The organism is Dictyobacter vulcani (genome assembly GCF_008974265.1).
In the GTDB taxonomy this organism is placed as follows: domain Bacteria; phylum Chloroflexota; class Ktedonobacteria; order Ktedonobacterales; family Ktedonobacteraceae; genus Dictyobacter; species Dictyobacter vulcani.
The window spans coordinates 3,056,593-3,171,935 of record NZ_BKZW01000001.1; the positions used below are offsets into that span (position 1 = coordinate 3,056,593).

The window sequence follows — 115,343 nt, forward strand, 5'->3', positions numbered from 1 at the left end:
GTACTTCAGTGCCCGAGTGTGGCTAATCGGAAGCGTCGCGTTCAGCCACATTTTTAGAAAAGGGGATGAGTGCGTGAGAAAGCTAGCGGTGGTTGTTTGTGCTGCCTTATCGGCCAGGTATATTCAGGAATTTGTTCGGCTGGCTCAAAAGGATCGCTGGGATGTCTGGATTGTGGCGACGCCAAAGGCATGTGACTTTATTGACGAGCCTGTACTGCACGCCCTGACAGATCATCCAATCACCGTTACAGAGCCAGCCTTGCCCCTTCCCACCTTTGATGCAGTGGTAGTAGTACCAGCCACCTTTAACAGCCTCAAAAAATGGGCTCAGGGCATTCTGGACACCTATGCACTGGTCCTGCTACATACCTGGATGCGCCAGCCACAACTACCCATACTGGTCTTTCCCCGTGCCAGCAGCGAATTGGCCCAGGAGCCAGCGTTCGCACCCAGTCTGGCCTGGCTACAGCAGCAGGGCATCCATGTCTACTACGATCCCGATCTTATCCCCCCAACAACAATATCCCCTGGACCACCATTCAGAGAGAATTGCGCAATGTCTGCACATGATGTCTGGCTTATGCTGTAGTAAATTCTGAGATAACTTAAGGTTTTTTCCAGATTTGTAGCGTTTGATCTTCGCTGGTTGTAGCCAGGCGAATATTATCAGGAGCCCAGACAACGTTCCTTACGCGCGCTGTGTGGCCACGGTAGATATACACTGTTTGTGCCTGTGTGGGACGCCAGATATGCACTGTTGTATCATCACTGGCGGAGGCTATGTAAGCTCCATCAGAAGACCAGGCCAGAGAGGCGATATAATTACTGTGATTTGTATATGTCGATATGGTGGAACCTGATGGAACGTTGAACACTTTTACCATATAGGGATTCATGGGCGGCTGGTTATCTTCATGAGGGCCAAATGTTACTGCCAATCTTTGACTTTCTGGTGACCAGGCAACCGCAGTTATTGGCTGGGATGTCTGATTGGTAAGTACCATCTGTGTGACTCCGGTAGAGGGTATCCAGATATGGACTGTACCATCTAAAGAGCCAGATGCAATATATTTGCCATTAGCAGACCAGGCAAGCGTTGTTACTTCATCGCGATATTGTTCATAGGTGGAAACTAACTCAGCATGGGAATTTGCTATTATCTTGTAAAGACATACACGCTTATTCAGACTGCCTGTAGCAACCAGTTTACTATCGGGAGACCAGGAAAGTGTATCTACCACAGTTTGATTATTGGAAATAGCTGTAATTGCTGTCCATGTCCTGACATCCCAGATACGCACCCCATAATCTGGATCAGAGGTAGCAATATATTGGCCATTAGGTGACCACGCTATCGCTCCTATGGGTATATTGCCTCTTGCACGATCTCGATAGGTATTTTTATATGATAATGTATTCCAGACGTATAACGCTCCATCTGCTGTGAGTGCTGCCAGGCTTTTGCCATCTGGCGACCATGTGACTCCATCAACAAGTTGCTGAAATGTGTGCAGCGTAGGGTCTTGTTGTTGATTTTTGAGCCACACTATGGTGCACCAATGCCGAGCAGGGCACAGCCACCAATAGCAGCGCCTCCTTGTAGTAAAGATCTCCGCGAAATATGCATAGACCTGGATAGCTGCTCAATATTTTTATCTGTTGCTACTTTTTTCATGAAAAATTAACCTTATCTGTCAATTTTTGCTAATGACTGAAATATTAAAGCTGGTTTGTAGAAAACATATTATAGCATACTTATCCCGCTAAAATAATGATATTAAGCCCTAATATTTAGTACCTTATCTGTGTGCCATGTTAAATAAAACTACTGCACAAAATTATTATTAATAATGTATACTTTTCTACGTATCTTTACTATGCTACGTTAGATCTTCGTTTTTTATGGTATAAAATTTTTGCATTGCTTGCATTCTGTTCACTCTCGCATGTGTAGAGAGGAATACTCTGATGAAAATTTCATTTGGCCTGGCTGACCCAGGTTATTCGCATCGCCGGGCGACCCTGCGCGAAGCGGACCACGTCCTTGTGCTGAAGGATGGTAGGATAGAGATTGAGGGAACGCTGGATTATGTGCTGGCAAATAGTGAAGAGATGCAGCGGCTCTGGCACGGCGAGCTCACTCTGGTAGGGGCTGAAACACCTGAAAATGCACAGGAGGAACAGGCATAAGCGTGCCTGTTCCTCCTGTTAAGCAGTCTTGTAGGAACCTAGAAGCCCTGGCTTTTGAGCAGGAGCCAGGATAGGGCGACACCAACCAGGGAACCAGCAATGACCTGTGCCAGTGTGTGACGATGCAGTTTGACGCGTGACCAGCTGACCAGAACGACCAGTAGAAAGGCGGGGAGCATGACACGTCCATAGACCATACTGAGGGCTGTGACGGCGGCGGCGAGGGCCGAAGCATGCATACTGATTTTCCACCAGAAGGTGATCACCATCATCAGGAGGCCGCTGATTGAGACCAGCAACAGCACGCTTTCAAGATTTTTTTGTCCATTGATCAGGTGCAATACCAGGAAGCCAAGCAAGCTTGAGGCAATACCAAATAAGAATGGTCCCACGGCGTTGTGAGCGCACACTAACATCGACATCAGTAAATTTACCCGTCATGACACCAAAGGTGATATAGGCCATGGGACCAACACAGAGAAAGAAAATAGTAATAATAACTGAAAATAAAACATTTTGATTGCTGGCAGAAAGCCCCATCAGAACCACAAAAGGTAAGGCTACAACCGCGGGTGAAAGAATGGTAGAGATAAAGCGCGCAAATTGAATATGCAATGGCTTGGATATGGCAGGGGTGTTATCACTCTCATTGATCGCCATATTCTCAATCATTATAATTTTCTCCTAAGACAATCCTTAACAGGAACAAACAAAGGGTATGCAGAAAAGTTTCTGCATCTGAACGTCCTCAAAGCAATGACTGACTGGCCTGGACACTATAACCAAGGACGGCACTCGCAACCTTGCTAAAATCCTGAGCATCCCCGCTACACCAGATCTGCAAGTTGCCACCCGATTCCGCCAGAGGCCGTGCCAGTCTTTCTGTATCCAGTATTGCTTGCGTACGCCGGGCAATGGCGGCGCCGCTATCAATCACCTGCACATTTTTCCCCACCAGCCGCTCGATGGCTGGACGTAAAGCTGGAAAGTGGGTGCAGCCCAGGACTATAACATCGACATCTTTGTCAATCAATGGTTGTAAGGCATGTTGCAACGTTGCATCAACAAACGGACTTTCAAGTTCACCATTCTCTACCAGCGTGACCAGTTCGGAACACCCTACGGCATAAGCCTGGATATCCGAAGCAAAATCATCGATGAGATGGCGTAGATAGGAGGATTTGGCGGCTTGATTGGTGGCTGCAATGCCGATGCGCCCATGGCTGGTGGCGCGGGCCGCCGGTTTTACCGCGGGCACAACACCAATAAAGGGGGTGCTGGAATACGTAGAACGTAGTACGCTCAATGCGGCCTGAGAAGCCGTATTGCAGGCTACCACAATCAATTTTACTCCCTGATCAACCAGGAAGCGGCACGCCTGGACTGACAACTCGATAATCTCATCCTCGCTGCGTGTCCCATAAGGACAGTTGGCCGTATCGCCAATGTAAATGAAATTTTCGTTGGGGAGTACTTTGCGTAGATCCGCTACAATTGTCAGACCGCCGGCTCCCGAGTCAAAGACGCCAATGGGAGCAAGGGCCAGCTGCCGATGTTTTGTTTGATCCTGGCTGTATTGCATATGCCGTGGATCATCTTTGCGATAGTCGTAAAATATATGTTCACTCCGCTCGGCATCGCGGGCAGGATGCACGATGTGCTCTCCTGCCGCATGTTCTAAACTGCTAGGTTTCATCATTCGTTTTATTATACTCTACAATGACTACTCGATACTACGGAACTCTTGTTGTTCACCAAAGGTGTGACGCATGGTGTCACTGATTTCTCCCAGTGTGGCATACGCCTCAACGGCTTCAATGATCGCAGGCATCAGATTGCCGCTACCCCGGGCGGCCTGCTCTAACGCCTGGAGCTTCTGGGTTACCAGTGCATTGTCACGGCGCTGGCGCAGGTCCGTCAGCTTTTGGGACTGCTGAGCCTCAATCGCTGGATCGATAGCATGGGCGGCCAGGCGTTCATGTTCCTCTTGCTTGAAGCGATTGACGCCGACGACAATACTTTGTTCCTTTTCCAGTGAAAGCTGATAGGTATACGCCGCCTCCTCGATCTGGGACTGCATATAGCCGTGCTCAATGGCGCGGACACTTCCTCCCAGGGCATCGATCTGGCGGATATATTCCCAGGCGCTTTGCTCCAGGTCATTGGTGAGTTTTTCGACATAGTATGAGCCAGCTAATGGATCAACCACATCGGCAACGCCTGTCTCATACCCCAGGACCTGTTGTGTGCGCAGAGCCAGTCTGGCGGTCTCTTCTGTTGGCAGTGAGAGCGCCTCATCCTTGCTATTGGTATGCAGGGATTGGGTGCCGCCCAAAACCGCCGCCAGGGCCTGATAGGCTGTACGTACGATGTTGTTATCGGGTTGCTGGGCGGTCAGCGTTGAGCCAGCCGTCTGGGTGTGGAAGCGCAGCATCATGGAGCGTGGATCCTGAGCGTGAAATCGTTCACGCATAATATGGGCCCACATCCGTCTGGCTGCTCGGAACTTGGCTACCTCTTCAAACAGATTATTATGGCTGTTAAAGAAAAAGGAGAGCTGACCCGCAAAAGTATCCACATTGAGTCCAGCGGCAAGTGCCGCCTCGACATACGCAATCGCGTTGGATAAGGTAAAAGCAATCTCCTGGGCCGCCGTGGCACCTGCCTCGCGGATATGATAGCCGCTAATACTGATGGTATTCCACTGGGGCAAATGCTCCGAACAATAGCTAAATATATCCGTAATGATGCGCATTGAATGTTCCGGCGGATAAATATATGTTCCGCGCGCGATATACTCTTTGAGCAAATCATTCTGGATGGTGCCTGAGAGTTTGCGAATATCTGCACCCTGTTTTTTCGCCACTGCGATATACAGAGCTAACAGGATACTCGCGGTGGCATTAATCGTCATTGATGTACTGATGCGCTCAAGTGGTAGACCCTGGAGCAGGATCTCCATATCTTCCAGGCTTGAGATCGAGACACCGACTCGGCCAACTTCACCTTCAGAGAAAGGATGATCCGCATCGTATCCCATCTGGGTCGGGAGATCAAAGGCAACCGAGAGACCGGTTGTGCCTTGAGATAAGAGGTAGTGGTAACGGCGGTTTGATTCTTCCGCGGTCGCGAATCCGGCGTACTGGCGCATTGTCCACAGTCGTGAACGATACATACCCGGACGCACCCCACGCGTGAAAGGAAACTCTCCAGGATAGCCGAGTTGCGTCTGTGCATCCCAGTTAGCGAGATCTTCGGCACTAACCAGATCAGGAACTTCAATGTGCGAGCTTGTCTCAAATGTAGCTTTGCGCGCCGTTGTTTTGTCCGCAAGCTTGCGCGCAGTCGTCTTCTGCCATTCTTCGGCACTTTTACTGACATGTATATCCATGGACGCCATGCTCCTCCTATGATGCCAGGGCAATTATAACATATTCATAAATGTTTACTTAGGAGGGCTGTTCTCCTTCAACCAGTACCAGCAATTGTCCCAGTTCGACGGTTTGGCCTTTATTAACTTTCAGCTCTTTCACGGTTCCTGCGATCGGAGAAGACAGGTCGTTTTCCATCTTCATGGCTTCGAGGACGACAACCGTTTGACCGGCGCTCACTGTGTCACCGGGCTGTACCAGCGTATTGACCACCAGACCGGGCATAGGAGCTTGAATCCTGGCCGCATTGCTCAACTGACCACGGCGCACGGTTCCGGCAAGCAGGCGTGTCCGTTCATCTTCAATAGCCACCAGAAAGTACTGGCCAGCCAGTTGAATTTCGTAGGTCTGGCTGCTTCCCTCATCCTCTTGCACGATGCGACGCGCAAACACTTCATAGGATTGGCCGTTGACGAGCAAGCTATAGCGTCCACCTTCGGCTGGCTGTTCGTTGTTAGCACTGGTCAGAGAGGCAATCTGGTGCCAGTCTGGGGTTTGCTCTATACCATCCACCGTCACCATGGTCCTGGTGTCATGTTTCTGGATTGCGAGGCGATAATCTTGATTCTTAATGGTTGCGGTATACGTTGTAGTATTTGACATAGCGATTTACCTTCTGCTCTGAAAGTCATCTCTCAACAGATGCGCACGGGGTCATTGTATCATGTTTGTTACAGTGAGGCGAGACAAAGCTATTTCGGGACAGGTCTGGCAATTTCTAACATTCCTCTAACACTTTTCCTATGCGTATCTAACAATTGCTGTGGCATACTCTTATGCAGAGAAAAGAAAAAAGCAGCATCTAAGATATTGCAGATGCGACTGCGAACAGTTGTATGATTGAAGATGTTCCAGGCATCGGCCCTCAATTGGGAGCCGATGTGTTCCATTGTGTCAGGACTTCTGCAAGGCTACAACAAAGGTATTATCATGAAGAGACACGAGGATTTCACAGACGCTTACAATACAGGCAGTGATCACAAACAGAACGAATGCGCTCATGAGGTTTTTGACAATGGGCAGAAGCCGCCACGTTGTGCGAACTGTGAGATTGATATCCTCTGGTCCCCGGTGATAGTACAGGGTCAAACCTATTGTTGCACTGGTTGTGCGAATGGGGGCCCTTGCTGTTGTGACTATTCGCAGTATCGCTCAGTAAATATCTCAGGTGTGATTCACTATGGTCCAGACGAAGAGGCACTTAGGAAGTCTTCGGACTGATAAAGCTTCATTGTTGAAAGGAAGTGTACATCGTGGCTAAAATTCGTCCAGTTGGAGATCGCGTGGTTGTAAAACCAGCGGCAAAAGAAGAAGTAACAAAAAGCGGTATCGTTATTCCAGACACTGCCAAAGAGAAGCCCCAGGAAGGGGTTGTTATCGCAGTTGGCAATGGCCGTTTGTTGGATAATGGCGACCGTGCTGCTATAGATATTCACGAGGGTGACCGCGTTCTGTTCGCTAAATACGGCGGTACTGAGTTCAAATTGGAAGGCGAAGAGTATCTGGTTCTTAAAGAGTCTGATATTCTGGCTATCGTAGGCTAGTCATCCCTGGCATTGCGCATTGTGTGGGCAGAAGCGTTTGTTCTGCTGCCACCATCGCATGTCTGAGATAGTGTAGGAGAAGGAAGATAACTATGGCTAAACAGCTCGTATTTGACGAAGAGGCCCGTCGTTCGCTTAAACGCGGTATTGATATCCTCGCTGGCGCTGTAAAGACCACTCTGGGACCTAAGGGCCGCAACGTTGCACTGGATAAAAAATTCGGTGCTCCTAACGTAACCCATGATGGTGTCACTGTTGCCAAAGAGATTCAGCTTGAGGATCCATTCGAGAACATGGGTGCCCAGCTCCTTAAAGAAGCTGCCACCAAGACCAATGATGTCGCTGGTGATGGTACCACCACCGCCACAGTTCTGGCGCAGTCGATCGTCAACGAGGGCCTGAAAAATCTGGCCGCCGGTGCCAATCCAATGCAGCTGAAACTGGGTATCGACAAAGGTACCGAGGCGATTGTTTCTTACATTCGCGAACTGGCTGTACCGGTCGAAGGCAAGAAAGAAATTGCCCAGATCGCCTCGATCTCTGCCGCTGACGAGCAGATCGGTGAGTTGATCGCTGAAGTCATGGATCGTGTCGGTAAAGATGGCGTCATCACCGTCGAAGAGTCCCGTGGCATCAACTTCGAGACCGAGTATGTCGAAGGTATGCAGATCGACAAAGGTTACATCTCTCCTTATTTCGTCACCAATTCGGAGAAAATGGAAGCCACCCTTGAGAATCCTTACATCCTGATCACCGACAAGAAGATCAGCGCCATTCAGGATATCCTGCCAGTGGTTGAGAAGGTTGTACAGCAGGGTCGCCGCGAGATGGTGATCATTGCTGAGGATGTCGATGGTGAGGCTCTGGCTACCCTGGTTGTTAACAAACTGCGTGGTATCCTCAACGTCCTGGCTGTTAAAGCTCCTGGCTTCGGCGATCGCCGTAAAGAGATGCTGCGCGACATCGCTACCCTGACCGGTGGTGAAGTCATCAGCGAAGAGATGGGCCGCCGTCTGGATAGCGCAACTCTGGAAGACCTGGGTACCGCTCGTATGGTGACCTCCCACAAAGAGGATACCATCATCATCGAGGGCCGTGGCGAAGCTGAAGAGATTCAGGCTCGCATCCGCCAGATCAAAGCCCAGATCGATGATACCACCAGCGATTACGACCGTGAGAAGCTCCAGGAGCGCCTGGCCAAGCTGTCCGGTGGTGTGGCTGTTATCAAAGTCGGTGCTGGCACCGAAGTTGAGCTGAAATATCGCCAGACCCGTGTTGAGGATGCTCTGTCCGCAACCCGCGCTGGTGTTGAAGAGGGCATGGTCCCTGGTGGTGGCGTTGCTCTCCTGACTGCTGTCGAAGCCCTGGACAACCTGGGTCTGCAAGGCGATGCCGCAACTGGTATAACCATCCTGCGTCGCGCACTTGAAGAGCCAATCCGCCAGCTGGCCGAGAATGGTGGCCGCGACGGTTCCGTCATAGTCGAAGGTATCCGCCGTGCTCAGAAAGAGCAGAACAACAAGCACATTGGTTACAACGTTCTGACCGATACCTATGGCGACATGTTCGAATTTGGTATCGCTGATCCTGCCAAAGTGACCCGCTCTGCCCTGCAGAACGCTGCCAGTATCGCCGCCATGATCCTGACCACCGAGGCCCTGATCACAGATCTGCCCGAGAAGAATCAGCCAGCTGCCCCGGCAGTTCCTGAATACTAGTCCCGGCTCAGACCAACCAGCATACTAAACCAGCCCCCCATGTAATAAATACATGGGGGCTGATCTTTGTTTAGAGGGTGGCCGAAAATCACTTCCATGCGCCACTGTGTCGATAGCTTTTCGCGCCTGGGGCGCTCAAAAATTTTAGTAGGTGGTGAAAAACACTGCGCGACACGCAGTGTTTTTCACCACCTACTAAAAGAAGTATGGGCACTTTAGTGTCCGAGTGCGGCGGCTCACGATACTCCAGATCAGCATGAATCTCAGACTTATTCTGATAAATCCTGCACTGTGGGAGTATCTCTTGATGGCTATACAACTATGAGAGAAAGTGGACCGAGTTAAGCATAGGGGTAAGATATTTTGTCAGTGCAGCTTGATAGATACTATCTGGCACAATAAAGTAAATCACATAGTAGCTCTGACTATGTTTATCAGAGATGGTCGTGAAATGCAATTTGTTGTTTTGCCCATCCAAAATTGTTGCTTCTTTCTGGACCCACTGCTCGCCAGCAATCGTTGGCCTGGCATTATTCGCTTCCACCTCTTTCACCTGATGAAAGTCTTGAAGCTTGCTTAATTGTTGGATATTCGCTTGATTTAATGCTTCCGCACTGGCAATCTGTCCTGTGACAGCGGTGGCTAAATGGGCAATTGAGAAGGCGATACCCATCTCTTTTTGGGTGATCGAGAGCGATGCAGAACTATCGGCCATTTGAGGCGGGCTGGCATTCCAATCGGCTGGATACTGGACGGATACGTTGAGCTTGCCATCTTTTGCGGTTTTAAACGAGGTAGGATCTGGCAAGGAAGTATTGGGTTCCTGAGGGGCGGTTGTAGGCTGGGCGCTTGTATCGAGTGGAGTGGTCTGATTGGTATTCGTTGATAACTGGCCATGGCTGGAGAGTACGGCAAACGTAGCCAGGGCTCCGATCAGTGGTGTCAGCACCAGTACCGCAATGATGCCAATTCTCCTGCGACGCTGCTGATTATTTTTTGTATCATTGCCTGGTGGCATGCGGGAAGCCGCTGGTGCGTATGCCGCTGCTTCAGCCATAGCGGGTAACTGTGCAGGCACACGCGTAGGCCAGGGGGGAGCGTCTGGTGGGAGATATGAGAATGTTGCTGCTTGTCTCTCGTAGGTATTGCTTCCACATTGTGGACAGATGGTCGTTGTTCCGGGAAGTTCAGTTGAGCATTGAGAACATTTCATAGCCACACTCCCAGTTCTTATTCTGTATGTATTAAATGACAGTCAAAACGTACAACCCCACTCTGGCGCTCAGTGACAACTTTTATCACTTCTAACTTGATAGGCTCCCCAATAGCAATCGCGATGTCTGTTTCGTCCAGTACCCGACATTCAAAATGTCGTTCGGTATCAATCAGATCCGCAATCACACAACGTACATAGTTATGTTCTTCACCCTGGAAAATAGTATGCAATCCTGGTTCTTTGCTGATCAGTGTACCTTCTCTAATCACGGCTCGTACTCCTCTACATGTTATGCTATCGACACCTGACGCTTTAAAAATATGCTTATGCAAAAGATTGGCGAACGCTGGTCGGACAAGTGTTATTGCCAGATTTGAATGGTGCCATCGGTGAGTGCAACGATCAACTGCTCATCCGCAAAGGTCAGGGCGCTGATCTGCCAGGGATGATAGAATTTTTGGGCAATCTGCCCTGTGGTGATGGACCAGAGATCGATGACGCCTTCATTGACCTCACTATCCTCGCGCGCAACAGCCAGCCATTGGGCTGTGGCTGAGATGGCCATACGTGCGCTGCTCCCCATAGTTCCGCTGGCGAATTCACTATACGTGCCATTGATGGTATCGCAGAGCCGGATCTTATCACGGTCATAGACAAAAGCCAGTAATGAGGCATCGGGGTTGCTACATAGGGACCGGCACAGTCTTCACAGCGTCCCATTAAGATAGAGGACTCGATCTGGGTGGTGGGACTGCCGAGCCGACTTCTGGCATGCAGGTTCCAGCGGCGGATAATCGCCATCTGCTCTGGCTCATGTGGAGTCTGGCCACAGGAGAGCGTCACTAATGTCCGCGTGTCCTGCGAAAGCACACGGGCGCGTATGGCCCAGAAGTTGCGCTTTTCGGTTGTTTCTTCGGTACACACAACTGGATTTGTTAAAGCTGTGGCGGGCGCACCCATCTCATGGCTGACAACATCCGTACTACGAACTCCCAGAAGCGTGGGGCGTGTGTATCTTCAGCCAGGTGAGGTAAGGCCATACGAGCAATGCGTTTCCCTTCGGAGGTGACCTGCAAGCTGACATCCAATGAATAGTGGTTCGAGACTGCTCGTTCCACTAAAGGATAACTCCAGAGGAGCTTGCCTGTATACGCATCCCACATATGCATGCCCAGGCGATTCCAGCCAGCCAGCAGCGAGCCAGCCTGGGATAAACGCAACTCGCGCAACGCTTCAATCGTTAAAGCAGGATCACTGGTAAATGTTGTTATTTCTTTCGCTTCAGCATTGGTGACTTGCCAGAGTGTGCCCTTACCATCGAATGAACCAGCGGCTAACTGAAGTCCTTGCACATTGCGCCGAGCGGATAAAGACGAAGTGACTCCATGTGTTGTTTTAATGACCACGCCTGCATGTAGCGGTCCACGAGTGCTGAAGGTATGGAGTCCTGAAAATTCTACATCCTCTGGATCCTCTGGCGTATGTGGCTGTGGGCGAGGCCGTGTAAAGCGGCGGCGCACATCTACCACCCCACCCAGAATACTATCGTACTGCTCACGTTTCTCAGCGTCACTGAGCACAGCGTAGGCCCGATTGATCCGCTTCATCTCCACTGCTCCCTCCGGACCAGCCAGGTCTGGATGGAAACGTCGCGCGAGTTGGCGATATGCTCGTTTAATTGTATCTATATCTGCATCCGCGGGCACTCCCAGGATGGCATAATAATTTTCTGGTGTATCCATCTTTTTTATCGCGTCATCTATAATAGGCCAGCAAATCGTCTCCATATAGTAGAGTCTGCCAGCACAAACAACCTGCCTGCACGTTCTGGTTTTTTGCTACACTTCCTCCGATTTTATCACATTCCACTGTCGTACCGGCAGCGCTGGTCGCTAATACTTTTCGGTTAGCGAGACGTTGAGAGAGGGTTCGACGTGACCAGCAAGCCATGTGTACGTGGAGAGGGCGCCACACGCGGAGGCCGCACTGCTGCGTTTGCGCAGGCCAGCGTGCAAGCACGACTTCGCAGTGCTGTGGCGCCTACAGGGATCGTGTGGATCCTCCCCGTACCTTCTCGGAGAGGATCACGAAACAGGATCCGTCGCGGTGTAGGCGCCACAGGCATGCGATGCTCGTTGAGCCCCTCGCTCCACCATCACGCCGCATGCCGGCCTCCGCGTGTGGCGCCCTCTCCACGTACTATTTTTATGGCCACAAAAGCGCTGCAACGAAAAATATTGGCGCTGGTCGCTGCAACCTGTCGACGTCCAAACACGTCCCTGGGAGCGATGACCCCTTGCTTGCTTGAACGCCAGGTGACCGCAGCGACCAGCGCTGCCAGTACGTTAGAATACCCCCCATACGTTCACTGGTCCAGACACTAATAAGCAATAGCAGAACTATGGCGTGATAGAATAAAAGACTGTGTAGTTAAATATATATATATATATAAAAGGAGCCGCATGCTTTCACCGAACAGTCTCCAGGAATACTTGCGTTTCCAGGCCCGGCAGCATCATCAAGCAGTTCCCGTTGATTCATTTACATTTTTCCTGCATACCACTGATAGCAGTGAAGAAGCCAACTATGCTATCCCAGATGCATCTGGAGACAGTAACGATTGGTCTGATAAGCTGAGGAAATTACAACATTGCTTCAGTGAATATACTCGAAAGCCTTGCTTGCAGTTTGTCGCAGAAGCATTTCCGCACCTCTCTTCTGCGCTACTCTCCTCGGGCTGGTCCCAGGTTAAGCAATCACAGATTATGATCTGTACATCTGAAACCTATCGACCCGCTCGTATTGTTCCAGGACTGGAGATGACAACCCTTTCACTAGTATCTTCTGTGCAGGAGATTTGTGAGGGGCTTGATACCAACGCGCTGGGGTTCGATCCACAGGCGGAACGAGCAACTGTACAGGACGCTGAGGCATTTCGGCAGGATCTCAGCCGCAGTCCAGCGTTCACTGCTTATCTCCAGCAGCAACCTGTTGCGGCAGGTATGTTTACTGCTATTCACCAGGGGGTCACGGAACTGGTTGGCATTACCACGGTGGCGCAATTTCGTCAGCAAGGAATTGCCACCGCCTTGACCGCCTATATGACGCAAGTAGCCTTTAGCCAGGGAGCCACACTGGTCTTCCTGATCGCAGCTAATGAGCAAGCTGGCCGCGTTTATGAACGTGTGGGTTTTCGTCCCTATGCCAGATGGGAGCGATATACATTAGTTGTTTAATTTATCTTGCCTGCTAGCTTGTTATAGCGAGACGATTCGTGTCCGTGGGCGGTCGTTTTTTACATCTATACGGCGGATCGCCCACATATACCAGGTTGCAAAGGTGCGATAAGGACGCCATAATTCACCGCGTTCCAGAGCCTCTTTTCTGGTTGGACGCTCAGATAGCTGATAGGCAAAGCGTATGCCCTCGAGTAGACCCAGATCGTCTACTGGGAACACATCCGGGCGCACCAGTACAAATATCAGACACATTTCAGCTGTCCAGCGTCCGATGCCTTTGACTTCGGTGAGTTGACGGATGATCTCTTCATCATCGAGTTCAAAAAGTTTCTCTAATTGTAGTTGACCGCTGGAAACGTGTTCAACAAGGTTAAGGATATAGCGAGCCTTGGGGGTAGATAATCCTAAGGTACGCAATTGATCGAAGTCAAAAGGAAGAAGATTTTCAGGAGTGACTTTGCCATCAGGCATAGCCGCACAGACACGCGCCATAATCGCATCGGCCGCTTTAACAGAAATCTGCTGTGAAATGATGGCATCGACCAATGCATTAAATATATCTGGATCAGGTTGCAGGTTGCATGGTCCAACGCGCTCAATCACCCCTTTCATAACAGGATCAATATCACGTAAATAAGAGGTTGCCGTGGCGATAACATCCGTAAATGAGGTTTGCATTGATCTCACAATTCTTTCTTCCACGTGTACTGTACATTAACCTATGCCGGTAGTATAGAGAGGATAAGAACATTTGTCCAGTATACTCTGGCCGTAACGCTTTTCAGTGATCCTTTGTTTCCTTTTCTAGATATGTTTGTGCTGATGTTATCATTGCATCAAAGAGCTGTTTTGCTTCCTGTTGATCGTGGGCATCGGGTTTACGTAGCTCAAGCGTGCGGCTTACACTTTCGGCAGCCATCGTTGCCCTTTGCTCGATCGGGAGTTGATAATCCTCAGGCAAAAACTGATCTACCATCAGAAATCCAATGCACATGGCTTCGAGCATATGCACCAGTGTCTTGAGGGGAATGTCCGAGCGAATCAAGCCCTGTTGCTGTAGATAGCTCAGATAGGCGTAAAAGCCATCGATCAGCTGTTTGAAATCCTCCTCCTTGAGATAGGTATGCACCAGATCGCCCAGCATATCGCTGTCCCGGAGCATAACGGCTCGGGTGAGATTGTTGCGTAGTGCGGACAACATTGAGTGTTTGATCATGTTATAGAGGGTCACTCCTTCGGGCTCGGCCTCCATGGCCTGTTGAACCTTCTGAGCCTCTACAATCTTTTCGCGTAGCAATAGAGCCGTAAACAGTTCTTCTTTATTTTTCCAATGCAGGTAGATCGTACCTTTTGCGACCCCGGCCTGTCTGGCAATATCATCGACGGTGGTTTTTTTGTAGCCCCAGCGCTGCAGCAGTTCAGATGCGGCATCCAGAATGCGATTGGCCCGGCTTTGCTGCTTATCCTGCTCTACTTCCTGTCCCTCTCCATATTTTTCTGTCATGTTTCCTCCTTCTTTTTTGTATGACCATTTGAATGATTATGGTCACATGGTTTTAAAAAGATACTATCCTGCTGGCCTGCTAAACGTCAAGGGGAGTTGTGTCAGTCTGAGATAGCGTTTCGCATTCAGTAGTTCGTGTCGTACAATGGACAATGGTGCGATTATGTTTGATTCCGCAGGAGTTATTTGTATGAGTGAGAGTCAAGAGTCTAACAAGCATACTAACCGTCTCAGTCATGAGACGAGTCCATATTTGTTACAACATGCCCACAATCCAGTTGATTGGTATCCCTGGGGGATGAAGCCTTTGAGAAAGCCCGGCAGGAAGATAAGCCGGTATTGTTGAGCGTGGGCTATTCGGCCTGCCATTGGTGCCATGTGATGGAGCGCGAGTCATTTGAGAATGAGCAGATCGCGGCACTGATGAATATGCATTTTGTTTCGATTAAAGTTGATCGCGAAGAGCGCCCCGATATTGACGCTATTTATATGCAGGCGGTGCAGGCTATGACTGGCCAGGGTGGCTGGCCGATGACGATGTTTTTGATGCCGGATGGACGTCCCTTCTATGGTGGTACCTATTTTCCGCCGCAGGACCGCCGCTATGGACAGCAGGTTATGCCTGGTTTTCCACGGGTCTTGATGAGTATTGCGGATGCCTTTGCCCATCAGCGTGCGGAACTAGAAGAGCAAGCGACCCAGGTTGCCGATCATTTGAAGCAGCGTAGTGGCATGGTTGCGCAGACTGGAAGGGGCGCGATCGAGCCGCCGGTACAGGCAACGCTATTGACTGCTGAAAAGCACATTATTGAAGATTTTGATGCCAGATCTGGTGGCTTTGGGGCTGCTCCCAAATTTCCAAACACAATGGCGCTGGAGTTTCTCCTGCGGATGCATCTTCACCATCAGGCGGAAGCTGCAAACACAGTATCAGAGCAGTCGGATCCGTCGGCCTTAGAGGTGGTGGAAACCTCCTTGCAGCGCATGGCGGCCGGTGGTATCTATGATCAGTTGGGTGGTGGCTTCCATCGCTATTCGGTGGATGAGAAGTGGCTGGTACCACATTTTGAGAAGATGCTCTATGATAATGCTCTGCTCAGCCAGGTCTATCTGCATGCCTATCTGGTTACAGGAAATGAGCTGTATCGCCGTGTCGTAGAAGAGACCCTGGACTATGTGGTGCGCGAAATGACCTCGCCAGAGGGCGGTTTTTATTCCACTCAGGATGCGGATAGTGAGGGCGAGGAAGGCAAGTTCTTCCTCTGGTCGCAGGCTGAGATTGAGCATGCCTTAGATCCACAGGATGCCTCGATCTTTATGGCCTATTATGGGGTGAACCGCCATGGGAATTTTGAAGGCCGCACCATTTTAAATCGTGTCCAGGATGATCTGGTGGCCGCCCAGAAAGCCGGTCTCAGTGTTCCTGTTCTGCATGAGCAATTGCGACGTAACCGTGACACGCTCTTCCGCCTGCGCGAGCAACGGGTAAAACCAGCCAGGGATGAAAAGGTGTTGACCTCGTGGAATGGCTTGATGCTGCGCAGTTTTGCCGAGGCGGCGCGCTATCTTAAACGCGCGGATTATCTGCAAGTGGCACAAAAAAATGCGGCCTTCCTGCTGGATACCCTCAGGCATGATGGGCGCCTCCTGCGCACCTTTAAAGATGGACGCGCCAGACTACGCGGCTACTTAGAGGATTATGCTTTTCTGGCTGATGGATTGCTGGCGCTTTATGAGGCCAGTTTTGAACTGCGCTGGTTTAATGAGGCACGAGCTTTGATGGATCAGGCGATTGGCTTATTTGCTGATGAGCAAGGTGGCTTCTTTGATACAGGTAGCGACCATGAAGCCTTGATCAGTCGTCCGAAAGATGTGATGGATAATGCGACTCCGGCAGGCAATAGTGTGGCCGTAGGGGTGCTCTTGCGTCTGGCAGCTTTAACCGGCGAGAGCGCTTATCGCCAGCGGGCCGATGAATATATTGCGCCACAACTCGACATCATGGTCCAGCATCCTCTGGCTTTTGGTCAGGTATTGTGTGCAGCAGATTTTGCACTCTCGGCAGTGAAAGAACTGGCCATCCTGGGCGATCCTGCGCAGGCTGACACGCAAACTCTGTTGGATGTTATCAATGCTCGGTATCTCCCGAATAGCGTCCTGGCAAGCGCCCGAGCTGAGGACACACAGGTTAGCCAGGCGATTGCTTTGCTGGCGGATAGACCACTGAAAGATCAACATGCGACAGCGTATGTCTGTCAGAATTTTGCCTGCCAGGCGCCTGTAACTACTCCTGCGGCTCTGGCGCCACTATTGTCGTAAGCCAGTTTGCTAGTCATTTATGTAATGCGCCTCGCCCTGGATTTCGCGGCGGCAAAGTAGTCCTTTGTTCGCTAATTGATCCAGGGCTTTTGCTGCTGCTTGTCTTTCCCGTGGACCAATAGAATGCTTTTGGGGAGGGGAAAGAGGGTGGTAACTTCTTGAGCGGTCAAAACAGTGAGTGAGCGATCCTGCTGGCTGAGATATTGTTTGATGGCCTGTTCATAGCAGGAAACAAGTTGACTATCTACCATGGCCGGAGGGGGATTGATCACCATGACCGGACAGGTGGCGAGTTGTAACACTCGGCGCGAAATACTGCCCAGAAACATGCGGCGCAAACGTTGTTGCCAACCTACTCCTCTACTTCCCACCACAATTAAATTACTCTGGCGTTCACAAGCTACTTTGATCAGTTCCTCGGCTGGTGAACCCGTACGTGTGATCAACTCAATCTGTTTAATATCAAATCCCCGTTGTTGCAAAACCTCGCAGGCTCTGTTCAGTACCTCTTCGGCTTGTTTACGTTGATCGGCTGTGGGGGGAATAAACGCATAATGCTCAGTAAAATGGCCTGGATATTCTGTGATCACGTGTGTATTGGTAATCACATGGACGAGGAAAAAAGAAAACGTGGCAGGATCGTGCCCAAACAGCTCGCAGACCGCGTGTATGGCACTCTGAGTTACTGAAGAATAGTTGGCATCAATCCCTAGCAAAATGCGCTTGTTCATCGTAACGCCACCACCTTTTTGTGTGACGGTTCACTTTTTTACTGTTGAGTACTCCATTGTATCAAGCGCGCTTTAACGGTACTCTTAAGTATGTAAACATTATACCTTCTTTCAAAAAAAGAGGCAAGAAATGGGACGAATGACATACGACTTCATTGTGAAAGTTATCTATACTGATCAAAGAGGATGAGCTACGTTCAAGCTTAGCGTTGAAAGTAAGTGAAAAACATATTTAGCTGGCTTTTGTGTCGTATATAAGATTACACATATTAAAATATGCAAATACAGGCACATGATCTTTAGCCAGAAAGAACAGTTGTAGTTATCTGGATCCCTTGTTTTTAGTAGTAGCAAAGCACTAACGCGGGTCCAGAGGTTAAAAAGTAGATTTTTCATACGGTTGACGTAGCATTTGATAAAGTTCAGCAATTCGCGTCTACTAAGATAGCAAAAAAATAAAAGATGTACCATGTTTAAGTTGAAGCTGTAAGGGGAATGGTATACTATAATGAGCATTGAGATAGAAAAGCCACTTGAAGAAATGACTTTGGAGACCCTGGCGGAATGCTGTGTACGTGAGTTGAGCAAGTATCGTCGTAAAGAGTCCTGTGATGATCGTTATTGCCTGGAGATTTTCCGCCGTGCGGTCAAACTTCGTAATAATGAAGCATGGATCGTCTTACAGCGGCTGTTTAGCGATAATGTACGCATGTGGCTGGGTGGTCATTCACATCGTGAATTGGCCCTGCGCTATGAAGCTGAGCAGACCTATGTCGACGATGCCTTCCGGCGTTTCTGGCAGGCCGTGAGCGATCAGGCACTATCATTCTCAACGATCGCCAGTGCCTTGAGCTACTTAAGGCTTTGTCTGCATTGTGCCATTATGGATACCTTGAGAGCCTTTGCACGCGCAAATGTAGAGCGTATGCCTGACTATGGTCACCCTGACGAGCCTCAGGTAGAGGATCGTTATCATGAAAACGAGCTCTGGGAAACCATCAAAAGCATTCTGCCTGGAGAGCGTGAACAACGCGTTGCCTATTTACACTTTCACTGTAACCTGAAGCCGCGCGAGATCATTCGCTATTGTCCCGGTGAGTTTCAAGGTGAAGAAGAGATCTACCGTCTCAAGCGTAACATCATGGAACGTATCCTGCGTAATGCCGATAAAATCCGTTGGAAGTTGGATGGGGGCATGTCTGCCTGATGGCGCCATGCTCCCTTTTCAATCCAGACTGAAAAATCTGTTGTCCTAAAAACAGAAATAGCAGCGTTTTATATAGTGAAAGAATAAATTGTTTGAAAGAAAGCAATTAAATGAATATAACTTATATGAAGGACCTGGAACCATGGAATGTCCTTGTTTAGGTGCACCTAAGGACGAAGAACTCTTACGTTATGCTCTTGATGGAGACGCACTGCCAGTAATGGCCCAAAAACATCTGGAAGAATGCCAGATTTGCCAACAACGACTGACAACCTATACCGATGCTAATAAATTTCTTATCGGGCAGCTTTATCGTTATCAATGTCCAGATTTAACTTTATTGAGCGAATATTGTATTGGAACTTTGCCTGTCCATGATCATTTGCAGATAGAACTACACCTTAAATCTTGTCCCTTGTGTGCCTCGGATGTGGCTGAAGCACGGCAGTTTTTAACGCCACCAGTTGATCTGTTAGACCAGAAACTCAGCTCTCCTTTTGCTGATGCCCCCCTGGATTCCCTGCAGTTAGTACATTGGCGCGCCCCGGTTACCGTTTGGCATAAGAAAACGCAAGCGGCCCATGTCAATCCCTCTCATTATCAGACTGATATGGTCGCGCTTTCCTTAGAGGCCAGATCTGACTGCCAGAGTGGAATTCTACTCAAGCTCACTTTATCTTTAGTATCTGAGGCAGAAGGCCCGATCCTATTTGATGGCACCAGAGTAGAACTTTATCATGCTGTGCCCATCCTGACCGGGGATCAACAATTAAATGAGATACTTCCCTATATAGAGCTCTTACCAAAGCATATGCTCAAGCCAGTTTTTTCGGCTCAAGCTGATACAAGCGGGCAGATTACATTTCACTCTATACCGGTGGGCGAGTATCTTATGATTGTCTATCTACCTGAAACTGCGATCGTTATTGAGAGGCTGTATATAGAAGAGCGCTAAGTAGAATAGCAGAACTGGAGCCAGGTTCATAAAAGGCTCCCGGCTCTGCTATCCCCCAGGATTTTTATTGGGCCAGATTGAATTCGATCAGGTTATCGCACAGACTCATAATCTCTTTTGCTACTACAAGATGCGCTGGATGCGGAAGATAATCTTTCAAATGTTGCATACTTTCGAAGTGCATGACCATTCCATACTGATACCCCTGGGTATGTTAAGAGAGATTTTCGCCACCATGCACATCCTGAATACCAGGAATAATATCTTTCAGGGCCTGGGTCTGTTTGAGCACTGTTTCTATCTGCTCTTTTGATGTTTCGGCTTTAGGCTGTAACAATACAACGTGTGTAACCATCGTGCAATCCTCCATGTTACTTCTATCCTGTTTTTTTACATTCTTGTTTATCACGTTTGAGCGCCAGCATTTTTAGACAAAGAAAACGTCAGGATCACTGTGAATCCTGACGCTTTTGTTGGTGTGATGGCTCATCATATTCTTTGTTGAAAAGATTAGCACATGGTTTTTGCTTAGTGGCGGCGCCCACCTGAGAGCAGTTGTAAGATGGCGACAAAGATGGCGGCTCCGATAAAGGAGATGAAAATGCTGCCACAGAAGTGAAATGTACCCAGGTCTAATGCGCTTGCCAGAATACTTCCAATGACAGAACCTACCAGACCAACAATGATATTGCCAATACAACCGTAACCTCTGCCACGTACAACCGTACCGGCCAGAGCGCCCGCGATCAAACCTACCAATAACCAGGCAATCAGATTTCCTGGCTGCAATATCTCTGTGATATGTATAGAATGAATAGTAAAGTTCATTTTCTACTTTCCTCCTGTCCCAGGTGAAATGTGCTTCAAAAGCAGAGCGTATAAAAATTTGCAGATGAGTGCAGAATAAAGAGCCAGACGCCATAAGAAGAGGCGCGTATGCTCATCCTGTGCTCTATACGTAAAAATAAGACCAGGGTTACAGGTAAGGCCGTAGCGGAAGATGAGTTCTTCGCTATGCAAATAGGTCCAGATCCAGTTTATCGTTGTTGATAACCGGGCCTGGACCTATTAATCTGGCATACGTTGTCGCTTTTATTCTGTACGTAACGCGTTAATGGGATCCATCCGGGCGGCGCGTTGAGCGGGATAGAAACCAAAGACGATCCCGACAATGGCCGCGAAAGCAAAGGAAAGTAAAATCGCTAAGGGATCCAGGACCAGTGGTTGGGCGGTGGCTATGGAACTGATAAACGCTCCCAGCACTCCCAGCAGAATACCCACGATACCACCCAGGGCGCTGAGAATCAGGGCCTCGATCAGGAACTGGGCCATGACATCGCGTGGATAGGCTCCCAGGGCAATTCTAATACCGATTTCGCGTGTTCGTTCCGTGACGGAGACCAGCATGATATTCATAATACCGATACCACCGACGATCAGCGAGATAGCGGCCACGCTGATCAGGAGAATCGTCAGGGACTCAGAGGCGGTCTGTACCGTCTGTAAGAGTTGTCCTTGATTCTGAATGGTAAACTCGGTTGGATCATGGCGACCCTGCAAGAACTGCTGAATATTTGCCTGTACATCCGTGACGTTCTGACCCTGACTGACCAGTACGGTGATCGCGAGGGCGCGTTGATTACCGCCCAGGCGATTCTTCGCCGTGCTGAATGGAATAAAAATCGTGTCGTCGGCATTGGTGGCGCCATTTGCCCCTTTTGTTGCCAGCACACCGACAACGGTAAAGGTGGAATTACCAATGCGAATCTGCCGTCCTAATGGATCAATGCCTTGCGCGGTAAATAAATTATCCACCACGGTCTGACCCAGGACTGCTACCGAGGCGTTGCTTTGCTCGTCCGCGCTGGTGAAAAAGTTGCCTTCCTGCATTTGCCAGCTACCCACTTGTTGATAGTCGGGATAGACGCCCTGGATGCTGGTGGACCAGTTTTGGTTTTGATAGATGACCTGACCATTGACATTGACGGTCGGGCTGACTGCGGCAATGCCTGGAATCTGCGTGGCGAGATCGTCGGCATCGCTCTGTGTCAATATTTGTTGGGTGCCCGCCCCCTGTCTCACCCCACCTGTATTGGCGCTCCCACCGCGGATATTTAACTGGTTAGGATTGAGCGTTGAGAGTCTTCCATTAATCGTCGCGGCATTGCCCTCACTGGTTGCAACCATCATGATGACGGCCGCGACACCGATGATGATACCCAGAGAAGTCAGGAGCGAGCGGAGTTTATTGGCTCGCAGCGCTTCGATCGCACTGATCAGGCTCTGGGAAATAGCATAACCGCCACGCCCTCGTTTGCGCTGCTCAGGCTTTAACGGGGGCATCAAGGGCTGAAATTGTGGCGCAGCCCGGGCAGGAAGCTCTTGCTGATTTTGCTGGTTTGAAATGCTCATGGCTGTACCTGTTCTGCTTTTGTATCCGCTGAAAGTTGTGCCCTGGCACTTAATGGCTGCTCGTTTATCTGATCATCCACCACCCGTCCATCGCGAAAAACGACTTTGCGTTTGCAGTGGTTCGCGATATCCTGTTCATGCGTAACCAGTATGACCGTCATGCCACGAGCATTGAGTTCCTGCATGATGCGCATGATCTCCTGGCTGGTGTGCGAGTCCAGGTTACCAGTCGGCTCATCGGCCAGGATCAGCGAAGGCGATGTCACCAGGGCGCGTGCAATCGCAACGCGCTGCTGCTGTCCGCCTGATAATTCCATTGGTCGATGTCCTGCGCGTGGGCCGAGATTGACCAGAGCCAGCGCGCGCCTGGCGCGTTCTTGTCGCTCTTCCTTTGAGATACCAGCATAGACCAGAGGTAATTCTACATTCGCCTGGGCCGTCATCCAGCGTAGAAGATTAAAGCTCTGGAAGATAAAACCAATTTTCTGGTTGCGCACATCTGCCAACTCGGTATTGCTCATCTGACCGACCGAGACACCATCCAGTACATATTCACCATGGCTGGGTTTATCCAGACAGCCCAGGATATTCATAAAGGTGGATTTGCCAGAACCTGATGGACCCATGATGGCGACAAATTCCCCATGTTTGACCTCTAGATTTAGTCCTCGTAGCGCTGGAACCACATTCGTGCCCATGGTATAGTATTTGTCCATGCCGCGTATCTGGATACGCGGCTTCGTTTCAGTCTGGTTTTCCTGTACTTGAGGAGTCATCATTGACCACGTCCTCCACCACCGTTGCTGCCACCGAAGCCACCGCCACCACTGCCATTACCACCACCGCCGTTGCCGCCACCGAAGCCACCGCCACCACCGTTGCGACCACCACCGAAGCCACCGCCGAAGAGGCCATTTCCACGTTGCTGGCCTGTTGTGCCTGTATTTTGTGCACTGCCGCCGGTTGCATTTGTCACGACCTGATCGCCTTCATTCAGACCCGAAAGGATCTGGGTGAATTGTCCATTGGTCAGGCCTGTGGTCACTGCAACAGGTGTTAAGACGTTATTTTGTAGGACCAGCACAATACCCGGTTTGCCTGTACCTGATGGCGTGGTCGTAGTGCCACTACCGCCTTGTTGACCTCCATTGTTGCGAAGTCCTCGCATGGCAGCGCGGCTGAGATAGCCATTTTGTAGCGCCGTAGTTGGAAAGGTCAGGGCTGCGGCCGGAACACGCAATACATTATCCTGCTGAGCCGTGGTGATGTTTACCGTTGCCGTCATGGCAGGCAAAAGGTGGATATTGTTGAGTGAGCTCATCGTAACATTGAGCGTGACGGGATAGGTAACCACCCCGGAACTGGTTTGTCCGATGATGCTCATGGATGCAATCGTGGCCTGAAAAGTATTATTTGGATAGGCTGCTACCGTAAACTGGGCTGATTGTCCGGTTTTGACGTTGCCAATATCGGACTCGTTGACCTGCGCAACGATTTGCAGCGCACTGGTATCTGTCAGCACGATAAAGGGGCTGGATGTTCCGGTGCCGTTGCTGCTATTATTATTGCCCGAACCTACCGCTGTTCCGACATAACCGTTGATCGCTGCCACAGTGGCGGCGGCCGGGGCTGTCAATGTTGTCGCAGCAGTGTTATTATTGGGTTGTGAATTGGTAGGAGTGATCGTGGCCAACTGCTGACCGGCTTTAACCTGATCGCCAACTTTGACATTGATCTGATTGACCTGACCGCTGGTATTGAAATTCAAATTATAAGTGGCTTTGGCCTGTACCGGGCCAGTAGCGGAAATTTGCTGAGAAATAGTACCGGTGGTTACCGTGGCCTGAGTATAGCTTATGGTGGGTTGGTGACCAGAACGCCAGTAGAAAAAGCCACCTGCGGCGAGGGCGATGATCAGTAAAATAATCAGCACCGTTATTAACGTTTTGGGGCGTTTTTTCTTTGCGTTTTTTTGGGCCTCGGCAAAGGTAAAATTACTTTCCTCGTCTGTTTCTTCGAAGAGAGGTTGGGGATAAATTTCTACGTTTTCAGCCATTGTTCTTCCTTAATTCAACTGAATGCTGACATACGATATCTGGTGTGCATAAAATCTCAGGAATTTCTATTTAATACCATGACTTCGTATCGATCGATACATAAATGTTTTCGAGGTTATAGTAGCATTCATAACTCAAGAAAAATCGTAAAATTTGTAAAGAAATAGAGCTTATAAATGTAAAAAATGTATGAAGTAGTTGTTATTTGAGACTCTGTAACTGTCCTTTTGTGCATTGTTGGAAATGGCAGGGCATGATAGCCTGGAGTTTAGTACTGTGATTGTTAATTAGGAGTTGGTTTGTTATGTCCTCGGTTACTGATCCCTCGATGCCATCTATTACTGATCAAGATGCGCCTGAAAAACGGCAAGGGCCCTCACGTTTTTTTGATTTACCACGAAATGTTTATATCTTACTAATTTTTACACTGGGTAAAGGCTTCCAACTAAGTATCGCCAATTTGGTCTTAAATTATTACGTCCATAGTCTGGGTTTTAAGCCAGATTTTATTGGTATCTTTAGTGCGATGTCGGCTATTGGCGCACTGATCGGGGCCGTACCTATCGGTATACTGGCTGATCGTTGGGGGCGTAAACCAGTCCTGTTATTAACCTCAGTGCTTTCTCCATTATTTCTCTCTTTGCTGGCGCTGGCAACGGCTGCGCCCTGGTTGATTATACTGAATTTGATCCAGGGCCTGGTCTCGACCGCTTACTGGGTGACGAACCTGCCTCTGCTCTCTGAGAGCACGACCGAAAAACAACGTGTTGGTGTGCTGGCCTTAAATAGTTTTTTATTGCTCGGCATTGGTTCACTGGGAAATTTGCTTGGTGGCTCAATTCCAGAGTTTGTGGCAGGACTGCTTCACGTATCTGCTGCCAGTACTGTACCGCTGCGCTGGGGAGTCTTTACCGCATCTTTATTTACCTTTGTCTTTGGACTCCCTCTGTGGTTTCTGCAAAAACGTGCACCCAACCAATCGACTGAAACCAGCACCCAGATCACAGATGCTGAGGGTAGCGGTGCTGTGACAGTAACTGCGGCAAAAAAGAGATCTACGTCCACCCGAGAGCCAATCCCGGTTGCCTTATTTGCCAAATTGCTGCTACCAGACCTGCTTTTTACCATGGGTGAAGGAGCGGTGGTAGCCCTGATTCAGGTCTACTTTGTGTTACGCTTTAGCCTCTTACCCGGTCCACTGGGAATCATCTTTACCATTTCAGGCCTGGCGGGCGGTTTTTTCTCCCTTACGGCTCCCCTGTTTGTTAATCGCTGGGGCAAATTACGCATCATCACCACGGTACAATATATCAGTGCCCCCTTAATGGTCCTGATCGGACTGGCACCAACGCTGCCACTGGCCATCACCGGTGAGTATGCCCGTTCATTTTTGCGCACACTGATCGAGCCTGTCTATGCCGCCTTTGAGATGGAGCAGGTCTCACCCAGACTACGTGGCACCCTGGCTGGATTCTACTCGGTCACCTGGAGCCTCGGCTTTAGCTTTGGTCCCACCATAGCTGGTTGGCTTCAGACCAACGTCAACCTGACCATGTCCTTTGTGTTTGGTGGTTGCTGTCTGTTAGTGGCCCCCACACTCTTGCTCCTCTTCTTCGGCAAGAAAAGAGCATTACAAACTGCCTGAGTGCGTATGGTGAGTGCTTGTCTGGTGTAAAATAAAACAAGCAGATGCATGTTATCGATGTTTTCCAGTTGTGTGGTCTATGCGCTGAAAAGAGGAGAGTTATGAGTATGGTGGTTGCTCCTACCCGTTTGCTGGTGATACGCCATGGTGAAACCCTGGCCAATCGGGAATTTCGCTATATTGGTATGCGCGATGATCACCTATCGGAACGCGGTATAACTCAGGCCCAGCAACTGGCTCAGACACTGGAGCCATTACATATCTCCGCCATCTATAGTAGTCCGTTGCAGCGCGCAATGCAGACGGCGCAAGCGATTGCGGAGCGTCAGCAACTGGCTGTCCAGCCTCTGGATGCTTTGCGTGAAGGCAACTTTGGCCGCTGGGAAGGGCTCAGCCGGACCGAAGTAATGGAGCGTAGCGTAGAGGATGCCCGATTGTTGCGGGCATGGGAGCAAGATCCGACCCTGGCTCCTCCTGATGGCGAAAGCTTTATGCTGGTTCAGCAGCGAGTGGTGGCCGAGGTTATGCGGTTGGTGCAACAGCATCCGGGACAGACACTGGTGCTGGTTTCACACGTTGGTCCGATTAAAGTTCTACTCTGTCATGCCTTACAGGCTCCCCTTACCTCACTTCTCCGCATCTTTCTCGATCCAGCTACTATCAGTGTGATTGATTGGAAAAAAGAGCCGCTGGTGCGTTTAATCAATAGTCATGCCCATCCAGGGTGGGAAGAAGCACGCTGGTTACAGACTGACAACTTTTAACGAAAATGAAATGTATTGAAATAGAGAAATGTGCAGCACTTTTATTACGGATATTCATGGATTTATGTCTATTTATATGAATATTTGGTCCTAAATGTGTGACAGAACACTGTTTTCGTACGACATTCAAGGTATACTAGATAATCTAGTGGTCTGTCGTCGTATAGAGGAGTAGTTGATGCATTCGAGTCTCATTGATAGCCAGCAGCGTGTTCCAGAGCAAAAAGGCATAAAGCAGCAACCAGGTGGGCCTGACCAATTTTCAGGTTATTCAGCAGCACCACCATCCATGGCTTATCCGCCTCAGCATAAGGTTTCTCCTTTGATGACTGCGATTAGACTCTGTACGCCGCAGGAAGGCTGGCTGGCGTTTGTGTTACTGGCTATTATGCTCTATTGCGTGGTGGCTGTGATTGTGAGCGCGGGCTGGGTGCATGTTGGCGCATTTCTCTATATATCTCCTATTGTTGGTTTATTCATTGGTCTGCTGGTTGCCAAACTTCCATATATGCCACAGGCCCTGCTTCATCTTCTGGCCTGTCTGTTGGGGCATGTGCTGGCTATCTGGATTACCAGTACCTATGCCTTTCACGTGCCCCCTTCTGTGGTTCTGGGAGGACTACAGGTGGCTTTTACCGGACACATGGCTGAGGAATCTCTCCAGACCAGTGAGATGGTGTTTTTCTTTTATCTTTCCTTCCTCTGTTTCTTTCTGGGTTATTTTGGTAGCTGGTTGATCTATCGGGCGCGCTTACCCTGGTTAGTAGGATTAGTCTATTGCTCTATTATGCTTGTTAACCTGAATTATGTGTTGAGCAATTATAATTATTTACTACTGGTGATGCTGGGAGCCCTGGTGCTCTTGATTGCGCGCATAGAGTTAGCGTCACGTCTGGTGCAGTGGAGTAGTGAGGGTCTCTATACTGATCGTGACTGGTTGCGCAAGATTACTGCCCGCTGTATGCAAGTTGCCTGCCTGATTATGCTCCTGGCTCTACCGCTGGGCTGGCTTTTGCCGATCCAGGATCAGCCCGCGAGTGGGAAGGTGTTCTGGGATCGAATTAACGCTACCTGGAATGCTGCTGTGACTGGCAATCTCTCCTGGCAGACGCTCCATTCTATCACTACCTCAAATTCGAATACCACGAATTATTTTGGCAACCAACTAACGATCTCAAGCAGTGTCCACCTACCAGATGGTGAAGTCCTTTTTTATACCAGTTCGGATCAGAAGTCTCACTATTTAGAGAGTGTGGCCTTTAACCACTTTAGTGATAATACCTGGACAAATTCAAGCAATGGTTTTTCAGGAACGCAATATCCAGCCAATATGCGCCTGCCGCAGGATATTGACCAGGATCCGAACGATATTGTGAATACCACGGTTACGATGACGCAGGCGATCAATGGTTCAAAGAATTATGTCTTTGCTCCAGCCCAACCATTGCAATTTAATATGCCAACCCAGGTTTATAATAGTGGTGGTCGAGGTGTCAGTACGATGACAGCATGGACACAACTACAGCCATTAAGCGCAAAATCAAAATATTCTGTGACCTCTGCCCTGACACCACAAAATAAGATTACAGATGTACCCTTGCCGCAGGATAATAGCGCGTTCTGGCAGGCTGACCGCTACTATTACTGGTTGAATGTTCTCTATTTAGAGCAACCACAAAATCGCTCGGCAAAAGTAGAAGCCACCACCAGAGCCTGGACGCAAGGAGCGACCAATGCCTATGATGCCCTCAAGCGTATTGAATCCCATTTGAACGATTCGCGTACGTTTACCTATTCAGTGGATAATCCTGCCATCCCTCCTGGTAAGGATATCGCTGATGTCTTGTTAGATACGCATACAGGATACTGTACGTATTATGCCAGTGCCATGGCGATAATGGGTCGTGTTTTAAATATTCCAACGCGTTTAGTCACCGGCTTTAGCTCCGGCAAATATGATGCCACCCGTAAGGGCTGGTCCGTCTCGGGTAGCGATGCGCATAGCTGGGTTCAGGCCTATTTCCCTGGTAATGGTTGGATAGATTTTGATCCGACGCCAGGTTTTTCCCCCCAATCACAGACCGCGGCAAAAACTGCTCTTCCCACGGTGACTCCTACCAAAGTTGCCAGTGTGACCCCAACGCCAAAGGCGCAACCCACTAAAACCGCGCAACAAGCGTCACAGAAACAACAATCTACGCCACCACCAGATCATACCGATATGCTGACCTCATCAGTCATATGGATCTCACTGGGCATCTTATTGTGCGCGATAATCTTTTTTGTAAGTACCATTGTGATCAAGCGACGCCGGGAGTATGAGGTCAGTGTATCAAGATTTTTCTGGCGCGCCTGTCGCGTGGCTGCCTGGGCTGGATTAGGACCAAAGTCCTGGCAGACTCCATATGAATATGCAACCATGTTGAGCCAGCATCTAGAGCGTAAAGAGCCAGCACTCTGGCATCTGACGGACCTCTTTGTCCGCGAGCGCTGGGGGGCGCCACAGCAGGTTCCTCAGGAGCAGGATGCGGTTACTATTGAGCGCACATGGCCGTCTTTGCGTTCTATGTTGGTGCGCTTGTTTTTCTTGCGAAAAAAGAAATAGTGTAAAAAGATATATAGTTATCTACGGATGCATCAATGATCGTTACTAGCATTTAGCACCTTTCGTTTTCTATTTATGAATGGATAGAAAAACTGTGTCGGGTTGTTGGGGAGAATGAGGGTGCGATGTTTGGTGAGCCAATTGTGGAATGTGTTTATGGATGGGGGCATATATTACGGCTCTATCCCGATCATGTAGATATCGAAGATGTATCATACTCGCTCCGTGACTTGATTAATTTCAAGCCCATGTATCGCTGTATCATGGGTGTTGCCTCGATGCGACTGGATTTGCAATTTTCTTCAGGTGTGGTGGTTATACGTGGGATTGCGGATATCTCTCTGGCTTTGAAGGTTATGGCTTATCTGAATACCTGGAGTGCAGTTACAGTCGCTTTTTCTGTCGAAGAGCTACCATCCGCACCTGAACTGTTTTTACCTGCCCCGATTGAGCAAACTCCCAGGTCCCTCGGCATCCCGCAGCCATTCGAAACTGATCAGTTACGCGAAACTGTGACTGGCAGTCAGATGACCGCGCTCACACCATTCAATGGCATGCCATTAGTCCTGTCTGACCGCAGCCAGGAGCGTTTCTGGGAATACGATGCCAATGAGCAATCAGCGACTGTGTTTGGACCTTTTGATGCCGTGGTGGATAGTAAACAGGATACCGGTCAGAACACTGGTATAACGACGCCTCAGCTTGCTGTGACGCTGGAAGCGGTTGCCTCGTGGCCATGGACGGACGAACGCCATCTACAGCATAAACAACGCTTAAAACGCCTGCAGACGGAACGTGAGATTCGTTTTTATGGCTTTGATCGAGAAACACTCATTCAACGTTTACGCGCTGAGCCGCTCCCACAAGTACGTGTGCCTGCCAGACTCCTGCCTGACGAAATAGCTCACTATTGTACTTCTGCCAGACTCTGCGATGAACCGCTTGCTGGTGGAAGACGCGCTAAACGCAGGGTAAAAGATCAGGGAACACTGATTCTCACCAATCGTCGCCTGCTCTATCTGGGTCGCAAGAGACAGATTGTGCTGGAATACGAACGTGTACTGCAAGCCTCGCATGTGTCCGATGCTGTCTTACTATCCGCTGATTGCTGGAACAAACCACAATTTTTTAGCATGCGTCGCTCACTCGAATGTGCCATGTATCTGGAATGGATCTTACAAAATTTTGCCTTTTGTCCTGACTCATCGTTGAGCAGGATGACTCAACCACACTCACAATCGCTCGTAGAATATCCCATCTCACAGTAGCATTGTTTCTCGGGAAACTCAAGAAAAGGAGCTTTTATGTTTATAGATACTCTCATGGTTTTATGGAATAGAATATGTGTGTATAAATTTACCAGAACAATTGTTACCTGTCTCCTTGTTGCCCTTGGTATCCTTGTCATTCTGGGTGTAATCGGTTTACCTGCATTTTCACGTTCGGCCGATATCGCGCCGCATCGGCCGCTGGTACCTATGGTAGAGAGCAATAATAATGATGCCATCGTGGTTGAACCACTTCCTAAATCGAAAGTGACGCCACCAGTACTGGCTTCCCCAGCGCCAACGCCACTGCCAACTCCTACTCCTACCGGGGTAGCAACTCCGCAGGAACAGAATAATCAAAATATCCAGGTACCTGTGGCTGTTACGCCTTCGCCGAGTCCTGTCGCGACACCAGCCAGTGTTTCACATCCAGCGTTAAAGATACAAAAGCATGCGGTGCAGCCCAGACATGTGCATATTACTTCGACACCGAGTAAAGCAGCAGTTAAAGCGTCGGTTACTTCGACGGTACCTCCTGTCACGCCATTGCCAACGCCTGTCGTTGTAACACCGACACCCGCACCCGTGCCAGCGCCAACCGGTACTCCCAGCCCCGTTACTGAGCCTTCGCCAGCCACTTCCAATGCTGTACCAGTCAATCTGGATCCTGTTCCTACAAATAACGACATTCCTTTACAGTAATAGCGATGGATCTTTAGCAGGACAATGGAATGGAAAAGAGGCGGTTGTAGTCTGTCACAACCGCCTCTTTTCCATTAAAAAAAAGCCCCCTCGGGCTTAGAAGTATGGATCAGGAAGTTAAAAAAAGAAGTAGATTGATTTTTGCATTGGAAATTGGATGGGGGCGGAGGAGGTGGGATTTGAACCCACGAAGGCTTGCACCTTACACGATTTCCAGTCGTGCTCACTAGACCACTATGAGACTCCTCCACAAGGACGGCGGAGAGAGAGGGATTCGAACCCTCGAGGGCTATTAACCCTACCGCTTTTCGAGAGCGGCACATTCGACCACTCTGACATCTCTCCGCGAACTAATATAACACATGTCTGTGGATGTGGCAAGTAGTAATTTCATGTTTTTTAAGGATTTTTGTTTACGCCGCAAAATTCGTTGCGCTTTTAAAGCCTGCCGGGATCATTGTAGACGGATTAGTCGTCGGTGTTGGCGAACAGTCCGTAGAGTTCGCTGACAGGGGAGAAGCTACGGCGATGGTGAGGGGTGGCGCCATGGGCACGCAAGGCCGCGAGGTGGGCTGGTGTGCCATAGCCTTTATGTTTCTCAAAGCCATAGGCGGGATGTTCTTGATGCAGTTCGACCATCAGACGGTCACGGGTGACTTTGGCGATGATGGAGGCTGCTGCAATCGAGAGGCTACGTGAGTCGCCTTTGATAATAGAGCGCTGAGGCAGGTTGACTTTGGGTAGGTAGAGGGCATCCAGGAGTAGCGCATCAGGTCTGGGAGATAGTTGCTCTAGCGCCAGCTGCATGGCATATTTCGTGGCCTGTAAAATATTGCGTGTATCGATCACTTCAACCGAGCCAATGCCAACGCCGACAGCCAGAGCATGTTGCATGATATGCTCATAGTAGCGCTCACGGGCGGCAGCTGATAACTGTTTTGAGTCATTGACGCCTGCAAAAAGTTCCAGTGTATCTTCCGAACGAGGAAGAATCACCGCTCCCGCCACCACCGGACCCGCAAGGCAACCTCTGCCTGCCTCGTCGAGTCCGGCGATAAAGGAATAGCCCTGTTCAAACAGGGCCATTTCTTCCGCAAGCGTAGGGGTATATTTTTTATGCGTTTGCATTGCTCCTGGCGGCTTCTTTGGCGGCTTCTTTTGCTGCCACTTGCTTGGCACTCAGAGGGCGAATCTCTTTCAAGCGAGCAGCTTTACCGGTGAGACCGCGCAGATAATAGAGCTGTTTGCGGCGTACACGAGCGTGACGAAGCACTTCAATCTTCTCGATGCGAGGAGAATTAATCAGGAATGTACGTTCGACACCAACACCGTTGGTAATACGACGTACAGTAAAATTACGATTGACGCTGCTACCGCGCAGGCGCATGATGACGCCTTCGAACGGCTGTAAGCGTTCGCGATTTCCTTCAACTACTTTGACCTGTAAGCGGACGGTATCGCCCGACTTCAGTTCAGGTATATCTTTCCGTAACTGAGCACTTTCGACAGCGGTAAGTAACGCCCGCCCTGCTGGCTTGGTTACGACTTGTTTGTCAGCCATCCCTAAAACCTCCTATGCGCCAGTGCTCGACATGAATATATGGGTGGCAGAGCATTGGGCACTTTCATTTACTTTTCTGCGTTAATGGCATTGAGCTGTTTCATCAAGCGCGATTTGCGGCGAGCCGCGTTATTTCTGTGGATGACCCCTTTTTTGGCGGCCTTGTCCAACTCGCTGACGGCCAGGCGAACGGCTTCAACTGAACTCTCATCTGTGGTGCTGATTGCCTGACGAGCTTTGGTTACCTGTGTTTTTACAACTGATTTGGTGCTGCGATTGAATGCGCGGCGTCTCTGTTCCTGACGCATGCGCTTTTCTGCAGCTGCATTATTGGGCATGTAGAATCAATCCTCCCCGAAACATCTGCCCCTTCGCGCGGGCTTCTCATGATAAAAATGCCGACATATATTTGTCGGACTGAGTGCCCGTAGATTATAGCAGAAGTATCTTTGATATGTCAAACGATAAAAGTACTTCTCCCCTCATACTGTGCCAACTCACCTGTCAGGCTGGCTGGCCGTGGATAAGGGATATGCTCCCAATTAAAAAGAGGGAAATCACTGCGCTGGTCATCACGCCAGCGCAGTGATCTGATGCATTATTTGTGGACTAACTGCTGTTCCTGGATGTCCTGGTCAATCTCAGGCCGGGTCGCCAATGCCTGATCCAGATCATTGAGGATATCTTCGACGTCCTCGATACCAACCGAGAGGCGCAGCAGGGTGTCATCAACACCACGGGCCTCGCGGATCTCGCGGGGAATAGAACCGTGGGTCATGCTGGCAGGATGGCAGAGGAGGGACTCAATACCGCCCAGGCTTTCCGCGAACGTAATCACTTTGAGCCGGCGGACAATCTGGTCCACATCCTCTAGTGAGCCTTTGAAGGTAAATGAGACCATGCCACCAAAGCCGCTCATCTGGCGTTTGGCCAGTTCATGATCCGGATGTGAGGGCAGCCCTGGATAGTAGACTTTCTCCACACGTGGATGATCAGACAGGAATCTGGCGACCGCAAATGCGTTCTCCTGGTGCTGTTTCATGCGTACTGCCAGGGTTTTGATGCCGCGCAGGGTCAGCCAGGAATCAAAGGGTCCCGGGATACCGCCGGCTGCATTCTGGTAGAATTTGATCGCTTCGTAAACGCTCTGGTCTTTCACGACTACCGCGCCACCGACCACATCACTATGTCCATTGATGTATTTAGTGGTGCTATGGAGCACGATGTCAGCGCCCAGTTCCAGTGGTAACTGGAAGTACGGACTGGAGAAAGTATTATCTACAACCAGTAAGATGTTGTGGCGGTGGGCGATCTCGGCAATGGCACGAATATCGACCAGGCGCAACAGTGGATTGGTTGGTGTCTCAAGCCAGATCAATTTGGTATTAGGACGAATGGCCTTTTCATAATCCTGCACATTTGCTGCTGGCACATAACTGGTCTCGATCTGATAACGACTCAAGATGCGCTCAAAAATGCGATAGGAGCCACCATAGAGATCATCACAGGCAATCATGTGATCACCAGTTTTGAGCAAGCTCAGAATACCCTGTTCGGCTGCCAGGCCAGAGGCAAAGGCCATACCATATTGGCCATTTTCCAGCGCGGCAATACAATCCTCAAGCGCGGTACGTGTAGGATTACCTGACCGCGAATACTCATAGCCTTTATGTCCACCCAGGCCATTTTGAGCATAGGTTGATGTTTGAAAAATCGGGGTCATAATCGCGCCAGTTGATGGATCCGGCTCCTGCCCCGCATGAATTGCTTTGGTTGAAAATTTCATAATTGCTTCTCCCCGAACAGCCTCCCCTCATACATGTTGCCGCATAGAGTAATCAGCGATATCGCATCCGCAGTTGGCTGGATGGCATTATATGTGGGATCGCCGTGATTTTCTTGATCAACTATATCATCTATGCCAGGAAAGCACAATTGACATAGGTAATAATTCATAGGGTTGATTGCTGTGCTTTTATTGTACTATAGATGAGTTTGAAATTCTATCTGTTGTGACCAATGATGTTCTTACATCAGGTATGTAGTTATGATTACACCACAGCCAAAAAAATTATTCCTTGCAACCCACTTCTCGGTAATTTCGTCCTATTGGTAGAGAATTTCGAGGGATTGGACTACTGTGAGTCGTTAGTATGCAGGGATAGATAAACATGGATACATTTGGTTCACCATCGGCTGATCAGCAAGGCGAGGAATTTCATAAGGAGAGTACAAACAATTTGCAGGTTCGTCCTGGTTCAGTTGGGGTACTACTGGTGCACGGATTAAATGGGGGGAAGGGTGATATGGCTGAACTGGAAGCGATATTGCAGGCCCATGGGCTCTCTACCGAGCTTATTCTCCTACCCGGACATGGGACCCATGTGCGTGATATGTTGCCGATCGGGTGGGCTGAATGGGCTGAAGCGGTCAGGACGGCGCTGCATAGGTTGCAGGAGCGTTATGAGCGGGTGTTTTTGATTGGCCATTCACTGGGCGGTGCCCTCTGTTTGCATGTGGCGGCTTCAGAGCAGGTCGCTGGCCTGATTACTATGTGTGCGCCGATCTCGATGTTCCCTGGTATGTTAACAGGAGTACGATTGGTTAAGCGCTTCACGCCCTGGCTGCCCACGTTGCGTGAAGACGTGCGCGATCCTGAGGCCCGCCGCCGCTACACACAGGGAGTTTATCGTCATACACCTATGGCACCAGTTGAAAGTATGTTACAATATTTACCGCTGTTACGGGCTGAATTACCATCAGTGACCGCGCCAATTCTGATCATGACAGCTATTCATGATCATGTTGTACCGGCACGTGATGGGCGGATGATCTATCGTTTGATTGGCTCGCAGGAAAAGCAACTGGTAACGTTTCACCGGTCATACCATGTCATTATGAAGGATCACGATCGGGATGAGGTGTTTGCTCGCACCCTGACTTTTATTCAGCACCATCTTCCCGCTAAGAGCTGATACCCCATGTTCATTCACTGGTATACCTGTATAGTAATTTGGAGCTATAGAACTATCTTGAAACAACATGTTAGCAATTCGCCAGGCCAGGAGCCAGAGGCTAGACAGAGGCGTGCGTGGCACCCGGCCTCTCTCTCGCAAGGTGGCGTTATTCTTTTCCTTCTGCTTATCTGCCTGCTGCTTGCCATCAGTGCCCGTCAGATCTGGCGCGCCTGGCCTGCGGGACCATCATCTACGCACTCAGCGAACGCAAAAACGACCGCTACGGCTCCACTACAACTGCCCGATGGTAGTCCATTATCCTCTTTCCAGTTGCCTGCTGGACATACTGTGTTGTATGAGCAGCCGGATCATATCACGACCGTGACCACCGCGAATGCAAGCATGCATGTCTTGCAAACGCCTGGTTATCGCTATAATCGCGCTGTACCTGCTATTGTGACTTCTAATAAAGAATTGATTTATAGCGGTGCCGGTATCTGGCGCATGGATCTGGCTGGTGGAGCAGCCCGGCAGATCGCCACGATTCCAGATGATCAGGTGATTACCTCCCTGACGGCAAGCTCGGATGGAACAACCCTGGCCTGGAGTAGTGCCCCGAAAAATGGTACAGGCAGCATCAATATCTACGCAGGTAAAATGGAGCAGACCAATCTTATTTATCAGCAATCGGCCGCCAAATGTCCCTGCTATCGGGCATTTGCTTTTCCCAGGAATACTACCAGCACGCTCCTGCTCACCAACGATCGTGGCGATCATCGTAGCGCACATTATGGTCTCTGGACACTGGATCTGAGCCAGGGCAAACAGGCCCAGCCACAATCCATCCTGAGTGATGCCGCCCAGCAGGGTCCGCTGGCCCTCTCGCAGCAGACCAATACCTTACTCTACTCTACCTTCCAGGGTTATGTTCCGATGCAGGAACAGAACGCGCCTGCAGATATTTCGTCTCTGAGTTATGCGAATAGTCTGTCGATTGCGTCTCTAAAGGGAGCGCAAACACGGCCCGAGAAGACGCAGACCATTCTTCCTGAGCAGAGAGACCTTGAGAATACCGCTGCATACCACTGGATAGCGACACCGCAGTTGAGCGCGGATGGGCAGCGACTGGCCTACGTTGGCTTTTCTGTGAATAGCCAGAAGTATTTTCCGCGTCAATATGCCCTCTATCTGACTGATCTGCATGGATCTACCACTGCAGCCAAACAACAGTTAGTGGTCACTTCTACGGCCCACTATGTGGAATTGGGAAGCTGGCTCGACGAGCACACCCTCACCTTCTATGCCGATAATGCGCTTTACGCCCTGGACCTGCAAGACCATACTGTGGCGCGGGTCGCAAATACCGGTGCATACGCCCATGTTTTTGCTGTCATAGAATAAGAGGCTCTTGTGAATCGCACTGCTCATAGTTATCTGCGCATCCTATTTCTGGCGCTGGTTGGCTTGTTTTGCTTTTGTTATCCCTTTGCGGTAATTGGTGTTGCCTTTGACGTCAAACCGCCCTTTTCTCTGGACTGGGCGGGCAGTTTTCTGCTTTTCCTCGAAGGCTCTATCCTGTTGCTGGCTGCAACCTTCTTCTCTGCTCCTGTGCGCGTCCTATATGCAGGAGCATGCGTGATCGTACTCTCCTATCTGGTGGAGACTCTCGGAGTCAACACCGGCTTTCCTTTCGGCATATACCACTATACGCCGGTCTTATTGCCACGCCTGCCCGGCGGTGTCCCGCTGGCTGTGATGTTTGCCTGGGTGCTGATCGTATTTGGTGGGTATGGCATAGTGAAACGCCAACCCTCTAATCAGCGTGGAATGAATGTAGGGGGAGCATTGTCTGGCGCGATACTGGCGACACTCCTGGATCTGGCGATTGAACCTGTAGCAGCCCATGTGGTGTTGTATTGGCAGTGGTTACATCAAGGTTCATTGGACTACTACGGGGTACCGTTGCAGAATTTTGTGGCATGGTTTGTGGTCGCATTCGTGTTAGTCGGATTGGTACATGTGGTATTGCGGCAGAGGAGAAACGCATTCAGGGTTTCTCCGCGCGAACAAGTGGTCTGGAAGAATGTGCAGAAGATGGGAAAGGTAGAACGTCTGGCAATGCTTGCCCCTGGTGTCCTTTTCCTCTGCAGCCTCTTCATGTTTGGTCTCGTTGACCTCACCCATGGTTATTACTGGGGCGCAGTCTGTGCCCTCTGCGCCATTGTCATCATCCTGATCGTAGGTTCGTGGCTTGCCCACGATTAGGCAGGATAATACCTGCCTTTCCATGTCGTGCCGCTTTTGCGGTAATGCCAGCGGATCGAGTTTAGCAGGATCAGACATTCCAGTATAATGGAAATTGGGTGCAGGAAGCTAAGGATCAGGGCCAGGCTTTTCTGTCTACGGGTGAAGCGTAGGGCCAGGCATATCCGCATGAGTATAGGTAGTAAGGTGGCCGTCAGAGCTACGAGTATGGTCATTGGCGAACTGCCTTCGGCAATACATCCCAGTAACAAGAAGAGCGGGGCTACAAAGAGGAGCAGGTTGAGCAGGATTGCAGCCAGAGCAAAGGTGAGCGAGTAGTTATAAAAGGCAAAAAGATTCTTGGAGAAGCCTGACCAGACCTCCTCAAATGAATGATACATGCGGCATTGTGTCAGCTCAAAAGCATCCGCATACGCGATGCGATAGCCAGCCGCTTTGATTGTACGAGCTAATAGTACATCCTCTAGAATCTTTCCTTTCACTGTACTATGGCCTCCAATCGCTTGATAGGCCTCGCGCTCAAAGCAGAGCAGTTGTCCATTACCCGTTGCCAGGCTGGGTTCAGGACGCAGGCGGATCAATGGGATCGGTAGCAGGGTCAGGATGGTAAAGTTGAGCAGAGGTACGATAAGTTGTTCGCCCAGGCTTTTCTGGATCTGTTCAGGTTGTGCTGAGAGTAATTGTACCTGCCACTTCTCCATCTGTTGGATTATAGACCGGACCATGCCTGGTTGATGGAAGGTATCGGCGTCGGTAAAGAGAATATAGGTGCCCTGTGCCTGTTGAGCCAGTTGCTGACAGGCATAATTTTTGCCGATCCAGCCCTGAGGCAAGGTCTGACCTGATATTAAGCGTAGGGTCGGAGTAGTTTGAGCAGGTAATTCGCTGATCAAGCGTTTGACAATGCTTGCTGTCTGGTCGCTACTCTGATCATCCAGGACAATAATCTCAAGCCGACTATACTGCTGCTTCAGTAGTGAACGTATGCACATTTCGATATTGGCTGCTTCGTTGCGCGCAGGAATTAAGACTGATACCAGTGGTGCTTGATCAGCATTGGTAGTTGTATCTTTGCTGAGTAGACGGACAAAGGTTGTCAGGTTTACCAGTAAAATAAAGAAATTGCTTAACAGGATAAAGAGTATAATCGCTAAAATAGCTGCTATGGCTTGAGAAAAAATAGGACCGATGTGTTCAAACGAGAGCATGCTCAACCTCTATTGATGCTGAATTTGTTTGCGTAAGAGTGCCGCATCAAACAATCTATTCGTTGATGAGCGCCCGCGTAAGATCCGGGTAAATTTTTCAGTCTGACCTTGAATAACATCCTGGCGTAATGCATCGAGTTCTGCGGTGACTTTTTCCTGTAGACATTGCGTGTACTGTTTGAGAAAGCCACGTGTCCGGATATCTTCCTGACTGACCAGCAGCGGTTTCCCCAGACTGATATAGAGATCTGGTCGTTGCTCTGCCAGATATTCGATGCGGATCGCGGCCGGATAGAGCAGGGCTGGCGCGGCCAGTTTGGCGATATGGGCGGCTCCGCTGAAAAAGACGAGCGGGCGATAGTCATTGGGGGCAATCTCTCCCTGTGGAAAGAGCCAGACCATGCGTCCCGGCCGTTTCTTCAGGAGTCGGGCGGCATAGTGCAGAGTCTGGAGGGCCGAGCGAGGATTTTGGCGATTGACGGAAAAGCAGCCGATCCAGCGAAAGAAAAAATAGCGTTTGAGCTGTGGCTCTTCCATCATCAAATAGCCATCGAGTTTTAGCTGCCGTTCAACCAGCGCCGCCACATAGCCATCCCACCAGCTTGAGTGATTGGCACAAATAATAATCGGGAGCTGGCGTTGTTCTGTGGTGAGCTCCTCACGAATGCGCAAGAATACGCGATCGAAATGGCCACGCAACGAGCTATGGATTAATAACCAGACAAGTTTATCGCCCGGCGAAAACTTCTGCGCAGGGATCATATGTAGCTGTCTCCTTACCCATCTGGGGCTGTGATAACATCTTCTTTTAGCATATTATAACGAGGTATGATTATGTCTGTATATAAAAAGATCCTGATAGTTGGTGCTGGCATCGGTGGACTCTCCGCGGCGATCCATCTGGCATCTCAGGGCCATCAGGTCTCGATATTGGAGCGTCAGCCACGCGTAGGTGGTAAGCTCAATCACCTGGCGCTGGATGGCTTTAGCTTTGATACTGGTCCTTCTTTAATTACCATGCCCTACGTCTTACGTGAATTATTTGCTACCGCTGGTCGCCGACTCGAAGATTATCTGGACCTGCAGCCATTGGATGAGACCTGTCGTTATTTCTATCGCGATGGCGCTATTCTCCATGCCTGGCGTGACCACGAAAAGCTTGCTCGGGAGTTTGCGCGCTTCAATGGACACGATAGTGAGTCCTTCTGGCGTTTCCTCAAGCAGGCACGCACGATTTTTGAAGCTTCCGCCGATCCATTTCTCTATAACAGCCCTGGTGGCCCGCTGGAGGTACTCCAGACCTTTATACGCTTTGTGCTGGAAGGTCATCCCACCACTACTGATGCAGAACAGAGTGGATTAGCCGAACGACTCAAGGCAGTGTTGACTGCGCTTGCGCCGACAACGCTGGATCAGCATGTGCGCTCCTTCTTTGAAGATGAGCATATCCGCCAGTTGTTCGCACGCTACGCCACCTACAATGGATCCTCACCTTATCAGGTCGCATCCGTCTATAGTATTATCCCCTATGTAGAGCTCGCGGATGGTGGCTGGTATCCTCGTGGTGGTATCTATGAACTGGCCCGGGCTCTGGAAAAAGTTGCCAGAGAACTGGGTGTGCAGATTGAGACTGATTGTGAGGTGCGGCGCATCCTGGTTGAACATGGGCAAGCCCGTGGCGTGGTCCTGGCTGATGGTCGCGTGCTCCGCAGTGATCTGGTTGTAGCCAATAGCGATGTGGTCACGACCTATCGTGAACTCCTCTCACCATCAAGCGGACAGGCGCGACAGACCAGAAAACTGGAGCAGCTAGAGCCATCCAGTTCCGGCTTTGTGCTGTTGCTGGGCACGAAACGTCAGTATCCAGAGCTCGCCCATCATAACATCTTTTTTTCTGATGACTATCAGGCCGAGTTCCAGGATCTCTTTGAACGTAAAGTACCGCAGCGTAAGCCAACCGTGTATGTTTGTGCTACCACCCGTACTGATCCCAGTCAGGCACCCGCGGGACATGAGAACCTGTTTGTGCTGGTCAACGCACCATATCTCACCGAGACCTCTAACTGGCAGCAAGAGGCTCCACAGTATCGTGATTTGGTATTGGATGTATTGGCCAGCTATCCACAGATCGATTTGCATGATATCCGTGAACAACTCGTCTGTGAACACATACTGACACCAGAGGATTTTCAACGCAAGTATGGCGCGAATGCTGGCTCTATTTATGGCCTATCCTCGAATGCACGTATGGCACCCTTTACCCGGCCTGCTAACCGCGCATCAGATCTACAAGGACTCTACTTTGTTGGTGGAAGTACCCATCCCGGCGGAGGCGTCCCGCTGGTCATGTTATCAGGCAAGATCGTCGCAGGACTGATCGCTGAAGATTATACTTAACTTATTGTAGAGCATTTAGTTGCGTGAGTGGTGTTGGTGGTGGCTTTTGACTGGATTGTTATGAGCTCTTGTCTATACATATTTTTTTGCACATGTTAAAATGCTCAGGAACCCACAGGTGTGGACAGAGAGAGGAGCTTCCTCGTCAGGTACCCCACGCCTCTGCGGCGGGGGCTTGGAGATGGGGTGATTGCTGCCCGTCTTCTCCAGGTCCGGACCTGACCAGACCCAGCCAGGGGTGCTTGCATCCATCGGGCTACGATACCGGAGGTGTCAAAGAACCTACCAACGCGTGCTTGCCAGCGCGTTGCTCTAGAACTTCTCAGTTAATCAGTCAGACGGGGTTCGAGGCCGTGCTGAGAAGATGTGCAGGCCGGTATCATCGTCGAGGCACACTTTACCTGGGAAACCAGTGGGGTTTGACCGTTCCCACCAAAAACGGTCTTCCACAAAGGACGACACACAAGGAACAACAAAAGGAGGCGTGCTTCCTCTCAATGCCTGAAGGCAGGGGTACCCGCACGATTGAAGTGATGGCGTATATTCCAGATAATGTTAAATGGTATCTCGCAGAGTTAGTCGAGGAGATTAAGGTTGAGGGAGACAACGAGAATATTGTCCATAACAACCTTGTGTTGATCCGGGCCGATTCTCCCGAAGAGGCCTATACCAAGGCTTTAGCTAAAGGGCAGAGATTAAATGATACGTATGAAAATGTTGATGGCAAAAAAGTGCAGGCAACCTTTCGTGGTATCAGCGATTTGAACGCGATCCTTGACGATCTTGAAGATGGAGCTGAGATCGCGTATGAGGAAATGACCGATGTTTCTGAGGACGAGATTGCGGAAATGCTGCCTGAGAAGGACCAGTTAGGGATTTTTCAGCCGGATGAGGCAGATGACGTAGATGTCCACAGGCCTGATTTCTCTAACTCAGCAGTCGAAGAAGCCATGCGCATTATTCGTAAGTCCGAACGCGATAAATAATGAAGATAGGGAGTCAGGCAGGGGGGTAAAGGGCATGGATAGGATCACCCTGTCTTTGTGCCGTGGTGATAGTAACGGTACATTGATAGGACTAATGTGACTCAGCCGGGTCACAGCGAGATTGCAAGCCGGACTCCCTACTTTTAGTGTAATCAATACAACAAGAAGCAAGCAGCATTACAACTGCTTGCTTCTTACTTTTTCTATTATTTCAAGAAAAATAGCACTAGTACTCTGTCAGGCTCCATTGGCAAGCTTCGCCCGCGTAGCGGGCGAGAGAGGGGGGAGACCAGGGCACAGCCCTGGAACCCAGTCCGGGGATTGCATCCCCAGAACCCCTGCTTTTCGCATCAACTTTGACTGAGTTTTAGAAGAACATGCGACCACGGCGTGCGCGAGGCATGAGGAGAAATGCCAGGATCATACCACCGATCAGACCACCAATGTGGGCCCATACGGCGATATTCGAACCCGGGGCAAAGCCAAAGAGCAAGTTGAGCGCCAGCCAGAACATCCATTGTCCAATCGCGCCCGTACCCGCACGGCCCAGGGCCCGGCGATTGACCAGGTAGAAGATACCGATCGCGCCAAAGATACCAAAGATGGCACCCGAGGCTCCAACCGCGCTACCGTCAGGACTGAGCAACAGAAAGGCGAGTCCACCGATGATTCCCGATGCCAGGTAGATAACCAGGTAGCGCCATTTCCCATAAATGATTTCAACACCCTGACCAACAAAGTAGAGAGAAAACATATTCAGGGCAATATGGTAGATACTATTTGGATCATGCAGGAACATACCGGTAAAGAGACGCCAGTATTCTCCATTATTGATAATGCGTGCATTATCCTGAACCCCAAAGTTAAAAACTGCAGGATTGCTCATCATCAAGATATAGACCAGAATATTGATGATAATCAGGCTAATGGTGACAATGTTTGGATAGCGGCTCAGGGCGAAGCGTGTCCGTACCATCTGACGCTGCATGGGATTGGATTGTGACCAGCCTGATGATGTTTCACGTTCAGCCCGTGGTTTGCTGGCTGGTGCGGTCACATCTGCCGTGGTAGCTGCGCTGGCCACCTTTTCAGCCGCTGCACTCTTGTTCTCCAGGGCAGGGAAGCAATTTTCATAGCGACCACCATAGGAGAGGCGTGTAGCGCGGGCGCGGGCCAGATTGGCGTCATAATCCTGTCCGTTGGCACGGAGTAGATACGAGCGGAGCGCATGCAGATATCCCACGCCAGGATCGCTTTCGATGGCTTTGTCCACACTCTGCAGTGCCCGGTCATAGCGTCGCTCCAGCAATTCAAGGAGTGACTGAGCCGTCCAGCCTTCGGTGCCACCGTTGGTCTGAAGTTCCTGCACACGGCGGCACGCCATCTGCACCACGCCATAGTTGCCCAGCGCCAGATTCGCCTCGGCCAATCCTAAGTGGACCTGTGGATTTTCAGTTTCAAGTTGCGCACCATGGGCGTAGGCGATCGCAGCTTCTCTGCCTTTTCCCTGGGCCAATGCTTCTCGGCCCTGTTCTAGATAGTTTTGGAGTTCCGTTTGAGCTTCCACGAGATTTCCTCCCAATATTGCGATCGTCCACGCAAAAGACGCTTTGCGCCCGACGCTTAGTTTCCTAATTGTAAAGCTAAAATAACCAGTAGTAGTGTACCTAAAATTGTCAAGAGTGCCAAGGGCCAGCGATGAGCCAGTCGATGCGTATCAATCAGGGCTTGTTCCTTTGTGGGTCGATAAAGAGGAGTAAACCACCAGCCCAGTATACAACCACTGAGCAAACCGCCCAGATGAGCATAGTTATCCACATTCGCAATCACAAAGCCAGCACCCAGGTTCAGTCCGACGATAAAAACCAGCCAGAGCAATGCCAGCAAGCCACCGCGTGGCAAGGCCCGGCGATGGACAACCACAAAGAGACTGTAGGCCCCCACTAAGCCAAAGATGGCTCCGGATGCGCCCACACTGATAACATCGGGAGCAAACACAAAGCTCGCGACAATACTGATAATGCCAGTGAGCAGGTAAATGAATAAGAAACGCAGATGACCAAACAGGCGCTCCAAAAACGTTCCCAGGATCACCAGATTGAGCATATTGAGTCCAATATGCAGGAGATTGGCATGCAAGAAAAGTGGCGTTAGCAAGCGCCAGTATTGTCCCTGCAGGATGAGGGTATTGTCTTTGGCCCCATAGCGAATCAACACATCTGTTAATGCAGTGTCGCTGCTGGCCTGCGTATCAATCGCGTTATTAAGTATATGATTGATGATCGCCGAAACGCTATGCGCGCCCGTTGCTTGAGCGACCTGGCAGGCAGTAAAACACCAGAACAGCGTTGAGCAGAGGGTAATGATCCAGGTGCCCCAGGAGATGCGGTTGAGATAAGCGCGTGTGCGATAAGAGGATAAAGCGTCCTGATAGCTTAATCTGGCGTGCATTGTACGCGTGGCTACTCCATCAACGCTTTGAGGACTGTTCACGCATACCTCGCATTATTTCTCATACGACCTTCTACCTTTTCTCTGTATCTGGCTCTGACATGCTACATTGGCAAGGTTCGCCCGCTACGCGGGCGAGAGAGTGGGGAGGCCAGGGCACAGCCCTGGAACCCAGTCAGGGGATTGCATCCCATAGGTGCGAACGTAAGCACAATAGTACTTGAACAACGAAAAAAGAGGCCAAACACGGTCTTTCTCTGGTATCGTTACAAAAAACCAAAACGTGACGAAGGAGAAACACCATGTCAAGCCGACCTCATCATACGCAAAAATGTCTCACAGAGCAAGCCCTGGGCCAGATCAATGATGCTGGATGGCAAGAAATCCTTGCGCTCTTACCACCAGATGTCAATGAACAAGCCTTTACCCATCAAGCCTTTACACGCTCCAATGGGTTGCGTTGCCCAACCGATTTGCTGCGTGGCATCTTTGCCTACGTCTTTTGCTTCCGCTCGTTCCGCGAGCTCGCTGCCTGGGCTGTGAGCACGAGACTGAGCACCAATGGAGACCGCTCGTGGGCCAAACGGACGCATCAGTCCTCAGATTGGTTGCTCTCGATCGTACAAACCCTGGTGGGATCGAGCGAGCCAGAAAAGGCTCTGGATCTGCCTGCGGGCTTCACCGGATGCATCCGTCTGGTGGATGCTACCCATCTGCGCACCTGGAAGCGCTCGGGCGAAAGTCGCCGATTGCACTGCAGTTATGAACTGCTGAGCAAACGGCTCGACCAGGTCGTGCTGACGGATCACCATGTGGGCGAAGGGCTCAAGCACTTTCATGGACAACGCGGAGACATCGTGGTCGGGGATTGTGCCTACTGTCGTCGACAAGCAATCCTCGATCAACTCGATGAGGGCGTTGAGGTCGTGACCCGATTGCATTGGTCCTCGATGCCCTTACTTGAGGCCGATGCTCAGACGCCGTTTGATCTCTCTGGCTGGTTGACCCACGTGGAGCCAACGGGCAAGGGAGAAGCCAACGTCGTGTTCCAGGTGCGTGGCCGTCAGCAGCCGATGCGTCTAGTGGCCGTTCATCTGAGTCCAGAAGCAGCCAAGCGAGCGCACAGCAAGCGAAAGGAGAAGGCCCGCAAGAATGGGCGCACCAACCAGGCATTGACGATTCAGATCGCCGATTGGTTGGTGGTACTTACCTCGCTGTCAGCGGATCATTGGTCAGCCGAGCAAATCCTGTTGCTCTATCGGGCGCGTTGGCAGATCGAACTGCTCTTCAAGCGCATCAAGCAATTGGTGCGTTTACACCGCTTACGCAGTGATGATTTGCAAAGTAATCAAGCGGTACTTGCAGCCATGCTGGTCGGCTGGATCCTCTTGGAGCGGCAGGTGAGCCAGGCACGCCGCGAGTTGCATGAGCAAGCGAGAGGGCGCGTGGCGGGGCCGATGAGTACCTGGGCGCTGTGTGCCGTCTTTGCTCAAAGCCTGCACACGATGATCCTGGGTACCTGGACCTGGTCGCACATCCAAGCGTCACTCTCCCAGATGCAGCCGGTCGTGCGGTATCATCCGCAAAACCGTGTGCATCAGGAATCTGAAGTGGTCACGCAACTAGCCCAGACGCTCTATCTGGCATCGGCTTGAGGTCTTTTTCGTTGATTCAATTGTTCAAGTACTGCTTACGTTCGCACCTATGGGGATTGCATCCCCTGCACCCCTGCTGCTCGCATGAACTTTGACAGATAGTGACATGTTATCCCGATCGGATTCAGCTACTGGATCCGATCGGAATGCTGCCATGTTCTGATTCTTTGTATATATTACGTACTAGCATGAAGAAGGTCGCAAGTATATGCTCTAGATTAACAATCCATATATGATCATTATTTGATGAAGCCGACAGATTGGATATAGGTAGCGATGCCATTGAGCATAAATTGAATCGCCAGGGCCGCGAGTAGAATACCTAAAATACGCGATAGAACCAGGATTCCTGTTTTTCCGACCCGCTTGATGATCCAGGTGCAGCTACGCATAGCTAGCCAGGCCAGGAAAAGCGCGCTGATAATAGCGGCGGCTACTGCGAAGAGGTTCATTGGATGAGGCGTGGCCTGCCCAACATAGAGAATCGTGGTTGCAATGGTACCCGGACCCGCGATCATAGGAATCGCTAATGGGAAAACGCTGATATCTTCACGCGTCATCGCCTCTTCTTCCTCAGCCTTGGTTTCGCGTGTTCCTGACTGACGTCCAAAGAGCATGTCTACTGCAACCAGGAAGAGCAATGCTCCACCAGCAATATTAAAGGCATACAACTCGATGCCTAACCGATCTAAGAGAAAGCGTCCTACAAGTGCAAAGAAAAGAATAATACCCGCGCTGATGAACGTTGCTCGTGCAACGATGGCATTGCGTTGTGCATTCGTAAAATGAGAGGTGAGTCCAACCACAACAGGGGCCAACCCAACGGGATCAATAACGGTAAAAAAGGTCACAAATGCGCTGATGGTAAAGGTAAAAAAAGTGGTATCCACAAACGAAGCCTCAGTAAAGTGAAAAAATAGGAACAGAAACAAGCCGTCGCTATTATATCACACATGAGGTCAAACGGAGGAGGCAGCGATAGGTGAGCACGAAAAAAGCTGCTCACCTGTGTTCTTGATGGGTTTTATATGTGGCACTTATTCTGGACCCCTGATGGTTACAAGCACCACATATAAAAGCGAAGGCTGGCAGGGATTTTATTGTTCCTGCGTTGGTGTCGCCTGTGCATAGAGACGGCGACGACGTGACCAGAGGCGGTAACTACGGTAGGCGATCAGATACCAGAGAACCTCAAAAATCACTGCTCCAGCGATGGCTTTAAAAATCGGCACATCATAGATGAGAATATCCTGAGGAACATTAATTAAAATGACATCAGTGGCACACCAGATGCCGATCAAGGCAACCACAATTGTACCGAAAATCCCAAACGCCACCCGGCGACCAAAAATCAGCCGTGCGCAGATACCTATTACGATCGCCATACCCCAACACAGCAACTGACCAACACTCAAAGTAAAGTGAATGCCGTGCCAACCATAGGTAAAAATGACGAGATCTGCGAATATAAGGTCCATTGACCTCTCCTTTTAGCGCTTTTTTTATAATAATTGATGATACCAGAATGTCCTGCTTCATTACTCTGCTGTATCTATTACGTAATAGCTTGTAGAATTGGTGAGTTTATTTCAAGCCTATTCTATTCAGGCTTATTACCATCACTGTTCTGGAAGATACTCCTAAAGTCCAAAAATAACAAGACTATCTTGAAAAGTCTCAGCATTCTTTCATGTACAACTGAATTTTCTAAGGAAGTGTTCTTCCCAATTCTACCCGCCTTCTCGTCGAATGGGTCTGTTTTTGCGTATTAAAAAGATAAAGGTATATTGGAATGCCTCGTCCGGTGCATGGGCTGCGTCTCATACTATGTTTATACTCTTGTTCTCATCGCAGCCACTTTCAGTTGCCCTGGATGAGTGAGAAATTTTATTACCACAAGTATTCATGCTCGTGCGCTATAATGGAACAGCATTAATTTAGTATTGTATTCGGAGGCACTTTATGCAAAAGGCAAAACGGTACGCTATCATTGTCGGTGTGGTGGTGGCAATTGTGCTGGTAGGTGGTGTGACACTGGCTGCCATCTTTGGTAAATTACTCGAGCTATTGTATGTAGTTCTGATTGTGCTGGCACTCTTATTGGTGGCTGGTACTCTTTATCAATTATACTCTGTTTATAAACTGTATCGCACCATCAAAACGGTGCAAGATGAGATGAAGCCCCTGCTGGGATCGCTCAACGAGACCCTGGGTATTGTGAAGAATACAGCGAAGACCGCAGGCAATACCGTATCTACCATTGGTACGGCGACCAAATTTACTTCTGAATTAGCTCTGGGACCTGGCGTACGGGCTGTGGCAGGTGTGATGGCGGCTCAAGAGATGGGACGCGTATTCCTGGGCAAAGGTAAAGTCAGAAGCCGGGCCGATGAGCGTCGTAAACAGCAGATGGAGGCGATGGCTGCGGCAAATGCGGCAGTTGATGGAAGGGATGAATAAAAATGGCAGCACTAGTAATAGCTGATAATGCGATCCTGGCCGGGGCTGGCCAGATTGCAGCGATGATCATTTGTTTGTTTGTCCTGATTTTTGTTCTCGTGACCGTAGTCTTTAATCTGCTCACAGCTTTTGCAACTTCCTGGTTGGAAGAAAAGGTGCAGTTAATCAAAATGCTGCGTCCTTATGTGGAGAGTATTAATACCTCTGCCCATGCAGCGGAGCGCGGCGTTGTTCCTGCGGACAATGAGCAACCGGTGGCACGTATCGCCGGTCAGGTTCCACAGCGCCTCAATGATGTTGAGCATAAAGTGGAAGAGGTTTCCGACCGGGTCACCAATGCGGTTATCGAGGTTCGATCCCGTACTTTGCAGGCTAAAACGATCGCCAAAGCCTTCTTTTTGCCTGGCTTGATGTATAGAGAGAAAACCAGCGAACCCATGGTAGATCAGGAAGGCCGGCAATTTGCCAGCCCTAGTTATCGTGAACTGGTGGATGAGCGGCCAGAAGTGCTGGATAAACTGGCACCTCGCCGTGAGGTACCTCCGCAACAAGTAATGCGTGGTCAGTGACCATATGGCGCTTTTTCGATCATACCTGCAACAATACGGGCGTTTCCAACGGAACGCCCGTTTATATCTTCTCAGCAATGCTTTAAGTGGTGTGACAGTTGGTATCCTCCAGGTACTCTATAATCTGTATCTGGTGGCGCTCGGCTATCACACCGATTTTATTGGACTGGTCTTATTTGTTGGCACTATTGGTGGAGGCCTGGCTATTTTTCCTGCTGGATTATGTGTCGATCGTTTTGGTAGTAAAGCTGTATTGATCTGGGGGAGTGTGCTGGTAGGGATCGCGGGTGCGGGCCAGATCGTGATACGTACGCCATTTTTCTTGCTGGCGAGCGCATTTATTGCTGGTCTGGGTGGCGCTTGTGTGATTGTGGTTAATGCTCCCTTTCTTGCACGCAACAGTACTGATGAGGAACGTCCGCATCTTTTCAGCTTAAACATTGTCCTGCTATTGGTGACTACCGTTGTGGGTGAAGCACTGGGTGGAATCTTACCATTATGGTTTCGCGCAGTCCCATGGCTTATGGCTCCTCTGCCAGGATGGCTTCATTGGGCCCTGGCTCCCCAGATACAGGCTCGCTCATATCAACTGTCGCTTCTGCTGGCAGGAATGATTGCGCTTCCCAGCTTTATTCCTCTTTTTCTCTTAAGCAACGATCGGCCAGGGCCTGTAACTCAAACTGATCAAGCACCAGATTCTCCTGGTGGATTGCGTGTGCGTCTGTCGATGCTGGCTGAATGGAGGAAGTTGCCACTGCGTACCCTGCTGCGCAATCCATTGACTGTGATGATTATGGTACAGATTTTGATTGGGACGGGAGCAGGTTTATTGCTGCCATACTTTAATGTCTATTTTGTACAGCATCTAGGAGCCACCTCAGCCTTATTTGGGGCCATCGACGCGGCAGCTAATACATTGAACGCACTGCTAACATTGCTCGCCCCCTGGCTCATCCTACGCATCGGTAAGGTGGCTGCCCTGGTTGTACCGCGTGTGTTAAGTTTGCCAGTGATGCTGCTGATTGGCATGACCAACTCTCTGCCGCTGGCGGCCACCCTGTATCCCTTGCGGCAGGGACTGATGGATATGTCCCAGGGTCTGCTCCAGGTTTTTTCGATGGAGGTTGTGCCAGCGCAGCATCGTGGTCTGGCTAATAGTAGTTATCAGGCGGCCTATCAGATCATGTGGGCATTGGGTGCCTCATTGGGTGGAGTGCTCATCGCGCGTACCGGTTACCTGATCGTCTTTATCAGCACCACCATCCTCTACTCGCTGGCCCTGATCCTGATCTGGGAACGCTTTGGCCATGGGCGCTGGCAAGAATATCAAGCTGGCTCCTCAAATAGTGAATCCCTGGAAATCACCTCCTGATGCCAGATAAAAAAGTACCGCCCTCCCGTATTCAGGGAAGGCGGTACTTTTTTGTTTTAATTATGCGATCGTTTCAGCAGGATCTTTTTTCACGGCGAAGTGAATGAGCAGGATGCTGAATTCATACAGCAAGGATAACGCGACACCGATAAAAATCGGGCTATACAGATCGCCACCGGGGGTGACAATGGTTGCCGCCGCCCAGAGTCCTACATGGGCCATGGCGCGTTTATCCTTTAAGAAATGCTCGGTTACAATACCAATTAATGCCAGGAATGTCAGCACCAAGGGTAGCTCAAAGACAGCTCCAAACAGGAGCAAGAAAAACGATACAAATGAGAAGTAGCTATTGGCCGATATCAGTTCGGTAAAGTTTTCCGCCCCGAAGTTAATCAGGAAACTGACCGGAAACTGTAGGATAAAGTAGCCAAGAGTCACTCCTATGACGAAAAGTAGTAATCCCAGTACAATGAAAGGGACTGCATGCTTTTTCTCTTTATCATAGAGACCTGGTGAAATGAACGCCCAGAGTTGATACAGAATGACTGGCAGAGCGAAGACCAGGCCAAAGACGATCGAGAGCTTGATTGCAACCGTGAAGGCTTCTCCCAGACCCGTCATCACCAGTTTATGGCCTTCTTTTCCACCGATACTATTGGCCGAAAGTGGTAATGGGGCGTCCAATATATGGATCAGCCAGTCACGGAAGATAAAGGCAATGACCACACCGACTGCCACTGCGATCAAACATTTAAAGATGCGCCAGCGGAGCTCTTCAAGATGATCTATCAGTGACATGGCAGAAGGGTCATTCTCATCCTCATTGTTATCATTCGATGAGTTATCGAATCCTCCTGGCTGTAACAGGCCCTGCTGATCGAGATCACTGGTAGCCATAAGATCCCCCTATACTAGTGTCAGCAGTTTTCATTAGTCGACGGTTGGAGTGGCTTTTACCTCGGGCTGTGCAGCTTCCTGAGCGGCCAGCGCAGCTTTTTTCGCGGCCAGTTCACGCTCAATGGCTTCTAACTCCAGACGTGCTGACTCGGTGGCTGCGTGCTGGGAGTTGGGCTCTGCTTCATCATCTTTTGGCTTGCTAATTTCGTTAACGCCATTTTTGAATTCTTTGATACTTTTACCGATGGCTGAACCCATCTCAGGCAGTTTCTTTGGCCCGAAGACAAGCAGGGCAACGACGAGAACGATAATCAGCTCTAAGCCGTGTCCACCTAGAAGTCCCATGATAGTAATATCCTTTCCTGCTGTTGTGCTTACGACTACGTAGCACAGTAAAAAACGTCGTGTGTCTTATAGCTAACTATTAAAAAGCAATCGTGAACGCCGCTCACACGCGGCTAGCTGCGCTCACACGATTGAACGGCATAACCAGTGCCCTCAAACAAACAAAGGATCAGGCAATGTGTACTATCCTGTAATAAATAACAATCAAACTATCAGGAATATGCCGGGCGCTGTCCATCCTGGGTGCCCAGGATACCCTCGATGCTGGCGACCCCTGAGCCCAAGAGACCCAGACCAGCTGAGCTTAATGCGACCAGTTGTATGACACGGCGGCGACTGATGCGTTGCTCGCTTACGTGTCTGACCCGTACCTGCTGCTGATGTGCCTCCGCCGCTTTCCGCTGTACTGAAGCGCTCAGGCGTTGCTCCAGACCTTCTGGTTCTGGCGCATTTGAACCATAGTGGCGTAGCAGCAAGGTCTCGATTGAGTCGTTATACATAGCCACTCCCTATTGATGGTGTTTTACTGCCCAGGGATAAGCGTTGATGCCGATCAGGCTGCGCTCTTCGCTGGTTGCGATCTGAACCATCAGCCTGTGTTATTGAGCCAGTGGAATGCGGTGGGACCGTATCGACTAACTCTTCGCCACTCTCCTGTGTGTAGAGTTGCTGGAACTGCTTGCGGGCCCTTGCCAGGCGTTGCCGTACGGCTGCTTCCTTCACATCCAGCAGGCTTGCAATCTGCGCTGTAGAGAGTCCTCCTACAATTGAGAGCAAGAGGCAGACACGTAGCGCTTCTGGTAGTTGTGCCATCGTGCGTTGCACCATCTCCTGTTCCGCGACCGTTTCAGCAGGATCCTCGTTGCCGCTACTGCCATAACCACCGGGTTGCACCGGGGCGGCCTGTTCATGAACAATTTCATCGCTGGCTCTCGTCTGCTCTTTGCCTTCCACCTGACGCCGATCCTGCATAGTAGAGAAAGGTATAAAGCTAAATAACGCTCGTCTTCTCTTTTGCATACGCACAGTATTCAGGGCAATACGTAATAGCCAGGCTTTGGCATGAAAGTGGCCACCGCTACTGGCTCGCGCGGCATCAATCCCTTTTAATGCCTGATGGAAGGTATCCTGCGTAAGATCCTGGCTCTCTTCCCAGTTATTGGTCAGACCATAGATCGTATGGAACACCAGTTTATAATATTCATGAATGAGCACTTCGACAGCTTGCGCTGCAGGCATCGTATCCACATACAACTCTTTTCACATATGTAGAAGTCTTTTCTCTACTGAGAATTCCGTCTACACTAATGTAGATGCATGACAACAAAGAATTGTGACATCGGTTTGAAGGAAAAAAATAGCCGTGATAAAAAAGAAGGTAAAAATAGTTGGAGGGAGGGAGATAAAAATTGGGCGACCAGAAGGTCGCCCCATGAAAATGGCACTTGCTTTTATAAAATTATATAGCCCACAAGTACCAGGTGACCTGCCAACCTTCAGTTGATTGTTTTTCAATAGCATACCGTTCAATCGTGTGAGCTGTGCTAGCCGCGAGTGAGCGGCGTTCACGATTGTCTTTCAATAGTATGCCGTGATAAGCGGCGTTTCAACCGAAGATTGACGATTCACCAGCATTGCGAAATATTAGCGCAGATGCTCTTCGATGTAATCCTCGGCCTCCTGGACCGTCGTGATCTTCTCGGCATCCTCGTCAGAAATCTGCAATTTGAATTCTTCTTCGAGAGACATGATGAGCTCGACCAGATCGAGTGAGTCAGCGTTGAGATCCTCAACGAAAGATGCACTCGAAACGACTTCACTCTCATCAACGCCGAGCTGGTCAACGATGATTTTTTTCAGGCGATCATGGATTGTAGGCATTAATTTACCTCACTTTCAGCTTTTGAGATGGGCTGTTGTTGGGCCCTATTAAATATTGTACCAAGAACTCCATTAATGAAGCGACTTGAGGTCTCACTGCCATACGTTTTGGCGAGTTCCACCGCTTCGTTGATAGCAGCCTTGGCTGGTACAGTATTATTAAACAGAATTTCGTAGATTGCAAGTCTGAGTATGTTTTTGTCGATACGTGCCATCTGCTGTAACGGCCACTCACGGGCCGCACTCTGGATGTGCGCATCAATATCAGTAAGATGATTATACGCGCCTAGAACGAGCTCGCTAGCGTATTCTACGACCTTGGGTTGCAGATTGCGCTCCTCGGCATGACGCTGCAAGATCTCTTCTGGGGCGTGGTTGGCTATATCGTATTCATAGAGTGTTTGCAGTGCGATCATTCGCGCTTGCCTGCGTATCCCTGGCATAGTATCCTCAAATGGTGACTAGCTGGTGTCTGGGATGTTCTGGCTCTACTGTTAAGGTACAGAAAGAAAGAACAAACAGACTGTGTTTCGACTCATCAGACACGTAAATCAGGCAACATCCTGGATATAGACGTTGACGTCTCGTACTTGCATACCGATCATATTTTCAATGGCGGTTGCAACTTCTTCCTGGACTGCCGTTCCTACTTCTACTATATTACTACCGGATTCAACGATAAGATAAAGATCTGCTGAAACAGTGTTGTCTTTAACGGTAAGGCTGATACCCTGATAAGGTACATCGCGACCCAATAGACGTGACCATTGGTCACTGTTATGGGCCATACTGACAACACCGCGAATTTGCAGAGCGGTACTTAACACGATGGTTGTGAGCACTGGACGTGCTACACGTACCACTCCAGTCGGTTGTGGTTCTATGGCCATCTGTTTGATCCCTCCTGACTACAGTGATAAACCACCGTCGATACTGATTACCTGACCGGTAATATATTGAGCTGCCGGTGTACACAGAAATGCAACGGTGGTGGCAATCTCTGCTGGTGCACCCAGGCGTCCCAGTGCAATTTTCTCGGCCAGCTGGCCGCGTACCTCTTGCGAAAGCTCAGCGGTCATATCTGTTTCTATGAATCCTGGAGCAACGACGTTAACACGAATATTGCGTGAGCCAAATTCTTTAGCCAGGGTTTTGCTAAAAGCAATCAGGCCACCCTTGGCCGCTGTATAGTTGGCTTGTCCAGGATTGCCGCTCAGGGCAGCAACAGAAGCGATATTAACGATACTACCCTGACGGGAGCGTATCATCATACGCGCCGCTGCTTTACTGCAAAGATAGGCGCTTTTTAGATTTGTGTCAAGTACATTATCCCAATCGTCTTCGCTCATGCGTAACAAAAGGTTATCCCGTGTGATTCCTGCGTTATTCACAAGAATCTGTATTGGTCCGATTTTGCTACTGGCGGCGGAAAAAAGGTGTTGTACCTCGTCGGCCTTGCTCACATCTGCCGCAATAGCAATGGCGCGACCGCCATGTTCCATTATGTGTTCGACGACGGCGTGTGCACGCGCTTCGTTGCCCAGATAATTGACACAAACGGTCGCTCCCTGGCGAGCCAATTCTACTGCAATTGCTTTACCAATGCCTCTAGATGCTCCTGTAACAAGGGCTACCTGCCCTGAAAGTGGCGGCTGCTGTGGGTATTCCTCACGGCTCATGTCGCTCTTCTCTTTCCTTCTTAGCGCAGTATAGTGTGTTTCTTTCGCAGGAAGACAACTAGTACCGGTTACCCTTAGTATAAACCCTAGGCGAGCAAGCCCAGGTCCTGTACTTTAGCAACCGCTTTTTCAATCTCGGCCACGCTTCCAATATTGATAATCGTGGCTCCCTTTACAATACGTTTAATCATACCCGCCAGGGCCTGTCCAGGACCAATTTCAAAAAAGGTATTCACGCCCTGAGCAGAGAGATATTCAATCGTGCGGATCCATTGTACCGACTCGGCAATCTGTTGTGCCAGTTCGCTACGAATATCTGCGGCGCTGGTCATAGGTAAGGCGGCAATGTTGCCGATGATAGGGTATGTGGCCTCTCGAAGCTGGGTGGCGGCAATCGACGTGGCCAGTTTGGTCGCCGCAGGTTGCATGACCGGTGAATGAAAGGCACCACTGACCGAGAGCGGAATGGCGCGTTTGGCACCGCGATCCCTGGCCAGGGCACAGGCAGCTTCTAAGGCGTGTTGTTCGCCTGAAATAACGATCTGTCCTGGTGCATTATAATTCGCCAGTACCACCTGTCCAAAGCCTGGATGCCGTTCGGCATTCCCGTCTTCGCCGTGAGATTGCTGGCTGACTTCCTGACAGATCTGTTGAAGGGCCTCGACATCCATACCAATGATGGCAGCCATACCGCCGGGGCAATGTTCTTCCTCTTCATGCATCAACCGGCCGCGTTCACGCACCAGATAAGCTACTCCCGGTACATCAATCGCGCCAGCCGCGACCAGAGCAGTGCATTCGCCCACGCTATGACCGGCTGTGTAACTGGGAATAAGTGGTGTTGACCAGGATGAATTTTGAGGAGAGAGGGCTTCCTGGAAGGCTGCAAGATATGCCAGACTAACCGCGACAATCGCCGGTTGGGCATTGATGGTAGAACGTAATGTTTCTTCTGGACCCTGGAAACAAAGAGTGCTGAGCGAGAAGCCCAGCGTTTCATCGAAGGTGGTAAAGACCTCTTTGGCGGCCGCGGAGGCTGCAAAGACATCGGCTCCCATACCGACCTTCTGGCTTCCCTGTCCTGGAAATAGAAAGGCAACTTGTGTGGTCATTTTGTTCACTTCGTTTACAGAAAGATGTAGCTGCGCTATCCATGGCTATGGATAGAGAGGTAAAGTTCTATCCAGCCATAGCAGCGCACGCGGGCCGCACCGTAGTTGCTAACAGGAATATCATTCCATGCTCATAACTGGTCGATGCCATCCTGACATCTTGCACCGTACATCTTGTAATGTGGTGAGGGTGAGGACTCATGACCAACCAGGGTACCACTACGCGACCAGGCGTGCGTTCATGGTAGCAGCTGCTACTTCTTACTTACTTGTTTTGGGCAAGAAAACCTGGCGACCACGATAGGTGCCACAGTTGGGGCAGGCGTGATGCGAAAGGCGTGGACGCTTGCACTGTGGGCAGGCAACTAACTGTGGTAGATCCAGATGATGATGTGCCCGTCGCTCTCCCTGACGAGCGTGCGAAATGCGTTGTTTAGGTAATGCTCCCATTACTGTCTTCTCCTCTTCCACCAGTATTGTGTCCTGAGTGACTTACTCATGCTCAGGTGTACCTACTCGTGTTGCTAATGTGTTATGATTGTTTTTCATTTTGCAATAATTGCTTGAGCACGCTCAGACGGCTATCAACTTCAGGTTCCTGGCAGTTGCAAGGCCCCAGGTTGAGGTCATGTCCACATTGTGAACACAGGCCTGCGCAATCTTCCTTACACAAAGGCACCATCGGGATCGCGAGTAAGACGGCTTGCCGTATTGCTTCGGTGAGATCAACCTGATGGTGTTCGTCGATAGGGAAAACATCATCCTCATCGATTGGAGGTAGTGGCGTACCCGTCACCACATCCACCGTGGGATAAAAGCGCTCTTCAAATGTGACATGCATTGGTTGCTCAAAATGTTTCAAGCACCGTGCACATTCAAGCTCAGCAGTAAGATCGACCCACCCATCAATCAGGAGTCCCTGGTTGACACGACGCATGCGTGCATGCCCGGCGATAGGCCCAATTACCTTGAGATCATTGTCGAGCCGAACCTGTTCTTCGTGAATATCAGCTTCTAATGCAGCCCCCGAGCCAAACGGAGTCTTCATTAATTGCGCCACATTAAAGATCATGGAATTATATCCTTCCCATTGTGATCCAAACGAGTATTGAACTCTTGCCGGTAAATACGTTTTGGCGCAAGGTGAATTGTTCCTTACTCTTCTCTGGCGCTTGCTCATTATAGACAAGGCATGGGAGGGTGTCAAGTCCTGTAGCTCGCCATAAAAGTGGAGAGAGGACCAGATTGAAAGAGAGAAGCGTAAAGATATAACCCTTGCGGATAAGCAAGGAAGTTTGCCTACACTGGATAGTTCGGGCCACCCATGGTATCAGCCGCTAGTGAAGCGCGCCGTGGCATGGACCGGGGTTGGAGTGCATCATCGTCGTCACCATCATTGGGCGCCTCCATGTCATCGGGTGTTGCCTCTTCCATCACCGTTTCCTCGTTTTCTGGACGTCCTTCCAGGCTGTCCAGGCCGCGTTCTATACTCATTACTGTGCGTTCAATTTCCATTTCCACATTGAGGAGATGTTCACGTAGATTGCGCAGTGTTTCTGAGGCGTAGGTATCGGCTTCGATCTGCATTTGTTCGGTGTGTGTTTCCGCGCGCCGCACAAGTGATTGTGCCTGATCATTGGCCTTGCGTATTATGTCCTGAGAGCGTTCTTCCGCTACACGTAGCAGCCCCTCGCGTGTCATAGTGCGTTCCGTCTCTTCTCTGGCGCGAGACACTAATATTGACGCCTCGGATTGTGCCTGGGCGAGAATGCGTTCTTTGTCCTGAATGATACGTCGGGCCTGTTTGATCTCACCGGGAACTGATGTACGCATTTGCTCAATAATAGTCAGCAGGTCAGCCTCTTTAAGGATGATCTGGTTGACCAGGGGCATTCGTTTGCTATTGGCGACAAGGTTCTCCAAACGATCTACAAGGTAGAGTATATCCATAATATGCCTTGCCTCCTTCCCATGCCGTCGTGTCCCCCCCGGACGTAGCGAAATATCCTCTTCTCTTTAGCAAGAGGTCTGATCGGTTCACGTACGTTTATTCTACGAACAGGTTACCCGGTATGTTGCAGCTTATAAGAATGTTATTTTCGGGTTTCGCCTTGTTTTTGTTTCAGCGCCCGTGCCACCGAAGCGGGAAGCATATCCGTTACGTCTCCGCCCAGGCTTGCGACCTCTTTTATTAATGATGAGCTGACAAAAAGCTGATCCAGATTGGTCAGAAAACAGACGGTTTCAATATCGGGTGCTAATTTGCGATTCATCAATCCCTGTTGAAATTCTGCATCGAAATCATTTGGTGAGCGTAAACCTTTAATGATGGCCTGTCCACCTATTGCGCGCGCATACTCAATTGTCAGGCCCGTATATTTTTCAACACGTACATTGTTCAGACCTTCATTGGCCAGAACCTCTTGCCAGAGTGCTACCCGTTCCTCAACTGAGAAGAGCAGATTTTTGGCTGGTAAAGCGTAGACCGCGATAATTAATTCATCAAATAGTCGTGCGCCTCGACGCGCAATATCAAGATGTCCATTGGTAACTGGATCAAAACTGCCTGGATAAATAGCGACGCGGTGACGCGATTCCTGCTGACTCACATAAGCTCCTTTGCTAACGTCTGTGCTATAAATTGCCAATAAAAGGCATTGAAAATAGATATAGACATTAAAACATATTCGCCGTACTTCGGCAATAGCCGAGAAAAAGGCAGTGGGCCGCGCCGCCAGCCGCACTCGGGCACTAAAGCGCCCATACATCTTTTATTATCATGAGTTATCCCGAATTTTGAGAACATGTGTTCGAGTAAGAAAAAAGGGGTGAAAAGAAGAAAACAAAGACCTCCTGAATTATACTTGCACTACCAAAAAAAAAACGCAAGCAGGAGGTCTTTGAACATCGATGTCACTCAAGTATGCCATAGCAGGAACAAAGCGGCAAGAGGCGCAGGAAAAATTGCAGCGAGTTACCAGCTTAATGGAAGAATATCTGGAGCCGCTTGCCAGGCCGCTAGACGCGTATGTGGATAAGCGGTTAGTGCGGACATTCTTCCAGCTGATCCGAACCATTATCGAAGCTAGAAATCGGTCAACAGGATTGATGGTCAGCGAATTAGGGTCAACCATGCTCAGCGGGAGACAAGCGACAGCAGGAGAAAAGAGGATTCATCGCCTGCTCACATCGGAAAAATGGAGTGAAGAGCTGATCAGGATCTTCCAATGGAATCAGGCCCAAGAGCGATATGAAGAGTTAAAGAGAGAGGGAGAGGAGATTCTCGTCGTTTGGGACGGAAGTGAGATAGAAAAGCCAGAGAGCCAAAAAGCAGAAGATTTGTGTGCAGTTCGGTCAAGTAAAGCAGCAAGGCGAAAAAAATCACGGAAGGGAATATTTAATCAGCCAGGAGGAAAACCGATCATTGTGCAAGGATACGAGTGGACAGCGTGTGTGGTTGTAGGAGAGAAAGGGAAGCCATCACTGGCAATGATGGACTTTTGGAGTAGAAGAGGTCCAGATGCTCAAACGACCAAAGAGGAAGAGGAAAAAATGTTAGCGCGAGGGAGTGGGGAAGAAATGTATTGCACGTGTTTGATCGGGGATACGCTGGTGGTCCATGGTTAGAGATGATGTGGAGGCGGCACGTTGATTTCGTGATTCGATGGAAGAAAGGGCATCATTTTTTTGATGAAAATGGGGAAGAGAACTCATTAGGTCAATTAGGAAAGAAGAAAAGATCAAGAGATTATCGTATGATTTGGGATGCAGTAAAGCATGAGAATCGCAAGACAGGGATTACCTGGATGTAGGTACGACATGCATCCTATTCAGAAACATTATGGGTTGTGATTGTAAGAAGAGGAGGAGAACCATGGTATTTAGTGACGAATCGATGTATTGAGACGGAAGAGCAAGCATGGAAGATCTACAAAGCCTATTGCAGAAGATGGCAAGTAGAAACCGTGTTTCGCTATGAAAAGAGTGAATTGGCGATTGAAACGATTCGCATCTGGAAGAAGGAGAAGCGTAACAAGTTTTTTCATATCATATCGCTCGTCCATTCATTGCTTTTGCATCTTTTAGATGATGATTACAGAGATATCGTTACATGGATTTTCCGTGAGTATTGTCATCGAACAGGGAAAAAGCAGAAAGAAGCGAAAGTTCCCATCTATCGTCTCAGATGGGCTTTAAGCCGCTTCTTTCAAGAGATCCGACCTGTATTTTTATTTGCCTGGAATGTTCAACCCTCAACAGCCTTCCATCAAGGGTTGAACGTCCGTTCTCAAAATTCGGGATAACTCATGATAATAAAATCCTTGTTCGCGCCGCAGGCGCGAAAACATAGGTGTTCAGCACGTGGAGAGTATGGAAAGCAAAATCTAGTTTAAGATGACAGTATATAGTGGTGTTTACAACGAATCCTCCTACAATCAATTTGTAGGAGGATTCGTTGTGTTTAAGTTGAAGGGCAATACGTGGTTTAGGCCAGTTTATTGCTGCGCTTGTAGCGGGCAGCAATCATCTCACCGACGCCAATGGCACCCAGGCCGATCAGCAGGTGGATGATCTGAATGACGATATGGGATGAACCCGGCAGCCAGCTGAGTTGTCCCAGGCCCACGACTGGTAACAGTAAACCCAGCACAAAAGCACCGATGGCCAATCCCATATTGCGACCTTTAGGGGCGGTCGCAATGCCAAAGCCCAGCATCCAGAGCGCGACCATGGCCAGCAGACCCAGCAGCATATGGATCATCACAATACTACCGGGAATCAGATGAGCCCAGAGTAAAATACCTATAATAAGTGCAAGCAGAACGCAGATACGCAATGCCATAATACCAATACGTACGATCACGGTTAATTCTCCTTAAGAATACATGTGAAAATGAGTGTAACATGCCTGAAATTGGTTTTTCAGGCGTATATGAAAAACTGTATGCCTGGAAAAGCATAAGCTGATCATGCTATTGTGTACGGCTGGCCTCCAATACAGCATCCTGGGGACGCTTGATTCTGGTAAGCACTGGCAAAACCAGGAAGGCCGCCAGCAATACCAGCAGGCCACCGATAAGTAAAGGAGCGCCTGGATTACTATATGTATCAACGGTACCAGCGATTAATGGTCCAATGATACGACCCAGACCAGCAATGCCCTGGGCTAATCCCAGCAGTTCACCCTGCGCTTCTGCCGGACTGGCAAAAGACAGTAAGGTGGAGATGGTCGGGCTGATTGCGCCATCGCCGATACTTAATAGTCCCACACTGATTAATACTAGCGCAAGGTAGTTACTAAATGCCAGCATTACCAGTCCGAAAGCCAGCAAAAGCAGGCCTGCAAACATCACCTTCTGTTCATTCCAACGTTTGACAAGTCGTCCTACCAATCCTCCCTGCATTACAACCACTACAAAGCCAACATAGGTGAACAGATAGGCATTCTGGGTCGAGCTCCAGCCGAACTTTTGCTGTGAGAAAAGAGGAAAAATTGTTTCCATGGCGGTAAAGGCGATAGTAAAGAGTAGATTAACTCCTACCAGCCTGAGCACGAGCGGTAATTGGACTGCTCGTTGCCAGCCAGTCCAGAGTATATTGAAGCGATTCAGTGAGCGTGACTCCCCTGTTTCACTATCAACCAATGGCTGTTTGAGCGAGCGTGTTTCTGGTAACAAGAAGAGGACCAGTAAAGCATTGATCAGAGCAATTCCAGCTGCCGTCCAGAAAGGAATGGTTGGTCCCAGTGGTGAAAGAATGCCGCCCAGAGCTGGCCCAATCACAAATCCCATCCCAATCGCTGCTCCGATCATGCCCATGCCTTTAGCGCGCTCTGCTGCTGGTGTTACATCCGCGACTACCGCTTGCGCTGATCCGATATTAGAAGCTCCCAGGCCACCAATAAAACGAGCTACCAGCAGCATTGGTAATGATCCAGCCAGTCCGGTGAGCACGAACGAGATTGTTTCAATCAGTAATGAAATCACAATCACTGGTCGGCGGCCATAGCGATCTGAGAGTCCACCGAGGACAGGCGTAAAAATAAACTGTGCCAGAGCATAAGCGGTGACAATCGCGCCTACCCCGATAGGATTTGCGCCTAGATGTTGGGCCCAGAAAGGCAGGAGTGGAATAATTAAACCAAAGCCTGTAAAATCGATCAGAATTGTGAGTGCCATCAATATCAGCGGCGATCGCCTTTTTTGCTGCATGACCAAAATTGCTCCTGTACCTCTATTTTTTTTCTGCTTATAGAGCAGCCGATCCTGTCTCAGAGTCATGACTCTGCAACCGGATTATCCCGGTGCGAATATGGTCAATTGTCTGTAAGAGCCAGGTAGTTTCAGCTTCAAGCAGCATCAATTTGTGTTCATTCACCAGTTGGTGCGCGGCATCTATGCTATGGCCCGGCACTATCTGTTGCATGATACTACTGCGATAAGCTTCCATAAGCATGAAGCGTTGCTGTAGCAGGTTACAAGCCTCATCGGCGGTCAGGTGATGTAAGAAGAACAGGCAGGCATCCACTTCATTCAAGCCAGGCGTAAATGTGCTGATCATATCGCGTAGGAGCAGAGAAAAATAGGTTTTTCCTTGCTCTGTAATATAGTATATATCCCGTTCACGCAACGAGACATCTTCATGCGCTGCGCCGGGTCCAGGAGCCTCTACCGTTTCACGCCGAATCTCCAGATAACCATCGGCTACCAGGCGTTCGAGCTGATAATAGATAGTGGGCTTTTTGATGTGCGTGGCAAGATCATGGTGTACTTCGATGAACTCGCGAATCTGCTGACCATACATAGGTCTCTCAAGCAGTACACCAAGTAACACAACTTGTTTATACATAAGCAACCGCCAATTAAGTCAAATCTGACTTAATTATAGCGAAAAAAAACCTGACACGTCAAGGGCGGGCAAACATACCAGTGATGAAAAGTTGGTATTACGAAATTCAGAACCTTTTCATCTTTTTTAATAAAAACTGTGAAGCAGACCATAGTAATTTTAGCTGAAATACTATATTATGAAAGTACTGTAGCTGAAAATATCCATTTTTAGGTTAATGTGTATCATTTTTTTCGCCTGTACAGTATAGGACATTATATACATGCACTCGCTGAAGTGTGTGAGCGTCGTTCATAGCTGGCATATGTTGCTGTGCTAAGGTATGTGAATTTAGCTGGAACCTTGTTGAGGAGTTTGTTCATGGGGCAGGACACACACTTATTTTGTGCAGAATGTGGAGGAGCGAATCCTACCCATGCCAGGTTCTGCCGTTATTGCGGCAAATCATTTAGTGTTCAGGCCCCGATATCTCTGTCACTTGCCACTCCTCCCGCAGTCCCGATTGCGGTTGCACCATCCAGTAAAAATGATGCACATTCCTTGAAAAACAGAGAACGTTTGAAGCAGCGGTATCAACTCGTCAGTCAGATTGGCTCGGGTGGCTATGGTAAGGTCTACCAGGCAGTTGATACCGAGTTTATGGATCGACGTGTGGCGATTAAAGAGATGCTTCAGCAGGGATTGACTCCAAAGGAACTGGCCGAGGCAGCCGAAAGTTTTAAGCGTGAAGCTGTGTTGCTGGCGACCCTGACCCATCCCGGTTTGCCAAGTATCTATGACTATTTTTCCGAAAATGGCAATTGGTATCTGGTGATGAGCTTTATCGAGGGTGAGACTCTGGAAAGCTATCTGCATCACCGCGGTGGTTCCTTGCCGATTGAAAAAGTACTCCAGATTGGTATTCAACTGGCAACAGTACTCAGCTTTTTACATACGCGTCGTCCATCCATTATTTTCCGCGATCTCAAGCCCGCTAATGTGATGCGCACACCAGAAGGACAAATCTATTTAATTGATTTTGGGATTGCGCGTCATTTTAAGCATGGCAAAACCAAGGATACTATGGTACTGGGATCGCCCGGCTATGCAGCACCCGAACAGTATGGACGCTCCCAGACGACACCGCAGGCTGATGTCTATAGTCTTGGCGTGGTTCTACATCAGCTTATTACTGGCATCGATCCTTCCCTCTCCCCTTTTGGGCGCAAGGATTTACAACTGCCAAAGTATCCTCAACTGGGTATTCTAATTCAATGCATGTTGGAACTTGATCCAAAGCGCCGCCCGGTCAGCATGGGAAATATTCAGCGTGAACTGCAACGTATTGCCAGTGGTAAAGTGATCCACATACAGAAGCCCGCTGACCGGGTGCCCCCGCCAAATTTCCCGGTCCAGGCGCATCTACCATCCTGGCGTCCATCCGCTTCAGCTCTGCGCCGTTCCTCTCAACCTCCGAAAGGACCCTTTCAACGCGTTCAGGCCAGTCAGTCAGTACCATTGTGCCAGCCTGCTCCGCAGCCATCAGTGCCCGTCCACATGCCAGGAATGTGGAGCAGCGCATGGTCTCAGGTGATGAATCTTGTCAGATCTTTTGCTGGCTTCTATTATTCTTGATCTTCTATGTAGTCGGTGCCTGAATAATGCGGCTACTTTTTTGCCTACAAGCCCACTATGACCCATTGGGTCGCACCCCTTCGTCTTTTCAACAGAACTATCCTGTGTTTTTTCAACGTTTTACTGCTATCATGCGTGAAAAAGAAGTGGAACGTTTGATTATTACTGGATATATTGTCTGTTATAGCCTACAAAACTGAAGGAGTTTTTTTCATGCCTAAAGCAAGTTGGAATGGTGTCACATTGGCCGAAAGTGATCATTGTGTGGTGGTTGAGGGGAACCAATACTTTCCACCAGATGCTGTACATAAAGAATACTTTAAAGAAAGTGCTACCCATACGACCTGTCCCTGGAAAGGTCTGGCCAGCTATTACACAGTTGAAGTGAATGGCGAAACAAACAAGGATGCGGCCTGGTATTATCCTGAGCCCAAAGACGCAGCCAAACAGATAAAGGATCATGTTGCGTTCTGGCGTGGGGTGAAGATAGAAGTCTAGTTTTTGGCTCATTCTGGTGTGGCAGACTGGTTTCCTGAATGTGTGGATAATTGTGGTGGGAATAAATTTTTGTCATTGTGGTGTTTAGATGGGCAGTTATGTAGTCAAGCGAAGGGAATAAATCAGGAACATGCAAATGACCAGGAATGCCAAAATTCTTGTGACGATTGCCTTGATGCTGGGTATGGCTCTGGCGGCATTGGATACGACCATTGTCGGCACTGCCATGCCGAGTATCGTTGGCAAACTGGGTGGTATTACCCTCTATTCGTGGGTCTTTTCCGCCTACCTGCTTACTTCAACCACCACCGTACCTATTTATGGCAAACTGGCCGATCTATACGGCCGTAAGCCACTTTTCTTATTTGGATCCGCTGTTTTTCTCATCGGCTCTGTTGCATCAGGTTTCTCACATAGTATGGTTGAGCTCATCATCTTTCGGGCTATTCAAGGTCTGGGTGCCGGTGCCGTCCAACCAATTGTGCTGACCATTATCGGCGATATCTTTGCCTTAAAAGAGCGCGCTCGGGTGCAGGGATTATTCAGTGGCGTCTGGGGATTATCCAGCATTGTTGGGCCAGCACTTGGTGGCTTGATCGTGGATCACTTCTCCTGGCGTTGGGTTTTCTTTATCAATGTTCCTTTTGGCTTGCTCTCTGCGCTGATACTCATGTTTTCTTTGAAAGAGCAAGTTGAACGGAAAAAGCATAAGCTGGACTATATTGGCACTCTGACATTGAGTATCAGTATTGTGGCTTTGCTCTTTGCCTTTTTACAGGGGGGCACCAGTTGGTCCTGGTTCTCGTGGCAAAGTATCGGACTCTTTGCCATCTCAGCGCTCCTGTTAGCCTGGTTCCTGTATGAAGAGCGTCGGGCCGCCGAGCCGATTCTTCCGTTGGATCTGTTTCAGAATCGCATCATTGTCATTTCCAGTATTGGTGGTGTGATCCTGGGTACGTTGATGTTTGGCATTACCTCCTATGTACCGCTGTTCATGCAGGGTGTTAAAGGGGGAAGCGCCACGGATGCAGGTATTATTCTGGGACCTCTCTTGTTGGCCTGGCCGATTGCAGCAACAATTAGTGGTAAAGTTGTCTTAAGCTATGGCTATCGCCTGACAGCGCTGGTTGGGACCGCTTTAAGTCTGATCGGTGTGGGTATGGCGCTGTTGTTTACACCTCAAGTGAGTCTACCCTTTATCATTGTGGCGATGGTCTTGATCGGAACTGGTCTGGGCTTTTCTAGTTCCGCCTACATCCTCTCGGTCCAGAATGCTGTACCCTGGAACCTGCGCGGTGTCGCCACGGCGTCAACACAATTTTTCCGCACGATTGGCGGAACGATTGGTGTGGCCATCATGGGTTCGATTTTAAATGCCCAGATGGCGCAGCGCTTTGCGCCGATCTTTGCCAGCTATCAGCAAGTGTTGCAGCATCTGCCGAAGGGCGTATCACCTGGAAACGTTTTACTGACGCCTGGAGTGCGAGAAACCTTGCCAATAGTTCTCTTACACCAATTGCAAGCGGCCCTTTCACAAAGCCTGTTCTGGGTCTACTTGCTCCTCTTTATCCTGGCAATTGTCGGCGTGGTGGCCATGTTCTGGCTTCCCGGTGGACGCGCAGACCAGTATATGTATAAAGATGAAGTTATTGATGCCGCAGAACAACAGCAGTCTGAGGTTGTTATGCCTCATATCGGATAATACAGAAGTAAAACACGATGCCCATATATCAACGGTAAACTGATATATGGGCATCGTGTTTTATCTTTGGATTTTATTCGTGCTCTAAATTCTCGGCAACTTCTTTCTCTTCCTCATTACCTGGTTGCTGTAACTGTTTTCCAACCACTGGAGCCTGGCCTTTGAATGGATGGAGCCAGGCTTTGATGCGCAGATAGAGCGCCATCACGCCGCTAAACCATAAGCCACCATAAATGTAGCCGGCTGCGACATCGCTAGGCCAGTGGGCCCCGAGATAGATCCTGGAAGGACCAATAGTGCCAATCAGCAGGCTACAAATACCAATCAGACTATTGCGGATCCGACCTGAACGCCAGTTGGTAGCCAGCAGATAGATCAGCAGACCATAGAAATTGGTATAGTGCATAACGTGACCGCTGGGAAAACTGGGCTCATTGATGACTTTAACTACTGTGACCAGTTCCTTCGTAGGCCGTGGTCGTTTAATGACGCGTTTCACGATAGCGTTGAGCAACGTGGATGATGAGGTTAGCAGGATAAATAGTGCTTCAAGGCGGAAGCGCAGTGCCCAGAAAATGGCCGCAACACCTACCGTTTGTGGAATAGCATATTTGGCAAAGCCAACCTCTGAAATCCCGAAGAAGAAGCGTCGTAACCAGGGGTTGCGATATTTTTGCAGTCTGGCAGTAATGGACATGTCACCTGGAAAGAACTGCGTGCGTCGTGCAATTAAGGAAAGGATGACCGCACCAGAGAGTATCCACAGGTAAAAGGCCATAAACATGGTACCGCGTGAAACCGCTCGTCGACCAGAGACCGAGGTCGCGGCTGCGACACGCTGAGCTTCAGTCATTACCGGCGGCACCTGCACATCAGGTAACTTGACCTGAGGCGTGGATGGATTTTGTTCATTTATCGTATTTGTATTGACATCTGGCTGGGTAAAATTATTTTCTTTGGTACGTTTACGAATAGGATTAAACATGCACAGGACCTTTCTCTTGACTTTGATCGCGTTGCACGGCCCGTTGATAGACTTTTCTCTTTTTGCGTTCGGGCTTGGTGATGCTGGGACCCTCAGCCATTTGTTTGGGGACACGCACCTGTAAGACACCCGATTGAATAGCAATCGTCGCGGGTGTATGTCCTTTTTGTTCACCATCGGCGTGAATCTCTACTGGATGTTCGGCTTCGATGGTAATAGATTTGACTTTGCGGTGAGTGATTTTCTGTTCTACATCCCGCTTCCCCTGGCTGATAGAAATGGCATGGCGTATATAATCGAACGTGCTAAATCTACGGTAGATCAGTACATCTAGTAGACCATCATCCATGACTGCATTGGGCGCGAATTGTAGCCGCGCACCATAATATGGAGAGTTACAGATGCTGATTTGAATGGCATGGACGTACTGACGCTTTTTTTGATCCAGGGTCACGGTAAATCTGGTGGGTTTAAACGTTACAAGCGTATAAAGACCCTGGGCCACACCACGGAATGTTGAAAGGATACCTTTGCTTTTAAGCTCTTCTGCGGCAGGAAAAATCGCGGCTTCCAGGCCAATCCCTGAGACCTCTAAGAAGATGTGGTCGTTGATTTTTCCTACATCTATGCTGCGGGTTGAGCCTTTAGCGATGATATCGCAGGCTTGCTCGATCTCTTCTGGAATTTTCAAACTGCGGGCAATGTTATTCATCGTACCCATGGGGAGAATACCCAGAGCACTCTTGGTTCCGATCAGACCTGTCGCCACGGCATGTAGCGTGCCATCCCCACCTGCGGCAATGACGATCTCAGCACCATCTGCGGCTGCCTGTTGCGCGAGGCCATTGCCTGGATCTTCCACAGTCGTATAAAGAATGGTCGGTTCTATATTGTGGGTCCGTAAAGAGGCCAGAATCTTTTCTTTGGTTTCATCAATGGTTGTATGATTTCCGGCCAGGGCTGACTCACCTGAAGTCGGATTAAGGATAAGTACAGTACGCATAAAACGGTTCCCCCTGGTGCATAACTCTCACTTACATTTTTGCCCGTTTAATGAGACCGCAACAATATACTTCTAAAGCTGTATGAGAGAATAAACGGTTTAGAGGCGGTCTCTATCATAGCAAAGTCTACCCATCCCCTCTCCACTTAACCTTAATTAGTACACGCATAAACTGACGCGTTAGTCTCATCTTATACTATAGTCTTAAAAAAAAGTGTGTGTATTCACTGAGGATGTGTTCCCTGCACGTTTCAGGTTCCCTATTCTGGACACACTGAGTTAGGTGCCTGAGGCTCAGGTTAGTATGATTTTTAAACGCTGGCAGCAAATGCTGTCTATACCTGATGATACTAGAAACTATTTGTTTTAAAAACGCGTACGACAAATAGCATGCCATTCAATCGTGGGAACGTAGTTGGGATGTATGCAAAAAATGTATAGAAGCTAGTAGTCTGTCAGACATCATGTGATGGGGAGGCGGGGATGCTAGCGAGCATGCCGGGGGCATGATCAAGCGGCGAGCCCCTTGACTGGGGATTGGGGGCTGTGCCCCGGCATCTCTCCCCATCCCGCCCGCGTAGCGGGCGCACAACCTATCACACGAAGTTTGACAATGTACTAGAAGAAGGAAAGATACATGGCAAGTAGTGATGTGCTGTTCAACAATCCATTCTCTATTGACGATCTCCTGGTGTTTGATCAGGAAAATTTGCGCAGTATGCTTGCTTGTAGTCATTCTCAGATCTCCATTCAGTTGCTTGCCAGAGGATTGCATGCTACCTCGCCCGCACTTGTACAGCATATCGCTGCTAGCCTCTCGCCAGAACAGCAGCAGCAATTTCAGCAGGAATTGCAGTATCCATTGACCGGACAGGAAACTGAACAGGCCCGAAAAGAGATTCTTGATCGTCTATTCTGGGAACTAGTGTATTGGAAGACTCCTGAACTCTATGAAGAATTGACCGAAGGTGAGCGCTTGCATGAAGGCATCTTTCAATCCATTCAGTCAGATCTGGCTGAAAAAATAGTGCTGGATGCAGGTGCTGGTAGTGGGCGTGCCTCGTTTGAATGTTTGCGTTTCGGTGCTGCGAGAGTGTATGCCGTTGAACCTTCACCTGGTTTATTGCATCTTTTGCGTAAAAAAGTTCAGACCAGTGACAAAGATCAACGCATTCAGCCGTTGGCGGGTCGCTTTACCCGTATACCCTTGCCTGATCAGTCTGTTGATACCACGATCAGTTGTTCTGCTTTCACGGCATTAGATGATCAGGGCGGCGAGGAAGGTTTAGCTGAGCTACGCAGGGTGACAAAGCCAGATGGCAAAATCATCATTATCTGGCCTCGTACGGAGGACCTGGATTGGTTTCAAGCGCATGATTTTCACTATGTGTCAATGCCCATCCAGGGTGAAATGTCTGTTCACTTTCGCTCATTTGAGTGTGCACTTCATAGCGCACGCCTCTTTTACGGACATAATCCTGCTGTAATGGATTACTTACAGAAAGTACAAAAACCTGAAATTCCTTTTTCTGTGATTGGAATGAATCCACCTCGAGACTATTTTTGGCTTGCGGTGTAAGAAAGGATTGTAAATATATGGTTGCCGAAACGACAAATCAAAAAGAACCAACGATAAGCTGGATGGATACTCCACCACGTTCACCGCTCTTACGTCATTATAGTGCGAAAATGATCGCGGGTATGCCCTGGTTAGATAAGCTGTCTGCCCCGTTGCAGAAGTGGACGAACTCATTGTTTGGCAGTCCAAAGACGCCTGAATATCGCATCAAAGATTTTCTGGCAGGCGTTTGGTTTGGCCATCCTCTTCATCCTGTCCTGGTGACGATTCCTATTGGTGCCTGGACCTCGGCTATGGTTTTTGATCTGGCCTGGCTTGCCAATGAAGATGATGATGGTATGGCATGGAGCGCGGATATGATGATCTGGCTTGGCCTGGCTGGAGCCGCCGGCTCTGCGGCCACAGGAATAGCTAACTGGGTAGATACCGATGGTCAGGAACAACGGACTGGTATGTTGCATGCACTCCTCAATGGTAGCGTGACTGTTCTTAATCTATCATCTGCCTTGCTGCGCGCAACCGGACAACGGAAGACCGCTATTACTCTGGCCGGTACTGCTTATGCCCTGACTATCTACTCTTCCTATATTGGTGGTGAACTGGCTTATTCAAATGCTATCGGCGTCAATCGTGTTATTCCCGAAGCTGGTTCTGATGAATATGTAGCTGTACTGGATGAGAGCGAGCTAGTGCCCGGTAAGTTGACGCGTGTAGATGCCGCTGGTATGCCAGCAGTACTCCTGAAAGATGGCTCAACGATTCATGCAATCGCCGCTACCTGTTCACATCTGGGCGGACCCTTAGATGAAGGAAGCTATGAGGACGGGGTAGTGTATTGTCCATGGCATAATTCTGGTTTCCGAATGTGTGATGGAAAGGTCGTTAATAGTCCTGCTGTCTACTCCCAACCAACTTTCGCAGTGCGGGTGCGCAATGGCAAAATTGAGTTGCGCCGCTTAGAACATGCCTGATAAAGAATTCTCGTTGCACAGACTTTTTCGTCAAGTTGGGCCATAACGTTATGGCCCAATTTTTATTGAATAAGCAGTCAAATGAATAACGATAAATACAATATGTGAAATTGTATACATAGGAAAACTTCATGCTCTGTTATTTTAGTGTGATTTTTGATTTTAAATAGAATTACAGAGTTTTATTTGAGTCAAATGCCATTGTAATTATCGTTTGAAGAGTATATGCTAGTATCTATAAAAGAATAACTGGCTAGATCATGAATCCATTCAGAAACGAAGAGGTTACCCGTGCAAACTCAAGAATTTATAAAAAACACCTCTCAAGAGTTCTCTGATGCCGTGCTGGCCCAGATGATTCTCGATGGAGATGAACGTGCGTTTGAGCTCCTGGTACGTAGATATCACACACCTCTCTTTAACTTTATTTGTCGCTTTCTGAGTGACTATGACCTGGCTTGCGATGTACTCCAGCAGGTCTTTTTGCGTTTTTACACCTCGCTACCAAAATTGGCAACAGGTGAGCCATTTAAATCATGGCTTTTTCAAGTTGCGCGTAATTGTTGTGTAGATGAATTGCGACGACGGCATCGCTATGCGATTCATTTTTCTCAACTAGAAATAGAAAATTGTGATGGCGAGGTTTCTGTTTTAAGTGATATTCCTGACCCTGGACCTTTACCAGAAGAGTTGATCGAACGTCACGATTTGCAATTGCATCTCCACCAGGCCATAGAATCCTTGCCACCGAAATTCCGTTCCGTGGTCATTTTACGCTACGCCTCGCAGTTGAGTTTTTCTGAAATTGGTAAAGTGTTATGTATGCCAGAGGCAACTGCCAAGACGTATTTTCATCGTGCCAAAGTCTTATTACGCAAGATTCTGATTGCTCAGGCTCAGACTATTTCCATGTAGTGTTGATTCGACGCATGGATGGATCATACAGTCCAGACTTTTGTTTGTACCTCTGGCATGGATGCCTTACCCCATATTTCAGCAAACCCCAACTATCACCACCTCAACTATACATCCCAGGTACCGCTAGTACATTGTCAAACTTCGTGTGATGAGTTGTGCGCCCGCTACGCGGGCGGGATGCAAGCGAGCATGCCGGTGGCACACCCCCGATCCCCAGTCAAGGGGCTCGCCGCTTGATCATGCCCCGGCATGCTCGCTTGCATCCCCGCCTCCCCATCACATGATGTCTGACAGACTACTAGTTAGAACGTATCTTTTTGTGCGACTTGAGAGTGTTATGTATAAAATAAATGAAGCGAACACCGTAGCCGTGCAGTATCAGAGATTGTATATAGTGTAGCGTATAGAAAGATACACACCATGTTTTTGGAAAAAGTAGGGGGAATTTAGATGACCAGACATCAACCTGTAAAGGGTATTATCCTGGATGTGGATGGCACCCTGATTGATAGCAATAAAGCGCATACGCATGCCTGGGTCGAGGCAATGAAAGAAAATGGCTATGACGTACCTTTTGAAAAAGTTGGTCCCTTAATTGGCATGGGTGGGGATAAGGTACTGCCCGAAGTATTACACCTCTCAAAGGATAGTCCCGAGGGCAAGAAGATTGGCGAGAGTCGGAAAAAAATATTTAAAGAAAAATATTTTTCTACCGTCAAAGCTTTTCCCGGTACAGCTGAGCTACTCCACCATATGCATGACAAAGGTTTGAGATTAGCTATCGCTACCTCAGCCGAGCCGGATGAATTACATGAAATGCTGAAGATTATCGAGCCGCATATTGACCAGCTTTTTGAGCAAGAGGCAACCTCAAAAGATGCCAACCAATCCAAACCCGATCCAGATATCATCCATGCAACGATTAAGCGCATTGGACTGGACCCCCATGAACTGCTCATGATAGGCGATACGGCCTATGATATTGAAGCCGCCTCTAAGGCCTCACTATCCACGATTGCCTTTCGCTCTGGCGGATGGAGCGATAAGGATCTGGCAGGGGCCCTGGCCATTTATGATGGTCCTGAGGATCTTCTGAAACAGTATGATCAATCTCCATTGAGCCAGGGAATATAACAAGAAAAGAGGATGGGACAATTGCTCTCATCCTCTTTTCTTTTCTGGCTAGCTGTAACCTGCACTGTTAAGTACGGCTACTAGATGCCAAAGTAAGTGCGATATTTATTCCATTGCTCCACAAGCCGTGCACGAACTTCTGAGCCAGTGAATGGAGTATAGAGTAAAGCTGCGACGACTCCAGCAAACAGACCAATGCGGAACAGTGTTTTTGCCCGCTGGCGTTTGTGCTGATAGTGCTCGTACTGATCCTGAACAGATCCAGTCAAGTCTTTAGCGTTCGAAGCAACTTTTTTCAACTGCTTATTAGCTTTCTTCGAACTTTTACTCAGAGCTTCCTGGGCTGCATCCAGACCTGGAACCACACTTCCCTGAATATTATCCTGGAAGTGTGACAGATTTTTCTGAGCTTTTTTCAGGTTTTTCTGAGCCTTCTTGCTGTTCTTGTCAAAAACGTCCTGGGCCAACTGTGAACCGCTCTGCAAAGCATCCTGCGCAAATGAGGCACCATTGGAAATAACCTTCTGTGTTTTTCCTGTACCTGTAGCAATCTGATCCTTCGCATTAGACTGGAAGAAGTTGAAATTTTTCTGAGCTTTCTTCAGATTCTTGGCGTTTTTCTTCTGGTTCTGTTGGAGTAGCACACTGGCAGCACCAGCACCTGCAAGCAACGCGCCCTGTGTTTTGGAAACACCGGTTTTGACATTGCCATAAGTTGACTGAGCAGCATCTTTAGTCACACCATAGGTTGATTGTGCAACGTCTTTGGTATTTGATAATGCCGATTTGGTCACACCATAGGTTGACTGTGCCGCGTCTTTAGTGTTTGATAATGCTGATTGCGCGACGTCTTTTGTTGCCTCATATGCTGATTGGGCAGCATCCTTGAGGTTTGCATATGATGCCTTCGATGCATCCTGCGCTTGCTCTAATTTTGCTTGAGCCTGTTCGGCTTTCGTCTGTGATGGATTTGATGTCAGGCGATCTAATAACCTGGCCATACGCCCTCCTTTCGCTTGCCAAATTGTTTATAACAAGTTTTTATGTATTTGTAAGTCGTACTGTGTACTATACACACGCTTCAGCTACGCATGTAGTTTCATTTAGTATACATGTACCCATTGAAGGATAGATGGTCCTAAAAATAGCGTCTGATAGGTTGTTGTGTTATGCTTTTGGGTAGTGGAAAAACAGCATAATTCACTATGTCCCTGTTCTACGGGAGGTTCTATTTTGAGACGCCAGCTCTTTTCTTGTATACTTTTGATCTGTATTTTGTCTGCCTGTTCGGGCCTACCAACTGGTCAGCAACCTGCTACCCCGCAGGCCACGACGGTCCAGAAGGCTCCACATGCCACGCCAACCCATAAAGGTCCTAAGACGCTACGTGATCTTGCGGACGCACGCCATATTCATATCGGGGCCGCTGTCAACCTGGACGCGTTGCAACATGATCATGATTATTCGCGTGTTCTGAGTGATGAATTTAATGCGGTTACGCCTGAAACCGCGATGAAATTTGATGCTTTGCAGCCGCAGCCTGGTGATTATACTTTCCAGCAAGCGGATGCTTTTGTCAATTATGCCCATCAACATGGGATGGTGCCCCGTGGACATACATTAGTCTGGTATAGCGCGCTCCCACCATGGTTGCAGAATGGCAGCTATTCGCGCGATCAATTGATGTATATCCTTAAAGATTATATTACCAAAGTAGTAACCCATTATAAGGGTCAGATAAATGTCTGGGATGTCGTGAATGAGGCTGTTGACGATGATACTGGACAGCTCAGCGACTCTATCTGGTTACGTGGTATTGGCCCTGATTATATCGATATGGCATTTCGTTGGGCGCATGAGGCCAATCCTCAGGCGCAACTTTTCTACAACGATTATGGCACCGAGTGGTCCAGCAAAAAATTTGATGGCGTATACAGTTTGCTGCAAGGACTGATCCAGCGTGGAGTGCCCATCAATGGTGTTGGTATGCAGATGCATATGCACACGCAGTTTTATCCAGACAATGCTACAGTTTTGCAGAATATGCAACGCTTTGCAGATCTGGGCTTAAAAATAGATATTACAGAAATGGATGTGTTGACCAGCGAGACTAAGGTTGATATGCCTACCACGCTGAAGATCCAGGCTGATATTTATGGTACTGTGGTCAAAGATTGTTTGCAGATCAAAGTCTGTCAATCGATTGTATTCTGGGGTTTCACCGATCGCTATACCTGGGTGCACTCGGACCTGCATCGAGATAGTGATCAGCCGCTGATTTTTGACAAAGATTATCGGCACAAGCCTGCTTATGATGCGATTGTGCAGGCGCTTAAAACTCCCTGAAGTGTTGTCGGTTGAGCATAAAAAAAACTGCCAGGCGATATCAATTTACCTGGCAGTTTTTCTTGTCATTTGATAGCTATTGCATGAGCTGCCAGCATTGGCGAGCAATCTCCCAGTCTTCCTGTGCTTTGACAATCAGGACCCGTACAGCCGAGTCAGGTGTAGAGATCTCTTGATCTGCTGGAGAGGCTGCATTTTTTTGCTGGTCTAGTTTGAGGTTGAGAAAGCCGAAATTCTCGCATGTTCTGGCTCGAATAAGCTCATCATGCTCACCGATTCCTCCGGTGAAGGTAAGTACATCAATGCCCCCCAGGATAGCGATCATGCTTCCAATGGTGGCGCGCAATCGATGTATAAACACATCCAGAGCAAGTGCCGCGCGTTTATTACCATCGTCAATACCTTTATGGATCGCTCGCACATCGCTAGAAATACCAGAGATACCTTTGAAACCAGATTCTTTATTTAAAACCTGATCCAGTTTCTGTGCATCGTAGCCTTTTTCACGTTCCAGATAAATCAGGATGCTTGGATCAACTGATCCGGAGCGTGTCCCCATCATTAAACCTTCCAGAGGCGTAAATCCCATACTGGTATCAATACTGTGTCCATTTTGGATGGCGGTCACCGAGCAACCATTGCCAAGATGACAGATGACCATTTTTAACGCTTTCAGGTCTTTATGCACGATGTGTGCACTTATACGGGATGCATACTGATAGCTGGTACCGTGAAAACCATAGCGCTGGATATCCTGTTCATACCATTCATATGGTCCTGGATACACTTTTGCTTCGAGGGGCATCTGACTATGAAAGGAGGTATCAAATACAGCTACCTGTGGAACATCACTCTTGAGGCTTTCAATTGCTTCAATCCCTTTGAGATCGGCTGGATTATGGAGTGGTGCAAATATACTGAGCTTTTGGATCGCATCTTTCACATGTTGATCAACACGGACAGCTTTGACGAATTCCTTTCCTCCATGGACAACGCGGTGTCCCACCACATCGATCTCTGAAAGATCCTTGATGACTTTGGTTTTTCCGGACCATAGGGTTTCCAGTAACTGCTGAATAATCTTTTCCCGCTCGTCCGTTGAGAGTTGCTGACTTATACTTTGCCCATTGGCCTTTATTTCTAGATCTGTCTGGCCTTGTTGTTTGGTCCAATCTGCGTTGGCCTCCCACAGAGGATCAGGGGGAGTATCCTGTAGTGGACCCGTTACTTCATACAAACTACTTTTATGGCTACTCGATCCCGCATTAAAAACCAATATCTTCATAGTATAAATATCCTCTTCCAGATGGAAGCTAAACAACAACATTCAGTCATCTATAACACGCTTTTTTTGCTGGTCACGATGACAAAACCAGTTTATATGCTATGAAAAAGCAATCGTGTAAACTGCTCACTTGCAGCTCACACGATTGCTTTTCAAGTGCAAGTGGATATGTTTATTAATGGGCCATAAAATTTTGCCAGAAGAGATACATGCGTTCCCGCAAGGGAGCATGTTCTGCTTTACGCAGGTATGGATCGCTACTCCAGAGTTGTTCGGCCAGAGTGCGCGTTTGCTCGATGAGAACGGTATCTCCAAAGTCAGCGATACGAAGTTCAGGCATACCGCTCTGGCGTACACCCACAAAGTCTCCTGGTCCACGCAAGCGCAGATCTTCTTCTGAGAGTTTGAAGCCATCATCGGTATCCTGAAAGACCCCCAGGCGTTCCTGAGCCTGGATGCTGGCTTCGGCACTTAATACATAACAATAGGATTGATGTTTGCCGCGACCAACGCGCCCGCGGAACTGGTGGAGCTGCGAGAGTCCAAAACGGTCAGCATCCTCAATGACCATCACGGTTGCGTTCGGAATATCAATACCGACCTCGATTACAGATGTTGCCACGAGAATGTCTAACTCATGGTCCCTGAAGCGATGCATGATTTGATCTTTTTCCGCTGGTTTCATCGCTCCATGTAAAAGACCCACACGCAAGTCAGGAAACACATCGCGCTGTAAGCGCTCATATTCGCTGGTGGCTGCCTTGGCAGTTAAAGTCTCTGACTCTTCGATCAATGGGCAAATAATAAACGCCTGACGCCCTTCTGAAACCTGTTGTGCGATCTCGGTATATGCCTCGCTGCTACGTGCGCCGGTACGCCAGCGTGTAATAATTTTCTGCCGTCCTGGTGGTAACTGATCGATGACCGAGACGTCCAGATCGCCATATAGTGTCAGGGCTAGCGTTCTGGGGATGGGAGTAGCTGTCATGACCAGCATATGTGGATGCAGGCCTTTCTGGCGTAAGGCATCGCGCTGTTCAACACCAAAGCGATGTTGCTCATCCACAATGACCAACCCCAGACTTTGGAAAAGCACATCATCCTGAATTAAGGCGTGGGTACCAATGGCAACCGCGGCCTGTCCTGATGCCAAGGCCTGGCGGGCCGCGTTACGCTCACGTTGTCGCTGGCTTCCTGTCAGAAGCACGGTTTGGATACCAAAGGGCTCTAACATGAGGCTGATACTGCGTGCATGTTGTTCCGCTAACAATTCAGTGGGAGCCATGATTGCTCCCTGGTAACCATTCAGTGTTGCTAGAAGGAGCGCAGAGGCTGCTACTGCTGTTTTACCGGCACCCACATCACCTTGCAACAAACGGCACATGGGCTTGCGTTTACCCAGGTCTCCAAAAATCTCTGTAATGACACGACGCTGAGCAGGCGTAAATGAGAACGGTAGTGTTGACTCAAAAGGCTTATCAGTTGCAATTACCGACCAGAGGGTTGAACCCAGCAACTGTGTATCAGGCTGAGAAACTTTTTTTGCTATTTTTGATGTACTGGAAAGTTCCTGATCAGGCTCGGCAAAAATGCGATGATCGTAACGCGTAAAAGAACTACCATCTTTGGCTTCATGCTGCCAGCGGGCTCGTTTTTCTTGCATCCCTAGCTGGAGCACAAATAATTCATCAAAAGCCAGCCGGCGATGTGCGAGCGAGCGCATTTCTTCATTATCTGGATAATGAATCTGCTCAATGGCCCGCGAAAGCATCATCAGGCGCCCATCCTCGCGAATTGATGTTGGTAGATGATCTGGAATCATTTTTGCATAGCGATCGACCGCGTACTTGGTGAAACGCCGCAACGCCTTGGCATTTAAGCCCTCAGTTAAGGGAAATTGGTACCATGCGTCCAGTGTTGAGTAGATCTCCCTGTTCAGGTAACTCATGACTGCGAACTGAAAACTCGACCTTGTTGCCGAAACGCTGTTTGATGCCGGTGACCACCAGATAATCACCTTTGGCGGCCAGCAACTGTTTCTGTAAGTATGGCTGGTTGAACCAGGAAACGTATAGCTTTCCGCTTTCATCAGAGATAGTGGCGATGGTACGGGTACGTCCATTGCCGGTACGTTTCAGTTCAACGTCCCAGATCAGCCCCATTGTAGTGGTGAGCTCGCCGAATGGGACATTGGCAATCTTTTCTAGCTGACTATAATCACGATGCTCACGCGGAAAATAGAAGAGGAGATCCCGTACAGTGCGAATACCCAGCGTCTGCATGCGGGTGGCCACGGTGGGGCCTACACCTGGAATTGCCGTGATATCAGCACTGAGCAGTGTTAACGAGGTATGACCTTGTGACATACCAGCTTCCAGGCGAATAGGATTGGGAATATCCTGGATACTTTCTTTGGTTCCGGCTGTTCTGGTCCCTTCTGATACGGGCGTTGTGCCAGATGTAACCACATTTTTTACTGTAAGGGATCTGGAAGTGGTCTTACCTGTACTCTTCTCAACATCTGCAGAAACCTTGCGTGGCTTTGGTCTTTCTTTTGTTGCCAGCGTGTTGGCTTTGGGAGGCATCTGTTGTTTGGCAGATTGATACTCTTTTTCTGGTGCAGCCAGGGTGTTAGTTGAGGTGCCAGGTTTAGCCGTTTCCAGTTCGCTGAGAATAGCCAGGGCCGCACGTAGACTGGCAGCCCGTTGAATAGGATCTTGTTCGTGATAGCCACTGAGGTGTTGTGCGAAACGATGAACGGGACCACTATCCTGGCCAGTTGTCTGGCAGAGAGCGCTGGCATCCGCGTGCCAGCGAGCTGTAAATGCTTCGACACCACCAGGTTTGATGGCTTGATCCTGATGATGCGTGCGCTGCTCGTGTTGCAGGACCTTGCGTGCACGCTCTACATAAGTTGTCAGTGTTGCTGTATTACGATTTGACATAGATAGTTTATTACTCTGTCTTGTAGCGATTACTATTCAGCGTCCATACGTTTAATATTCAGCGTCCATAATAGAAGGTAATTGGAACGGGTGTCAAGTACTAGAGATATTCTTTGAAATGATCTGTCTGGCAGTACCATCCAATAACTTTTATATACGCATTTCTCCCTGATTCCTCACAAATTCTATACGTCTAGATGAATATATTGTCACTGTACTTCTACGTTAAGAGATGTTAGAGTTGTTTCTATAAGGTGGTTGAAGAGGAGGGGGCATGACAAAAATCTGGGATGATATCCTCAAATTACTGGTAAAAGCAGATCCACAGTCTTTTGTCTCTTTACTGTTGGCAGGAGCGAAATTTACAGGTGAGCGCGACAAAGAGCTGCAGACACGAACGATAAATGCTGATCTTTTATACAACGTGACCTGGAATAATGAAGATATCGTTTTGCATGTTGAGTTTCAACGCAAATCCGATAAGAATATGGCCAGGCGAGTTTGGGAATATAATGTCTTAACAGGATGTCTGGCCGGGTTACCTGTCTACTCTATTGTGTTGTATCTGATCGAAGATAAAAATGTTGTAGAGCCTTCCTATGAGCAGCGCTCACCAGATGGTGAACTCGTTCATTACTTTCAGTTTCGTAACCTGAAATTATGGGAAATGTCTCCAGATAAGTTGCATCAACTTGGTGTGGAAGGCATGCTCCCGTTGCTGCCTCTGACAAAAGATGGTGCGCAACGCGAAATTGTTGAAGAAATGATTACCGACCTGCGTAATGCCAATCGAGAGGATTTGTATCCCCTTGGGTATGCGCTGGCGGCTCTCGTCTTTCAGGATAATGTAGATAAACAGTGGTTAAAAGAAAGGTTTACTCGTATGCACGATATTCTCGAAGAATCCTGGGCCTATCAGGAAATGCTAGAAGAAGGCATGCTCAAGGGTATGGAGAAAGGTATGGCGCAAGGCATGGAGAAGGGCATGGAGAAGGGCATGGAGAAGGGCAAGCTTGAAGGGTTACGGGTTACTATAAGCCACTATGTGCACAAACGTTTCCCTGACCTGGATGAACTATGTCAACAGCGGATGGCTGCCGAGATAGGTGTTAATCAGTTGAATGATTTATTCGATGCCCTGATAGATGCAACAGATGAAAGTGAAGCACGGGCGTTGCTCGGTTCCTCATCTGATCAATGGAAGTTATAATTTATAGTTCAAAGGCAGTTGCTGAGGCGCATGCCAAGGACTGTAAGCGTGACCAGGATGGTGGCTAATAGGATTGGCTGGGTAATAGTCCTGCGGTCGCGTTGCTGACTGAGAAAGAAGCGCAGACAGCCAGTGAGAATTAAAACAATGGCCAGTACAATTCCAGCTATAGATAATATGGCTGGTGTACCTGTACAGGTTAGCGTAGTCTTGCGATAGGCAAAAAGTAAATTGATGGTTACGACCAGCGCACTTAAAATAGGGAGCAGCATGTTATTCACGGTATTGATGATGCGCTGGTCTCCTTGCCTGCTACGCAGGTAGAGCCAGAGTAATAAAGCCATAAAAACGCATCCTGTTAGTAAGATCAAAAGCGTCGTGATTTGCATGCTGCCAGGTTTCCCTTTCAGGTCAGGTTCCCTTTGCTCAGGCCGATTTGTCAGTCTGTTCAGAGGGTGCACCAAAGTGTATTTCTAGCGCCTTGTTGACAAATTTTGCGACCGTGGCTTCTTGATTCGCCAGCACTGCTGGTAGTGTGATGTCGCGTTTAAAGTTTCCAATCTCGACGACCATTTCATCGCCTTTTTTACTCATTACTACTTTATCCATCTCGACATGGGGAAGTGGTAAGCGTAGGATATAGCTATCCCCCTGCTGGATAATCTCCTGCACAGGTCCCTGATGAAAGACGCGGGTAGGGTCTTCGTCAGCGAAAATGGTTTCAGCCAGTTGTCCTAGAGCCTCAATACCAAGAATCTCTCGTGAGCGATACGGTGCCTCCCAGACTGGTAATGGAGCAAAGGTCTGGTGGATACGCTGGCGTAGTTTCTCCTGGGTCTGATACAGGTCCTGCATGAAGGCATCCTGATAATTGCCAGCTTGAATGACACGATTGCAGACTACTCCATCTATGGGATAACCAAAGAGGGCGAGATAGGTCTCGGCGCGTAATGCCTCTTTAATTACCATACGCTCAGGATTGACCACAGGACGATAAGAGCTGATGGTTGGATCACTCAGTACCTCGCGTAACGCTTTCACACGTTCACTGAGGGCATTGACTGCTTCCACAATTTCGGTGGTGGGCAGCATCGCTTTGAGGAAAGGACGAGCAAAGCCGAAGCCGTTTTGTAGTCCCATGATTTTAGCGGCATACCATTGAAATGTATCGGGCATACTTAACAGGCGAACCGTTTCTCCCGTTGGAGCGGCATCAATGACCACGACATCAAAGTTTCCATCCCTGGCATTACGATAGATATTAATCAAGCTCACAATCTCATCCATACCAGGAATCAAGGCCAGTTCGTCTGCCAGGACCGCATTGATGCCCTGTTTACGCAGGGTTTTGGTCATGGATTCCTGCAGTTTTCCCCAGCCCTGACGCATTTCATCTAAAACATTAACTTCCTGGGCCCAGAGATTCGTGGTGAGTTCTCTGGGTTCAGAGGTTAGATTGGTTTGTAAACAATCCGCCAGGCTATGGGCAAGGTCGGTACTTACGACCAGGGTGCGTTTGCCCTGCATCGCGGACCGGACAGCAGTGGCGGCTGAAACAGTGGTCTTACCAACGCCACCTTTGCCAAGATAGAGAATAATGCGCATAGAATTCCTTGTTCTTTTTTATTATATGATCAAACTCGTAGGAAAGATTTGGTATTCACGATGGTTCTCTTGTAGCATGTTCTTTAGTAGTATGTACGTAAATTGAGCCGCTCAGGTTTGATGATGTATTCTTGCGGTAGCTTCGTTATATGTTACCCATTTCTGCCACGAACATGCATCTGTATTGTGATAATCGATGAATATTCTGACTGTGGCCGGGTAAATTATACTGACAATAGGATTAGCTTGTCAGGGCACAATCCGAAACCAGGGTTGGCCTGAGCATTAACATAAAGGATATTATTGTTGTATGAATATTGGGTCGATTATTTATCATTCGATAAATAACTTTGACCAGTATTCAAAGAAAATGGATAGGAGATATGGAATGCGACAGGGACAGCGGGTGACAGATGCCTATGAGTACTGTCGTCAAGTGACGCAACGAGCATCAAAGACCTTTTACTGGGGCTCTGTTTTTTTGCCACCACACAAAAGACAGGCGGTCTGGGCTATTTATGCGTTCTGTCGCAGGGTTGATGATATTGTTGATGAGGCCGCTGAGGATTCTACTCCCGCGGTCGGGCATTTGCGAGGATCTAGTTCTCCTGCTCAAGCGCTTGAGGGTTGGCGTCAGGCACTCACGCGTTTATATGAACGCGGTACCGCCAGCGATGAGCCGATTCTCCAGGCCTGGGAGCATATGCTCGAACAATATTCGGTTCCATTTCAGCCAGTGTTGGATTTACTGGATGGTGTAGAGATGGATCTGACCAGGCAGCGCTATCAGAATTTTGAGGAACTCTCTCTCTATTGCTATCGCGTGGCTGGTACCGTTGGCTTGATGACCTCTCCTATTTTTGGCTATGAGGATGAGTCCGCTTTACCTTATGCGGTAGATCTAGGCATTGCGCTGCAATTGACGAATATTTTGCGAGATATCGGGGAGGATGCTCGTCGGAATCGTATTTATTTGCCTGCCGATGAGATGGAACGTTTTGGCTATCGTGAAGCTGATTTGATGGCCGGGGTGATTAATGATGCCTTCCGCGAACTTGTGCGCTTCCAGATGGGACGCGCGGATGAATATTATCAACGAGGGACTCTCGGTATCGAGTTGTTAGATGCTGATTGCCGCTTAGCCGTGCGTTTAAGTGGAACCCTTTATCAGCGTATATTGGATCGTATTTGCGCGAATAATTTTAATGTGTTTACTATGCGTGCCAGTGTGCCTTTACAGACAAAATTGATGACGGCCTCAACCCATTGGTTTATGCAGCAATTTGATCTACACACCAGAGGGTCGCATAGTCTGCGAAGCCAGCAGAGTGCTGTTTCCTCCCACCATTAGTTTTATGGATCGCTAAAGAAAAGGCCCGCGCTTGTTTGCAAACAGCGCGGGCCTTTTCTTTAAAATAAAATGTTGTCTGTCCGTGTAAATAAACGTGATTTCTCGCTACTTTACAATTCTACTTTACCGTTAACAACAAGTAGCTTGAGGAATTCCAGGTGCCGGAGCACCTCTACTCTATCACTCCCACCATGCTGATACCATTGTCGAAGCCAGAATAGCGAAATAATTTCGTCCTGAGTGAACCCATTGCTAACTAGCTTGTCCGTTTCGGTCTCTGCATAATGTGTATTATTTATCATTTCTAGAGGTTGCGTATTCATGTTTGTATCCTTCCACCAACGCCTTTACAGGCATTTCACCGCAGCATTGTTCCCGTTTTTTTCAATTCGTTGCCAGATGTCTTACATAAAAGGGAATGACCCTAATACGTTAGACGTTGGAACTGTTCTTTTTTCAAATATCAATTTGTTGGCATCAACCCCTTCCAAAGATCCCTCCCATCTTATTCTGACTCCTTCAAGTATAAGCGAAAAAAGGCTCCATGCGCTATCGATTGCGCGACAATTAGAGTGTGAAATAGCTCACATTTGCAGGTTTTTGTCTATATCTACTGTTCTGTATTGTTGAGCCAGCACAGATGAACTATCTGCCCTATATACGTTTGACATCCCGGAAAGGTTCCATGTAGATTCCATGAGATTTCTTACTTATCTGGCAGGCATGTTAATACCTGAATGTTCCTGATCGGGTTACGCTTTGAGGATACATTGCCTCTTATTTGAATAGACGTCCGGTGATCGAAAATGGGGGCACCAGTGATGCTAAAGCAAAAATTCATTATCCGTCAGGATTGATGATAGTGGTACAGCCACACTAAACGGTGGATGAGCTCAAAATGACTTTACGAGGTCGCCCCCTCGGCCGTTTTGGCTGATTGGGATCAGGCAACGGTCGAAGACGAGGTCTCCCTCGTGGTCGCTTTGACTGATTAGGATCAGGCAACGGTTTGATCCGTTTGCGTCCTCGTTTTTTCGGTTCGTGCCAGGGTTCGGGCACGACCTTGTACGTTAACAACTCAACAATACTCCACAGATGATCGGTTAAACCGCTGGCCATCGCCGGACTGATCTGCTGCTGATTTGTGCTCAACTGTTGATGGGACCAACAGAGATTGTAGGTGACACCCAACAGATACATGCCGTGATGCAAGCTCTCAAGCCGACATGCGGCATGTCGGCATTTCCGGGTTAACTGTGCCAAACGCTCTCGCATGGTGCCATTCAATCGTTCAATGTACGCCGTATTGAGAATCGTGCATCCTGGTGTCGTTTGTAACAACTTCTGTGCTTGATGCGGATCCCCACGTAGCAAACGCCGTTCCACTTCAACCACACGATGCTTGTATTGACGCTTGATCACTTGTCCAATCACCAATCCCGACCACATTTCCAGACAACAGCGTCCTCTTCCAGCTGTGCGCTTGATTTTTGAGCGAAAGGCTCGCTCAATACTGTGTGGATAGGCTGGCCAGCCATCCACGCAGACCAGGATCGCACTGATGTGCTTGGTCCACTGACGAACCTGCTCAAACAACCGATCGGCTAACGGAGTATCGCGAGTTGGCTGCACCACGCCTGCCAACCACAATCTCGTAGGAACCAGCATCGCCAGGGCCATCCAGATGACCTTTTTTCTTCCTTTGACTCGAATTTCATCGGCTTGCACATGACTCAGAGTGAGGTCAGCCTGCTGCATCATTTGTTCATGGACCCGTTGGCAATGTGCTCCAGAGCGATCTCGCCAGTTGGCAATGGTTCTTTCATCTAAACGAAAGGCTTTGACAATCGCTTGCACCGGACAGCCATAGGCAAGCAAAGTTACCACAATGACAATGAGCTCGGTTGGTTTGCGGAGCCCTTCGAACATGGTTCCTGTTCGGGATGTAAACGTTTTTTTGCAGACCTTACAACGATAGCGTTCACGTTGACGATCATGAACCACAATAGTTCCTTGCCCTTTTTGACCCCTTGCGGAACACGTCAAATTAGGGCAAAATTGAGAAGACGTGTTCATTGGCGCTTTCTGTTGTTTTTTCATACAAACAGTGTGCCGTGTAATACGTCATTTTTCAAGTCCCTTTTTCAACGCATCCACCACTTAGTGTAGCTGTACCATGATAGTAGCTGGCTATATTAAATAAAACACAGAAAGAAGCAGGAATCATCCCGGATGCAGGATGATTCCTGTGGGCGTAATTAGTTGTTACGAATAACGATATTGACCAGGCGACCAGGAATATAAATTACCTTTTGTACGCTGGCCTGGCCGATGAAGGATTGTACTCGTTCATTGTTGAGTGCCAGTGTCCGAACTTCTTCTTCGCTGATATCTGCCGCAACCTCGATGCGTTCACGGACCTTACCATTGATCTGCACGACCAGTGTAAAGATATCATCCCTGGTCATTTCCTCCACATAAGCTGGCCATTCGGTCGTGTGAATACTGTTGGCGTGTCCTGTCTGATGCCACAATTCTTCGGCGATATGTGGAGCAAAAGGTGCCAGCAGTTGCAGCAGGGTTTGCAGTGCGTCACGATATGCCTGACTCTGGGCGACCGCGTCCCGCTGCTGTTTAATCAGCACGTTGTTAAATTCCATCAGTGCGGCCAGGGCAGTATTAAAGCGGAAATGGCTTAAATCCTCGGTTACACGTTTGATGGTCTTATGGCGCAGCCGTTCGATGGCTTTACTCTCAGACGTCTCTCTCGTATCAGGCTTATTGACCCAGGTTTCTCCCACCAGACTCCAAACCCGATTCAAGAAGCGCCAGACGCCTTCCAGGTTATCTGCTCGGAACAAGCCACCGGCTTCAAAAGGACCAATAAACATCATATAGCAGCGTACTGTATCGGCCCCATATTTATCGACATATTTATCGGGTGCCTCGACGTTACCACGCGACTTCGACATTTTCTGGCCGTCCGAGCCCAGAACCATGCCCTGATGGAACAGACGCTTAAATGGTTCGTCAAAGTTCAGGTGTCCCATGTCGTGCAGTGCTTTGACGAAGAAGCGTGCGTACAGCAGATGCAGGATCGCATGCTCGACACCACCAACATACTGATCAACCGGCAGCCATTTCTCCATCTTTTCCTGACTCCAGGCTTCCTCGCTGTTATGCGCATCAGCGTAGCGCAGGTAATACCATGAGGAATCGATAAAGGTGTCCATGGTATCGGCCTCACGCGTGGCTGGTCCGCCGCAGATGGGACAGGTGGTATTCAGGAATTCTGGCTCGTAGCGCAGTGGTGATTCACCCGTTGCTTTGAACTGGACATTTTCGGGCAGCTTGACTGGCAGTTGATCCTCTGGAACAGGAACGGTACCATGTTCTGCGCAATACACAATTGGAATTGGCGCTCCCCAGTAGCGTTGTCTACTAATCAGCCAGTCACGCAGGCGATAGTTAATGGTGCTGTGACCAATGCCTTTTTCTTCAATAAACTGGATAATGCGTGCTTTGGCCTCTTCACCTGGCGTGCCATCAAACGGACCCGAGTTGACCATTACTCCCAGTGCTTCTTTGGCCTCGCTCCAGGTGGCTGGATCGCTAACCTCATCTTCCTCTGCTCGAATGACCTCACGGATCGGAATGCCAAATTTGCGCGCAAAAGCGAAGTCGCGCTGATCGTGGGCTGGAACACCCATAATCGCGCCCGACCCATAACTCATCAGCACATAGTCAGCGATCCAAACTGGCGTTTTTTCTCCACTGACAGGATTGGTTACATACGCGCCAGTAAAGACTCCACTCTTCTCCTTATCGCTGCTCATGCGCTCGATCTCGGTCATACGTCGGGCTTGCTCGACATAGGCATTAACCTCGGCGCGCTGTTCAGGGGTGGTGATTTTATTGACCCAGGGATGTTCGGGGGCCAGCACAAAGAAGGTAACGCCATAGATCGTGTCTGGACGTGTGGTGAAGACTGGAATTTCTTCTTGCTTGTCCCCGATGGTGCTGGTAAAACGGACCTCGGCACCCTCGCTGCGACCGATCCAGTTGCGCTGCATTGTAATTGTTTTTTCGGGCCAATCCGTTACCTCCGAGAAATCCAGCAGGCGTTCAGCATACGATGAGATTTTCAGCAGCCACTGATCAATCTCTCTTCGTTCCACCAGGCTCCCACAACGTTCGCAGGTTCCATCGGCCAACACCTGTTCATTGGCCAGGGTAGTATTACAACCGGGACACCAGTTCGCCGGAGCTTTCGTGCGATAGGCCAATCCTTTTTTGTAGAACTGCAGAAACAGCCACTGTGTCCATTGATAGTAATCTGGCAGGCAGGTAATCACCTCGCGTTGCCAGTCCCATTGTGCACCCATGGCGCGCAGTTGTTTGCGCATATTTTCAATATTTGCCAGGGTCCATGTACGGGCTTGAATGCCACGTTTAATCGCGGCATTTTCAGCTGGCAGGCCAAACGCATCAAAACCTATCGGTTGCATGACGTTATAGCCCTGCATACGTTTAAAGCGGCCATAGGTGTCAAAAGGGGAATAATTATACCAGTGGCCCATATGCAGATCGCCGGATGGATAAGGAAACATTACCAGATTATAAAAGTTAGGCTTCGATGATTCGTCGGAAGCATTATAGATGTGGTCGGCTTCCCATTTCGTTTGCCACTTGCTTTCGATTTCTTTGGGATCAAATTTTGTACGTGTGATCATTGGGTCTCCCCCATGTATGTTGTCAGGCCGAACGATAAAATCATGAACACGAATAACAGAAACCAGCTAGAACGACAAAAAAGCCTTTCATCCATGAGGGACGAAAGACTTTTCCGTGGTACCACCCTGATTTTAGATCAATGGTGGCGTTGGTGGACCTGAGGGGACTCGAACCCCTGACCTCCTCCATGCCATGGAGGCGCTCTACCAGCTGCGCTACAAGCCCAGGTGTATCTGGTGAACTGCTTCAGCTACCAAGATCTACTCTTTAGTATACGCGATAACGGGCGTACCGACAAGTGTTACTTATGCTTTCACACTCATTGCTCACAGGCGAGTTCAGTCCTGTTGTAGCCTTGCACCATCCGACTACTCTCTGATTTGGGCGGACCTACTACTCCTGCTCATTGCCATTATTTAGAATGGAGCATACGTACAGGCGATATGCAATTAGCAATCGATAGTACGGTTAGTGGAGATGAGGGGGCTCGAACCCCTGACCTCGGCAGTGCGATTGCCGCGCTCTACCAGCTGAGCTACATCCCCATTTGAGATAAATAATAGCATACTTATCAGCTATTGTAAACCCTTTTTCGTTTTTTTCGGTTCTTCTCTCAAGTTTTCCAGCTGTGTCAGAAGCTTACTCTCATTGGAGCCTCTTCTACATGCATTTTCGCTCAAGAGGTGTTTCGTGTGTACTGGGGAATAAGTAAGCGTGATGATTCCAGTATACCTGAGCTTTAGACAGCCTCGCAGGAAAAGGTAAGGTAGCGGCGCTTTTTATGTATAGTTTTGCTGGTATAGTATTATAAATTTCGACCAGACAACCAGCTATACCCCCCAAAAGGGTAGTCATAAACCCAAAATTAGCTCATGGCGACGTATAGTGAAGTATATATTAAATATATTCATGGTGATCCACAGGACAACAATCAAAGACATTGTTGTCCCGTCGAAAATCGTGGTAACTGTTTTTTGTGTGGGTGATAGTGTCCCATGTGGTATGTGGGGTTATACGTTGAGAGGTAAGTTCCTATGATTTATTATCGAGTTGCATTTTGTGTTGAACAAGCTACTGTAGAAAATATTGAACATATACAATCTCATAGTCAAACAACAACCCAACAAGTACTTTGGAAATGGCGTTCAACTTTATTAACATCTCCCCATGCTCTTTTTACTTTATTGCGTGCCTATAGTTATATACCTAAAGATAATATACGTGTGTTTTTTGCATCCTCTGAGGCAGAAATGGATGATATGCTTGCCAGACAGAATGCCGGACAGATTTCAAGCTCGGTGAGCGCCGACCAGTTTTTGTCGGGTAAGCGCATAAACACAATGGATGTGAAACGGTTGGAGTTTGAGCTGAGCATGGAAGCCGATCATGATGAACCATATACCTTTGCCTTACCACATTCTATTGCTGAACGTATGGCCTGGACTAATCTGTTGCAAAAAAGACAACGCGGTGAACTAGAAAGTTAAACCCGGGATGGTAATCATACTGGAACGGTTATAAAAGAGCTGAAGGTTATGAAACTGCCTTCGGCTCTTTTGCTATTATGAAACGAATGCAGCCATTTCCTTTTTGAAGTTTTCAATCGTTTCGCTGCCAATGACGCGAATACGATGCATGATATACGGCTTGGAACTATCCTGGCTGCTGGAGTCTACACGTGGATCATTGACTGCTCCCACATAGCCAGTTATCTGTAAAAGGGACATTACAGCTGCAATCTGGATCTGGGTGATAGTCAGATTGGGATTTTTATTGAGTGGATCTCCTGATGGATAGCAGAACTGTTGAATAACCATGTGCAGGTGCCCTTCTAAGTCCTGCCGCGATCTTTCCAACTCGTCACGTGCAGTGGATGGTGAACGCTGCCAGACATCTCCAATCGGGTGGTGGTCAATCGTATGGGAGCCCATTTGCATACCATTTGCAGCCATTTCTTGTAGTTGCGACCAGCTAGCCTGACCTTCCCACCCTACTTTGCCCGTAATAATATAAAACATACCACTATAGCCATGGGTTTTAAGGATCGGATAAGCATTCGTATAGGCATCAACATAGCCATCATCAAAGCTAAAGATGATTGGTCTGGTCGGTAGAGGACCATCATAATAGAGGGCGTCAAATAGCTGGTTAAAGGTAATGGAATGATAACCCAGAGTTGTAAAATAATCTAACTGTTGCGAAAAAACTGTTGGTGAGACTGAAAGTCCGGGCCGATAGCTATGTGGATTGGCTTTATCCCTGGCTGGCACCGTAGAAATATAGTGATACATCAGGATGGGAACGGTGATCTTTTTTGTTATCGGGATTGCCGGTGGTAGAATTGGAGCTTCCAGATCGGCTGGACCGCCATCGAGGATCCGCCATGTGCCATTTCCACCCTGACCTGCTTCCGGCTTAGTATACTGGACCATAAAGGGCAGATTGCGGAAAAGTTGTTGGATTTGCGAGGTCGTTGCGGAGGAGTTTCCAGTTGCTGAGCCATCTGCTGGTTCTACATCTAACGAAACAGGCATAGTCGAAACATGATTATATTGCTTCATGGTTTCAGGATTAGTCCAGAATGAGAGGTCACTGACCTGCCCTGTCTTAAAGCTCTTCAGTCGCAAAGCATGAAAGCGCTGATATAAGTATGTGCTAAAAGCACTTTTATCTGGCCACATTCTTTGAAGATCTGGATGCAGCAGCGTCCACATCGCACTATAATTCTGTTGAAGCAAGTCACCCAGATAGCGTTGCGCTATGTGTTGGATCTGTTGATTTTTGCCCGGCTTTGCTGCAACTGGTAGCGCTTTGTTTGGAGCAAGTAGCAGATACCCTGCTAAAATTCCGGCCAGCAAAAATAGCACACATGAGCTTGAGAGCAACGTTTTAGCAAGAAAAAGGCGCGAACATGACTCGGTATCCTCTCCCATTTTCTTCATTGGCTTTCCCCCCATCAGTCATTATCAACAACATAAAAGAGCGTGTCACCTTTAAGTTAAAGGTAACACGCTCTTTTATAGATGAAGTTTTTGCTAGTTGTGCTTAACGAGCACGGACAGACTGTTTGGGTGGAATATGGATGGGATGTCCTTCTGCGGCCAGTACTGCTTCACGCAAGCCTTCACTGAGGGTTGGATGTGGATGGATGGTTTCTTCTATCTCATCTACCGTTAATTCGCCGCGCATGGCCAGCGAGTACTCGGTGATCAGGTTAGTCGCATCCGGACCAATGATATGGGCGCCCAGCAGTTCGCCATATTTGCCGATGATGACTTTGGTAAAACCTTCTGTCTCACCGATAGCTACTGCTTTACCGATCGCGGCCCAGGGGAAGCGTTCGACACGAATTTCAGGATATTTTTCTTTTGCCTGTGCTTCGGTCAAACCAACTGAGGCCATTTCAGGGAAAGTATAAATAGGATTGGGGACAACATCATAATTCATGATGGCATCGTGTCCTGTCGCATTATCCGCAGCAATCTCACCTTCCATTGATGCAACGTGTGCCAGACCTGCACCATGTGTGAGGTCACCAATAGCATAGATGCCTGGAAGATTGGTTTCCATGCGCTCATTAACGCGTACACGTCCCCGGTCAGTATCGAGTCCCTGCTCCATCAACTGTTCAAGGCCACTGGTATTGGCACGGCGACTCACAGCCATCAAAACATACTCGGCTGAAAAGGTCTGCTCGCCCTTGTCAGTGGTTGTGCGTACTTTTTTCTGACCGTCCACATCTTCGATGCTTTCGACTCTGGCATTGGTGACAATATTGATGCCACGTTTGCCCATGATACGTACGAGCAGTTTGCGAACTTCTTCGTCGACCGGTGCTAACACATTAGGAAGCATCTCTATAACAGTAACTTTGGTGCCCAGTGCGCTAAACATGCAGGCAAGCTCGATACCAATTACGCCGCCGCCAACACAGATCAAGCTCTCGGGCGTTTTTTGCAGATTCCAGCAGGTATCGCTGTTCATCACTTTATCCCCATCAACGCCAGGCATGGAAGGAATAAAGGGCACGGAACCATTGGCCAGAATAATTTTATCGGCGCTAAATTGCTGTTTGTTGCCATTGCTGGTAACGGTCACGTTTTTAGAGGCATCTACACTGCCCAGACCGTCGAACACATCGACTTTATTGGCCTTCATCAACGTTCCGACACCACTGGTCATGCGCTTGACCACTTTATCTTTAAAGGCAACTGCCTTGTCCATGTGGAAGACAGGTGGTTGTAGCAAGGTAATGCCTAGTTCTTCAACTGAAGAGAGGTTATGCAGTGTTTCGGCAACATGCAGCATAGCTTTGGACGGGATACAGCCAACATTCAGGCAGGTACCGCCCATATATTGTTTTTCTACAATTGCAACTTTGGCTCCTCGCTGAGCGGCGCGAATCGCGGCCACATAGCCACCTGGCCCAGCCCCAATGATTGCAATATCATAATGAGTACTCGTCATAAATTTCTCCTGCAATGCTTATGAACCCATTGATTATATATGTACGTTTAAAAGCATCAGTAAGCTTACAAAGCCTCGCAAATAACTCTTTCTACTTAAAAAACAAATGGGTGCAAAAGTTTATTTTTGTCAAAATAGACAGCGTTTTGTATATCCAATGAGATACGGTGAGTGGGACGAGGAGGAAGAACCGTGTTGCGTTTCTGTTCCAGCCAGAGACCTGACTCCTTGCATCTCTATTTGACATAGGTAGTGCGCCGGCACCATCTTTGGAACCAGACATCTGAATGCCAGGATCGTGATAGACGTGCATCACGTTTCGCGGGAAGAACTGGGATTGTGCTTTCTGACAGGATGATGCTTTCCTGAAAGTCGCAAATAATAGCTTGTGCTTCCGGTCCCGTTACCCCTTTGATACGTCGTTTTACTCTCCGTCAGTATACCACGTTTCTTTCTATCTCGGTACTCAAGATCTCTTGTGCATTTCGCAGATAACGGATGACCTTTTTGGCCTACTATAATGACGAGTTTGAAAATGAAACGTATCAATAGATGCAGAGAAAAAAATTCTGACATCTCTGAGAGTTTTGTGTTCTTTGTGAACTCTCTATAAAGATGACCAGGCATGGACACTGACGTCTGAGGCATGCCTGTCTATAGGTGGAAGTGAATAAGCTTTAATCCAAATGTATAGTACTGGGAGATGACCAAATGACAACAACAGGAGAACTGCGCTCGATTATCGAGGAACTTGAGTTAGTTGATGTAGGCGATGCTGTCACCTATCTGGACGAAGATGATCAGAATGTGGGTGATGTTCCGGATATGACAGCGCTGAATCTGGCCAGTTGTTTGCAATATATTGCGGGTTCGAGTGAGCTCGATTATCAATTATGTTAGTTTGTTACCATTTGTCTACATGTAGGTTTTTAATGTTCACGTTCTCATAAGGAAGTTTATCTCTTTCTATTTGAATGTATACATGTTCTTTATAATACCGCCAGAAAATTATTCAATTTTCTGGCGGTATTGTTTATCTAACTCACATGATGGGCTTGATGGCAACCATGGTCACTATCTATGAATCTCGCGCCATACGGCGCTCTCATAGTTTTTTATGGTGGTGCATCAGGAGCGCATTGCGCTCCTGATGCACCACCATAAAAAAAGAAATTGGGGGCGTCAGCGCCCCCAGGCTGGCATGAGGCTCACCATGCCCATGTGGATGGGAATCAGACACACGCTTACATTCATGGTTGACTTTATAAACACTGAAAGCTATACATATCCTTGAGGATGGTTTTTGGAGGTGCGAAAGGGGACTTGCCAGACCACTCTGTCCGACAAGTATTGTATTTATATACATTAATATTTAGCTTCGGTTAATACCTTGATGCGTTTATCAACAGTCGGGATCCCACTACGCTTTAGCTGTTTCACGACCGCCTTCACATCGTATTTGATCCTGCGATGCTCTGCCTGCCAGACGTTATCTTGCCAGCTTATGATGGCGTATGATGCTCGTGGATCTTCATCTCGTGGTAAGCCACAACTGCCTGCATCCACCAGCAACAGGTGTTGCCAGCGGCGCATATAGGCCACATGGTAATGACCAAAAGCCATGGCTCCAATCGTCGGTGGGAGTTTCTCACAGAGATGTTCAATTTTACTATCCGGCGTGGTTGTGAAGATGGCTTCTTCCTGATTGAGTGGATTTGCATGTACGACCAGCAAGTCCGTACCATTGGGATTGGAAACGAGATGACTAAAAGGCAGTGCCGCCAGATAATCGATACCTGCTGGCCCAATCTGTTCACGGGTCCAGGCAATCACGCTCTGTTTCTTGGGACCCTTTTTAGAGCTCTGGTTAACAACGTCTGCATCCACATTGCCTTGAATCACGGGACAATGTAAGTTTTGCAGTGTATCAAGAACCTCTTTCGGGCAAGGACCGTTCAGGCAGAGATCACCAGCAACAACCAGTTGATCAATATCTTTTTGCTTGCTCAGGTCCTCGAGCACAGCATTTAAAGCTATAATGTTTCCATGTATATCAGATATAATCGCAATACGCATATGATATCCTGAATTGAGACACTTGATATAGTGTCCCCCACTCTCTAGATTTATGTTGTGTACGTTCCGCATTATTACTATGACCGTTTGGATGGGTCATAGTTACTATATCTCAAAAAATGAGAGGATACAAAAATGAAGCATCGTATAGGTGTTATTTCTGATACGCATCTCCCCAAATTTTCGGCTCTACCAGAGGAGATATGGGAACATTTTGCTGGTGTCGAGTTGATTATTCATGCGGGCGATCTCTCAGAACTGACTGTGATCTCGGAGCTAGAGACAATTGCTCCTGTCGTAGCTGTGCAGGGAAATGTCGAGCGTGAGGATGTCGTCATGAAACTACCGATCAAGAAAGAGGTTACCATTGGTGGTTGCCGGATTGGTATTGTGCATATTCTGGGTGAGACACGTAATTATGCCCGCACGGCGCGCTGGGAATTTCCTGATGCGCGTGTCGTGATCTTTGGCCATAGCCATAATCCCTATAATCAGGAACATGATGGACAATTGTTGCTGAATCCTGGTAGTGCTACTGATCGCCGCCGTCAGCCGACCTGTAGTATCGCACTCTTGACCATTGATGATGAGCAGCCAGCGGTCACGGCAGAAATTATCCTTTTGCCGGTCAAAAAAAAATATCTGCCGTAGTTGTAGATGTTACGTTGTGACCGTATCTGCAAAGATAACAGCCAGCGCTCTTATAGAAGAGACGCTGGCTGCCATGAAAAAAGAACCCGGGCTAGCGGCCAATATATTCTTGTCCGCCCATGAAAGGACGCAGAGCCTCGGGAATGCGGATGCTTCCATCGGCTTGCTGATGGGTTTCCAGCAGCGGGATCAAGATACGTGGCGAGGCGATCGCTGTGTTGTTAAGGGTATGCGCAAATTTAACTTTTCCCTCTTCATCACGATAGCGTATATTCGCGCGGCGTGCCTGCCAATCGTGCAGGTATGAGCACGAATGCGTCTCGCGATAGCGGCCCTCGCTCGGCACCCAGCACTCGATATCATACATGCCAACTTTACCATCACCCATGTCGCCAGTACAGACATTTACGACGCGGTAAGGCAGTTCCAGTGCCTGAATCAGTTCCTCGGCATTCTGGAGCAACTGCTCAAACCAGAAGACCGATTCCTCATGGTCAGCTTTGCAGATGATATATTGTTCAACTTTACTGAACTGGTGAATGCGGAAAACACCACGTGTATCCTTCCCGTAGGTACCAGCCTCCTGGCGGAACGAAGGGCTATACCCCACGAACTTGAGTGGTAACTCTTCGCCTTTGAGAATCTCATCTTTATACATGCCAGTGATCGAGACTTCAGCCGTACCAACCAGGAAAAGATCCTGATCTTTAATTTCATAGACCTGATCCCGCCCCTTGGGGAACTGACCATTGCCGACAAAACAGAAATCGCGTGCCATCGAAGGTACAATTAAAGGCGTGAAGCCTTTGCGTGCCATCTTATCCATGGCGAAATTGACCAGAGCAAGTTCCAGTCGGGCGGCATCATTGCGTAAGACATAGCTACGTGAGCCTGCAACTTTGACGGCGCGCTCGATATCCACCAGATCGTGCTTAAGCATCAAATCATAGTGATCCAGTGAATCAAACTCAAACTTTGGTGCCTCGCCCCAATATTTAAAGGGTACGTTCTCGCTATCATCTTTGCCAACCGGGCTGCTGGGATCAGGAATATTGGGGACCAGCAGGAGTTGATTGTAGCGTTCCTCAATCAACTGATTCAGTTCTGGCTCTTTAGCTTTAATAAACTCGGCCAGCTTTTTGCCCTCGGCGATCAGATTGTTGCGCAGTTCAGTATTCTTTTCTTTAGCTGCCTGCTGAATACCTTTTGAAAGCTGATTCTGTTTAGCGCGTGTATCCTCTACCGTATGTTGTAGGGCCACCACCTGTTGATCCAGGGCCAGCAAGGCATCGATATCGATCGAATTGTTTTTCAGTCGTGCGGCTTCTTTAACCACTTCTGGATTGCTACGAATAAATGCCAGATCGAGCATGCTTTTTCTCCTTTATGTTATATCTGTATGTGTGCGTGCCTCCACTGGTGAATGCGGACCACGCTGGTAATGGGCAATAAAAAAACGCCGTGTCCTTACACAAAGGACGACGACGCTACGTGCGCGAAATCGTGGTACCACCTTACTTCTTCCAATACAGCTCTGGCGAGCAGATATTGAAACTCGTTTCAACCTGATAACGGAGGTGACCGTTGACGCTTAACGCGTAGGCTCCCGGGTGGATTTCTCTCCTGCATATTCTGCGTCGCACCAGCCCGCAGATCTCTGTCTTTCTATGGCAAGAGTTACTTGTCCCATTCATTGCCTGTATTGTTTCTTGTGCTTCAGCATAACAGCCGCTTTATGATTTGTCAACACTCAACTGGTTCAAAACAGGGCTTTTTAATGGCTGCTAACGAGGCCTGATACTTTTCGTCAGGCACTTTTTGGGTAACGCAAGACATTTACGTAAAGGTCTTATGGTCTTCTTTTCTTAGGCAAGGTTCACATCCATGTGACAGATGGAAGCGTATCCAGAATCAATCTCATGAAAAGCAGGAGCGATTACCAGTGCACGTCCGACGACGCTGAGTGACATGTTCTCTTGCTCTTCAGATTGTCACCATCCCAGGCGCTTGATGTGAACCATGCCTGAGACCACAACATAAAATGTAGAAAAATCGCTTAAGCTCATCCTTTATTTATGGATGAGCTTCTACTAAAATAAACAATAAGAAGAAAATTATCAGAAATTGCCTGAAAAACCCTTGTTTTTTCACCACTCCTTCAGGTATACTTGCTTCTGGCAGCTATGCATGAAAAATCTTATTATCTTTATTTGGTTAGATAGATCACTATATATTCCTTTTTAGTGGAAGGGAATATTTTTCTTGAAGAGTGGTATGAACCGTTCAGCGCTATTTTTTTCTCGCACTGATCTATACACATCTCCATTCAGCAAGGATAGTTTTTTTATGTTTGTGTATAGATATGCAAACATGTCTTTCCAGACAGATACTCTTTTTTGTGTGTATTCTGAAGGAGAATCCTTCCCTCTGCCATAACTTTTTGTGCTTGCTTTATAGAAATGGATTTCACTGTATGCAGACCGATTCATCGGCACATTCGCATGTATCCCCCCCACTCGTCCTGGAGCGCGCTCTGTCGACTCCTGGTCGTCTTGAGCCTGACCACTGGCGCTATTCTCACTACGGTCGTAGCGACCATGCCATCGGCCTATGCGGCGACGGCCACCACGGCCAGCGCGCCAGCACCCATTGTGTCTGATCCAATCGTCAACGGCGTGGACAAGGCACGGCAACTCTTGCTCAAACTGGCTAGCGCCTATCGTGCTCCCAAGATGGCACCCAAAGTTGTCCACAACAGCACGCTCAAGCCCCTGGTGGCCGGAGCCAGCTACAATGGTCTTGGAGACCTGCCCTTCTACACCTATGTGGGCCAGCGTCACCTGACCGATCAGGTATCCATGAAGGTTAACGTGGCCAACGGCAACCTGCTGGTCAACACCGCCGAGCTGGGCATCAAAGGAACCGGCATCAACCTCGCGGTGGGCAGCACCTATAACAGCGCCGAGAACCAGAGCAACCTGCTGGACGCTGGCGATGCCTGGTACTTCAATACGGGGCGTGGCGTCACGCTGGATCTGAGCAATCTGGCTAACGGTATCAGCCTGCATGGTCCCAGTGACACCACTGGCTTTTTCAAAGCGACCGGGAGCGGTACCTTTAGCGATGACATCGGACTCAAGGCCTCGATCGCGAGTACTGGCAGCGGCACCTACACCGTGACCTTCCGCCAGTCCGGTGAGCAGTGGGGCTTCAATAGTAACGGCTCCCGTCTCATCGATTGCGATAAAAATGGCAATTGCTTGAATTTCCAGTACAATGGGCAGGGCGATCTCACCAGTATCACCGACACGCAGAATCGCCAGGTCACCTTTGTGCAGGGGTCCGATAGTGCCAACGACCTGCATCAGGTCACGTCCTACACGGTCAGCACCACCGATGGAACCAGTAAAACACTCAAACGCGTCTACACTGGTTTCAGGCTGACCTCGCTGATCAATGCGGACCAGAAAACGACCACGCTCTCCTACTATAGCGATGGCCATCTCAAAACGATCACCGATCCTTTGCTGCACACCACCACCTTCGCCTATGGCACGGATGGCAAGCTTGCCACGATCACCGATGCCAAAAGCAAGACCGTCCAGTTTGCCTACAAGGCCAGCAACGATAGCGCCTGCAGTGGTCTGGGCAGTACCGCGCAGCCCTGTACCGTGGTTACTGACCAGAACGGCCACACGACCACCTATTCCTATAATCCTTCTCTGGAAGTTACCACCACGAAGGATGCGTTAGGTCACACCAGGGCGCAGGCCTTTGACGCCACCAGCTACAACGTGACCAGCGCCACGGATGGCTTGAGCAGTACCACCAACTTCACCTATGGTGATCCCAGCCATAGCGACAACCTGACCGCCACCAAGGACGCCACGGGCGCGGGCTCCACCTTTACCTACACGGCCCTAATCAGACCTACTATCCCGATACGCAGACCGATGCTCAGAATAATCGCACCGATTACGGCTACGATACCAACGGCAACGTGCTCTCGTCGAAGGATCATAGCACGAGCAAAGGGCTCAACTACACCTACAATACCAATGATGGCACGATCAAGCAGCAGCAGGACGCCAACGGCAACGTGACTGGCTATGCCTACACCTATGATGGCTCGAAGCATCTGACCAAACTGGTAATCACGCAGCCCGCCCCGCTGGGCGCGATCACCCAGACCTATGACCAGTTGGGTCGCGTCCTCACGGAAGTCGACGGCAAGAGCCAGACGACTTCGTTCCAGTATGACAAGGAGGATCGCCCGACGCAGGTGACCTATCAGGGTGGGGCCTCCATCAAGTACACCTATGATGATGCTGGCAATGCCAAGACTGAGCAGGATAGCACGGGAACGACCACCTTTACCTATGATGAGCTCAATCGCCAGACCAACAAACTGCTCCCAGGCGGTCCAAACATTGTCAATACCTATGATAATGTGGGCAGCCTGACCAGCTTGAACGATGGGACCGGCCTCATCAGCTATGGCTACAACGCGGCTAACCTGATGACTACGCTCAAAGATCCAGGTAATGCCACCAGTAGCTATGGGTATGACAATGCCAACCATCGAAATTGCATCATCTATCCAAACCAGACCGGCATGCTCTTCACCTTTGATAAAGCCGGGCGGGAACTGACCAACATCGGTGGAAAGATGAATGGACTCACCTGTTCCACCACGTCCCAGATCAGCGGCACCCCCTATACCGAGTATCACTACAATTATGTTCCTTCGGGTGCTACTAACTCGTCCGAACTCGTGCAGACGATGCTGCGGCATAGTGCCAACGATTACAGTTCCTATGGCACCACCACCTACAAATATGATTCCCAGACGCGGCTGGTCGACTCGCAGAGTCCAACGCAGCACTGGGCGGTGGGCTACGATGCCAACGGCAACATGACCAGCAAGCAGTATACTGGAGCGTCGAGCTTCAGTGCGACGTATAGTAATTATAATGCAGCCAATGAACCAACAGGTTCAACAAGCACCGGCAGTGCTGGTGGTCAACCGACAGCCGGTAACGAGACCTATAGTTATGACACCAACGGCAATTTGACCAGCATCACCTACGGGACCTCTGGTCGTGGAGCGCTCTCCTATGCCCAGAGCCATAGCTATAACAGTGCCAACCAGGACATCAGCGGCAACGGCAGCGCCACGGGCACGACCAGGAGTTACACCCAGACCTATAGCGGCAGCGACCAGTCGCAACGCGTCAGCAACAACGGGACCAGCACCGTCTACACCGGCTTGGGCCTGAGTAGCGAGAAGAGCACAGGCGGCACCACCGAGTATGTGCGCTGTAGTTGTGGCCTGCTCAACAGCGAGCGCACGCCGGACGGCAATGCGTACTACTACTTCTTCGATGCCCAGGACTCGATCGTGGCCATGACCGATAGCACCGGCGCCGTGGTCAACAGCTATGACTATGATCCCTTCGGCGGCATCTCCGGCCAACGCGTCGCCGTCAGCAACCCCTGGCAATATGCCAGCGGCTACTCTGACGCCACCACCGGCCTGCTCAAATTCGGCATTCGCTACTATGATGTCAACTTCGGTCGCTGGACCCAGCGCATGCCTGTGGGCGGCACCCTGCAGGAGACGTTGAAGGCCAACCCGTATGAGTATGCTAGTGATGATCCTGTCAATGAGACGGATACAAGCGGAAAATTCCCACAGTGGGTTGGATGTGCTGCTATTGTTGCAATTGGGCTTTTATTAATAGCAGCTAGTGCGTGGGTTCTGGCCACTGGTGTGGCGACAGGATTGGGGCTAGTAGGTGGTGCAGCAGCAGAAGGATTTTTGATACCTGGTAGCTTGGCACTGACTAGTTCAGGAGTTAATGTTCTTGGAGGTATAGTTGGTATTGGGTTAAGCGGAATAGGGAGTATTATTCTCGGCTATCTTACAAATGCATGTTAACATTAGTTAAATAGTTTACATAGGGAACTGTTCCCCACATTCCGCAGTTTCAATCTGAAAAAAAATAGAATTGTTGATAGGCTGGTCCCAGTAACGAAAGGATCTTTTGATGCAGTGGCTGCAAGCGGAGGACAACCGACTCCGTTCTGGTTCCTGTGCGGATCTGCAACAATTCAATGCCTTCAAAGCATTGGAACACCCAGCGCATCGTTGGTCGAGCCGTAGGCTTGTTGACTTGATTGGGGATCGTTTGCCCGCTTGCCAGCAATTGCTCACGCAAGCGATGTTCAGCCAGACGGTACACCAACAACGCGAGCACCATGATCAAGCTCAATGCCACAATGCGTTCTGGTTTTTTTACAAAGACCGAGGAGGCCAGAAACAAGGGATCTTTCAAGAAACGGAAGCCCCGTTCTACGCTGCCCTGCTCCAGATACAGGCTGATCACCTCCTCATTGGAGGTGTCCGCTTCATCCACGACATTGGTGGCGATGACAAAACAGGCTTTGCGCTGAGCGTAGGCCAGCAGCTTCGTTTCGTTGAGGATGACCTGCGATGTGACACTCCAGCGCAGCCCGCTTGGCTCCGCATCCCGAGCAGGACGGCCTCGTCCTTCAAAGACCGCCTGGCTCTTGAGTTCCACCGAGACTTCCAGCCACTCCGGCAGGCCTTTCAAGCTCTGCTCCCAGGCCTGTTGCGCATCCTCTCGACAGGCAAACGACTTGGTGCTCACATGCCACAGCTTCTTTGCCCACGCGTCTACCTGCTTGTCAGCTTGCTTGCGAGCCGTCTGCAACGCGCGCTTGACCCCATCGACACTGCGAACCACGATCCAACGCTCCGGTCCTTGCGGCAGATCCATCTGCTGCACAATCATGCTGCGTGTCCCATCAGCGCTGGGCTGCCACGCATCCTCGGCTTGGATCACGGCAGCTTTGGCTTCTTTGCTGGTTTCAGGAACACGACTGACCCACCTCACCCCAGCTTGATTGAGCTGGCGCACATTTGCCGTACTGTAGAGACCACTATCGGAGACGTAGATGGTTTTTTCTTCGGGCTCTTGCTGCCGCAATTGAGCATGCAGATCCGCAATAACCTTAACCAGGCTCTCTTTATCGCTGCTGTTCCCCGAAAGAGGCTGCAAAAAGAGCGGAATATCTCCCTGATGCGTGGTCGCCAGTGCCAACATCCACTGTTTGAGATCTTCGCGATGATCCCGCGAGTAGCCATGGGTAATGGCAATCACGTGCTCGTTTTCCTGGTTGGTTTCGTAGGCTCCATTGACCGAAAAGGAAGTGGTATCCACATGAAGATGCCGTGCTTTCACCCCAAAGCGTTGGCGGGCCTGATGGGCGATGCCAGCGAACACGGTGGTCACATCTTGCGCGTAGAGCCAATCCAGGGTACGTCCCAGGCAATCGTCGTTGAGCATATCAGCGCTGATACCTGCTCCCAGCAGGTGGGCAACCGGCTTGTTCTCGAAGAATTGTGGGACCAGATAGAGTTGGCGATTGGCAAAACCCAAGCCGTTGAGAATCATGGCGACGGTTGCAGTTCCATAACTCACCACACGTTGCTGTTTCGGTTCCAAGGCATCCAACCACGCGGCCAAGCCTATTTCCTGACAGACTCCCGCGACAATACCCAAATGATCCAACCGTTCGTTCTGGTAATCCTCAGCTCGTTGCATGCTCTTTTTCTGCTCCTTTTTGTGCTGAGACTACCTTATCGAATTTTAGATTTCCTGTCAATTACCCTGCGGAATGTGGGCTGTTCTTAAGGAGAATCCGATAATCTGAGAACAGTTCCCTTTTTACTAGTGTGGAACGCCAGAGAAAAAGAGGTTTATAGTAAGATGTCAAGTAATGATTGGTTTCTCGCCATATCAAGTGGAGTTATTGTTGCTGTAATAATATTCGGTATTAATATGTTTTTGTTAGTTTATTTAAATAATTTGGCAAAGAGAAGGAGAACAAAATGAGAAAAATAATATAAATATACTTAAACTGGCTATTGCTGGCTCTAACGTATGCCTGTGCGTGATACCCTGCAGGACCCACGGGATGCGCAACGAGGTAAACTCAGGCAATGGAATCAATTGAAAACCTCAACAGGAAAAGGAAAGGAAGCAAAAGCCTTGCATCGATAGACTTCGATGAAGAGGTGATGCCCAGCCAGCAGCGCATCGGAAGGGTTGCCAAAGACAGGAAAAAAGGCTTACGCGACGGCTTGAGCAGGAGGGCCAAACGTTTCGAAGAAGCGGACGGGCAGGCCATGTAAAAGAACAGAGAGCCTGGGAGCATCAGCGGAACGGGCATTGCGAGCGAGGCGCTGGGACCAGGAGAGCCGATAATGAGCACGCTGCTCGCGAGTCAGCAGCGTCTCGTCTGGCTTCAGAGGATGTGCTGGCTGTGAGGACTGAGGGCAAGCTTCCCAGGAAAAGGTGGCTGTTTCTCGCCGTAGGAGCTGGGTCCAGTGACGGCGCACAGAGCGACGAGGCCAATCGCGCCAGAGCAAGGGAGCCGACGGAGACACGACGGGAACATGCGGCAAGGATGGCACCGCAGGAGCAGAGAGCGGATCAGGAGGCAGAGGCCAGAAGACGGCACTGACGCGGCGTGGTTTTTTGGTGGAAGGATGTTCTTGACACTGCTCGCGCAAGGGGCAAGCCCGACAGAAGCCAATGCGGCCCGCATACAAGACACGCAGAGAGCCATCATGTTCGGGTCGACGCTCTTGCGCGTACAGCGGATGATCAGCGGGACAGCGCAAGGTACCGTCGGGTTGCAGCGTAAACACTGAGCCAGGAAAACCGCCGGTAAACGAGCGTTTGGCCCACTGCGCAGGACCATAGATTACCGGAGCGGCTGACCCACTGGGAACGGCTGGCTCACTGAGAGCGACTGGCAAAACTGCGTGAGCCGGAGCAAATTCGGTCGTGCGCACTGTTGCGGGAGTCAGATGCAGGCCGAGTTCCATCCGCAGGTTCCAGAGCCACTGAACCAGGATCTGGAAGCATTCCTGTCCCCAGGCCGTGTGAGAGACCCAACGGTCAGCGTCCTGTTCACCATCTTCATCCGCCAGCACGGTTTCAAAAGAACCGCGATGCAGATACACATCCAGGACATCTTTGGCGCTGAAGGCAGGGCAAGGCAGCGTTGAAACAAAGAGCTCGTAGACAGTCTCCGCTCGCTGCTCCCCAACGGAGGGAGGGTCTGAGGTGGCTGGATGGGTCGCCACGATCACGCGTACCAGAGGCCCCGTAGGGGAAAGCGGGACGGCTGGACAATCAAACAGGGTCCGGGTCATCTGGCTTTCGGGGTGCGTACAGGTGGCAGCGGGAGCGGCAGCCAACACGGCCTGCATTTCCGCCACATCCAGCAGGTGGTAATCCTTGTGGCGGGCCACCACTGCCAGGCCCGAGGTGAGGACATCGCAGAGAGGAGCAGCATTGCCATACAGGCCGTCGAGGCGGATGACGATCTGCTGGGCAGGTACACCAACCTGCTTTCCATAGTCGAGCAGAACCTGGATCGCTCGCAGCAGTTCGCCCCGGTAATCGCCGTTGCCCGACCCTCCAAAGGTTCCCAGAAACTGATGGGTATGAGCTTGGAGCACCACGGTCCTGGTGCGTACGACTTCCCCGCGCTTGCGGCCCTGATACCCTTTGGCGCACACCTGGTCAAAGCGACGGCGCGCAGCAGGCAGCGACTCGGCCTGGGGCAAGGCGCGTTGGCGAGCGACCTTTCGGGTGCCATCCACATCCGCGACCAGCCAGCTCTGCCCACACCGATCGATGATCCCGCCGGGATCAGGAAACGACGTGCGGGCCTGCACGTCTTGCTGGAAGAGGGTACGCATGTTTTCGACGCTGGCCTGATCCAGCGCCGCCAAAAAGCGAGAGAGCGCGGAGCGCGAGGGCAAACGCTGGCGGCCAAAGAAGGCCATGAACTCGTCGGCAAACGGCACAAGGCGCTCGTAAAAGGCTTGCAAGGTCGGTTCACCGGAAAGCGCGTAGCCGACGAGGACCACGACAAAATCGATGAGATCGTAGGTCCCCATCCGGGCGCGCGCGAAGCGGACTCGTTGGGTGATAGCCGTGAGAATACCCGTCTGGGTGAGGCTCTGAGCAAAAGCTGCCGCTTCTCCCATCCAATTGGGAGTGGAAGGTTGCGACTCTGGAGTCGTCTGGACGGTGGTGGTCGAATGCGTCATACTAGAAAGGTGTCCTCCTTCTGAGAAAAATTTTGAGGTTTCTTCTCTTATAGGAGACACTTTTTTTTAGCGTTTCGCCAGTCTCTGCGGATCAGTTACAAATCTCGTTGCGCATCCCGTGGGCAGGAGATATTCAAGGTCCAAGATAAATGCACTTGTATAGCGTGGCGTGGTGTACGTGGAGAGAGCGCCACACGCGAGGCCGCACTGCTGGGTTGATCAAGCAATATGCTCGAACATCCCGCAGTGCTGTGGCGCCTACACGAATTACGGTGAGCGTTGCCGGGTGGCTCGGCAACGTGTGAGCGAGCGAGCGGATCCTCCCCTACCTGTGCGGAGCGGATCGCAACACACGAGTAGTGTAGGCGCCACAGACATGCGATGCTCTCTATACACCTCGCATCACGATCACGCCGCATGTCAGGCTTGCTTGTGGCGCCTACTCGGCGTACGATTCGCTCCTTCTGTATACAATGTCTTCCATCCAGGCGCTTCACAGAAACGTATTGAGCATGGCGGAAAATATCTGTAATTTGGTGCAAATATGAATTATAATGGTAAGATCAATTAAAAAGTGAAGCTAGCCTAAGACATTAAGACCATAAGACGTTAAGACATGTGTGCAAATAATTAGAGTAGAACTCCTGTGACCGAGCAGCTAATTGGGAGCTCAAAAGAACGTAAGGCATGATACAGACGCGGCTGATAGATTCGCAGAGTCCATCACAACACTGGGCACTTGGGTATGATGCCAACGGCAACATGACCAGCAAGCAGTATACTGGAGCATCGAGCTTCAGTGCCACGTATAGTAATTATAATGCCGCCAATGAACCAACGGGCTCCACGAGCACCGGCAACGCGGGCGGTCAACCGACGGCTGGTAACGAGACCTATAGTTATGACCCCAATGGTAATTTGACCGGGATCACCTACGGGACCTCTGGTCGTGGAGCCCTCTCCTATGCCCAGAGCCATAGCTATAACAGTGCCAACCAGGACATCAGTGGCAACGGCATTGCCACGGGCACGACCAAGAGTTACACGCAGACCTATAGTGGCAGCGACCAGTCGCAACGCGTCAGCAACAACGGGACCAGCACCGTCTACACCGGCTTGGGCCTGAGTAGCGAGAAGAGCACAGGCGGCACCACCGAGTATGTGCGCTGTAGTTGTGGCCTGCTCAACAGCGAGCGCACGCCGGACGGCAATGCGTACTACTCCTTCTTCGATGCCCTGGGCTCGATCGTCGCCATGACCGATAGCACCGGCGCCGTGGTCAATAGCTATGACTACGATCCCTTTGGCGGTGTCTCGGGCCAACGCGTCGCGCTCAGCAATCCCTGGCACTATGCCAGTGGCTACTATGACACCACCACCGGTCTGCTCAAATTTGGGATCCGGTATTATGATGTCAACTTTGGCCGCTGGACGCAGCGCATGCCCGTCGGCGGCACCCTGCAGGAGACGCTCAAGGCCCAATACGTTTCGGTGAAGGGGATAAACGCACCCGTATGGCGTGGTGCTCGCTCGACGTATGATTCGTTCCTCCTGTATACTTCCATCCAGGAGCTTCACCGAAACGAGTTGAGTATGGCGGAAAAACATCTGGAATTTGATGTAAATATAAATTATAATGGTAAAAGTGAGTAAAAAGAGAAGCTAGCCTAAGACATTAAGACCATAAGACGTTAAGACATGTGTGCAATGGAGTTGGGTGAACCCCTGTGACCGAGTAGCTAACTGAGATCTCATTGGTACGTTTTTTCGTCTGCCTTGTCTCAATACCGATGGCCATCTCTCTGTGGAGTGAATCCCTATGACCAGGCTGCTAACCAATAACTGCTTATCTTCTTTATGAAAGCAGATTATTGTTTTTGTTGGTCCTTATAAGGTAAATATAGGAGGTGAGGAATGGTAAAAAGAGCGGTGTTGTGGAGGATGGCGGATGGAGGTGGTCGTGAGGCGAGGCGCGGAGGCAGGTGCTGGTGGAGGGTGAACTGGCTTCGCTCGCGGAGGGGGATTTCGCAGCGACAAGCACTGCCGTTACGGATGATTGCGCTATTTTATTGTTTTTGTTAGTGATGGGTAGTGTTGTGCTATGCGTTTGAGGATTCAGAAAATACCGCTGCTTATTTTTGTGCTGGCTTTGCTGGTGCGGGCTGCGTATAATTTGACGGCGGCGGCCCGTTATCTGCCGCTGGCTGATTCTTTGCAGTATCGAGATATTGGTTTGCATCTGGTACAGGCGCACTGTTTCTGTTTACATGGGAACATTCCTACCGTGGGTCGGGCACCGCTCTGGCCTGTATTAATTGGCTTGTTGTCGCTGCCATCTAATCCCCATGCGTTGTCTGTACGTTTGTTTCTCTGTGCCTTAGATGCGGGAACCTGTGTCCTGATCTATCTGTTTGCGCGGCGCTTATTGAATGCACACTGGGCATTGATCGCTGGCATCAGTGCCAGTCTGTATCCGAATCTCTTTATTTATACGGGCTGGTTATATTCTGAGACGCTCTATACGTTTCTTTTAACGGCTTTTATTTATGTACTCTATTGTTTCCAGCGTGAGCGCCGCCTGCGGCAGGCGGTTGTTAGTGGTTTGCTGGTTGGATTACTGGCTTTGACGAGGCCAAATGGTTTGCTGTTGATTGGTTTGTGTGTCGTCTGGCTGCTTGTGCTGGCCTGGCAGCGGCATTTTAACTGGAAGTATGCACTGCGTATGCTGGTGCTGGTACCGGCGCTGGCACTGCTTTTGATTGTGCCATGGACGCTACGCAATTATCTGGTAACTCAGCGCTTCTTACCAGTGGCTACTGGTGATGGTACCGTGTTGCTCGGTGCATATAATGATCCGGTCGCCCAACGTTCCTGGGATCAGATGACCTGGTTTAATCCGCTAAAGTCGGTCCCTGAGGTGGCTAAGTCTTTTCCCTTATACACCTGTGATGCCAGATGCGAAATGGGACGTGAAGATGTGTATAAAGGTCATGCGCTCCAGTGGATGCAGACACATCTGGAGCGCATGCCGGGCCTGCTTACGGCCCATCTGGCAGATATGTGGCTGCCAGTTGCCCATGAATCTGATCTACCCACGGACCGTTTTGCTGATCAGCTTTCTACCCGTGTGGTTCTGGTATGGATGGCAATTGTACCGCTCCCGACTTACCTGCTGGCTCTACTGGGACTCTGGTATACGCGACGGCGCTGGCGCGATTTTCTCTTTATTTATGGGGTCTTGTTACTCACCATTGCACAAAATATTGCCTTCTATGGTATTCCCCGTTTTCGGGCACCCATAGAACCGTTACTGATCTTGCTGGCTACGTGCGCACTTCCATCATTATCAAAATATGTGACGCCGCGCCATCAGATCAAGTAAATTCTGTTTAGTTTTTTGCCTCGTATCGCCAGACCTGTACATTGGTGAAGGTGGCATCGATTGGCGTTCCATTGTTAATGACTGCCACCCCGATTTTGCCGCCTGTCAGCGTATCATCGGAGACCATGCCCAGATAGTGTCCGTTGGCGAGGATCATCAGGCTATTTTTATGGGCCAGGATCATTAACTGGTTGGTTTGCTGGAGCCCTGGAGTGATGGCATCGCTAAAGCCTTGCAGCAAGACTTTTGCTTGATCGGTGCCGTTGTAGAGATCAAGGGCATATGAGCCATCGCTACCGACATGGAAAAAATAGTATGAGTCACCTGCGCTATTCGCGCGTAAGAGGAGTCCAGCCTGCCCGGGATTTCCTGCGATAATACTGACATCGGCCTGGTAGGCGCTATCCTCTACATTTGTTCCCTGTGCCAGACATGGCTGTAAATACATCTGTTGAGCTTCTCTGACATGGTATGCACTATCAGTAAAGCTGCAACCAGTATTCGCAGCCGGTCCACCCGTGTCCCATTTACTGGTTCCACTATTATCCAGCATAGGATCATCAATCAGTGCTTTGCCTGTGGCGATAGTCTGATAGGAATTTTCATTAGCTGTCGCGGTGGCTGTGGCGTCATTCACTGTCTGGGTGGCAATTGCCGCCTGGTTACCCTCAGCGGTGGCGGTGGCTTCGATCTCAGACTGGGCCGTCTGGAAGTAGCGCGCCGTTCCCTGAACCTGTGCCTGGGCCGTGTTTTGAACGCTACGTGTCTGTTGTACCTCAATGGTGGCGACGTGGCGCAAGGAACCTCGATAGTTGGTTGAGGTCTTGAAGAGTATCAGAGCAAGACAACTGAGCAACAGGAGAGAAGTGAGGATGATGGCCAGCGTTGAACCTGCCTGCTTAAATTTTGAGCGTCGTTTTCTCGGACGAGGTGGTGGCGGCCAGACTGGTCTGGCTGCCGTTGTTGGGATTACTTCAGGTATAGGATCATTTGTTGTTTGATCAAAAGGTGTTGGTGTATCTGCTTGCTCGTGTCGCAACTCTGTATCAAACATTATAGGTACATAGCTCCTCTGAAGATGTTCGGCTTTTTACATATAATACCATGAATGTACTGCTTTGGGGCTAAGATAGACGAATGGTTTAGTCGGGAAATGGATAGATACATTGGACGTTTACTTTAAACCCCCCAGACTTTTGCGTTACTGAAGGTGGCATCTGGTGTATTCTGTTGCGAGTCGCCAGCGAATAAACCGATTTTTCCCACATTGATAGTGCTATCATTTATTTTTGTCTGATAACGTCCATTGATGTAGAGATAAAAAGTATGTTGATGAGCAATGATCGTTAATTGATTGGTACCCTGTTTGATGGCTGAACTGAGGCCTCCAGTGATGATCTGGGGCTGTGAACCTGTTTGTGGTTGTACACTGGCCAGGAGGTAGCGTCCACTGGTGCTGAGACCAAACATATACAGTTTATTTCCGGCTGTGTTCGCGCGCATAAGCAGGCCGCCAGTATCGCCTTGATGCAATGTCATCCGGGCCTGAAAAGCAAAATTATCAAACGTCAAAGCCTGTTCCAGACAGAGTATTGCTTTACCTCCCTGGATACTCGAAAGATGCAACTGTTGATTCTCAAACATACAGCTTCCATCAGTATTGGTTGCCTCCCAGTCATATGGACTTTGCGTTTTGAGCGGATCATCCAGCAATGTTTTACGTTTCATTGCCTGCTGGTAAAGTTCGTGAGGATCAGTGCTGGTCAGGGGTGGCAATGTGGGCACTGCTGTTGGATATATTTTTGTTGTCTGACCGTTCTGACCGGCAGGTTGGGCCAGGTTTTGCAGCAGGAGATATCCGCCACCGATAAGCACTAATAGCATGCAGATGGAGAGGCCAGCAAAAATGATCAAAGGTATGGGTTTCAGACCTGTGCCGGGGCGTTGTTCAACAAATTTTGCTCGTCGGTTACCACCAGCAGGAGCAAGTTGAGCCGGCGGTAACGGTGGAAAGACAGGCTTTTGTATTGGTGGAGGCGTCTCATAGGTTGAGTGCTGTGAAGCAGTCTGTGCCACTGAATGTATATGATCCCATGGCTTGACTGGTGCTTGCAACGGTTGTGAGGGTAATAGCACCTCTTGCCCGCTGAGTGAGATAGATGGATTTTTAATGGGTTCGGATATGGGGGTTTGCAGTGGTTCCGATACGACTTGATCTGTGGGTCGTGGTGAACTGGCAGCTGCTAAAGGCTCAGATTGAGGAGCTGTTTTTTCTGTAGAGAGTGAGATACCAGGACGACGAAAAAGTGTCCTGGCCGGGGACGTAATGCTCCACTGTGGGAGCGCACTGACTGTGTAGCAGAGAATGTAGTATGTGGCGCGTTATCTTGCATCGATGCGGCTTCTTTCGATCCCGTAGAACCTCCAGCAGGTTCTATGAGCACCTGACCACAGCGAGGACATTGATAGACTTTATTGGGAATGAATAATCCACAGACCTGACAGTTCATCTTTTTCTCTTCTAATATGTGGTAGCACATGCAGATAGGCGTATGCTATATAATCTATTATTCGTTAAAAAATGATAGCAAGTCAAATAATAGCTTTGAGTATAGTACTATCCTATGTTGCCTGGAAAATGATATTTCTCCTGATGCCTGCTTGTCTTTATAATTTCCAGAGACGTAGATTATTAAATGCTACATCAGTGCCCTTCTGACGGTCAACGGCCAGGACTCCAATTGAGCCTGCGCGATATGTATTATCGCTGGCACTACCTACATAATGCTTATTGATATACAGATAGATAATATTCGCGCGTGCAATGATCGTGACGATATTTGTTTTTCCGTTGCCATTTTTAATCAACGTATTTTTGTCATAGACTAGTGGAGTGGTGTGACCATCATCTCTGGTCAGGATAAGGCCATAGGTGCCGTCGCATCTCAGGCGGAAACTATAAAAGTTTTTGTCATTCGCATTGGAGCGAAAAATAACTCCACCCTCTTCACCCTTGAGAATGGTCATCTGAATTTCTAAGGCAAAGTTTTGTACATGGAGGTCATGGGCGATGCAGGGGGCATAGTAACTATCCTGAAAAACGCTACTATGCAAGGCGTTATCGGTAAATGTACAGCCACCACCATCTTTAGTGGGATAGATATCCCAGTTGTCACCGGTATCAAAGAAGAGCGGACTGCTGAAGGTAGGTTTGCCCCTGGTACTCTGGACATACAGTTTTTGCTGGCTGCTATCGCTTGCCCTGGCGTAGGTGGTTGCCTGTGCATGCGCTATGGCGGTTGCTTTGCTGGCTGTTTTCTTACCTGCGATTGCTGTACTGTTATTGTGCACAGCTGCTGTAGCCGTAGCATGATGGTTGGTGATTTGCCGGACCAGCGCGGTTGCGGTAGCCTGTGTATGCATCCGGGCTGGATGAATAACACCAGCATAATACATCAGGCTGGCTCCACTGATAGCCAGGAGCAATGTCAGCATAATAATCGCAGCAATCAGCAAGGTTGAGATCCTTTTAGAGCGTGGCACAGGAAGAGGGGCTGTCGTAACAGATTTATAACCAGAAATAGTTTTTCCTGGCCTGGTAGCATCGTTGTATCCGGCGTAGTACTGTACCGGGCTGGTATAGAAAGAGGCATACACCATTTCATCAGAGGTGATGGGAACAGCAGACCCACAATAGGGGCAGCGTGTCATCCCTGGCGATAATGGACGCTCACAATTCGGACATGTTTTCATAACCCTCTCCTCTCCCATCTCTTAAGAATCACAAATATCCATCACCACTCTTTAGTGCGCTTAACATGGGAGCGGGAAGTCCCTCCCCGTTTCAGGGGGAGGGATGAAAGCGACCTGCATGCCCTGCTTTTCGCAACACTCGACAATCAACCGTTTCGTTTCCACCTGCATCTCACCGGTGAGAAGACGCCGCCGATACCTGGGCATCCATACGAGATGGTAAGTAATCGAGTAGTCGGAATATCTCGTTTTACACACTTGTAAAGTATTTATCATATATGCTATACTCTAGCATATGGATACCGTCAAAATCTACCAACTGAATCACCTGCCTGAAAAAAACTACCACCGTTTGCGTTCTGCACAACAAGAAGCGGCGTTGGTCTGGAATGCCTGTGTTGACTTACATCAAAAGGCACGCATGCAGCACACCACGTGGCCTGGACGCGATGCCTTGCAGAAAGCCACCAAAGGACGTTTTGCCTTGCAGAGTCAGTCGGTTCAGATGGTCACGCATGCCTTTCTTGCCAATGTGGAGACCACCCGCCAGTTGCGCCAGTCGCATCCCGAAATGAGGATGCGCTATCCCCACAAAGAAAAGCGATTTTACCCTGTCTCCTGGCCTGCGCAAGCCGTGAGCAAAGAAGGGAAGCGCGTGGTGTTGCCAATGGGGCGCGGGCGAGACTCGCTCGTGTTGCCGGTTGAACTGCCAGAGCAGAGTCGCTCGGTCACCCTGGTGTGGAACAATGGCTACGAACTGCATGTCAGTGTTGAGGTGCCACAAGCCGAAGAAGCCCCTGGCAAGGTGCATGCCACGGTGGATTTGG

General features: G+C 49.3%; 107 protein-coding genes, 4 tRNA genes, 2 pseudogenes and 1 other annotated feature (1 of these 114 running past the window's edge). Of the genes and pseudogenes, 43 read left to right on the forward strand and 70 right to left on the reverse strand.

Annotation, left to right across the window (positions count from 1 at the left end):
• Positions 1-73 precede the first annotated feature (73 nt).
• A complete protein-coding gene (locus tag KDW_RS12825) occupies positions 74-589 on the forward strand; it encodes a flavoprotein (protein ID WP_162005188.1) in 516 nt (171 codons plus the stop codon).
• 16 nt (positions 590-605) lie between these two features.
• On the opposite strand, the gene KDW_RS12830 is transcribed toward KDW_RS12825, so the two are convergent.
• Both KDW_RS12830 and KDW_RS12835 read right to left on the reverse strand, forming a co-directional pair.
• Positions 606-1,547 carry a WD40 repeat domain-containing protein gene (locus tag KDW_RS12830; RefSeq protein ID WP_151756320.1) on the reverse strand — a complete coding sequence of 314 codons (942 nt, stop codon included), beginning with the start codon at positions 1,545-1,547 and terminating at the stop codon, positions 606-608.
• Positions 1,547-1,675 carry a twin-arginine translocation signal domain-containing protein gene (locus KDW_RS12835; protein ID WP_151756321.1) on the reverse strand — a complete coding sequence of 43 codons (129 nt, stop codon included), beginning with the start codon at positions 1,673-1,675 and terminating at the stop codon, positions 1,547-1,549. Before KDW_RS12835 ends, KDW_RS12830 begins: the two co-directional genes overlap by 1 nt.
• A gap of 293 nt (positions 1,676-1,968) precedes the next feature.
• On the opposite strand from KDW_RS12835, the gene KDW_RS12840 reads away from it, so the two are divergent.
• The gene (locus tag KDW_RS12840; RefSeq protein ID WP_151756322.1) at positions 1,969-2,190 is read left to right on the forward strand and encodes an ABC transporter ATP-binding protein/permease; all 222 of its coding nucleotides are present in this window, start codon (positions 1,969-1,971) and stop codon (positions 2,188-2,190) included.
• 38 nt (positions 2,191-2,228) lie between these two features.
• Here KDW_RS12840 and KDW_RS12845 read toward each other — a convergent pair whose 3' ends face one another.
• The 5 genes from KDW_RS12845 to KDW_RS12860 form a co-directional block, all read right to left on the reverse strand.
• Entirely contained in the window at positions 2,229-2,582 is a 354-nt protein-coding gene (locus KDW_RS12845; RefSeq protein ID WP_162005189.1) for a phosphatase PAP2 family protein, read from the reverse strand.
• The gene (locus KDW_RS31685; protein WP_162005190.1) at positions 2,500-2,862 is read right to left on the reverse strand and encodes a hypothetical protein; all 363 of its coding nucleotides are present in this window, start codon (positions 2,860-2,862) and stop codon (positions 2,500-2,502) included. The genes KDW_RS12845 and KDW_RS31685 overlap by 83 nt, the downstream gene beginning before the upstream one ends.
• A 76-nt stretch (positions 2,863-2,938) precedes the next feature.
• On the reverse strand, positions 2,939-3,889 hold the full coding sequence (gene murI, locus KDW_RS12850) for a glutamate racemase (protein WP_151756324.1): 951 nt from the start codon (positions 3,887-3,889) through the stop codon (positions 2,939-2,941).
• 24 nt (positions 3,890-3,913) lie between these two features.
• Positions 3,914-5,581 (reverse strand): acyl-CoA mutase large subunit family protein, encoded by a 1,668-nt coding sequence (locus KDW_RS12855; RefSeq protein WP_151756325.1) that lies wholly within the window; start codon positions 5,579-5,581, stop codon positions 3,914-3,916.
• Positions 5,582-5,639: 58 nt separating this feature from the next.
• Positions 5,640-6,224, reverse strand: a complete 585-nt coding sequence (locus tag KDW_RS12860) for an acyl-CoA carboxylase biotin carboxyl carrier protein subunit (protein WP_151756326.1) — start codon at positions 6,222-6,224, stop codon at positions 5,640-5,642.
• Positions 6,225-6,874: 650 nt separating this feature from the next.
• Between KDW_RS12860 and groES the strand changes: the two genes are divergently transcribed.
• Positions 6,875-7,165, forward strand: coding sequence for a co-chaperone GroES (gene groES, locus KDW_RS12865; RefSeq protein WP_151756327.1), 291 nt, complete (start codon positions 6,875-6,877; stop codon positions 7,163-7,165).
• A 92-nt stretch (positions 7,166-7,257) separates the two neighbouring features.
• The gene (groL, locus tag KDW_RS12870; protein WP_151756328.1) at positions 7,258-8,883 is read left to right on the forward strand and encodes a chaperonin GroEL; all 1,626 of its coding nucleotides are present in this window, start codon (positions 7,258-7,260) and stop codon (positions 8,881-8,883) included.
• 319 nt (positions 8,884-9,202) lie between these two features.
• On the opposite strand, the gene KDW_RS12875 is transcribed toward groL, so the two are convergent.
• The 4 genes from KDW_RS12875 to KDW_RS12890 all read right to left on the reverse strand — a co-directional run bounded on the left by KDW_RS12875 (position 9,203) and on the right by KDW_RS12890 (position 11,841).
• Positions 9,203-10,096, reverse strand: coding sequence for a hypothetical protein (locus KDW_RS12875; RefSeq protein ID WP_151756329.1), 894 nt, complete (start codon positions 10,094-10,096; stop codon positions 9,203-9,205).
• 17 nt (positions 10,097-10,113) lie between these two features.
• Positions 10,114-10,368 (reverse strand): hypothetical protein, encoded by a 255-nt coding sequence (locus KDW_RS12880; protein WP_151756330.1) that lies wholly within the window; start codon positions 10,366-10,368, stop codon positions 10,114-10,116.
• Between the two features lie 92 nt (positions 10,369-10,460).
• The gene (locus KDW_RS12885; RefSeq protein WP_151756331.1) at positions 10,461-10,664 is read right to left on the reverse strand and encodes a hypothetical protein; all 204 of its coding nucleotides are present in this window, start codon (positions 10,662-10,664) and stop codon (positions 10,461-10,463) included.
• Between the two features lie 370 nt (positions 10,665-11,034).
• The gene (locus KDW_RS12890; RefSeq protein WP_151756332.1) at positions 11,035-11,841 is read right to left on the reverse strand and encodes a J domain-containing protein; all 807 of its coding nucleotides are present in this window, start codon (positions 11,839-11,841) and stop codon (positions 11,035-11,037) included.
• A 192-nt stretch (positions 11,842-12,033) separates the two neighbouring features.
• On the opposite strand from KDW_RS12890, the gene KDW_RS31690 reads away from it, so the two are divergent.
• On the forward strand, positions 12,034-12,483 hold the full coding sequence (locus KDW_RS31690; protein ID WP_162005191.1) for a hypothetical protein: 450 nt from the start codon (positions 12,034-12,036) through the stop codon (positions 12,481-12,483).
• A gap of 78 nt (positions 12,484-12,561) precedes the next feature.
• Positions 12,562-13,335 (forward strand): GNAT family N-acetyltransferase, encoded by a 774-nt coding sequence (locus tag KDW_RS12905; protein WP_151756335.1) that lies wholly within the window; start codon positions 12,562-12,564, stop codon positions 13,333-13,335.
• A gap of 21 nt (positions 13,336-13,356) precedes the next feature.
• Here the strand turns inward: KDW_RS12905 and KDW_RS12910 are convergent, their stop codons facing one another.
• On the reverse strand, positions 13,357-14,016 hold the full coding sequence (locus KDW_RS12910; protein ID WP_151756336.1) for a DNA-3-methyladenine glycosylase family protein: 660 nt from the start codon (positions 14,014-14,016) through the stop codon (positions 13,357-13,359).
• A gap of 103 nt (positions 14,017-14,119) precedes the next feature.
• Complete coding sequence (locus tag KDW_RS12915) at positions 14,120-14,842, reverse strand: TetR/AcrR family transcriptional regulator (protein ID WP_151756337.1); 723 nt, start codon at positions 14,840-14,842, stop codon at positions 14,120-14,122.
• 190 nt (positions 14,843-15,032) lie between these two features.
• On the opposite strand from KDW_RS12915, the pseudogene KDW_RS12920 reads away from it, so the two are divergent.
• Positions 15,033-17,161: pseudogene (locus tag KDW_RS12920) on the forward strand (thioredoxin domain-containing protein).
• Between the two features lie 71 nt (positions 17,162-17,232).
• On the opposite strand, the gene KDW_RS12925 reads toward KDW_RS12920, so the two are convergent.
• Entirely contained in the window at positions 17,233-17,892 is a 660-nt protein-coding gene (locus tag KDW_RS12925; protein WP_151756338.1) for a universal stress protein, read from the reverse strand.
• A 508-nt stretch (positions 17,893-18,400) separates the two neighbouring features.
• Between KDW_RS12925 and KDW_RS12930 the strand changes: the two genes are divergently transcribed.
• On the forward strand, positions 18,401-19,099 hold the full coding sequence (locus KDW_RS12930; RefSeq protein WP_151756339.1) for a sigma-70 RNA polymerase sigma factor region 4 domain-containing protein: 699 nt from the start codon (positions 18,401-18,403) through the stop codon (positions 19,097-19,099).
• A 142-nt stretch (positions 19,100-19,241) separates the two neighbouring features.
• Complete coding sequence (locus tag KDW_RS12935) at positions 19,242-20,054, forward strand: hypothetical protein (RefSeq protein ID WP_151756340.1); 813 nt, start codon at positions 19,242-19,244, stop codon at positions 20,052-20,054.
• Positions 20,055-20,118: 64 nt separating this feature from the next.
• Here the strand turns inward: KDW_RS12935 and KDW_RS33815 are convergent.
• The 5 genes and pseudogenes from KDW_RS33815 to KDW_RS12965 all read right to left on the reverse strand — a co-directional run bounded on the left by KDW_RS33815 (position 20,119) and on the right by KDW_RS12965 (position 24,522).
• Positions 20,119-20,424: pseudogene (locus tag KDW_RS33815) on the reverse strand (Dabb family protein).
• Between the two features lie 158 nt (positions 20,425-20,582).
• Positions 20,583-20,882 (reverse strand): GlsB/YeaQ/YmgE family stress response membrane protein, encoded by a 300-nt coding sequence (locus KDW_RS12950; protein WP_151756343.1) that lies wholly within the window; start codon positions 20,880-20,882, stop codon positions 20,583-20,585.
• Between the two features lie 264 nt (positions 20,883-21,146).
• Entirely contained in the window at positions 21,147-22,466 is a 1,320-nt protein-coding gene (locus KDW_RS12955; protein WP_151756344.1) for an ABC transporter permease, read from the reverse strand.
• Entirely contained in the window at positions 22,463-23,245 is a 783-nt protein-coding gene (locus KDW_RS12960; RefSeq protein ID WP_198925256.1) for an ABC transporter ATP-binding protein, read from the reverse strand. Before KDW_RS12960 ends, KDW_RS12955 begins: the two co-directional genes overlap by 4 nt.
• Entirely contained in the window at positions 23,242-24,522 is a 1,281-nt protein-coding gene (locus KDW_RS12965; protein WP_151756345.1) for an efflux RND transporter periplasmic adaptor subunit, read from the reverse strand. Before KDW_RS12965 ends, KDW_RS12960 begins: the two co-directional genes overlap by 4 nt.
• A 305-nt stretch (positions 24,523-24,827) precedes the next feature.
• Between KDW_RS12965 and KDW_RS12970 the strand changes: the two genes are divergently transcribed.
• The 5 genes from KDW_RS12970 (at position 24,828) to KDW_RS12990 (ending at position 31,507) form a co-directional block, all read left to right on the forward strand.
• Entirely contained in the window at positions 24,828-26,168 is a 1,341-nt protein-coding gene (locus KDW_RS12970; RefSeq protein ID WP_151756346.1) for an MFS transporter, read from the forward strand.
• A 101-nt stretch (positions 26,169-26,269) separates the two neighbouring features.
• On the forward strand, positions 26,270-26,932 hold the full coding sequence (locus tag KDW_RS12975) for a histidine phosphatase family protein (protein WP_162005194.1): 663 nt from the start codon (positions 26,270-26,272) through the stop codon (positions 26,930-26,932).
• 178 nt (positions 26,933-27,110) lie between these two features.
• Positions 27,111-29,537 carry a DUF4129 domain-containing transglutaminase family protein gene (locus tag KDW_RS12980; protein ID WP_151756348.1) on the forward strand — a complete coding sequence of 809 codons (2,427 nt, stop codon included), beginning with the start codon at positions 27,111-27,113 and terminating at the stop codon, positions 29,535-29,537.
• A 125-nt stretch (positions 29,538-29,662) separates the two neighbouring features.
• On the forward strand, positions 29,663-30,805 hold the full coding sequence (locus tag KDW_RS12985) for a hypothetical protein (RefSeq protein ID WP_151756349.1): 1,143 nt from the start codon (positions 29,663-29,665) through the stop codon (positions 30,803-30,805).
• A gap of 36 nt (positions 30,806-30,841) precedes the next feature.
• Positions 30,842-31,507, forward strand: coding sequence for a hypothetical protein (locus KDW_RS12990; RefSeq protein ID WP_151756350.1), 666 nt, complete (start codon positions 30,842-30,844; stop codon positions 31,505-31,507).
• A 164-nt stretch (positions 31,508-31,671) separates the two neighbouring features.
• On the opposite strand, the gene KDW_RS12995 is transcribed toward KDW_RS12990, so the two are convergent.
• The 6 genes from KDW_RS12995 to KDW_RS13020 all read right to left on the reverse strand — a co-directional run bounded on the left by KDW_RS12995 (position 31,672) and on the right by KDW_RS13020 (position 34,854).
• Positions 31,672-31,756, reverse strand: a tRNA-Ser gene (locus KDW_RS12995).
• Positions 31,757-31,766: 10 nt separating this feature from the next.
• A tRNA-Ser gene (locus KDW_RS13000) sits at positions 31,767-31,852 on the reverse strand.
• Between the two features lie 123 nt (positions 31,853-31,975).
• Positions 31,976-32,635 (reverse strand): ribonuclease HII, encoded by a 660-nt coding sequence (gene rnhB, locus KDW_RS13005; protein WP_151756351.1) that lies wholly within the window; start codon positions 32,633-32,635, stop codon positions 31,976-31,978.
• Positions 32,622-33,068 carry a 50S ribosomal protein L19 gene (gene rplS, locus KDW_RS13010; protein ID WP_151756352.1) on the reverse strand — a complete coding sequence of 149 codons (447 nt, stop codon included), beginning with the start codon at positions 33,066-33,068 and terminating at the stop codon, positions 32,622-32,624. Before rplS ends, rnhB begins: the two co-directional genes overlap by 14 nt.
• 68 nt (positions 33,069-33,136) lie before the next feature.
• Entirely contained in the window at positions 33,137-33,406 is a 270-nt protein-coding gene (gene rpsT / locus KDW_RS13015) for a 30S ribosomal protein S20 (protein WP_151756353.1), read from the reverse strand.
• A 260-nt stretch (positions 33,407-33,666) separates the two neighbouring features.
• Positions 33,667-34,854, reverse strand: coding sequence for a cystathionine gamma-synthase (locus tag KDW_RS13020; protein ID WP_151756354.1), 1,188 nt, complete (start codon positions 34,852-34,854; stop codon positions 33,667-33,669).
• A 385-nt stretch (positions 34,855-35,239) separates the two neighbouring features.
• Here KDW_RS13020 and KDW_RS13025 point away from each other — a divergent pair, with 385 nt between their 5' ends.
• The 3 genes from KDW_RS13025 to KDW_RS13035 are packed head-to-tail and all read left to right on the forward strand — an operon-like array spanning position 35,240 to position 38,290.
• Entirely contained in the window at positions 35,240-36,043 is an 804-nt protein-coding gene (locus KDW_RS13025; protein WP_151756355.1) for an alpha/beta hydrolase, read from the forward strand.
• Between the two features lie 57 nt (positions 36,044-36,100).
• Positions 36,101-37,426: a TolB-like translocation protein gene (locus KDW_RS13030; protein ID WP_151756356.1), complete on the forward strand. Its 1,326-nt coding sequence runs from the start codon at positions 36,101-36,103 to the stop codon at positions 37,424-37,426.
• Between the two features lie 9 nt (positions 37,427-37,435).
• Positions 37,436-38,290 (forward strand): carotenoid biosynthesis protein, encoded by an 855-nt coding sequence (locus KDW_RS13035; protein ID WP_151756357.1) that lies wholly within the window; start codon positions 37,436-37,438, stop codon positions 38,288-38,290.
• Here KDW_RS13035 and KDW_RS13040 read toward each other — a convergent pair.
• Positions 38,287-39,498 (reverse strand): glycosyltransferase family 2 protein, encoded by a 1,212-nt coding sequence (locus tag KDW_RS13040; protein ID WP_151756358.1) that lies wholly within the window; start codon positions 39,496-39,498, stop codon positions 38,287-38,289. The genes KDW_RS13035 and KDW_RS13040 overlap by 4 nt on opposite strands.
• Positions 39,499-39,507: 9 nt before the next feature.
• Entirely contained in the window at positions 39,508-40,260 is a 753-nt protein-coding gene (locus KDW_RS13045; protein ID WP_151756359.1) for a lysophospholipid acyltransferase family protein, read from the reverse strand.
• A 72-nt stretch (positions 40,261-40,332) separates the two neighbouring features.
• On the opposite strand from KDW_RS13045, the gene KDW_RS13050 reads away from it, so the two are divergent.
• Both KDW_RS13050 and KDW_RS31695 read left to right on the forward strand, forming a co-directional pair.
• Complete coding sequence (locus KDW_RS13050) at positions 40,333-41,895, forward strand: phytoene desaturase family protein (protein ID WP_162005195.1); 1,563 nt, start codon at positions 40,333-40,335, stop codon at positions 41,893-41,895.
• Between the two features lie 497 nt (positions 41,896-42,392).
• Positions 42,393-42,881: a DUF4288 domain-containing protein gene (locus KDW_RS31695; protein WP_162005196.1), complete on the forward strand. Its 489-nt coding sequence runs from the start codon at positions 42,393-42,395 to the stop codon at positions 42,879-42,881.
• A gap of 367 nt (positions 42,882-43,248) precedes the next feature.
• Here the strand turns inward: KDW_RS31695 and KDW_RS13060 are convergent, their stop codons facing one another.
• Positions 43,249-44,448 carry a rhomboid family protein gene (locus tag KDW_RS13060; RefSeq protein WP_151756362.1) on the reverse strand — a complete coding sequence of 400 codons (1,200 nt, stop codon included), beginning with the start codon at positions 44,446-44,448 and terminating at the stop codon, positions 43,249-43,251.
• A gap of 56 nt (positions 44,449-44,504) precedes the next feature.
• On the reverse strand, positions 44,505-45,332 hold the full coding sequence (locus KDW_RS13065; RefSeq protein ID WP_233097683.1) for a rhomboid family intramembrane serine protease: 828 nt from the start codon (positions 45,330-45,332) through the stop codon (positions 44,505-44,507).
• Between the two features lie 302 nt (positions 45,333-45,634).
• Between KDW_RS13065 and KDW_RS13070 the strand changes: the two genes are divergently transcribed.
• A complete protein-coding gene (locus tag KDW_RS13070) occupies positions 45,635-46,987 on the forward strand; it encodes a transposase (protein ID WP_151756115.1) in 1,353 nt (450 codons plus the stop codon).
• Between the two features lie 239 nt (positions 46,988-47,226).
• On the opposite strand, the gene KDW_RS13075 is transcribed toward KDW_RS13070, so the two are convergent.
• Together KDW_RS13075 and KDW_RS13080 are read right to left on the reverse strand one after the other, a co-directional pair.
• Positions 47,227-47,877, reverse strand: coding sequence for a MarC family protein (locus KDW_RS13075; RefSeq protein ID WP_151756364.1), 651 nt, complete (start codon positions 47,875-47,877; stop codon positions 47,227-47,229).
• Positions 47,878-48,084: 207 nt separating this feature from the next.
• Positions 48,085-48,465 (reverse strand): hypothetical protein, encoded by a 381-nt coding sequence (locus KDW_RS13080; protein ID WP_151756365.1) that lies wholly within the window; start codon positions 48,463-48,465, stop codon positions 48,085-48,087.
• Between the two features lie 484 nt (positions 48,466-48,949).
• Here KDW_RS13080 and KDW_RS13085 point away from each other — a divergent pair, with 484 nt between their 5' ends.
• From KDW_RS13085 to KDW_RS13095, 3 genes are read left to right on the forward strand one after another with little or no spacing between them, the layout of a single operon-like run.
• Positions 48,950-49,447 carry a hypothetical protein gene (locus KDW_RS13085; protein WP_151756366.1) on the forward strand — a complete coding sequence of 166 codons (498 nt, stop codon included), beginning with the start codon at positions 48,950-48,952 and terminating at the stop codon, positions 49,445-49,447.
• A 2-nt stretch (positions 49,448-49,449) separates the two neighbouring features.
• On the forward strand, positions 49,450-50,016 hold the full coding sequence (locus KDW_RS13090; protein WP_151756367.1) for a hypothetical protein: 567 nt from the start codon (positions 49,450-49,452) through the stop codon (positions 50,014-50,016).
• Positions 50,017-50,020: 4 nt separating this feature from the next.
• Complete coding sequence (locus KDW_RS13095; protein ID WP_151756368.1) at positions 50,021-51,388, forward strand: MFS transporter; 1,368 nt, start codon at positions 50,021-50,023, stop codon at positions 51,386-51,388.
• A gap of 60 nt (positions 51,389-51,448) precedes the next feature.
• On the opposite strand, the gene tatC is transcribed toward KDW_RS13095, so the two are convergent.
• From tatC to coaD, 13 genes are all read right to left on the reverse strand, one after another.
• Positions 51,449-52,285: a twin-arginine translocase subunit TatC gene (gene tatC / locus KDW_RS13100; protein ID WP_151756369.1), complete on the reverse strand. Its 837-nt coding sequence runs from the start codon at positions 52,283-52,285 to the stop codon at positions 51,449-51,451.
• A gap of 33 nt (positions 52,286-52,318) precedes the next feature.
• Entirely contained in the window at positions 52,319-52,630 is a 312-nt protein-coding gene (locus KDW_RS34920; RefSeq protein WP_151756370.1) for a Sec-independent protein translocase subunit TatA/TatB, read from the reverse strand.
• 212 nt (positions 52,631-52,842) lie between these two features.
• Positions 52,843-53,130 (reverse strand): hypothetical protein, encoded by a 288-nt coding sequence (locus tag KDW_RS13110; RefSeq protein ID WP_151756371.1) that lies wholly within the window; start codon positions 53,128-53,130, stop codon positions 52,843-52,845.
• On the reverse strand, positions 53,123-53,869 hold the full coding sequence (locus KDW_RS13115; RefSeq protein WP_233097788.1) for an RNA polymerase sigma factor: 747 nt from the start codon (positions 53,867-53,869) through the stop codon (positions 53,123-53,125). The genes KDW_RS13110 and KDW_RS13115 overlap by 8 nt, the downstream gene beginning before the upstream one ends.
• Before the next feature lie 405 nt (positions 53,870-54,274).
• Positions 54,275-54,511, reverse strand: a complete 237-nt coding sequence (acpP, locus tag KDW_RS13120) for an acyl carrier protein (protein ID WP_126627532.1) — start codon at positions 54,509-54,511, stop codon at positions 54,275-54,277.
• Positions 54,511-54,954 (reverse strand): transcription antitermination factor NusB, encoded by a 444-nt coding sequence (gene nusB / locus KDW_RS13125; protein ID WP_151756373.1) that lies wholly within the window; start codon positions 54,952-54,954, stop codon positions 54,511-54,513. Before nusB ends, acpP begins: the two co-directional genes overlap by 1 nt.
• Before the next feature lie 108 nt (positions 54,955-55,062).
• Positions 55,063-55,401 carry an Asp23/Gls24 family envelope stress response protein gene (locus KDW_RS13130; protein ID WP_151756374.1) on the reverse strand — a complete coding sequence of 113 codons (339 nt, stop codon included), beginning with the start codon at positions 55,399-55,401 and terminating at the stop codon, positions 55,063-55,065.
• A gap of 18 nt (positions 55,402-55,419) precedes the next feature.
• The gene (gene fabG / locus KDW_RS13135; RefSeq protein ID WP_151756375.1) at positions 55,420-56,190 is read right to left on the reverse strand and encodes a 3-oxoacyl-[acyl-carrier-protein] reductase; all 771 of its coding nucleotides are present in this window, start codon (positions 56,188-56,190) and stop codon (positions 55,420-55,422) included.
• Between the two features lie 86 nt (positions 56,191-56,276).
• The gene (fabD, locus tag KDW_RS13140; RefSeq protein ID WP_151756376.1) at positions 56,277-57,302 is read right to left on the reverse strand and encodes an ACP S-malonyltransferase; all 1,026 of its coding nucleotides are present in this window, start codon (positions 57,300-57,302) and stop codon (positions 56,277-56,279) included.
• Positions 57,303-57,563: 261 nt separating this feature from the next.
• Entirely contained in the window at positions 57,564-57,752 is a 189-nt protein-coding gene (gene rpmF, locus KDW_RS13145; RefSeq protein ID WP_151756377.1) for a 50S ribosomal protein L32, read from the reverse strand.
• Positions 57,753-57,834: 82 nt separating this feature from the next.
• Positions 57,835-58,374, reverse strand: a complete 540-nt coding sequence (locus KDW_RS13150; RefSeq protein ID WP_162005197.1) for a YceD family protein — start codon at positions 58,372-58,374, stop codon at positions 57,835-57,837.
• Between the two features lie 227 nt (positions 58,375-58,601).
• Positions 58,602-59,252, reverse strand: coding sequence for an ATP synthase subunit B family protein (locus tag KDW_RS13155; protein WP_151756379.1), 651 nt, complete (start codon positions 59,250-59,252; stop codon positions 58,602-58,604).
• Between the two features lie 143 nt (positions 59,253-59,395).
• A complete protein-coding gene (gene coaD, locus KDW_RS13160) occupies positions 59,396-59,911 on the reverse strand; it encodes a pantetheine-phosphate adenylyltransferase (RefSeq protein WP_198925257.1) in 516 nt (171 codons plus the stop codon).
• Between the two features lie 376 nt (positions 59,912-60,287).
• On the opposite strand from coaD, the gene KDW_RS13165 reads away from it, so the two are divergent.
• Both KDW_RS13165 and KDW_RS13170 read left to right on the forward strand, forming a co-directional pair.
• Positions 60,288-60,929, forward strand: a complete 642-nt coding sequence (locus KDW_RS13165) for a hypothetical protein (protein ID WP_151756381.1) — start codon at positions 60,288-60,290, stop codon at positions 60,927-60,929.
• A gap of 221 nt (positions 60,930-61,150) precedes the next feature.
• Positions 61,151-61,606 (forward strand): hypothetical protein, encoded by a 456-nt coding sequence (locus KDW_RS13170; protein WP_151756382.1) that lies wholly within the window; start codon positions 61,151-61,153, stop codon positions 61,604-61,606.
• Between the two features lie 182 nt (positions 61,607-61,788).
• On the opposite strand, the gene KDW_RS13175 is transcribed toward KDW_RS13170, so the two are convergent.
• From KDW_RS13175 to KDW_RS13185, 3 genes are all read right to left on the reverse strand, one after another.
• The gene (locus KDW_RS13175) at positions 61,789-62,166 is read right to left on the reverse strand and encodes a hypothetical protein (protein ID WP_151756383.1); all 378 of its coding nucleotides are present in this window, start codon (positions 62,164-62,166) and stop codon (positions 61,789-61,791) included.
• Positions 62,167-62,275: 109 nt separating this feature from the next.
• Complete coding sequence (locus KDW_RS13180; protein WP_162005198.1) at positions 62,276-63,514, reverse strand: MFS transporter; 1,239 nt, start codon at positions 63,512-63,514, stop codon at positions 62,276-62,278.
• 37 nt (positions 63,515-63,551) lie between these two features.
• Positions 63,552-64,151 carry a PadR family transcriptional regulator gene (locus KDW_RS13185; RefSeq protein WP_151756385.1) on the reverse strand — a complete coding sequence of 200 codons (600 nt, stop codon included), beginning with the start codon at positions 64,149-64,151 and terminating at the stop codon, positions 63,552-63,554.
• Between the two features lie 360 nt (positions 64,152-64,511).
• On the opposite strand from KDW_RS13185, the gene KDW_RS13190 reads away from it, so the two are divergent.
• From KDW_RS13190 to KDW_RS13200, 3 genes are all read left to right on the forward strand, one after another.
• Positions 64,512-65,765: a serine/threonine protein kinase gene (locus tag KDW_RS13190; protein WP_151756386.1), complete on the forward strand. Its 1,254-nt coding sequence runs from the start codon at positions 64,512-64,514 to the stop codon at positions 65,763-65,765.
• 213 nt (positions 65,766-65,978) lie between these two features.
• A complete protein-coding gene (locus tag KDW_RS13195; RefSeq protein WP_151756387.1) occupies positions 65,979-66,263 on the forward strand; it encodes a DUF427 domain-containing protein in 285 nt (94 codons plus the stop codon).
• A 136-nt stretch (positions 66,264-66,399) separates the two neighbouring features.
• The gene (locus tag KDW_RS13200; protein WP_151756388.1) at positions 66,400-67,965 is read left to right on the forward strand and encodes an MDR family MFS transporter; all 1,566 of its coding nucleotides are present in this window, start codon (positions 66,400-66,402) and stop codon (positions 67,963-67,965) included.
• A 73-nt stretch (positions 67,966-68,038) separates the two neighbouring features.
• Here the strand turns inward: KDW_RS13200 and KDW_RS13205 are convergent, their stop codons facing one another.
• Both KDW_RS13205 and KDW_RS13210 read right to left on the reverse strand, forming a co-directional pair.
• On the reverse strand, positions 68,039-68,950 hold the full coding sequence (locus KDW_RS13205; RefSeq protein ID WP_162005199.1) for a phosphatase PAP2 family protein: 912 nt from the start codon (positions 68,948-68,950) through the stop codon (positions 68,039-68,041).
• Positions 68,943-69,953: a diacylglycerol/lipid kinase family protein gene (locus KDW_RS13210; RefSeq protein ID WP_151756390.1), complete on the reverse strand. Its 1,011-nt coding sequence runs from the start codon at positions 69,951-69,953 to the stop codon at positions 68,943-68,945. Before KDW_RS13210 ends, KDW_RS13205 begins: the two co-directional genes overlap by 8 nt.
• Before the next feature lie 637 nt (positions 69,954-70,590).
• On the opposite strand from KDW_RS13210, the gene KDW_RS13215 reads away from it, so the two are divergent.
• The 4 genes from KDW_RS13215 to KDW_RS13230 all read left to right on the forward strand — a co-directional run bounded on the left by KDW_RS13215 (position 70,591) and on the right by KDW_RS13230 (position 74,555).
• Positions 70,591-71,532 carry a class I SAM-dependent methyltransferase gene (locus tag KDW_RS13215; protein ID WP_151756391.1) on the forward strand — a complete coding sequence of 314 codons (942 nt, stop codon included), beginning with the start codon at positions 70,591-70,593 and terminating at the stop codon, positions 71,530-71,532.
• 17 nt (positions 71,533-71,549) lie between these two features.
• Positions 71,550-72,503 (forward strand): Rieske (2Fe-2S) protein, encoded by a 954-nt coding sequence (locus KDW_RS13220; RefSeq protein ID WP_151756392.1) that lies wholly within the window; start codon positions 71,550-71,552, stop codon positions 72,501-72,503.
• A gap of 291 nt (positions 72,504-72,794) precedes the next feature.
• The gene (locus KDW_RS13225; RefSeq protein WP_233097685.1) at positions 72,795-73,418 is read left to right on the forward strand and encodes an RNA polymerase sigma factor; all 624 of its coding nucleotides are present in this window, start codon (positions 72,795-72,797) and stop codon (positions 73,416-73,418) included.
• 453 nt (positions 73,419-73,871) lie between these two features.
• Positions 73,872-74,555, forward strand: a complete 684-nt coding sequence (locus tag KDW_RS13230) for an HAD family hydrolase (protein WP_151756393.1) — start codon at positions 73,872-73,874, stop codon at positions 74,553-74,555.
• An 80-nt stretch (positions 74,556-74,635) separates the two neighbouring features.
• On the opposite strand, the gene KDW_RS13235 is transcribed toward KDW_RS13230, so the two are convergent.
• Entirely contained in the window at positions 74,636-75,556 is a 921-nt protein-coding gene (locus KDW_RS13235) for a hypothetical protein (protein WP_151756394.1), read from the reverse strand.
• A 232-nt stretch (positions 75,557-75,788) separates the two neighbouring features.
• Here KDW_RS13235 and KDW_RS13240 point away from each other — a divergent pair, with 232 nt between their 5' ends.
• Positions 75,789-76,901, forward strand: a complete 1,113-nt coding sequence (locus KDW_RS13240) for an endo-1,4-beta-xylanase (protein ID WP_162005200.1) — start codon at positions 75,789-75,791, stop codon at positions 76,899-76,901.
• A gap of 76 nt (positions 76,902-76,977) precedes the next feature.
• On the opposite strand, the gene KDW_RS13245 is transcribed toward KDW_RS13240, so the two are convergent.
• From KDW_RS13245 to KDW_RS32785, 3 genes are all read right to left on the reverse strand, one after another.
• On the reverse strand, positions 76,978-78,186 hold the full coding sequence (locus KDW_RS13245; protein ID WP_151756396.1) for an acetate/propionate family kinase: 1,209 nt from the start codon (positions 78,184-78,186) through the stop codon (positions 76,978-76,980).
• Between the two features lie 175 nt (positions 78,187-78,361).
• Entirely contained in the window at positions 78,362-80,050 is a 1,689-nt protein-coding gene (gene recG / locus KDW_RS13250) for an ATP-dependent DNA helicase RecG (protein ID WP_233097686.1), read from the reverse strand.
• Between the two features lie 19 nt (positions 80,051-80,069).
• Complete coding sequence (locus KDW_RS32785; RefSeq protein WP_151756398.1) at positions 80,070-81,131, reverse strand: ATP-dependent DNA helicase RecG; 1,062 nt, start codon at positions 81,129-81,131, stop codon at positions 80,070-80,072.
• Positions 81,132-81,405: 274 nt separating this feature from the next.
• Here KDW_RS32785 and KDW_RS13260 point away from each other — a divergent pair, with 274 nt between their 5' ends.
• Complete coding sequence (locus tag KDW_RS13260; protein WP_151756399.1) at positions 81,406-82,341, forward strand: RpnC/YadD family protein; 936 nt, start codon at positions 81,406-81,408, stop codon at positions 82,339-82,341.
• A gap of 8 nt (positions 82,342-82,349) precedes the next feature.
• Here KDW_RS13260 and KDW_RS13265 read toward each other — a convergent pair whose 3' ends face one another.
• Together KDW_RS13265 and KDW_RS13270 are read right to left on the reverse strand one after the other, a co-directional pair.
• Complete coding sequence (locus KDW_RS13265; protein WP_151756400.1) at positions 82,350-82,730, reverse strand: hypothetical protein; 381 nt, start codon at positions 82,728-82,730, stop codon at positions 82,350-82,352.
• A 37-nt stretch (positions 82,731-82,767) separates the two neighbouring features.
• Complete coding sequence (locus KDW_RS13270) at positions 82,768-83,946, reverse strand: ArsA family ATPase (RefSeq protein WP_151756401.1); 1,179 nt, start codon at positions 83,944-83,946, stop codon at positions 82,768-82,770.
• A 388-nt stretch (positions 83,947-84,334) separates the two neighbouring features.
• Between KDW_RS13270 and KDW_RS13275 the strand changes: the two genes are divergently transcribed.
• Positions 84,335-85,297, forward strand: coding sequence for a phytoene/squalene synthase family protein (locus KDW_RS13275; RefSeq protein WP_198925259.1), 963 nt, complete (start codon positions 84,335-84,337; stop codon positions 85,295-85,297).
• Between the two features lie 876 nt (positions 85,298-86,173).
• Here the strand turns inward: KDW_RS13275 and KDW_RS13285 are convergent.
• From KDW_RS13285 to KDW_RS13300, 4 genes are all read right to left on the reverse strand, one after another.
• Positions 86,174-87,301, reverse strand: a complete 1,128-nt coding sequence (locus KDW_RS13285; protein WP_151754965.1) for a hypothetical protein — start codon at positions 87,299-87,301, stop codon at positions 86,174-86,176.
• 254 nt (positions 87,302-87,555) lie between these two features.
• Positions 87,556-90,030, reverse strand: a complete 2,475-nt coding sequence (leuS, locus tag KDW_RS13290) for a leucine--tRNA ligase (protein WP_151756403.1) — start codon at positions 90,028-90,030, stop codon at positions 87,556-87,558.
• Between the two features lie 150 nt (positions 90,031-90,180).
• Positions 90,181-90,256, reverse strand: a tRNA-Ala gene (locus KDW_RS13295).
• A gap of 247 nt (positions 90,257-90,503) precedes the next feature.
• Positions 90,504-90,576 (reverse strand) — tRNA-Ala (locus KDW_RS13300).
• A 489-nt stretch (positions 90,577-91,065) separates the two neighbouring features.
• Between KDW_RS13300 and KDW_RS13305 the strand changes: the two genes are divergently transcribed.
• A complete protein-coding gene (locus KDW_RS13305) occupies positions 91,066-91,518 on the forward strand; it encodes a hypothetical protein (protein WP_151756404.1) in 453 nt (150 codons plus the stop codon).
• A 75-nt stretch (positions 91,519-91,593) separates the two neighbouring features.
• On the opposite strand, the gene KDW_RS13310 is transcribed toward KDW_RS13305, so the two are convergent.
• Positions 91,594-92,973 (reverse strand): polysaccharide deacetylase family protein, encoded by a 1,380-nt coding sequence (locus KDW_RS13310; RefSeq protein ID WP_162005201.1) that lies wholly within the window; start codon positions 92,971-92,973, stop codon positions 91,594-91,596.
• Between the two features lie 103 nt (positions 92,974-93,076).
• The gene (gene lpdA, locus KDW_RS13315; RefSeq protein ID WP_151756406.1) at positions 93,077-94,498 is read right to left on the reverse strand and encodes a dihydrolipoyl dehydrogenase; all 1,422 of its coding nucleotides are present in this window, start codon (positions 94,496-94,498) and stop codon (positions 93,077-93,079) included.
• Positions 94,499-95,209: 711 nt separating this feature from the next.
• Here lpdA and KDW_RS13320 point away from each other — a divergent pair.
• Complete coding sequence (locus tag KDW_RS13320) at positions 95,210-95,398, forward strand: hypothetical protein (protein WP_151756407.1); 189 nt, start codon at positions 95,210-95,212, stop codon at positions 95,396-95,398.
• Between the two features lie 465 nt (positions 95,399-95,863).
• On the opposite strand, the gene KDW_RS13325 is transcribed toward KDW_RS13320, so the two are convergent.
• Positions 95,864-96,574: a metallophosphoesterase family protein gene (locus KDW_RS13325; RefSeq protein ID WP_162005202.1), complete on the reverse strand. Its 711-nt coding sequence runs from the start codon at positions 96,572-96,574 to the stop codon at positions 95,864-95,866.
• Positions 96,575-96,709: 135 nt separating this feature from the next.
• Here KDW_RS13325 and KDW_RS13330 point away from each other — a divergent pair, with 135 nt between their 5' ends.
• Positions 96,710-97,225, forward strand: a complete 516-nt coding sequence (locus KDW_RS13330) for a metallophosphoesterase family protein (RefSeq protein ID WP_151756409.1) — start codon at positions 96,710-96,712, stop codon at positions 97,223-97,225.
• 91 nt (positions 97,226-97,316) lie between these two features.
• On the opposite strand, the gene serS is transcribed toward KDW_RS13330, so the two are convergent.
• Positions 97,317-98,597 carry a serine--tRNA ligase gene (gene serS, locus KDW_RS13335; RefSeq protein WP_151756410.1) on the reverse strand — a complete coding sequence of 427 codons (1,281 nt, stop codon included), beginning with the start codon at positions 98,595-98,597 and terminating at the stop codon, positions 97,317-97,319.
• 99 nt (positions 98,598-98,696) lie between these two features.
• Positions 98,697-98,928: a binding site (T-box leader), on the reverse strand.
• A 798-nt stretch (positions 98,929-99,726) separates the two neighbouring features.
• Between serS and KDW_RS13340 the strand changes: the two genes are divergently transcribed.
• On the forward strand, positions 99,727-101,328 hold the full coding sequence (locus tag KDW_RS13340; RefSeq protein WP_162005203.1) for an RHS repeat protein: 1,602 nt from the start codon (positions 99,727-99,729) through the stop codon (positions 101,326-101,328).
• Positions 101,226-103,166, forward strand: coding sequence for an RHS repeat domain-containing protein (locus tag KDW_RS13345; protein ID WP_151756412.1), 1,941 nt, complete (start codon positions 101,226-101,228; stop codon positions 103,164-103,166). The genes KDW_RS13340 and KDW_RS13345 overlap by 103 nt, the downstream gene beginning before the upstream one ends.
• A gap of 49 nt (positions 103,167-103,215) precedes the next feature.
• Here the strand turns inward: KDW_RS13345 and KDW_RS13350 are convergent, their stop codons facing one another.
• Positions 103,216-104,856, reverse strand: a complete 1,641-nt coding sequence (locus KDW_RS13350) for an IS1634 family transposase (RefSeq protein WP_151754429.1) — start codon at positions 104,854-104,856, stop codon at positions 103,216-103,218.
• 527 nt (positions 104,857-105,383) lie between these two features.
• Positions 105,384-107,381, reverse strand: coding sequence for a hypothetical protein (locus KDW_RS13355; RefSeq protein ID WP_151754490.1), 1,998 nt, complete (start codon positions 107,379-107,381; stop codon positions 105,384-105,386).
• A gap of 687 nt (positions 107,382-108,068) precedes the next feature.
• Between KDW_RS13355 and KDW_RS13360 the strand changes: the two genes are divergently transcribed.
• On the forward strand, positions 108,069-109,034 hold the full coding sequence (locus KDW_RS13360) for an RHS repeat-associated core domain-containing protein (protein ID WP_151756413.1): 966 nt from the start codon (positions 108,069-108,071) through the stop codon (positions 109,032-109,034).
• 448 nt (positions 109,035-109,482) lie between these two features.
• Entirely contained in the window at positions 109,483-110,763 is a 1,281-nt protein-coding gene (locus KDW_RS13365; protein ID WP_151756414.1) for an ArnT family glycosyltransferase, read from the forward strand.
• 7 nt (positions 110,764-110,770) lie between these two features.
• Here KDW_RS13365 and KDW_RS13370 read toward each other — a convergent pair whose 3' ends face one another.
• The 5 genes from KDW_RS13370 to KDW_RS35880 form a co-directional block, all read right to left on the reverse strand.
• Positions 110,771-111,817: a hypothetical protein gene (locus KDW_RS13370; RefSeq protein ID WP_151756415.1), complete on the reverse strand. Its 1,047-nt coding sequence runs from the start codon at positions 111,815-111,817 to the stop codon at positions 110,771-110,773.
• A 125-nt stretch (positions 111,818-111,942) separates the two neighbouring features.
• On the reverse strand, positions 111,943-112,839 hold the full coding sequence (locus KDW_RS13375; RefSeq protein WP_162005204.1) for a hypothetical protein: 897 nt from the start codon (positions 112,837-112,839) through the stop codon (positions 111,943-111,945).
• Positions 112,840-113,006: 167 nt separating this feature from the next.
• The gene (locus tag KDW_RS31700) at positions 113,007-113,273 is read right to left on the reverse strand and encodes a hypothetical protein (protein WP_162005205.1); all 267 of its coding nucleotides are present in this window, start codon (positions 113,271-113,273) and stop codon (positions 113,007-113,009) included.
• A 157-nt stretch (positions 113,274-113,430) separates the two neighbouring features.
• Positions 113,431-114,516 carry a zinc ribbon domain-containing protein gene (locus KDW_RS13380; RefSeq protein WP_151756417.1) on the reverse strand — a complete coding sequence of 362 codons (1,086 nt, stop codon included), beginning with the start codon at positions 114,514-114,516 and terminating at the stop codon, positions 113,431-113,433.
• Positions 114,517-114,576: 60 nt separating this feature from the next.
• Entirely contained in the window at positions 114,577-114,792 is a 216-nt protein-coding gene (locus tag KDW_RS35880) for a transposase (protein WP_151756418.1), read from the reverse strand.
• 19 nt (positions 114,793-114,811) lie between these two features.
• On the opposite strand from KDW_RS35880, the gene KDW_RS13390 reads away from it, so the two are divergent.
• Positions 114,812-115,343, forward strand: partial view of an RNA-guided endonuclease InsQ/TnpB family protein gene (locus tag KDW_RS13390; RefSeq protein WP_151756419.1) — the beginning only. The gene runs 761 nt beyond the window's last position; 532 of the gene's 1,293 nt are visible here — the first part of the coding sequence; the start codon lies at positions 114,812-114,814; its stop codon lies beyond the right edge, outside the window.

Bases quoted from the DNA above. Each gene is read 5' to 3' on its own strand.
- KDW_RS12965 (WP_151756345.1), bottom strand. From the start codon at position 24,522: ATGGCTGAAAACGTAGAAATTTATCCCCAACCTCTCTTCGAAGAAACA.
- fabD (WP_151756376.1), bottom strand. From the start codon at position 57,302: ATGACCACACAAGTTGCCTTTCTATTTCCAGGACAGGGAAGCCAGAAG.
- KDW_RS13330 (WP_151756409.1), top strand. From the start codon at position 96,710: ATGAAGCATCGTATAGGTGTTATTTCTGATACGCATCTCCCCAAATTT.
- KDW_RS13320 (WP_151756407.1), top strand. From the start codon at position 95,210: ATGACAACAACAGGAGAACTGCGCTCGATTATCGAGGAACTTGAGTTA.
- KDW_RS13380 (WP_151756417.1), bottom strand. From the start codon at position 114,516: ATGAAAACATGTCCGAATTGTGAGCGTCCATTATCGCCAGGGATGACA.
- murI (WP_151756324.1), bottom strand. From the start codon at position 3,889: ATGATGAAACCTAGCAGTTTAGAACATGCGGCAGGAGAGCACATCGTG.
- KDW_RS13205 (WP_162005199.1), bottom strand. From the start codon at position 68,950: ATGTTTAATCCTATTCGTAAACGTACCAAAGAAAATAATTTTACCCAG.
- KDW_RS13095 (WP_151756368.1), top strand. From the start codon at position 50,021: ATGGCGCTTTTTCGATCATACCTGCAACAATACGGGCGTTTCCAACGG.
- KDW_RS12885 (WP_151756331.1), bottom strand. From the start codon at position 10,664: ATGGCCATCTCAGCCACAGCCCAATGGCTGGCTGTTGCGCGCGAGGAT.
- KDW_RS13040 (WP_151756358.1), bottom strand. From the start codon at position 39,498: ATGCTCTCGTTTGAACACATCGGTCCTATTTTTTCTCAAGCCATAGCA.
- KDW_RS13220 (WP_151756392.1), top strand. From the start codon at position 71,550: ATGGTTGCCGAAACGACAAATCAAAAAGAACCAACGATAAGCTGGATG.
- KDW_RS13190 (WP_151756386.1), top strand. From the start codon at position 64,512: ATGGGGCAGGACACACACTTATTTTGTGCAGAATGTGGAGGAGCGAAT.
- rnhB (WP_151756351.1), bottom strand. From the start codon at position 32,635: ATGCAAACGCATAAAAAATATACCCCTACGCTTGCGGAAGAAATGGCC.
- KDW_RS13180 (WP_162005198.1), bottom strand. From the start codon at position 63,514: ATGCAGCAAAAAAGGCGATCGCCGCTGATATTGATGGCACTCACAATT.
- KDW_RS13045 (WP_151756359.1), bottom strand. From the start codon at position 40,260: ATGATCCCTGCGCAGAAGTTTTCGCCGGGCGATAAACTTGTCTGGTTA.
- KDW_RS12950 (WP_151756343.1), bottom strand. From the start codon at position 20,882: ATGAACTTTACTATTCATTCTATACATATCACAGAGATATTGCAGCCA.
- KDW_RS12860 (WP_151756326.1), bottom strand. From the start codon at position 6,224: ATGTCAAATACTACAACGTATACCGCAACCATTAAGAATCAAGATTAT.
- KDW_RS12960 (WP_198925256.1), bottom strand. From the start codon at position 23,245: ATGATGACTCCTCAAGTACAGGAAAACCAGACTGAAACGAAGCCGCGT.
- KDW_RS13265 (WP_151756400.1), bottom strand. From the start codon at position 82,730: ATGCAAATCACGACGCTTTTGATCTTACTAACAGGATGCGTTTTTATG.
- KDW_RS12925 (WP_151756338.1), bottom strand. From the start codon at position 17,892: ATGAACAAGCGCATTTTGCTAGGGATTGATGCCAACTATTCTTCAGTA.
- KDW_RS13310 (WP_162005201.1), bottom strand. From the start codon at position 92,973: ATGAAGAAAATGGGAGAGGATACCGAGTCATGTTCGCGCCTTTTTCTT.
- KDW_RS12975 (WP_162005194.1), top strand. From the start codon at position 26,270: ATGAGTATGGTGGTTGCTCCTACCCGTTTGCTGGTGATACGCCATGGT.
- groL (WP_151756328.1), top strand. From the start codon at position 7,258: ATGGCTAAACAGCTCGTATTTGACGAAGAGGCCCGTCGTTCGCTTAAA.
- KDW_RS13130 (WP_151756374.1), bottom strand. From the start codon at position 55,401: ATGGCCATAGAACCACAACCGACTGGAGTGGTACGTGTAGCACGTCCA.
- rpmF (WP_151756377.1), bottom strand. From the start codon at position 57,752: ATGGGAGCATTACCTAAACAACGCATTTCGCACGCTCGTCAGGGAGAG.
- KDW_RS13165 (WP_151756381.1), top strand. From the start codon at position 60,288: ATGGAAGAATATCTGGAGCCGCTTGCCAGGCCGCTAGACGCGTATGTG.
- KDW_RS12855 (WP_151756325.1), bottom strand. From the start codon at position 5,581: ATGGATATACATGTCAGTAAAAGTGCCGAAGAATGGCAGAAGACGACT.
- KDW_RS12970 (WP_151756346.1), top strand. From the start codon at position 24,828: ATGTCCTCGGTTACTGATCCCTCGATGCCATCTATTACTGATCAAGAT.
- KDW_RS13370 (WP_151756415.1), bottom strand. From the start codon at position 111,817: ATGTTTGATACAGAGTTGCGACACGAGCAAGCAGATACACCAACACCT.
- KDW_RS13185 (WP_151756385.1), bottom strand. From the start codon at position 64,151: ATGTATAAACAAGTTGTGTTACTTGGTGTACTGCTTGAGAGACCTATG.
- KDW_RS12890 (WP_151756332.1), bottom strand. From the start codon at position 11,841: ATGGATACACCAGAAAATTATTATGCCATCCTGGGAGTGCCCGCGGAT.
- KDW_RS12955 (WP_151756344.1), bottom strand. From the start codon at position 22,466: ATGAGCATTTCAAACCAGCAAAATCAGCAAGAGCTTCCTGCCCGGGCT.
- KDW_RS35880 (WP_151756418.1), bottom strand. From the start codon at position 114,792: ATGATAAATACTTTACAAGTGTGTAAAACGAGATATTCCGACTACTCG.
- KDW_RS13350 (WP_151754429.1), bottom strand. From the start codon at position 104,856: ATGCAACGAGCTGAGGATTACCAGAACGAACGGTTGGATCATTTGGGT.
- KDW_RS13245 (WP_151756396.1), bottom strand. From the start codon at position 78,186: ATGAAGATATTGGTTTTTAATGCGGGATCGAGTAGCCATAAAAGTAGT.
- KDW_RS12910 (WP_151756336.1), bottom strand. From the start codon at position 14,016: ATGCAAACCTCATTTACGGATGTTATCGCCACGGCAACCTCTTATTTA.
- leuS (WP_151756403.1), bottom strand. From the start codon at position 90,030: ATGATCACACGTACAAAATTTGATCCCAAAGAAATCGAAAGCAAGTGG.
- KDW_RS32785 (WP_151756398.1), bottom strand. From the start codon at position 81,131: ATGTCAAATCGTAATACAGCAACACTGACAACTTATGTAGAGCGTGCA.
- KDW_RS13215 (WP_151756391.1), top strand. From the start codon at position 70,591: ATGGCAAGTAGTGATGTGCTGTTCAACAATCCATTCTCTATTGACGAT.
- KDW_RS12980 (WP_151756348.1), top strand. From the start codon at position 27,111: ATGCATTCGAGTCTCATTGATAGCCAGCAGCGTGTTCCAGAGCAAAAA.
- KDW_RS13360 (WP_151756413.1), top strand. From the start codon at position 108,069: ATGATACAGACGCGGCTGATAGATTCGCAGAGTCCATCACAACACTGG.
- KDW_RS13085 (WP_151756366.1), top strand. From the start codon at position 48,950: ATGCAAAAGGCAAAACGGTACGCTATCATTGTCGGTGTGGTGGTGGCA.
- KDW_RS13080 (WP_151756365.1), bottom strand. From the start codon at position 48,465: ATGGACCTTATATTCGCAGATCTCGTCATTTTTACCTATGGTTGGCAC.
- KDW_RS13325 (WP_162005202.1), bottom strand. From the start codon at position 96,574: ATGCGTATTGCGATTATATCTGATATACATGGAAACATTATAGCTTTA.
- KDW_RS31695 (WP_162005196.1), top strand. From the start codon at position 42,393: ATGCCTGAAGGCAGGGGTACCCGCACGATTGAAGTGATGGCGTATATT.
- KDW_RS13210 (WP_151756390.1), bottom strand. From the start codon at position 69,953: ATGCGTACTGTACTTATCCTTAATCCGACTTCAGGTGAGTCAGCCCTG.
- KDW_RS13355 (WP_151754490.1), bottom strand. From the start codon at position 107,381: ATGACGCATTCGACCACCACCGTCCAGACGACTCCAGAGTCGCAACCT.
- KDW_RS12990 (WP_151756350.1), top strand. From the start codon at position 30,842: ATGTTTATAGATACTCTCATGGTTTTATGGAATAGAATATGTGTGTAT.
- KDW_RS13305 (WP_151756404.1), top strand. From the start codon at position 91,066: ATGATTTATTATCGAGTTGCATTTTGTGTTGAACAAGCTACTGTAGAA.
- KDW_RS12840 (WP_151756322.1), top strand. From the start codon at position 1,969: ATGAAAATTTCATTTGGCCTGGCTGACCCAGGTTATTCGCATCGCCGG.
- KDW_RS13090 (WP_151756367.1), top strand. From the start codon at position 49,450: ATGGCAGCACTAGTAATAGCTGATAATGCGATCCTGGCCGGGGCTGGC.
- tatC (WP_151756369.1), bottom strand. From the start codon at position 52,285: ATGGCTACCAGTGATCTCGATCAGCAGGGCCTGTTACAGCCAGGAGGA.
- KDW_RS12930 (WP_151756339.1), top strand. From the start codon at position 18,401: ATGAGCATTGAGATAGAAAAGCCACTTGAAGAAATGACTTTGGAGACC.
- KDW_RS13020 (WP_151756354.1), bottom strand. From the start codon at position 34,854: ATGAAATTTTCAACCAAAGCAATTCATGCGGGGCAGGAGCCGGATCCA.
- KDW_RS13115 (WP_233097788.1), bottom strand. From the start codon at position 53,869: ATGCCTGCAGCGCAAGCTGTCGAAGTGCTCATTCATGAATATTATAAA.
- KDW_RS13260 (WP_151756399.1), top strand. From the start codon at position 81,406: ATGACAAAAATCTGGGATGATATCCTCAAATTACTGGTAAAAGCAGAT.
- KDW_RS13365 (WP_151756414.1), top strand. From the start codon at position 109,483: ATGCGTTTGAGGATTCAGAAAATACCGCTGCTTATTTTTGTGCTGGCT.
- serS (WP_151756410.1), bottom strand. From the start codon at position 98,597: ATGCTCGATCTGGCATTTATTCGTAGCAATCCAGAAGTGGTTAAAGAA.
- KDW_RS13275 (WP_198925259.1), top strand. From the start codon at position 84,335: ATGCGACAGGGACAGCGGGTGACAGATGCCTATGAGTACTGTCGTCAA.
- KDW_RS13050 (WP_162005195.1), top strand. From the start codon at position 40,333: ATGTCTGTATATAAAAAGATCCTGATAGTTGGTGCTGGCATCGGTGGA.
- KDW_RS13340 (WP_162005203.1), top strand. From the start codon at position 99,727: ATGTATCCCCCCCACTCGTCCTGGAGCGCGCTCTGTCGACTCCTGGTC.
- KDW_RS13155 (WP_151756379.1), bottom strand. From the start codon at position 59,252: ATGGATATACTCTACCTTGTAGATCGTTTGGAGAACCTTGTCGCCAAT.
- KDW_RS13270 (WP_151756401.1), bottom strand. From the start codon at position 83,946: ATGCGCATTATTCTCTATCTTGGCAAAGGTGGCGTTGGTAAGACCACT.
- rplS (WP_151756352.1), bottom strand. From the start codon at position 33,068: ATGGCTGACAAACAAGTCGTAACCAAGCCAGCAGGGCGGGCGTTACTT.
- KDW_RS13230 (WP_151756393.1), top strand. From the start codon at position 73,872: ATGACCAGACATCAACCTGTAAAGGGTATTATCCTGGATGTGGATGGC.
- KDW_RS12985 (WP_151756349.1), top strand. From the start codon at position 29,663: ATGTTTGGTGAGCCAATTGTGGAATGTGTTTATGGATGGGGGCATATA.
- rpsT (WP_151756353.1), bottom strand. From the start codon at position 33,406: ATGCCCAATAATGCAGCTGCAGAAAAGCGCATGCGTCAGGAACAGAGA.
- KDW_RS13150 (WP_162005197.1), bottom strand. From the start codon at position 58,374: ATGATCTTTAATGTGGCGCAATTAATGAAGACTCCGTTTGGCTCGGGG.
- KDW_RS13200 (WP_151756388.1), top strand. From the start codon at position 66,400: ATGACCAGGAATGCCAAAATTCTTGTGACGATTGCCTTGATGCTGGGT.
- acpP (WP_126627532.1), bottom strand. From the start codon at position 54,511: ATGCCTACAATCCATGATCGCCTGAAAAAAATCATCGTTGACCAGCTC.
- KDW_RS13110 (WP_151756371.1), bottom strand. From the start codon at position 53,130: ATGTATAACGACTCAATCGAGACCTTGCTGCTACGCCACTATGGTTCA.
- KDW_RS12935 (WP_151756340.1), top strand. From the start codon at position 19,242: ATGGAATGTCCTTGTTTAGGTGCACCTAAGGACGAAGAACTCTTACGT.
- KDW_RS12875 (WP_151756329.1), bottom strand. From the start codon at position 10,096: ATGAAATGTTCTCAATGCTCAACTGAACTTCCCGGAACAACGACCATC.
- fabG (WP_151756375.1), bottom strand. From the start codon at position 56,190: ATGAGCCGTGAGGAATACCCACAGCAGCCGCCACTTTCAGGGCAGGTA.
- KDW_RS34920 (WP_151756370.1), bottom strand. From the start codon at position 52,630: ATGGGACTTCTAGGTGGACACGGCTTAGAGCTGATTATCGTTCTCGTC.
- KDW_RS12905 (WP_151756335.1), top strand. From the start codon at position 12,562: ATGCTTTCACCGAACAGTCTCCAGGAATACTTGCGTTTCCAGGCCCGG.
- KDW_RS12835 (WP_151756321.1), bottom strand. From the start codon at position 1,675: ATGAAAAAAGTAGCAACAGATAAAAATATTGAGCAGCTATCCAGGTCT.
- KDW_RS13070 (WP_151756115.1), top strand. From the start codon at position 45,635: ATGTCAAGCCGACCTCATCATACGCAAAAATGTCTCACAGAGCAAGCC.
- KDW_RS12915 (WP_151756337.1), bottom strand. From the start codon at position 14,842: ATGACAGAAAAATATGGAGAGGGACAGGAAGTAGAGCAGGATAAGCAG.
- KDW_RS13235 (WP_151756394.1), bottom strand. From the start codon at position 75,556: ATGGCCAGGTTATTAGATCGCCTGACATCAAATCCATCACAGACGAAA.
- KDW_RS13025 (WP_151756355.1), top strand. From the start codon at position 35,240: ATGGATACATTTGGTTCACCATCGGCTGATCAGCAAGGCGAGGAATTT.
- KDW_RS31700 (WP_162005205.1), bottom strand. From the start codon at position 113,273: ATGAACTGTCAGGTCTGTGGATTATTCATTCCCAATAAAGTCTATCAA.
- nusB (WP_151756373.1), bottom strand. From the start codon at position 54,954: ATGCCAGGGATACGCAGGCAAGCGCGAATGATCGCACTGCAAACACTC.
- KDW_RS13195 (WP_151756387.1), top strand. From the start codon at position 65,979: ATGCCTAAAGCAAGTTGGAATGGTGTCACATTGGCCGAAAGTGATCAT.
- KDW_RS13065 (WP_233097683.1), bottom strand. From the start codon at position 45,332: ATGCACGCCAGATTAAGCTATCAGGACGCTTTATCCTCTTATCGCACA.
- lpdA (WP_151756406.1), bottom strand. From the start codon at position 94,498: ATGACGAGTACTCATTATGATATTGCAATCATTGGGGCTGGGCCAGGT.
- KDW_RS31685 (WP_162005190.1), bottom strand. From the start codon at position 2,862: ATGATTGAGAATATGGCGATCAATGAGAGTGATAACACCCCTGCCATA.